Annotated in this window: 134 protein-coding genes, 3 pseudogenes and 1 other annotated feature (1 of these 138 running past the window's edge); of the genes and pseudogenes, 95 read left to right on the forward strand and 42 right to left on the reverse strand. The window is 37.0% G+C overall.

Going from position 1 to position 111,257, the window contains the following annotated elements:
• Positions 1 to 379: pseudogene (locus K5S59_RS04835) on the reverse strand (spore germination protein); the annotation flags it as partial.
• A 155-nt stretch (positions 380 to 534) separates the two neighbouring features.
• Here K5S59_RS04835 and K5S59_RS04840 point away from each other — a divergent pair.
• On the forward strand, positions 535 to 1,659 hold the full coding sequence (locus K5S59_RS04840; RefSeq protein WP_120450949.1) for a homoserine O-acetyltransferase family protein: 1,125 nt from the start codon (positions 535 to 537) through the stop codon (positions 1,657 to 1,659).
• Between the two features lie 49 nt (positions 1,660 to 1,708).
• Here K5S59_RS04840 and K5S59_RS04845 read toward each other — a convergent pair whose 3' ends face one another.
• Positions 1,709 to 1,891: a hypothetical protein gene (locus tag K5S59_RS04845; RefSeq protein WP_000171882.1), complete on the reverse strand. Its 183-nt coding sequence runs from the start codon at positions 1,889 to 1,891 to the stop codon at positions 1,709 to 1,711.
• A 199-nt stretch (positions 1,892 to 2,090) separates the two neighbouring features.
• Here K5S59_RS04845 and K5S59_RS04850 point away from each other — a divergent pair, with 199 nt between their 5' ends.
• The 6 genes from K5S59_RS04850 to K5S59_RS04875 all read left to right on the forward strand — a co-directional run bounded on the left by K5S59_RS04850 (position 2,091) and on the right by K5S59_RS04875 (position 8,156).
• Positions 2,091 to 2,396, forward strand: a complete 306-nt coding sequence (locus tag K5S59_RS04850) for a rhodanese-like domain-containing protein (RefSeq protein ID WP_000141210.1) — start codon at positions 2,091 to 2,093, stop codon at positions 2,394 to 2,396.
• Between the two features lie 78 nt (positions 2,397 to 2,474).
• Positions 2,475 to 2,699, forward strand: a complete 225-nt coding sequence (locus K5S59_RS04855) for a spore germination protein (RefSeq protein ID WP_000512461.1) — start codon at positions 2,475 to 2,477, stop codon at positions 2,697 to 2,699.
• A gap of 20 nt (positions 2,700 to 2,719) precedes the next feature.
• Positions 2,720 to 3,043 (forward strand): hypothetical protein, encoded by a 324-nt coding sequence (locus K5S59_RS04860; RefSeq protein ID WP_001110860.1) that lies wholly within the window; start codon positions 2,720 to 2,722, stop codon positions 3,041 to 3,043.
• A gap of 121 nt (positions 3,044 to 3,164) precedes the next feature.
• Positions 3,165 to 5,939 (forward strand): BclA-related collagen-like exosporium protein, encoded by a 2,775-nt coding sequence (locus tag K5S59_RS04865; RefSeq protein ID WP_120450948.1) that lies wholly within the window; start codon positions 3,165 to 3,167, stop codon positions 5,937 to 5,939.
• Positions 5,940 to 6,112: 173 nt separating this feature from the next.
• The gene (gene moaA / locus K5S59_RS04870; RefSeq protein ID WP_001157144.1) at positions 6,113 to 7,126 is read left to right on the forward strand and encodes a GTP 3',8-cyclase MoaA; all 1,014 of its coding nucleotides are present in this window, start codon (positions 6,113 to 6,115) and stop codon (positions 7,124 to 7,126) included.
• Positions 7,127 to 7,142: 16 nt separating this feature from the next.
• Positions 7,143 to 8,156 (forward strand): molybdopterin-synthase adenylyltransferase MoeB, encoded by a 1,014-nt coding sequence (locus K5S59_RS04875; RefSeq protein ID WP_098258113.1) that lies wholly within the window; start codon positions 7,143 to 7,145, stop codon positions 8,154 to 8,156.
• A 37-nt stretch (positions 8,157 to 8,193) separates the two neighbouring features.
• On the opposite strand, the gene moaC is transcribed toward K5S59_RS04875, so the two are convergent.
• A complete protein-coding gene (gene moaC, locus K5S59_RS04880) occupies positions 8,194 to 8,679 on the reverse strand; it encodes a cyclic pyranopterin monophosphate synthase MoaC (RefSeq protein ID WP_000094145.1) in 486 nt (161 codons plus the stop codon).
• 83 nt (positions 8,680 to 8,762) lie between these two features.
• Here moaC and moeA point away from each other — a divergent pair, with 83 nt between their 5' ends.
• The 7 genes from moeA (at position 8,763) to K5S59_RS04915 (ending at position 13,440) form a co-directional block, all read left to right on the forward strand.
• Complete coding sequence (gene moeA / locus K5S59_RS04885) at positions 8,763 to 10,052, forward strand: molybdopterin molybdotransferase MoeA (RefSeq protein WP_120450947.1); 1,290 nt, start codon at positions 8,763 to 8,765, stop codon at positions 10,050 to 10,052.
• Positions 10,022 to 10,537, forward strand: coding sequence for a molybdopterin-guanine dinucleotide biosynthesis protein B (mobB, locus tag K5S59_RS04890; RefSeq protein WP_000513639.1), 516 nt, complete (start codon positions 10,022 to 10,024; stop codon positions 10,535 to 10,537). Before moeA ends, mobB begins: the two co-directional genes overlap by 31 nt.
• Positions 10,534 to 10,998: a molybdopterin synthase catalytic subunit MoaE gene (gene moaE / locus K5S59_RS04895; RefSeq protein WP_000185926.1), complete on the forward strand. Its 465-nt coding sequence runs from the start codon at positions 10,534 to 10,536 to the stop codon at positions 10,996 to 10,998. The genes mobB and moaE overlap by 4 nt, the downstream gene beginning before the upstream one ends.
• 2 nt (positions 10,999 to 11,000) lie before the next feature.
• Complete coding sequence (gene moaD, locus K5S59_RS04900; RefSeq protein ID WP_000621771.1) at positions 11,001 to 11,234, forward strand: molybdopterin converting factor subunit 1; 234 nt, start codon at positions 11,001 to 11,003, stop codon at positions 11,232 to 11,234.
• Between the two features lie 93 nt (positions 11,235 to 11,327).
• Complete coding sequence (locus tag K5S59_RS04905) at positions 11,328 to 11,747, forward strand: DUF3888 domain-containing protein (protein ID WP_000717675.1); 420 nt, start codon at positions 11,328 to 11,330, stop codon at positions 11,745 to 11,747.
• Positions 11,748 to 11,783: 36 nt separating this feature from the next.
• A complete protein-coding gene (gene glcU, locus K5S59_RS04910; RefSeq protein WP_000353540.1) occupies positions 11,784 to 12,641 on the forward strand; it encodes a glucose uptake protein GlcU in 858 nt (285 codons plus the stop codon).
• Between the two features lie 13 nt (positions 12,642 to 12,654).
• Positions 12,655 to 13,440 carry a glucose 1-dehydrogenase gene (locus K5S59_RS04915; protein ID WP_000286681.1) on the forward strand — a complete coding sequence of 262 codons (786 nt, stop codon included), beginning with the start codon at positions 12,655 to 12,657 and terminating at the stop codon, positions 13,438 to 13,440.
• 73 nt (positions 13,441 to 13,513) lie between these two features.
• Here K5S59_RS04915 and K5S59_RS04920 read toward each other — a convergent pair whose 3' ends face one another.
• Positions 13,514 to 14,008: a CarD family transcriptional regulator gene (locus K5S59_RS04920; RefSeq protein WP_001998466.1), complete on the reverse strand. Its 495-nt coding sequence runs from the start codon at positions 14,006 to 14,008 to the stop codon at positions 13,514 to 13,516.
• Between the two features lie 256 nt (positions 14,009 to 14,264).
• Between K5S59_RS04920 and K5S59_RS04925 the strand changes: the two genes are divergently transcribed.
• Both K5S59_RS04925 and K5S59_RS04930 read left to right on the forward strand, forming a co-directional pair.
• Positions 14,265 to 14,501: a DUF2553 family protein gene (locus K5S59_RS04925; protein WP_000533797.1), complete on the forward strand. Its 237-nt coding sequence runs from the start codon at positions 14,265 to 14,267 to the stop codon at positions 14,499 to 14,501.
• A gap of 1 nt (position 14,502) precedes the next feature.
• Positions 14,503 to 14,685, forward strand: a complete 183-nt coding sequence (locus K5S59_RS04930) for a sporulation protein Cse60 (protein WP_000621751.1) — start codon at positions 14,503 to 14,505, stop codon at positions 14,683 to 14,685.
• Between the two features lie 34 nt (positions 14,686 to 14,719).
• On the opposite strand, the gene K5S59_RS04935 is transcribed toward K5S59_RS04930, so the two are convergent.
• Positions 14,720 to 14,947, reverse strand: a complete 228-nt coding sequence (locus K5S59_RS04935) for a DUF3973 domain-containing protein (RefSeq protein ID WP_120450946.1) — start codon at positions 14,945 to 14,947, stop codon at positions 14,720 to 14,722.
• 425 nt (positions 14,948 to 15,372) lie between these two features.
• Between K5S59_RS04935 and K5S59_RS04940 the strand changes: the two genes are divergently transcribed.
• The 3 genes from K5S59_RS04940 (at position 15,373) to K5S59_RS04950 (ending at position 16,507) form a co-directional block, all read left to right on the forward strand.
• The gene (locus K5S59_RS04940; protein ID WP_000437771.1) at positions 15,373 to 15,804 is read left to right on the forward strand and encodes an SRPBCC family protein; all 432 of its coding nucleotides are present in this window, start codon (positions 15,373 to 15,375) and stop codon (positions 15,802 to 15,804) included.
• Positions 15,805 to 16,128 carry an ArsR/SmtB family transcription factor gene (locus K5S59_RS04945; RefSeq protein WP_000098837.1) on the forward strand — a complete coding sequence of 108 codons (324 nt, stop codon included), beginning with the start codon at positions 15,805 to 15,807 and terminating at the stop codon, positions 16,126 to 16,128.
• A gap of 160 nt (positions 16,129 to 16,288) precedes the next feature.
• The gene (locus K5S59_RS04950) at positions 16,289 to 16,507 is read left to right on the forward strand and encodes a hypothetical protein (RefSeq protein WP_000739868.1); all 219 of its coding nucleotides are present in this window, start codon (positions 16,289 to 16,291) and stop codon (positions 16,505 to 16,507) included.
• Between the two features lie 154 nt (positions 16,508 to 16,661).
• Here the strand turns inward: K5S59_RS04950 and K5S59_RS04955 are convergent, their stop codons facing one another.
• Together K5S59_RS04955 and K5S59_RS04960 are read right to left on the reverse strand one after the other, a co-directional pair.
• A complete protein-coding gene (locus K5S59_RS04955; protein ID WP_120450944.1) occupies positions 16,662 to 18,101 on the reverse strand; it encodes an MDR family MFS transporter in 1,440 nt (479 codons plus the stop codon).
• Between the two features lie 242 nt (positions 18,102 to 18,343).
• Positions 18,344 to 19,615: a BaiN/RdsA family NAD(P)/FAD-dependent oxidoreductase gene (locus tag K5S59_RS04960; protein WP_000558893.1), complete on the reverse strand. Its 1,272-nt coding sequence runs from the start codon at positions 19,613 to 19,615 to the stop codon at positions 18,344 to 18,346.
• A gap of 265 nt (positions 19,616 to 19,880) precedes the next feature.
• Between K5S59_RS04960 and K5S59_RS04965 the strand changes: the two genes are divergently transcribed.
• Complete coding sequence (locus K5S59_RS04965) at positions 19,881 to 21,533, forward strand: putative polysaccharide biosynthesis protein (RefSeq protein WP_001284025.1); 1,653 nt, start codon at positions 19,881 to 19,883, stop codon at positions 21,531 to 21,533.
• Positions 21,534 to 21,574: 41 nt separating this feature from the next.
• Positions 21,575 to 22,303: a pseudouridine synthase gene (locus K5S59_RS04970; RefSeq protein WP_001234945.1), complete on the forward strand. Its 729-nt coding sequence runs from the start codon at positions 21,575 to 21,577 to the stop codon at positions 22,301 to 22,303.
• Positions 22,304 to 22,385: 82 nt separating this feature from the next.
• Here the strand turns inward: K5S59_RS04970 and K5S59_RS04975 are convergent, their stop codons facing one another.
• Entirely contained in the window at positions 22,386 to 22,607 is a 222-nt protein-coding gene (locus tag K5S59_RS04975) for a DeoR family transcriptional regulator (RefSeq protein ID WP_000805512.1), read from the reverse strand.
• 357 nt (positions 22,608 to 22,964) lie between these two features.
• Between K5S59_RS04975 and pepV the strand changes: the two genes are divergently transcribed.
• From pepV to K5S59_RS04995, 4 genes are all read left to right on the forward strand, one after another.
• Entirely contained in the window at positions 22,965 to 24,371 is a 1,407-nt protein-coding gene (gene pepV, locus K5S59_RS04980) for a dipeptidase PepV (protein ID WP_098872874.1), read from the forward strand.
• A gap of 198 nt (positions 24,372 to 24,569) precedes the next feature.
• Positions 24,570 to 25,115 carry an RNA 2',3'-cyclic phosphodiesterase gene (gene thpR / locus K5S59_RS04985; protein WP_000433230.1) on the forward strand — a complete coding sequence of 182 codons (546 nt, stop codon included), beginning with the start codon at positions 24,570 to 24,572 and terminating at the stop codon, positions 25,113 to 25,115.
• Between the two features lie 138 nt (positions 25,116 to 25,253).
• A complete protein-coding gene (pulA, locus tag K5S59_RS04990; RefSeq protein WP_098872876.1) occupies positions 25,254 to 27,395 on the forward strand; it encodes a type I pullulanase in 2,142 nt (713 codons plus the stop codon).
• 227 nt (positions 27,396 to 27,622) lie between these two features.
• A complete protein-coding gene (locus K5S59_RS04995; RefSeq protein WP_120450943.1) occupies positions 27,623 to 28,420 on the forward strand; it encodes a phosphotransferase family protein in 798 nt (265 codons plus the stop codon).
• A 3-nt stretch (positions 28,421 to 28,423) separates the two neighbouring features.
• On the opposite strand, the gene K5S59_RS05000 is transcribed toward K5S59_RS04995, so the two are convergent.
• On the reverse strand, positions 28,424 to 28,702 hold the full coding sequence (locus tag K5S59_RS05000) for a YtzH-like family protein (protein ID WP_001122236.1): 279 nt from the start codon (positions 28,700 to 28,702) through the stop codon (positions 28,424 to 28,426).
• A 232-nt stretch (positions 28,703 to 28,934) separates the two neighbouring features.
• On the opposite strand from K5S59_RS05000, the gene trmB reads away from it, so the two are divergent.
• Together trmB and K5S59_RS05010 are read left to right on the forward strand one after the other, a co-directional pair.
• Positions 28,935 to 29,588, forward strand: a complete 654-nt coding sequence (gene trmB, locus K5S59_RS05005; RefSeq protein ID WP_001239381.1) for a tRNA (guanosine(46)-N7)-methyltransferase TrmB — start codon at positions 28,935 to 28,937, stop codon at positions 29,586 to 29,588.
• A gap of 71 nt (positions 29,589 to 29,659) precedes the next feature.
• Positions 29,660 to 30,514: a YtnP family quorum-quenching lactonase gene (locus K5S59_RS05010; RefSeq protein WP_000436859.1), complete on the forward strand. Its 855-nt coding sequence runs from the start codon at positions 29,660 to 29,662 to the stop codon at positions 30,512 to 30,514.
• A gap of 173 nt (positions 30,515 to 30,687) precedes the next feature.
• On the opposite strand, the gene K5S59_RS05015 is transcribed toward K5S59_RS05010, so the two are convergent.
• The gene (locus tag K5S59_RS05015; RefSeq protein ID WP_000118541.1) at positions 30,688 to 30,999 is read right to left on the reverse strand and encodes a PepSY domain-containing protein; all 312 of its coding nucleotides are present in this window, start codon (positions 30,997 to 30,999) and stop codon (positions 30,688 to 30,690) included.
• A gap of 148 nt (positions 31,000 to 31,147) precedes the next feature.
• On the opposite strand from K5S59_RS05015, the gene K5S59_RS05020 reads away from it, so the two are divergent.
• The 10 genes from K5S59_RS05020 to murC all read left to right on the forward strand — a co-directional run bounded on the left by K5S59_RS05020 (position 31,148) and on the right by murC (position 43,287).
• Entirely contained in the window at positions 31,148 to 32,221 is a 1,074-nt protein-coding gene (locus K5S59_RS05020) for a M42 family metallopeptidase (RefSeq protein WP_002123132.1), read from the forward strand.
• 282 nt (positions 32,222 to 32,503) lie between these two features.
• Positions 32,504 to 33,013, forward strand: a complete 510-nt coding sequence (locus tag K5S59_RS05025) for a DUF84 family protein (RefSeq protein WP_000869963.1) — start codon at positions 32,504 to 32,506, stop codon at positions 33,011 to 33,013.
• Between the two features lie 83 nt (positions 33,014 to 33,096).
• The gene (locus K5S59_RS05030) at positions 33,097 to 33,411 is read left to right on the forward strand and encodes a thioredoxin family protein (RefSeq protein WP_000838193.1); all 315 of its coding nucleotides are present in this window, start codon (positions 33,097 to 33,099) and stop codon (positions 33,409 to 33,411) included.
• Between the two features lie 78 nt (positions 33,412 to 33,489).
• Positions 33,490 to 34,302: a DUF1444 domain-containing protein gene (locus K5S59_RS05035; RefSeq protein ID WP_000784600.1), complete on the forward strand. Its 813-nt coding sequence runs from the start codon at positions 33,490 to 33,492 to the stop codon at positions 34,300 to 34,302.
• Positions 34,299 to 34,913, forward strand: a complete 615-nt coding sequence (gene ytpR, locus K5S59_RS05040; RefSeq protein ID WP_001006763.1) for a YtpR family tRNA-binding protein — start codon at positions 34,299 to 34,301, stop codon at positions 34,911 to 34,913. The genes K5S59_RS05035 and ytpR overlap by 4 nt, the downstream gene beginning before the upstream one ends.
• A 195-nt stretch (positions 34,914 to 35,108) precedes the next feature.
• A complete protein-coding gene (locus tag K5S59_RS05045; RefSeq protein ID WP_000813283.1) occupies positions 35,109 to 35,453 on the forward strand; it encodes a hypothetical protein in 345 nt (114 codons plus the stop codon).
• A gap of 40 nt (positions 35,454 to 35,493) precedes the next feature.
• Positions 35,494 to 36,432 carry an N-acetylmuramoyl-L-alanine amidase gene (locus K5S59_RS05050; protein WP_098872877.1) on the forward strand — a complete coding sequence of 313 codons (939 nt, stop codon included), beginning with the start codon at positions 35,494 to 35,496 and terminating at the stop codon, positions 36,430 to 36,432.
• A 155-nt stretch (positions 36,433 to 36,587) separates the two neighbouring features.
• Entirely contained in the window at positions 36,588 to 40,544 is a 3,957-nt protein-coding gene (locus K5S59_RS05055; protein ID WP_220784042.1) for a DNA translocase FtsK, read from the forward strand.
• A gap of 61 nt (positions 40,545 to 40,605) precedes the next feature.
• Positions 40,606 to 41,724: a nicotinate phosphoribosyltransferase gene (locus K5S59_RS05060; protein ID WP_000658380.1), complete on the forward strand. Its 1,119-nt coding sequence runs from the start codon at positions 40,606 to 40,608 to the stop codon at positions 41,722 to 41,724.
• A 252-nt stretch (positions 41,725 to 41,976) separates the two neighbouring features.
• Positions 41,977 to 43,287, forward strand: coding sequence for a UDP-N-acetylmuramate--L-alanine ligase (gene murC, locus K5S59_RS05065; RefSeq protein WP_000219461.1), 1,311 nt, complete (start codon positions 41,977 to 41,979; stop codon positions 43,285 to 43,287).
• A 54-nt stretch (positions 43,288 to 43,341) separates the two neighbouring features.
• On the opposite strand, the gene K5S59_RS05070 is transcribed toward murC, so the two are convergent.
• Positions 43,342 to 44,004 carry an HAAS signaling domain-containing protein gene (locus tag K5S59_RS05070; protein ID WP_098258117.1) on the reverse strand — a complete coding sequence of 221 codons (663 nt, stop codon included), beginning with the start codon at positions 44,002 to 44,004 and terminating at the stop codon, positions 43,342 to 43,344.
• Positions 44,001 to 44,345: a PadR family transcriptional regulator gene (locus K5S59_RS05075; RefSeq protein WP_120450941.1), complete on the reverse strand. Its 345-nt coding sequence runs from the start codon at positions 44,343 to 44,345 to the stop codon at positions 44,001 to 44,003. Before K5S59_RS05075 ends, K5S59_RS05070 begins: the two co-directional genes overlap by 4 nt.
• A 122-nt stretch (positions 44,346 to 44,467) precedes the next feature.
• On the opposite strand from K5S59_RS05075, the gene K5S59_RS05080 reads away from it, so the two are divergent.
• The 7 genes from K5S59_RS05080 (at position 44,468) to K5S59_RS05110 (ending at position 47,980) form a co-directional block, all read left to right on the forward strand.
• Entirely contained in the window at positions 44,468 to 44,881 is a 414-nt protein-coding gene (locus K5S59_RS05080; protein ID WP_097845553.1) for a MerR family transcriptional regulator, read from the forward strand.
• Positions 44,871 to 45,776, forward strand: coding sequence for a DMT family transporter (locus K5S59_RS05085; protein ID WP_120450940.1), 906 nt, complete (start codon positions 44,871 to 44,873; stop codon positions 45,774 to 45,776). Before K5S59_RS05080 ends, K5S59_RS05085 begins: the two co-directional genes overlap by 11 nt.
• A 55-nt stretch (positions 45,777 to 45,831) precedes the next feature.
• Complete coding sequence (locus tag K5S59_RS05090; protein WP_120450939.1) at positions 45,832 to 46,380, forward strand: GNAT family N-acetyltransferase; 549 nt, start codon at positions 45,832 to 45,834, stop codon at positions 46,378 to 46,380.
• A complete protein-coding gene (locus K5S59_RS05095) occupies positions 46,377 to 46,868 on the forward strand; it encodes a GNAT family N-acetyltransferase (protein WP_073516757.1) in 492 nt (163 codons plus the stop codon). Before K5S59_RS05090 ends, K5S59_RS05095 begins: the two co-directional genes overlap by 4 nt.
• A 77-nt stretch (positions 46,869 to 46,945) precedes the next feature.
• Positions 46,946 to 47,350, forward strand: coding sequence for a PH domain-containing protein (locus tag K5S59_RS05100; protein ID WP_120450938.1), 405 nt, complete (start codon positions 46,946 to 46,948; stop codon positions 47,348 to 47,350).
• Positions 47,347 to 47,529, forward strand: coding sequence for a hypothetical protein (locus K5S59_RS05105; protein WP_120450937.1), 183 nt, complete (start codon positions 47,347 to 47,349; stop codon positions 47,527 to 47,529). The genes K5S59_RS05100 and K5S59_RS05105 overlap by 4 nt, the downstream gene beginning before the upstream one ends.
• A 16-nt stretch (positions 47,530 to 47,545) precedes the next feature.
• On the forward strand, positions 47,546 to 47,980 hold the full coding sequence (locus tag K5S59_RS05110) for a hypothetical protein (protein ID WP_120450936.1): 435 nt from the start codon (positions 47,546 to 47,548) through the stop codon (positions 47,978 to 47,980).
• Between the two features lie 40 nt (positions 47,981 to 48,020).
• Here K5S59_RS05110 and K5S59_RS05115 read toward each other — a convergent pair whose 3' ends face one another.
• Complete coding sequence (locus tag K5S59_RS05115) at positions 48,021 to 49,136, reverse strand: aminopeptidase (RefSeq protein ID WP_120450935.1); 1,116 nt, start codon at positions 49,134 to 49,136, stop codon at positions 48,021 to 48,023.
• A gap of 187 nt (positions 49,137 to 49,323) precedes the next feature.
• Here K5S59_RS05115 and K5S59_RS05120 point away from each other — a divergent pair, with 187 nt between their 5' ends.
• From K5S59_RS05120 to ccpA, 5 genes and pseudogenes are all read left to right on the forward strand, one after another.
• On the forward strand, positions 49,324 to 49,836 hold the full coding sequence (locus K5S59_RS05120) for a DUF948 domain-containing protein (RefSeq protein ID WP_001197726.1): 513 nt from the start codon (positions 49,324 to 49,326) through the stop codon (positions 49,834 to 49,836).
• Positions 49,836 to 50,162, forward strand: coding sequence for a bacillithiol system redox-active protein YtxJ (gene ytxJ / locus K5S59_RS05125; RefSeq protein ID WP_001057490.1), 327 nt, complete (start codon positions 49,836 to 49,838; stop codon positions 50,160 to 50,162). Before K5S59_RS05120 ends, ytxJ begins: the two co-directional genes overlap by 1 nt.
• A 117-nt stretch (positions 50,163 to 50,279) precedes the next feature.
• Complete coding sequence (locus tag K5S59_RS05130; protein ID WP_000738016.1) at positions 50,280 to 51,296, forward strand: CamS family sex pheromone protein; 1,017 nt, start codon at positions 50,280 to 50,282, stop codon at positions 51,294 to 51,296.
• Between the two features lie 69 nt (positions 51,297 to 51,365).
• Positions 51,366 to 51,445: pseudogene (locus K5S59_RS30650) on the forward strand (hypothetical protein); the annotation flags it as partial.
• 459 nt (positions 51,446 to 51,904) lie between these two features.
• The gene (gene ccpA / locus K5S59_RS05135; RefSeq protein WP_001103291.1) at positions 51,905 to 52,903 is read left to right on the forward strand and encodes a catabolite control protein A; all 999 of its coding nucleotides are present in this window, start codon (positions 51,905 to 51,907) and stop codon (positions 52,901 to 52,903) included.
• A gap of 34 nt (positions 52,904 to 52,937) precedes the next feature.
• On the opposite strand, the gene K5S59_RS05140 is transcribed toward ccpA, so the two are convergent.
• From K5S59_RS05140 to dhp61, 3 genes are all read right to left on the reverse strand, one after another.
• On the reverse strand, positions 52,938 to 53,300 hold the full coding sequence (locus tag K5S59_RS05140) for a DUF4288 domain-containing protein (protein ID WP_002073192.1): 363 nt from the start codon (positions 53,298 to 53,300) through the stop codon (positions 52,938 to 52,940).
• A gap of 1 nt (position 53,301) precedes the next feature.
• Positions 53,302 to 53,538: a DUF3949 domain-containing protein gene (locus tag K5S59_RS05145; protein WP_000637907.1), complete on the reverse strand. Its 237-nt coding sequence runs from the start codon at positions 53,536 to 53,538 to the stop codon at positions 53,302 to 53,304.
• A gap of 80 nt (positions 53,539 to 53,618) precedes the next feature.
• A complete protein-coding gene (dhp61, locus tag K5S59_RS05150) occupies positions 53,619 to 53,915 on the reverse strand; it encodes a protein Dhp61 (protein WP_063260682.1) in 297 nt (98 codons plus the stop codon).
• Positions 53,916 to 54,064: 149 nt separating this feature from the next.
• Between dhp61 and K5S59_RS05155 the strand changes: the two genes are divergently transcribed.
• Complete coding sequence (locus K5S59_RS05155) at positions 54,065 to 54,337, forward strand: DUF3917 domain-containing protein (RefSeq protein WP_000636600.1); 273 nt, start codon at positions 54,065 to 54,067, stop codon at positions 54,335 to 54,337.
• A gap of 49 nt (positions 54,338 to 54,386) precedes the next feature.
• Here K5S59_RS05155 and mscL read toward each other — a convergent pair whose 3' ends face one another.
• The 3 genes from mscL to K5S59_RS05170 form a co-directional block, all read right to left on the reverse strand.
• Positions 54,387 to 54,785: a large-conductance mechanosensitive channel protein MscL gene (gene mscL, locus K5S59_RS05160; RefSeq protein ID WP_000266996.1), complete on the reverse strand. Its 399-nt coding sequence runs from the start codon at positions 54,783 to 54,785 to the stop codon at positions 54,387 to 54,389.
• Between the two features lie 128 nt (positions 54,786 to 54,913).
• On the reverse strand, positions 54,914 to 55,840 hold the full coding sequence (locus K5S59_RS05165; protein WP_212981829.1) for a Gfo/Idh/MocA family protein: 927 nt from the start codon (positions 55,838 to 55,840) through the stop codon (positions 54,914 to 54,916).
• A gap of 89 nt (positions 55,841 to 55,929) precedes the next feature.
• Complete coding sequence (locus K5S59_RS05170) at positions 55,930 to 56,286, reverse strand: ankyrin repeat domain-containing protein (protein ID WP_120450934.1); 357 nt, start codon at positions 56,284 to 56,286, stop codon at positions 55,930 to 55,932.
• Positions 56,287 to 56,435: 149 nt separating this feature from the next.
• On the opposite strand from K5S59_RS05170, the gene K5S59_RS05175 reads away from it, so the two are divergent.
• The 3 genes from K5S59_RS05175 to K5S59_RS05185 all read left to right on the forward strand — a co-directional run bounded on the left by K5S59_RS05175 (position 56,436) and on the right by K5S59_RS05185 (position 58,974).
• Positions 56,436 to 57,890: a sensor histidine kinase gene (locus K5S59_RS05175; RefSeq protein WP_000023894.1), complete on the forward strand. Its 1,455-nt coding sequence runs from the start codon at positions 56,436 to 56,438 to the stop codon at positions 57,888 to 57,890.
• A 1-nt stretch (position 57,891) separates the two neighbouring features.
• Positions 57,892 to 58,581, forward strand: coding sequence for a response regulator transcription factor (locus K5S59_RS05180; protein ID WP_000821767.1), 690 nt, complete (start codon positions 57,892 to 57,894; stop codon positions 58,579 to 58,581).
• Positions 58,582 to 58,704: 123 nt separating this feature from the next.
• Positions 58,705 to 58,974 (forward strand): hypothetical protein, encoded by a 270-nt coding sequence (locus tag K5S59_RS05185; protein WP_002073200.1) that lies wholly within the window; start codon positions 58,705 to 58,707, stop codon positions 58,972 to 58,974.
• A gap of 106 nt (positions 58,975 to 59,080) precedes the next feature.
• Here K5S59_RS05185 and K5S59_RS05190 read toward each other — a convergent pair whose 3' ends face one another.
• The 5 genes from K5S59_RS05190 to acuA all read right to left on the reverse strand — a co-directional run bounded on the left by K5S59_RS05190 (position 59,081) and on the right by acuA (position 63,014).
• Complete coding sequence (locus K5S59_RS05190) at positions 59,081 to 59,494, reverse strand: VOC family protein (protein WP_000660174.1); 414 nt, start codon at positions 59,492 to 59,494, stop codon at positions 59,081 to 59,083.
• A gap of 68 nt (positions 59,495 to 59,562) precedes the next feature.
• Complete coding sequence (locus K5S59_RS05195) at positions 59,563 to 60,435, reverse strand: alpha/beta fold hydrolase (protein ID WP_098258125.1); 873 nt, start codon at positions 60,433 to 60,435, stop codon at positions 59,563 to 59,565.
• 121 nt (positions 60,436 to 60,556) lie between these two features.
• A complete protein-coding gene (gene acuC / locus K5S59_RS05200; protein ID WP_000092821.1) occupies positions 60,557 to 61,723 on the reverse strand; it encodes an acetoin utilization protein AcuC in 1,167 nt (388 codons plus the stop codon).
• Positions 61,720 to 62,364, reverse strand: coding sequence for an acetoin utilization AcuB family protein (locus tag K5S59_RS05205; RefSeq protein WP_000634571.1), 645 nt, complete (start codon positions 62,362 to 62,364; stop codon positions 61,720 to 61,722). The genes acuC and K5S59_RS05205 overlap by 4 nt, the downstream gene beginning before the upstream one ends.
• 17 nt (positions 62,365 to 62,381) lie before the next feature.
• Positions 62,382 to 63,014 carry an acetoin utilization protein acetyltransferase AcuA gene (gene acuA / locus K5S59_RS05210; RefSeq protein ID WP_000581408.1) on the reverse strand — a complete coding sequence of 211 codons (633 nt, stop codon included), beginning with the start codon at positions 63,012 to 63,014 and terminating at the stop codon, positions 62,382 to 62,384.
• A 176-nt stretch (positions 63,015 to 63,190) separates the two neighbouring features.
• Here acuA and acsA point away from each other — a divergent pair, with 176 nt between their 5' ends.
• The 6 genes from acsA to tyrS all read left to right on the forward strand — a co-directional run bounded on the left by acsA (position 63,191) and on the right by tyrS (position 68,465).
• A complete protein-coding gene (gene acsA, locus K5S59_RS05215; protein ID WP_000862039.1) occupies positions 63,191 to 64,909 on the forward strand; it encodes an acetate--CoA ligase in 1,719 nt (572 codons plus the stop codon).
• Positions 64,910 to 64,998: 89 nt separating this feature from the next.
• Positions 64,999 to 65,556 (forward strand): maltose acetyltransferase domain-containing protein, encoded by a 558-nt coding sequence (locus K5S59_RS05220; RefSeq protein WP_220784043.1) that lies wholly within the window; start codon positions 64,999 to 65,001, stop codon positions 65,554 to 65,556.
• 67 nt (positions 65,557 to 65,623) lie between these two features.
• Positions 65,624 to 66,079 (forward strand): hypothetical protein, encoded by a 456-nt coding sequence (locus K5S59_RS05225; RefSeq protein WP_000066455.1) that lies wholly within the window; start codon positions 65,624 to 65,626, stop codon positions 66,077 to 66,079.
• A complete protein-coding gene (locus K5S59_RS05230) occupies positions 66,060 to 66,605 on the forward strand; it encodes an RNA polymerase sigma factor (protein ID WP_000057194.1) in 546 nt (181 codons plus the stop codon). Before K5S59_RS05225 ends, K5S59_RS05230 begins: the two co-directional genes overlap by 20 nt.
• On the forward strand, positions 66,586 to 66,831 hold the full coding sequence (locus K5S59_RS05235) for a hypothetical protein (protein ID WP_001293781.1): 246 nt from the start codon (positions 66,586 to 66,588) through the stop codon (positions 66,829 to 66,831). Before K5S59_RS05230 ends, K5S59_RS05235 begins: the two co-directional genes overlap by 20 nt.
• A 77-nt stretch (positions 66,832 to 66,908) precedes the next feature.
• Positions 66,909 to 67,138, forward strand: a binding site (T-box leader).
• A 70-nt stretch (positions 67,139 to 67,208) separates the two neighbouring features.
• Positions 67,209 to 68,465, forward strand: coding sequence for a tyrosine--tRNA ligase (gene tyrS / locus K5S59_RS05240; protein WP_000512075.1), 1,257 nt, complete (start codon positions 67,209 to 67,211; stop codon positions 68,463 to 68,465).
• A gap of 79 nt (positions 68,466 to 68,544) precedes the next feature.
• Here tyrS and K5S59_RS05245 read toward each other — a convergent pair whose 3' ends face one another.
• A complete protein-coding gene (locus tag K5S59_RS05245) occupies positions 68,545 to 68,847 on the reverse strand; it encodes a YjdJ family protein (RefSeq protein WP_120450933.1) in 303 nt (100 codons plus the stop codon).
• 150 nt (positions 68,848 to 68,997) lie between these two features.
• On the opposite strand from K5S59_RS05245, the gene K5S59_RS05250 reads away from it, so the two are divergent.
• A complete protein-coding gene (locus K5S59_RS05250; RefSeq protein ID WP_000050944.1) occupies positions 68,998 to 69,126 on the forward strand; it encodes a hypothetical protein in 129 nt (42 codons plus the stop codon).
• A gap of 54 nt (positions 69,127 to 69,180) precedes the next feature.
• Here the strand turns inward: K5S59_RS05250 and rpsD are convergent, their stop codons facing one another.
• Positions 69,181 to 69,783, reverse strand: a complete 603-nt coding sequence (gene rpsD / locus K5S59_RS05255; protein ID WP_000135322.1) for a 30S ribosomal protein S4 — start codon at positions 69,781 to 69,783, stop codon at positions 69,181 to 69,183.
• 398 nt (positions 69,784 to 70,181) lie between these two features.
• On the opposite strand from rpsD, the gene megL reads away from it, so the two are divergent.
• Complete coding sequence (gene megL / locus K5S59_RS05260) at positions 70,182 to 71,360, forward strand: methionine gamma-lyase (protein WP_000726610.1); 1,179 nt, start codon at positions 70,182 to 70,184, stop codon at positions 71,358 to 71,360.
• A gap of 63 nt (positions 71,361 to 71,423) precedes the next feature.
• Here megL and K5S59_RS05265 read toward each other — a convergent pair whose 3' ends face one another.
• Positions 71,424 to 71,903 carry a GAF domain-containing protein gene (locus K5S59_RS05265; RefSeq protein ID WP_000494319.1) on the reverse strand — a complete coding sequence of 160 codons (480 nt, stop codon included), beginning with the start codon at positions 71,901 to 71,903 and terminating at the stop codon, positions 71,424 to 71,426.
• A 147-nt stretch (positions 71,904 to 72,050) separates the two neighbouring features.
• Between K5S59_RS05265 and refZ the strand changes: the two genes are divergently transcribed.
• Entirely contained in the window at positions 72,051 to 72,689 is a 639-nt protein-coding gene (gene refZ / locus K5S59_RS05270) for a forespore capture DNA-binding protein RefZ (protein WP_000814935.1), read from the forward strand.
• Positions 72,690 to 72,700: 11 nt separating this feature from the next.
• Here refZ and K5S59_RS05275 read toward each other — a convergent pair whose 3' ends face one another.
• Positions 72,701 to 73,645: a DMT family transporter gene (locus K5S59_RS05275; protein ID WP_001036058.1), complete on the reverse strand. Its 945-nt coding sequence runs from the start codon at positions 73,643 to 73,645 to the stop codon at positions 72,701 to 72,703.
• 124 nt (positions 73,646 to 73,769) lie between these two features.
• On the opposite strand from K5S59_RS05275, the gene K5S59_RS05280 reads away from it, so the two are divergent.
• From K5S59_RS05280 to K5S59_RS05315, 8 genes are all read left to right on the forward strand, one after another.
• Complete coding sequence (locus K5S59_RS05280; protein WP_000362569.1) at positions 73,770 to 74,612, forward strand: LysR family transcriptional regulator; 843 nt, start codon at positions 73,770 to 73,772, stop codon at positions 74,610 to 74,612.
• Between the two features lie 207 nt (positions 74,613 to 74,819).
• Entirely contained in the window at positions 74,820 to 76,532 is a 1,713-nt protein-coding gene (gene ezrA, locus K5S59_RS05285) for a septation ring formation regulator EzrA (RefSeq protein WP_000377309.1), read from the forward strand.
• Positions 76,533 to 76,760: 228 nt separating this feature from the next.
• Entirely contained in the window at positions 76,761 to 77,903 is a 1,143-nt protein-coding gene (locus tag K5S59_RS05290) for a cysteine desulfurase family protein (RefSeq protein WP_000638956.1), read from the forward strand.
• 6 nt (positions 77,904 to 77,909) lie between these two features.
• Positions 77,910 to 79,124: a tRNA uracil 4-sulfurtransferase ThiI gene (gene thiI / locus K5S59_RS05295; protein ID WP_000989279.1), complete on the forward strand. Its 1,215-nt coding sequence runs from the start codon at positions 77,910 to 77,912 to the stop codon at positions 79,122 to 79,124.
• Positions 79,125 to 79,204: 80 nt separating this feature from the next.
• Positions 79,205 to 79,402 (forward strand): alpha/beta-type small acid-soluble spore protein, encoded by a 198-nt coding sequence (locus K5S59_RS05300; protein WP_000091640.1) that lies wholly within the window; start codon positions 79,205 to 79,207, stop codon positions 79,400 to 79,402.
• A 175-nt stretch (positions 79,403 to 79,577) separates the two neighbouring features.
• Complete coding sequence (mbcS, locus tag K5S59_RS05305) at positions 79,578 to 81,164, forward strand: acyl-CoA synthetase MbcS (RefSeq protein WP_120450931.1); 1,587 nt, start codon at positions 79,578 to 79,580, stop codon at positions 81,162 to 81,164.
• A gap of 102 nt (positions 81,165 to 81,266) precedes the next feature.
• Positions 81,267 to 81,698 (forward strand): VOC family protein, encoded by a 432-nt coding sequence (locus K5S59_RS05310; protein ID WP_000600354.1) that lies wholly within the window; start codon positions 81,267 to 81,269, stop codon positions 81,696 to 81,698.
• Between the two features lie 70 nt (positions 81,699 to 81,768).
• Complete coding sequence (locus K5S59_RS05315; RefSeq protein WP_120450930.1) at positions 81,769 to 83,337, forward strand: amidohydrolase; 1,569 nt, start codon at positions 81,769 to 81,771, stop codon at positions 83,335 to 83,337.
• 107 nt (positions 83,338 to 83,444) lie between these two features.
• Here the strand turns inward: K5S59_RS05315 and K5S59_RS05320 are convergent, their stop codons facing one another.
• Positions 83,445 to 84,248, reverse strand: coding sequence for an NAD kinase (locus K5S59_RS05320; RefSeq protein ID WP_000785179.1), 804 nt, complete (start codon positions 84,246 to 84,248; stop codon positions 83,445 to 83,447).
• A gap of 205 nt (positions 84,249 to 84,453) precedes the next feature.
• On the opposite strand from K5S59_RS05320, the gene K5S59_RS05325 reads away from it, so the two are divergent.
• From K5S59_RS05325 to ackA, 5 genes are all read left to right on the forward strand, one after another.
• Positions 84,454 to 85,092: a DUF2953 domain-containing protein gene (locus K5S59_RS05325; RefSeq protein ID WP_000620651.1), complete on the forward strand. Its 639-nt coding sequence runs from the start codon at positions 84,454 to 84,456 to the stop codon at positions 85,090 to 85,092.
• 12 nt (positions 85,093 to 85,104) lie between these two features.
• Positions 85,105 to 85,500: a GerW family sporulation protein gene (gene ytfJ, locus K5S59_RS05330; protein WP_000350005.1), complete on the forward strand. Its 396-nt coding sequence runs from the start codon at positions 85,105 to 85,107 to the stop codon at positions 85,498 to 85,500.
• Between the two features lie 134 nt (positions 85,501 to 85,634).
• Positions 85,635 to 86,135 carry a thiol peroxidase gene (tpx, locus tag K5S59_RS05335; protein ID WP_000024525.1) on the forward strand — a complete coding sequence of 167 codons (501 nt, stop codon included), beginning with the start codon at positions 85,635 to 85,637 and terminating at the stop codon, positions 86,133 to 86,135.
• Positions 86,136 to 86,334: 199 nt separating this feature from the next.
• Positions 86,335 to 87,321, forward strand: a complete 987-nt coding sequence (locus tag K5S59_RS05340) for a class I SAM-dependent methyltransferase (RefSeq protein ID WP_000084362.1) — start codon at positions 86,335 to 86,337, stop codon at positions 87,319 to 87,321.
• Between the two features lie 299 nt (positions 87,322 to 87,620).
• The gene (gene ackA, locus K5S59_RS05345; protein ID WP_000034584.1) at positions 87,621 to 88,814 is read left to right on the forward strand and encodes an acetate kinase; all 1,194 of its coding nucleotides are present in this window, start codon (positions 87,621 to 87,623) and stop codon (positions 88,812 to 88,814) included.
• Positions 88,815 to 88,859: 45 nt separating this feature from the next.
• Here ackA and K5S59_RS05350 read toward each other — a convergent pair whose 3' ends face one another.
• Positions 88,860 to 89,273, reverse strand: coding sequence for an NUDIX hydrolase (locus K5S59_RS05350; protein WP_000283475.1), 414 nt, complete (start codon positions 89,271 to 89,273; stop codon positions 88,860 to 88,862).
• Positions 89,274 to 89,344: 71 nt separating this feature from the next.
• Positions 89,345 to 89,980, reverse strand: a complete 636-nt coding sequence (locus tag K5S59_RS05355; protein ID WP_098872280.1) for a DUF1796 family putative cysteine peptidase — start codon at positions 89,978 to 89,980, stop codon at positions 89,345 to 89,347.
• A gap of 137 nt (positions 89,981 to 90,117) precedes the next feature.
• On the opposite strand from K5S59_RS05355, the gene K5S59_RS05360 reads away from it, so the two are divergent.
• A complete protein-coding gene (locus K5S59_RS05360) occupies positions 90,118 to 90,951 on the forward strand; it encodes an EcsC family protein (protein ID WP_001256864.1) in 834 nt (277 codons plus the stop codon).
• 42 nt (positions 90,952 to 90,993) lie between these two features.
• Here the strand turns inward: K5S59_RS05360 and K5S59_RS05365 are convergent, their stop codons facing one another.
• Complete coding sequence (locus tag K5S59_RS05365; protein ID WP_001244511.1) at positions 90,994 to 91,656, reverse strand: YitT family protein; 663 nt, start codon at positions 91,654 to 91,656, stop codon at positions 90,994 to 90,996.
• A gap of 853 nt (positions 91,657 to 92,509) precedes the next feature.
• Between K5S59_RS05365 and K5S59_RS05370 the strand changes: the two genes are divergently transcribed.
• Entirely contained in the window at positions 92,510 to 92,704 is a 195-nt protein-coding gene (locus tag K5S59_RS05370; RefSeq protein WP_000910154.1) for a hypothetical protein, read from the forward strand.
• 28 nt (positions 92,705 to 92,732) lie between these two features.
• Here K5S59_RS05370 and K5S59_RS05375 read toward each other — a convergent pair whose 3' ends face one another.
• Positions 92,733 to 93,050, reverse strand: a complete 318-nt coding sequence (locus tag K5S59_RS05375; protein ID WP_000417208.1) for a hypothetical protein — start codon at positions 93,048 to 93,050, stop codon at positions 92,733 to 92,735.
• Positions 93,051 to 93,216: 166 nt separating this feature from the next.
• Between K5S59_RS05375 and K5S59_RS05380 the strand changes: the two genes are divergently transcribed.
• Positions 93,217 to 94,422, forward strand: a complete 1,206-nt coding sequence (locus K5S59_RS05380; RefSeq protein ID WP_000412331.1) for an argininosuccinate synthase — start codon at positions 93,217 to 93,219, stop codon at positions 94,420 to 94,422.
• Positions 94,419 to 95,810: an argininosuccinate lyase gene (gene argH / locus K5S59_RS05385; RefSeq protein ID WP_120450929.1), complete on the forward strand. Its 1,392-nt coding sequence runs from the start codon at positions 94,419 to 94,421 to the stop codon at positions 95,808 to 95,810. The genes K5S59_RS05380 and argH overlap by 4 nt, the downstream gene beginning before the upstream one ends.
• A gap of 78 nt (positions 95,811 to 95,888) precedes the next feature.
• Here the strand turns inward: argH and K5S59_RS05390 are convergent, their stop codons facing one another.
• A complete protein-coding gene (locus K5S59_RS05390) occupies positions 95,889 to 96,419 on the reverse strand; it encodes a DinB family protein (protein ID WP_120450928.1) in 531 nt (176 codons plus the stop codon).
• A gap of 95 nt (positions 96,420 to 96,514) precedes the next feature.
• Positions 96,515 to 96,694 (reverse strand): hypothetical protein, encoded by a 180-nt coding sequence (locus K5S59_RS05395; RefSeq protein ID WP_000342763.1) that lies wholly within the window; start codon positions 96,692 to 96,694, stop codon positions 96,515 to 96,517.
• A 95-nt stretch (positions 96,695 to 96,789) separates the two neighbouring features.
• On the opposite strand from K5S59_RS05395, the gene K5S59_RS05400 reads away from it, so the two are divergent.
• Positions 96,790 to 97,485, forward strand: coding sequence for a hypothetical protein (locus K5S59_RS05400; RefSeq protein ID WP_120450927.1), 696 nt, complete (start codon positions 96,790 to 96,792; stop codon positions 97,483 to 97,485).
• Positions 97,486 to 97,526: 41 nt separating this feature from the next.
• Here the strand turns inward: K5S59_RS05400 and K5S59_RS05405 are convergent, their stop codons facing one another.
• Positions 97,527 to 97,985: a universal stress protein gene (locus K5S59_RS05405; RefSeq protein WP_001066679.1), complete on the reverse strand. Its 459-nt coding sequence runs from the start codon at positions 97,983 to 97,985 to the stop codon at positions 97,527 to 97,529.
• Positions 97,986 to 98,167: 182 nt separating this feature from the next.
• On the opposite strand from K5S59_RS05405, the gene K5S59_RS05410 reads away from it, so the two are divergent.
• Positions 98,168 to 98,926: an SDR family oxidoreductase gene (locus tag K5S59_RS05410; RefSeq protein ID WP_120450926.1), complete on the forward strand. Its 759-nt coding sequence runs from the start codon at positions 98,168 to 98,170 to the stop codon at positions 98,924 to 98,926.
• 213 nt (positions 98,927 to 99,139) lie between these two features.
• Complete coding sequence (ald, locus tag K5S59_RS05415; RefSeq protein WP_001219387.1) at positions 99,140 to 100,273, forward strand: alanine dehydrogenase; 1,134 nt, start codon at positions 99,140 to 99,142, stop codon at positions 100,271 to 100,273.
• Positions 100,274 to 100,324: 51 nt separating this feature from the next.
• Here the strand turns inward: ald and K5S59_RS05420 are convergent, their stop codons facing one another.
• Positions 100,325 to 100,750 (reverse strand): hypothetical protein, encoded by a 426-nt coding sequence (locus K5S59_RS05420; protein ID WP_000799011.1) that lies wholly within the window; start codon positions 100,748 to 100,750, stop codon positions 100,325 to 100,327.
• Positions 100,747 to 101,010 (reverse strand): helix-turn-helix transcriptional regulator, encoded by a 264-nt coding sequence (locus K5S59_RS05425; protein WP_120450925.1) that lies wholly within the window; start codon positions 101,008 to 101,010, stop codon positions 100,747 to 100,749. The genes K5S59_RS05420 and K5S59_RS05425 overlap by 4 nt, the downstream gene beginning before the upstream one ends.
• Before the next feature lie 151 nt (positions 101,011 to 101,161).
• Here K5S59_RS05425 and K5S59_RS05430 point away from each other — a divergent pair, with 151 nt between their 5' ends.
• From K5S59_RS05430 to K5S59_RS05455, 6 genes and pseudogenes are all read left to right on the forward strand, one after another.
• Positions 101,162 to 101,590, forward strand: coding sequence for a hypothetical protein (locus tag K5S59_RS05430; RefSeq protein ID WP_120450924.1), 429 nt, complete (start codon positions 101,162 to 101,164; stop codon positions 101,588 to 101,590).
• 44 nt (positions 101,591 to 101,634) lie between these two features.
• Entirely contained in the window at positions 101,635 to 101,967 is a 333-nt protein-coding gene (locus K5S59_RS05435) for a cupin domain-containing protein (RefSeq protein WP_000450951.1), read from the forward strand.
• On the forward strand, positions 101,964 to 102,752 hold the full coding sequence (locus K5S59_RS05440) for a GNAT family N-acetyltransferase (RefSeq protein WP_087957168.1): 789 nt from the start codon (positions 101,964 to 101,966) through the stop codon (positions 102,750 to 102,752). Before K5S59_RS05435 ends, K5S59_RS05440 begins: the two co-directional genes overlap by 4 nt.
• A gap of 2 nt (positions 102,753 to 102,754) precedes the next feature.
• On the forward strand, positions 102,755 to 103,099 hold the full coding sequence (locus K5S59_RS05445) for a DUF6176 family protein (protein WP_120450923.1): 345 nt from the start codon (positions 102,755 to 102,757) through the stop codon (positions 103,097 to 103,099).
• Positions 103,100 to 103,184: 85 nt separating this feature from the next.
• Positions 103,185 to 103,376, forward strand: a pseudogene (locus K5S59_RS05450) (hypothetical protein); the annotation flags it as partial.
• Between the two features lie 63 nt (positions 103,377 to 103,439).
• Complete coding sequence (locus K5S59_RS05455; protein WP_001248906.1) at positions 103,440 to 103,646, forward strand: hypothetical protein; 207 nt, start codon at positions 103,440 to 103,442, stop codon at positions 103,644 to 103,646.
• A 14-nt stretch (positions 103,647 to 103,660) separates the two neighbouring features.
• Here the strand turns inward: K5S59_RS05455 and K5S59_RS05460 are convergent, their stop codons facing one another.
• Positions 103,661 to 104,488 (reverse strand): DUF2785 domain-containing protein, encoded by an 828-nt coding sequence (locus K5S59_RS05460; RefSeq protein ID WP_000941481.1) that lies wholly within the window; start codon positions 104,486 to 104,488, stop codon positions 103,661 to 103,663.
• Between the two features lie 93 nt (positions 104,489 to 104,581).
• On the opposite strand from K5S59_RS05460, the gene K5S59_RS05465 reads away from it, so the two are divergent.
• The gene (locus K5S59_RS05465) at positions 104,582 to 104,956 is read left to right on the forward strand and encodes a hypothetical protein (RefSeq protein ID WP_000816833.1); all 375 of its coding nucleotides are present in this window, start codon (positions 104,582 to 104,584) and stop codon (positions 104,954 to 104,956) included.
• A gap of 20 nt (positions 104,957 to 104,976) precedes the next feature.
• Positions 104,977 to 105,342 (forward strand): DUF3221 domain-containing protein, encoded by a 366-nt coding sequence (locus tag K5S59_RS05470; protein WP_120450922.1) that lies wholly within the window; start codon positions 104,977 to 104,979, stop codon positions 105,340 to 105,342.
• 30 nt (positions 105,343 to 105,372) lie between these two features.
• On the opposite strand, the gene pepQ is transcribed toward K5S59_RS05470, so the two are convergent.
• On the reverse strand, positions 105,373 to 106,470 hold the full coding sequence (pepQ, locus tag K5S59_RS05475) for a Xaa-Pro dipeptidase (protein WP_000994028.1): 1,098 nt from the start codon (positions 106,468 to 106,470) through the stop codon (positions 105,373 to 105,375).
• Positions 106,471 to 106,619: 149 nt separating this feature from the next.
• Between pepQ and K5S59_RS05480 the strand changes: the two genes are divergently transcribed.
• The gene (locus K5S59_RS05480; RefSeq protein ID WP_000868951.1) at positions 106,620 to 107,303 is read left to right on the forward strand and encodes a metal-dependent hydrolase; all 684 of its coding nucleotides are present in this window, start codon (positions 106,620 to 106,622) and stop codon (positions 107,301 to 107,303) included.
• Between the two features lie 40 nt (positions 107,304 to 107,343).
• Here K5S59_RS05480 and K5S59_RS05485 read toward each other — a convergent pair whose 3' ends face one another.
• Positions 107,344 to 107,505 (reverse strand): hypothetical protein, encoded by a 162-nt coding sequence (locus K5S59_RS05485; protein WP_000976299.1) that lies wholly within the window; start codon positions 107,503 to 107,505, stop codon positions 107,344 to 107,346.
• Between the two features lie 244 nt (positions 107,506 to 107,749).
• Between K5S59_RS05485 and K5S59_RS05490 the strand changes: the two genes are divergently transcribed.
• The 3 genes from K5S59_RS05490 (at position 107,750) to K5S59_RS05500 (ending at position 109,919) form a co-directional block, all read left to right on the forward strand.
• Positions 107,750 to 109,063: a CBS domain-containing protein gene (locus K5S59_RS05490; RefSeq protein WP_000201565.1), complete on the forward strand. Its 1,314-nt coding sequence runs from the start codon at positions 107,750 to 107,752 to the stop codon at positions 109,061 to 109,063.
• A gap of 147 nt (positions 109,064 to 109,210) precedes the next feature.
• A complete protein-coding gene (locus K5S59_RS05495) occupies positions 109,211 to 109,534 on the forward strand; it encodes a hypothetical protein (RefSeq protein ID WP_098258817.1) in 324 nt (107 codons plus the stop codon).
• A gap of 121 nt (positions 109,535 to 109,655) precedes the next feature.
• A complete protein-coding gene (locus K5S59_RS05500) occupies positions 109,656 to 109,919 on the forward strand; it encodes a DUF3949 domain-containing protein (RefSeq protein WP_120450921.1) in 264 nt (87 codons plus the stop codon).
• A 17-nt stretch (positions 109,920 to 109,936) separates the two neighbouring features.
• Here the strand turns inward: K5S59_RS05500 and K5S59_RS05505 are convergent, their stop codons facing one another.
• Positions 109,937 to 110,233: a YtpI family protein gene (locus tag K5S59_RS05505; RefSeq protein ID WP_001144784.1), complete on the reverse strand. Its 297-nt coding sequence runs from the start codon at positions 110,231 to 110,233 to the stop codon at positions 109,937 to 109,939.
• 240 nt (positions 110,234 to 110,473) lie between these two features.
• On the opposite strand from K5S59_RS05505, the gene K5S59_RS05510 reads away from it, so the two are divergent.
• Positions 110,474 to 111,257 carry the 5' portion of a DHH family phosphoesterase gene (locus tag K5S59_RS05510; protein ID WP_000545132.1) on the forward strand. 149 nt of this gene lie beyond the right edge of the window, so 784 of the gene's 933 nt are visible here — the first part of the coding sequence; the start codon lies at positions 110,474 to 110,476; its stop codon lies off the right edge, out of view.

The following is a 111,257-nucleotide window of genomic DNA, read 5'->3' on the forward strand; positions in this document are numbered from 1 at the left end:
AATGTTGTTGCTGATTCTGATTCGAGTCGTTTTGTTTAGAATGTTGTTGCTGATTCTGATTCGAGTCGTTTTGTTTAGAATGTTGTTGCTGATTCTGGAATGAGTCATCTTGTTTAGAATGTTGTTGTTGTTGTTGTTGTTGTTGTTGTTGAGTCTGATCTGAGTCGTTTTGTTTAGAATATTGTTGCTGTTGATCCTGAGAAGGCTCTTTGTGTTCCTCTTTTTTTTGCTCGCTATTGCTATCTTTATTATGTTTCATACTTCGAGTCTGTTCTTTGTTATCATTCTCTTGGGTGTTAGGCTGTTGCTCCGAGTTATCTGTTTCGTTTTTCTCTGCCGTGTTTGATTTTTTTTTCTTACGTAGCCAATTCCAAATCATATGTATGCCCTCTTTGATTGTGTAATATAATGCTATTTTGTGGCTAATTTTGTATATTATTCATTTATTTATGAAAAGAAGGAGGAGATTAGTTTGCATAGAAAAAATCCTTTAGTAAGCAGCAGTTCATACTATGACGGGAAGAGGGCGAGTCTGTGCAATTTGTAAAAAAGGAAAAGTTTGTTTTAAGAGAGTTTACGTTTGAAAATGGTAGGGGAATTCCTGTTCAAATGGGGTATGAGACGTATGGTACTTTAAATAGAGAAAGGTCAAATGCGATTTTGGTATGCCATTATTTTAGTGCAACGAGTCACGCGGCAGGGAAATATACAGCGCATGATGAGGAGTCTGGCTGGTGGGATGGTTTAATTGGACCGGGGAAAGCAATTGATACAAATAAATATTTTGTTATATGTACTGATAATCTTTGTAATGTGCAGGTTAAGAACCCTTATGTGTTTACAACGGGACCGAAATCGATTCATCCGAAAACTGGAGATGAATATGCGATGGATTTTCCGGTTCTTACATTTCTTGATGTAGCTCGTGTGCAATATGAGTTAATAAAAGATATGGGAATCTCAAGGTTACATGCTGTAATGGGACCGTCAGCTGGTGGGATGATTGCGCAGCAATGGGCTGTTCATTATCCTCATATGGTAGAGCGGATGATTGGTGTTATTACGAACCCGCAAAATCCAATTATTACGTCGGTAAATGTAGCGCAAAATGCAATTGAGGCTATTCAACTGGATTCAAGTTGGAAGGGCGGGAAATATGGAGAAGAGCAGCCAATGAAGGGACTCCATTTAGCAAATAGAATGATGTTTATGAACGCATTTGATGAGCATTTTTATGAAACGACATTCCCTCGTAATAGTGTAGAGAAAGAACCTTATGAAACATTTGCTGCATTAACATCATTTGAGAAAGAAATAAATAAAGTGACATATAGAAGTATAGAGTTAGTAGATGCAAATTCGTGGATATACACTGCGAAAGCAGTTTTATTACATGATATTGCGCATGGATTTTCGTCTTTAGAAGAGGCATTGTCTAATATAGAAGCAAATGTACTTATGATTCCGTGTAAACAAGATTTGCTTCAGCCGTCACGTTATAATTATAAAATGGTAGACATGTTGCAAAAACAAGGGAAGTATGCGGAAGTGTATGAGATAGAAAGTATAAATGGACATATGGCGGGAGCCTTTGATATTCATTTATTTGAAAAAAAGGTTTATGAGTTTTTAAATCGGAAAGTATCTAGTTTTGTGTAGAAAATAAATGGTGTGAAAAAGGTGCAATGTATGTAGTAGGCACCTTTTTTTACATAATTTGTAGACGGAAAATATATGTGGCAATTGCTATACCGAAGAACGCTATACTAAGTAATAGAAATAAGAACGATATTTCTTGTGGCGATTTTATCTTTTTATTATTTTTCATACTAAGAGCAATAATTGCAGCGATTAAGAAAATGATGCCCATAATGAAAAGAAAAAGTGTCATTTTCATTGGCTCCTTTCATAAAACAAGTATATTGAGGATACAATGCACGAGTTATGTTTGTAAAGAATAAGTTTTGCGGCAAAATTGAGAAATAAATTTTCCATTCTTTGCGTTCTTTCTTTCGCATGCTAAAATTGATTAGACATGCTTTTTTAAGGAAGAGACTAAAGGTTTTATTGTATATAAGGAGGAACGACATATGACAGAAGTTAAAACAATTACTACAGAAGAAGTGCAAGAGCGTTTAGAAAATGGAGAAACGTTATTTTTAGTAGACGTAAGGGAAGATGAAGAAGTAGCAGCAGGGAAAATTCCGGAAGCTGTACATATTAAAATGGGCGATATCCCAAATAAAGTAGATTTCTTTGATAAAGAGAATGAATATATCTTTATTTGTCGCTCGGGAATGCGCAGTGAAAATGTATGCCATTATTTAAATGAGCAAGGATTTAAAACAATGAACATGGTTGGCGGCATGCTTCAATATGAAGGTGAAACGAAATAAGTAGCTTGAAAAAACTTGAAACGTGTTTGTTTCAAGTTTTTTTATTTTGCATACAGTGTACAAAAGGGGGATAGGTAAATGGGGATTAACTTGCGGAAAGTAAAAATTATTAATAATACAGGGGCTGTTAATGTCGGTGACTGTTATGATATCTCACCTTTAGCTGTAGCAAAAATATATGCAGGTGCTGGAGGATCGAGTGCGGCTATTTTTTTAAATGGGAAAAGACAGCCAGAAGCAGTGATTAGAACATCAGTGTTTCTTCCGCCATTAGCAACGAGTACACGTACATTAGGTTCATAGAGGAAAGGTAGAGTGTGATTATGCCTGCTCATATAAAAGAATTTGTTATTGTGAATAACACTGGTAATATATTTACCGGTGATAATTTGAGTGATACTTCATTTACTGCTACGAAATCGTATAGTGGTTCAATGGGGTGTACTTGGATTGATGTTGTTACAGTAATAGGAACGGAGACGAAGCTTTGTTTACAGCCTGGAGACTCGGTGACGACAACCTATACAAGGGGAACTCCTGCCGGTACTGTAACAGGAGCAAATATGGGGCAAAGTGTAAATGCATCGAGCATAGCACAAGCTGTCCCTAATACAGATAATATGGATTCAATTGCTGGACTCCCTTAAGGAATTAAGGGAGTTTTTATTATTAAAAATAAAAATAGTCTTGGAGATTGTTTTTGTAAATACATATTAAAAAGAAGAGGTTTGTTTGATGTGAAAAAGATGGTGTGTAGGTGGTGAAAGTGTGAAAGGGCGCGATAAACAAAATTCATTAAATTCTAATTTCAGAATTTCACCAAATCTTATTGGACCTACTTTTCCTCCCGTTCCAACCGGATTTACTGGCATTGGGATTACTGGTCCAACCGGTCCCCAAGGTCCAACAGGCCCACAAGGACCAAGAGGATTACAAGGTCCGATGGGAGAGAAGGGCCCGACAGGACCTCAAGGAGTGCAAGGGATTCAAGGACTAGCTGGACAAATGGGTGCAACAGGGCCAGAAGGACAGCAGGGGCCGCAAGGATTGAGGGGACCACAGGGGGCAACAGGAGCGACAGGACCAGAAGGAGTGCAAGGGTTACAAGGTCCGATTGGTCCAACAGGAGCGACTGGGGCGCAAGGAATACAGGGGATACAAGGAATACAGGGGCCGATTGGAGCTACTGGACCAGAGGGACCTCAAGGAATTCAAGGAGTGCAAGGGGTACCGGGTGCAACTGGTTCACAAGGTATACAAGGCCCTCAAGGTATACAAGGCCCACAAGGGCCGAGTGGAAATACGGGGGCAACCGGAGCGACTGGTCAGGGGATAACTGGTCCGACTGGCATAACAGGTCCAACAGGAATAACTGGCCCATCAGGAGGACCTCCTGGTCCGACGGGGGCAACTGGTGCGACAGGTCCGGGTGGTGGACCGAGTGGAAGTACAGGTGCGACGGGAGCAACGGGAAATACAGGGGCAACAGGAAGTACAGGGATAACTGGAGCAGCAGGAACTACAGGTCCAACTGGAAGCACAGGAGCGCAGGGCTTGCAAGGAATACAAGGGGTTCAAGGGCCGATTGGACCAACCGGTCCAGAAGGTCCGCAAGGTATTCAAGGTATTCCTGGTCCGACGGGCGTAACTGGTGAACAAGGAATACAAGGAGTTCAGGGGATTCAAGGGGTAACGGGAGCAACAGGAGATCAAGGTCCGCAAGGAATACAGGGGGCTATAGGACCACAAGGAGTAACTGGGGCGACAGGAGATCAAGGTCCGCAAGGAATACAAGGGGTACCAGGTCCAACAGGAGAAACAGGACCACAAGGAGTGCAAGGAATCCAAGGGCCGATGGGAGATATAGGACCAACAGGACCAGAAGGCCCAGAAGGACTTCAGGGTCCACAAGGAATCCAAGGTGTGCCAGGACCAGCTGGAGCAACAGGTCCAGAGGGTCCGCAAGGAATACAGGGGATACAAGGGCCAGTAGGAGCGACAGGACCAGAAGGCCCGCAAGGAATTCAGGGAATACAAGGGATTCAAGGTGTAACAGGAGCAACTGGAGCGCAAGGAACAACTGGAATTCAAGGCGTTCAAGGTATTCAAGGGGCAACAGGTCCAGAGGGGCCGCAAGGAGTGCAAGGTACTCAAGGGGAAATAGGTCCAACAGGTCCAATGGGAGCACAGGGAGTGCAAGGTATTCAAGGAATTCAAGGACCGACGGGAGCACAAGGAGTGCAGGGGCCGCAGGGGATTCAAGGAATCCAAGGGCCAACAGGAGTAACAGGGGATACAGGAGTAACTGGAGCGACAGGGGAAGGAACTACAGGACCGACAGGAGTAACCGGTCCGACAGGGATAACAGGTCCTTCTGGAGGACCTGCAGGACCGACTGGTCCAACGGGGCCATCAGGTCCGGCGGGAGTGACAGGTCCATCCGGTGGACCACCTGGACCAACAGGAGCAACAGGGGTGACAGGAGCAACTGGAGATACTGGGGCTACAGGCTTAACAGGAGTGACAGGAGCGACCGGAGAAACAGGAGCAACAGGGGTGACGGGCTTACAAGGCCCACAAGGAATTCAAGGAGTGCAAGGGATCCAAGGTCCAACAGGTCCGCAAGGTGTTCAAGGTCCCCAAGGGATACAAGGAGTAACTGGGGCGACAGGAGATCAAGGTCCACAGGGAATCCAAGGTCCACAAGGAATTCAAGGTCCAACGGGTCCACAAGGAATTCAAGGAGATCAAGGCCCGCAAGGAATACAAGGTGTGACAGGGGCAACCGGAGCACAAGGTCCGCAGGGAATTCAGGGGATACAAGGTGTGCAAGGTCCGACTGGTCCACAAGGCCCAACCGGAGTTCAAGGTGTTCAAGGCGAAATAGGTCCAACCGGTCCACAAGGCGTGCAAGGATTGCAAGGTCCACAAGGCCCAACAGGGGATACTGGGGCAACCGGAGCACAAGGTCCCCAAGGAGTTCAAGGCCCACAAGGAATCCAAGGTCCAACGGGAGTAACAGGTTCACAAGGTCCAACAGGATCCACGGGTCCAACTGGTTCGCAAGGAATTCAAGGTCCAACAGGCCCAACTGGAGCGGGAGCAACCGGGGCGACGGGTGTGACCGGAGTTAGTACAACTGCAACGTACTCATTTGCAAATAATACATCAGGAAGTGCTATATCTGTTCTGTTAGGTGGTACAAATGTACCATTGCCAAACAATCAAAATATTGGACCAGGAATTACCGTTAGCGGAGGAAATACCGTATTTACAGTTGCAAATGCAGGGAATTACTATATAGCTTATACAATAAATTTAACAGCCTCTTTACTTGTAAGTTCTCGTATAACTGTCAATGGTAGTCCGCTTGCAGGAACAATAAATTCACCAGCAGTAGCTACAGGGTCATTTAATGCGACAATAATTGCTAATTTGCCTGCTGGGGCTGCTATTAGTTTGCAGTTATTTGGATTAGTTGCAATAGCTACATTATCTACAACAACACCAGGAGCTACGCTAACTATTATTAGGTTAAGTTAATGGGAAGAAAACCTTGGGGCTTTTATGCTTCAAGGTTTTTTATCTCGTTATTTGTAGGTAGTCTAATTGGTTAGGAAAGTTTTACTTTATTCACTTGAGCAAAAACATCGCAGTTCGAAAATATATTATAATAGAATGAAAAGAGAGAAATTTGGCAGAAAGGGAGGGTGGCGATGCAGGAGATGGTTACAGATTTTTTTGGACGCCCACTTCAAGATTTGCGCATATCTGTCATTGATCGTTGCAATTTTAGATGTACATATTGTATGCCAGCGGAAGTTTTTGGGCCAGATTATGCTTTTTTGAAAGATGAGTTTTTACTGACGTTTGATGAAATTGAGCGTTTGGCAAAACTATTTGTTAGCATCGGTGTACGAAAAATTAGACTTACTGGTGGCGAGCCACTGCTGCGTAAAGATTTAACAAAACTTATTGCACGTCTCGTGAAAATTGAAGGGTTAGTAGATATAGGGTTAACGACAAATGCGATTCATTTAACAAAACAAGCAAAAGTATTAAAAGAAGCTGGATTACATAGAGTAAATGTTAGTTTAGATGCAATAGATGACGATGTATTTAAGGCTATTAATGGCCGGAATATTAATACAAAACCTGTTATAAAGGGGATTATGGCTGCAAAAGAGGCCGGGCTTGATGTAAAGGTAAACATGGTTGTGAAAAAAGGGATGAACGACCATCAAGTACTTCCGATGGCTGCGTATTTTAAAGAGCAGGGAATCACGCTTAGGTTTATTGAGTTTATGGATGTTGGTAGTACAAATGGATGGAACTTTGATCAAGTCGTTACAAAGCAAGAGCTAATTGAAATGATTCATAGCGTGTATCCGCTCGAGCCAGCTGAAGCGCATTATTTCGGTGAAGTTGCGAAGCGATATCGCTACGTTGGAACAAATACCGAAGTCGGTTTTATTACTTCTGTTTCTGAGTCATTTTGTTCCTCTTGTACGAGAGCAAGAATTTCGGCAGATGGAAAGTTTTATACTTGCTTATTTGCGACAGAAGGATTGGATGTAAGGGAACTTCTTAGAGGGAATCTTTCGGATGAGGAGTTAGTAAGTGTTATACAAGATGTGTGGATGAATAGAAAAGATAGGTATTCGGATGAACGGACAGAAGAAAGTGCAAAAAATCGTCCGAAAATTGAAATGTCTTATATAGGAGGATAAGAAAGGGGGCTATCGTATGCAGGAGCGATATTCAAGACAAATATTATTTGCTGGTGTTGGAGAAGAAGGACAGAGAAAAATTAGAGAGAAACATGTGCTTATTATTGGGGCTGGAGCTCTTGGTGCAGCAAATGCAGAAGCGATTGTGAGAGCAGGTGTTGGAAAAATAACAATTGCAGATCGTGATTATGTAGAATGGAGCAATTTACAAAGGCAACAACTATATACAGAAGAAGATGCAAAGCAGTATAAACCGAAGGCGGTAGCAGCGGCAGAACATTTAAAGGCGATTAATTCTGAGGTGGAAATAAATCCGGTTGTGACGGATGTAACAGTGCAAGAAATGGAAGAGCTAGTGAATGATGTAGATTTAATATTAGATGCGACAGATAATTTTGAAACGCGTCTTCTTATTAATGATATTTCACAAAAGTATAATATTCCATGGATATATGGTGGTTGTGTCGGAAGCTACGGAGTAACGTATACAATTTTACCAGGAAAAACACCGTGTTTCCGCTGTTTAATGGAGCATCCGGCGAGCGGAGCAACATGTGATACGGCTGGTATTATACAGCCAGCAGTACAATTAGTAGTGGCGCATCAAATAACGGAAGCGTTGAAAATATTAGTAGAAGATTATGGGGCGCTTCGCGAAACGATGTTATCGTTTGATCTATGGAATAATCAACAGATGGCATTTAAAGTGAACAGGCAGAAAAAAGACACGTGTTTATCTTGCGGAAGATTACGTACATATCCGAGTTTAACATTTGAAGCACAAACAAAAACAGAAGTGTTATGTGGACGAAATACAGTGCAAATCCGTCCAGGTGTGCGGAATGAATTTAACTTAGAGGAAATTAAAAAGCGCTTACAAAGAAGTGTGGATGTAAAAGCTACTCCGTATTTATTATCATTTCCGGTAGAGGAATTTCGTTTTGTTTTATTTACAGATGGCAGGGCGTTTATTCATGGGACGAATGATATCAATGTAGCAAAACGTTTATATGCAAGATATATAGGTTGAACCTAAAGGAGACCCTTTAGGTTCAACAGAGAGAAGATTAAGATTTTCTCGCGTAATCTCCACTTTTTCCACCTGTTTTTTCAAGTAAGTACGTTTCGCCAATAATCATACCTTTATCAACAGCTTTACACATATCGTACACAGTAAGTGCGGTAGCGGAAGCCGCTGTTAAAGCTTCCATTTCAACACCGGTGCTACCTTCTGTTTTAACTTTTACTTCAATAAGTAATCGATATTGTTCTTCGGATTGTTTCCAATCGAAAGAAACGTCAACACCTTTTAATAATAAAGGATGGCACATTGGGATAATATCAGAAGTACGTTTCGCAGCCATAATACCTGCGATTTGTGCAACTGCTAGTACGTCACCTTTCCCGATTTCATTGTGTGAGATTTTATCGTAAATTTCTTTTGTAACGACAATGCTAGAGCATGCAATTGCTGTTCGAACGGTTGCTTTTTTGTCACTTATATCAACCATCTTCGCGCGTCCTTGGTCATTAAAGTGTGTGAATGAAGACATGGAATTCCTCCTTGAAGTAATTTCTATTTAATATATAAAGTTTAATCGAGATAAAAAAAATTGCAAATATGAGGTGAGAAACGATGGTAGAAAAACGAATTCCGGTTCAAGTTGCTGAGGCAGTAGAGAGAGTAATGGAATATGCGAAGAATGGTGAAGTAGAAGAAGTTTCTATTACGGAAAGTTACGGGAGAATTCTTGGGGAGGATGTTGTCTCTGATCATGACGTTCCTCATTTTGATCGTTCTCCTTACGATGGTTTCGCAATTCGGGCAGAAGATACGAAAGAAGCAAATCAAGAGAATTCGATTGATTTTGAAGTAATAGGAGAGATCGGGGCGGGATCTGTTTTTACAGAAGAAGTAGGGTCTTTTCAAGCGGTTCGTATTATGACAGGAGCAGCTATTCCAGAGGATTGTAATGCAGTCGTAATGCTAGAGCTGACAGAAGGTTTTGAGAAGAACGGAAAAACATATATGAAGTTAAAGCGTCCTTTTCATAGTGGTGACAACGTGTCATTTAAAGGGGAAGATATAAAACAAAATCAAGTTCTCGTTAAGAAAGGTGTTGCAATTAATCCAGGTGTAGCGGCCTTATTAGCGACGTTTGGATATAGTACTGTGAAGGTTGTAAAACAGCCTGTTGTTGGTATTGTTACGACAGGAAGTGAACTGTTAGAAGTACATGAGCCGTTACAGCCGGGGAAAATTAGAAATAGTAACTCTTATATGATTGCCGCTCAAATTATGAAGGCCGGAGGAAAAGTTCGTTATTATGGCCAACTTGCTGATGAGCTAGATGCATGTTTTACAGCCGTTCAATCAGCGATGAATGAGGTTGATATTTTAATTACGACAGGCGGTGTGTCGGTAGGAGATTATGACTACTTGCCGGCCATTTATGAAAGATTACAAGCGAATGTACTCTTTAATAAAATAGCGATGAGACCAGGTAGTGTAACGACAGTAGCTGAAGTTGATGGGAAGTTACTTTTCGGTTTATCAGGAAATCCTTCAGCTTGCTATGTAGGCTTTGAGCTATTTGTGCATCCGGTTATAAAAACATATTTGTATGCGAAGGAGCCTCACGTATATAGAGCTGATGCTATTTTACAAAAAGATTTTCCAAAGCCAAATCCGTTTACTCGTTTTGTAAGAGCGAACGTGACAATTGTGGACGGGGCATTACAAGCGATGCCGGTCGGTTTAGATAAATCGAGTGCGGTATCTTCACTTGCTGATGCGAATGCTTTTATTGTGTTGCCTGGAGGAACGAGAGGATTTGAGGCAGGGATGAAAGTATCGGTATTATTGTTAGAGCACGCCGAGGGATGTGATTGGCCATGGGCAAAGCCCCTTCAATCTTACAAATAGTAGGGTATCAAAATAGCGGGAAAACAACGCTTGTTGAGAAAATAGTGTATGCGTTAGCTGAACGGAAAATGAAAGTTGCTACCATTAAACATCACGGACACGGAGGTTTTCCGGAAGTAGCGCAAAAAGATAGTGAAAGGCACCGAAAGGCTGGTGCTGTCGTTAGTAGTGTAGAAGGCGCTGGATTACTTTCACTTTCGTCATTAAAAGAGGAATGGTCTTTGCAAGAAATTATTCGCTTATATGAGTTTTTTGAAGTGGATACAATTTTAATAGAGGGCTATAAAAAAGAGAGCTATCCGAAAGTAGTGTTACTTCGTTCTGCTGAAGACGTTGAACTTTTACATAAAGTAGAAAATATAGTAGCGGTTATTACGTGGCATGATGCTCCCGCAAACTTACGAGAAGAATATAAAGTATTTCATATAACAGAAGAAGAGTTGTATATAGACTGGTTTGTACAAACGGTAAGGAGTACGAAATGACAAATACGTATTATGAAGTAATTGATACAGAAATTTTGGTTGAAGAGGTAGCGAAGAAAGTTATTCACCGTGAATGCGGTGCTGTTACAACATTTATTGGAACCGTTAGAGAGTTTACGAAAGGGCGTCGTACATTATACTTAGAATACGTCGCTTACAAAACGATGGCAGAAAAGATGCTAGAGAAAATTGGCTTAGAAGTGAAAGAGAAGTGGCCAGGTACGTATGTTGCGATTACACATCGCATCGGTACACTGCAAATTTCTGATATCGCGGTTGTTGTTGCTGTTTCAACACCGCATCGTAAAGCGGCTTATGAAGCGAATGAATATATTATGGAACGCATAAAACAAATTGTTCCAATTTGGAAAAAGGAGTTTTGGGAAGATGGAGACTCTTGGATTGGTGACCAATTAGAAAAAACGCCATATCCGGCCGGAGAGCCTGGGAAGGAGCTATAAGTATGATTCGAGTATTGTTATTTGCGCACTTGCAAGAGGAAGCAGGAACAAGTGAATTACAAATAGAGAAAGAAAATATTACGGTTGCAGAGTTAAAAGATATCGTTGCTAAAGAATATAATGTACCAGTGACAGAACCAATTATGGTTGCGATTAATGAAGAATACGCAAATGAAGATGACACGATCCGATCTGGTGATGTTGTTGCACTAATCCCACCGGTAAGCGGTGGTTAATATTGGATTTATTAAAACGACTTTCCTACATAGGGGAAGTCGTTTTTTTATGGAAGTTTTGCGAACACTAACGTATAGAACAAGGAGGGTATTATGAAAAAAATATGTGTAGTTATTACAATGCTATGTTCGGTGTTTTTCTCTTCTCCAAGTGATTCTTTTGCGAAAGAATCAAGGGAACAGCTTTTAGAAAGTGCATTATCGAATAGATATTATTCGGTTATTAGACAAGTGACAGAAGATCAATATGAATGTGCTTCCGTTATAAATATAAAGCGTCTTGGCAAGAAAGATGAGTTCGTTCCTAGATTTGAAATTACGCTACAATTTCTTACGTTCCAAGGTGCACATAATCCGCCGAATGATAAAGTTACACTTACTTTGGAAGATCATTTAGATCACGTAAAGATAAAGAAAGTGGAGCGAGAAAAGAATGTTTCTGGTGATGTTGCAGAAAAGGTTTGTGAACACGAAAAAGAAAAAATAAAAGCTCACTCTAATGATTCAGAGTAATAACCCATGACATTCAGTAAAGAAAGGTAATGAGCAATGGACATACTTTTAGCAATTTTACCGGCTCTATTTTGGGGAAGTATTGTGCTATTCAACGTGAAATTGGGTGGAGGACCGTATAGTCAAACGCTCGGTACAACGTTTGGTGCACTTATTTTCTCGATTGTTGTTTATATTTTTATGAAGCCAGTATTAACTCCTACTGTTATTGGAGTTGGAATTGTATCAGGTTTATTTTGGGCGCTTGGTCAGGCGAATCAATTAAAAAGTATCGATTTAATGGGTGTTTCGAGGACGATGCCCATTTCAACAGGACTTCAATTAGTTGCGACGACTTTATTTGGAGTCATCGTATTTCATGAGTGGTCCACGACAATATCGGTCGTCCTTGGCGTATTAGCTCTCGTTTGTATTATTATCGGTGTTATTTTAACATCGCTTCAAAGTGAAGAAGAAAAGAATGCAGAGCAAGCGGGAAATTTTAAAAGGGGCATTATCATTTTATTGATTTCAACAGTCGGTTATTTAGTTTATGTAGTAGTGATTAGGCTCTTTAACGTAGATGGTTGGTCAGCTTTATTGCCACAGGCAGTTGGTATGGTGTTAGGAGGCATTTTGCTTACGTTTAAACATCATCCGTTTAATAAATATGCAATACGAAATATCATTCCAGGATTAATTTGGGCAGCTGGAAATATGTTTTTATTCATTTCACAGCCGCGTGTTGGGGTGGCAACAAGTTTCTCGCTATCGCAAATGGGAATTATTATTTCAACGCTTGGCGGGATTCTTATATTAGGTGAAAGAAAAACGAAACGCCAATTAATAGGTATTGTTGTCGGTATCGTTTTTATTATTGCAGCCGGAATTATGTTAGGTGTTGCCAAAAGTTAAAGGAGGTATGGAAATGTATAGTGATTTAGCAGGGAAAGTTGTCGTTATTACAGGATCAGCAACTGGTCTTGGAAGAGCGATGGGAGTAAGGTTTGCTAAGGAGAAAGCGAGAGTAGTGATTAACTATCGCTCACGAGAATCAGAAGCGCATGATGTATTAGAAGAAATTAAAAAAGTAGGCGGAGAAGCAATTGCTGTAAAAGGTGATGTCACGAATGAATCTGATGTTGCGAATCTCATTCAATCTGCTGTGAAAGAGTTTGGTACGCTTGACGTTATGATAAATAATGCAGGGATAGAAAATGCGGTACCATCGCATGAAATGCCGCTTGAAGATTGGAATAAAGTAATCAATACAAATTTAACAGGTGCTTTTTTAGGAAGCCGTGAAGCGATTAAATATTTTGTGGAACATGATATTAAAGGGTCTGTCATTAATATGTCTAGTGTTCATGAGAAAATTCCGTGGCCGCTATTTGTGCACTATGCGGCTAGTAAGGGCGGCATTAAACTGATGACAGAAACGTTAGCATTAGAATATGCACCAAAAGGCATTCGCGTAAACAATATTGGACCAGGTGCAATAAATACGCCAATTAATGCAGAGAAGTTTGCTGATCCTAAAAAACGTGCCGATGTGGAAAGTATGATACCGATGGGCTACATCGGAAAACCGGAAGAAATTGCAGCAGTCGCAACGTGGCTCGCTTCTTCAGAGGCCAGTTACGTAACTGGAATTACGTTATTTGCAGATGGTGGAATGACGTTATATCCATCGTTCCAAGCTGGACGTGGGTAATAGAAAAGGACAAAGAGTTTTAGCTCTTTGTCCTTTTTTCTGCAAAAAAAAATAGCGGTCGGCTATTTTAAATTTAATGATTAATTGTATCTTGAAGATATTCTGTTGCTTGATGTTCAGAAACATTTTGCACGAGTGCAACTTCGCTAATCATCATTTTTCGGGCATTATCTAGCATTTGTTTTTCGCTCGCATTTAAAGCTCTCTCTTTATTGCGGCGAAGTAAATCACGAACAACTTCTGCACTATCTTGCAGATTGCCGTTTTTCATTTTTTCCATATTCATTGTATATCTTTGTTTCCAGGAAAGTGATGTATCTGATTCCCCGTTTTGAAATTCAAGAAGTATATCATCTAACGTACCTTTATCTACGATATAACGAATACCTGATTTTTGTAATTGATCCATAGGAAGCATTACTTGCATATCTTTACTAATGATACGTATCACACAATATTGACGTATTGTTCCTAATATTTCTTTCTCTTCAATGGCTTCGATGACTCCTGCGCCGTTCATTGGATAAACGATTTTATCACCAATTTGAAACAAATCATCCACCTCCATATGTGGTAACCATCTTTAATAATAACATAAGTTAATAAAAATGTCAAATTTTATATAATACCATAATAATTATATTCGAGTCAATAAGTAAAAACTCTTTTTTTCTATATATTTTTTTGCTCTTACTTATCTATGATTTTTTTAGAAAAATAGTACAGGTGAAGAAAGAAGGCATATCCACTTATTTTTAAGCATAAAATGTAAAATCGCTAATACAATATACCTAAATCCGTTCTTTGCAAAGGAGGGAGAGAAGGTGGGGCGCACAATAAAAATTGATATTACAAATAAAGTTGTAGCTAAATTTAGACCAGATTGTTTGGAATTATATACGAGTAAATTTATGATAGGTAAGTTTTATGTCTATACTGAAGGTAAACAATATGTGTTAGAAGACGGATATATATATGAAGACGGAAAATTTTATCGCATCATAGATACGCACCGTGGCAATAATCAAGCGGCGGAGGGCTGCGATCTAGGATGGTGTTAACATGATTCGTGTGAAAGTATTTGATGAAAGTCACGAGAAAGACTTAGAAGATGCTGTAAATGTTTTTTTGAAAAAGATTGATGATAGTAACTTTGTAGATATTAAGTACCAAGTTGGTGTTTCCATTAACGATGACGAAAACCAAATTTATTGTTTTTCAGCAATGATCGTTTATAAAGCATAAAAAAGAGCTGGGTGAGCCAGCTCTTTTTTATGCTTTATGTTGGGACAACATGTGTCGGTAATACGTTCATAATAGATTGGGATGTACCTAATTTTTTTTTCGTTAAAAGAGGTGCCCCTGTTTCATGGTTTTGGGCATCTGTACACATACCAAGGTGATAACGATCACCTAAAAATGGATCAATATAAAAACCGTTTTTGAATACTTTATCATTCGGATGTTTTTCATGATGAATATCAGAGCAGTTAATGCAATAGAACATAGCGTTCAACCCCTTTTTATTTTTGTTTGAAAAAAGTGAGTCGGTAGTCATTTCGCTCCTAAGGAAATGTTGAGGAGAAGAGAAATAACTACCTACTCAAATGGTGGGCATATTCCTTCTGATTTTTCATATCTCGCGTAGTGTCCCTGAGGGAAGGAGGAGAGACGAAATACGCATGATATAAGTAAGGCTCTTCTTTCAAGATGAATGATGGAGTTTCATGTTGAGAGAAGTTTTTATTTTTTGTTGCCTTTGTGAGTATATTATGAAGGAATGCTGAGAGGGTGTTTGTCCTGTTGAAAAAATGTTGAGAATTTCTCAACAGTAAAAAAAGAATTAGCGTTGACATGAAACTAAAAGGTGTTATATTATCTAAATGTAACCAAAAGGTGTTATATTTGAGCGCCGAATAAAGGAGAATGACAATGGAACAACAAAATACATTAACTGATATTAAACAAACGATCGTTTTCAACGCGTCTATTCAAAAAGTATGGAATGTAGTATCAACTGCAGATGGAATTGCATCATGGTTTATGCCAAATGATTTCGAATTAGAGGTAGGACATGAATTTCATGTACAATCACCATTTGGACCATCACCATGTAAAGTGTTAGAAATTGATGAGCCAAATCATCTATCTTTCTCATGGGATACAGATGGCTGGATCGTTTCATTTAATTTGAAAGACCTAGGAGATAATAAAACAGAATTTACGTTAATTCACGGCGGCTGGAAACATCCTGATGAAATCCTTCCAAAACCAAATGCGAAGAGCTCTATTATTCACGATAGAATGAGCGGTGGCTGGGTAGCGATTGTAAATGAAAAACTGAAAAAGGTTGTCGAAGGCTAAGTGTCCTCATCAGCAGCGAAATATGATGTATTTCAAGCAATTGCTGACCCAACCCGCCGAGAAGTAATACGGTTATTAAGTGATAAAGAGTTACCGATTTCCAAAATAACGGATCATTTTCCGATGAGTCGTACTGCGGTTGTAAAGCACCTTCATATTCTTTCAGAAGCGAATTTAGTAAGCGGAAGAAAGAGCGGAAGAGAGAAGATATATCGCTTGCATCCAGAGCCATTAGAGGAATTACAACAGTGGCTCTCGTATTATGAGCGTTTTTGGGATAATAAATTGTCCATGCTGAAACATATTGTGGAGAATGAAGAGTAAAAAGAGGGTAAATATTTTATAATCTGTACCCCTTTTGTAAAGGACATTTTAAGAAAAGTTAGGCGGCATCAAGAAGATGATTTCTGTATTCGACAGGAGTCATCTTCTTTATATTAACACCTTGAAAATACATATTTGCATAAAAAAGGAGACGAAGATTTTGAAAAAGAATTTAATACTGATTTTTTGTCTATCTATTTTATTCATATTGTCTGCTTGTCAAAAAGAATACAAAGGAAAATATGTGAAATGGGGCGACACTGTAGAAACTGTTGACACAGAAAGGTTTGAAAAAAACAACATTCCATATAAAGTAGAGGGCAATAAGGTGTATGTTCCAGAAGATGCATTTGATGATGCTATAGTGTGTTGTTCTTAGGAAGTGCTTTCTATGAATAGGTAGCAAAAAAACTCCAACATAACGCTATGTTGGAGTTTTTTTTGCTAGTATTAAATCAATTTTTTAATTGAGTCAATTGCTCAAGTTCTGAATCTAAAATGTTTAGGTGTACAGTAAAATGTTCATTTTCTTTTTACTGCTCACTTGTTTGAGTAGCTGGCTTTAATAAAATCCAAGCGATAATTAATGTAAATACTGCTAATACGAAAGTACTCATATAAATGACGTGAACACTTGCTGCTAATGCGGATTGTGATTCAGTTGCTACACTTGCTGTAGTTCCTCCGTGTCCGCCACCAGATACAAGATCAAGGTTTTTAATACCACGTGCGTGAATCATCGTATTGAAGATTGTGCCGAATATTGCAGCACCTAATGTTTGACTAAATGTATTAATAAATGTGTTTAAACCAACGGCTGTTCCGCGTGTATGAGCTGGTACGGCTGCTTGAATTGTTACCATGTAAATCGGTGTCACAAGCCCCATTCCTAAGCCGAATAATCCGACTGCTACATAAATAAGGAACGATGGTGAATTTGTTGATAATGTAAATAATAAGAACGTAGCGACTGATAAAATGCTAGCTCCAAGTAAAATGATTTGTTTCGTTTTTAATTTTCCTACTAAGTTACCAGAGAAGATAGCACCAAATGTCCACATAACAGGAATTGGCATTAAAATAAGTCCAGCTTCAGTTGCATTTTTTCCTAATACACCTTGGCTCCAAATTGGAAGGTACATTGTAATACTAATGATCATTGCGCCAGCAATAAGCGTTAATATGTTTATCGTAGATAATGAACGGTTAGAGAAAAGTGCTAGCGGAATTAATGGTTCCGGAGATTTTTTCTCGATGAATAAGAAAATAATGAATGAAACGACGGCGAAGATTAATAGGCCGATAATTGTAATGTCTCCCCAGTTTTGCTTACTGCTACCTGTTAATAGTGCATATAGTAGAGCAATCGTACTTAATGAGAAGACTGTTGCACCAAGATAATCGATATGGTGTTTAGCGGGCTTAATAGATTCTTTGTAGTAAATGGCAATCATTAAGCAAGCGATAATTCCGAATGGAACGTTTAAGAAGAAAATATAACGCCAAGATAGGGAATCAACTAAAAATCCACCTACTAACGGTCCGATAACGCCAGATACACCCCAAACGGCACTCATCCAGCCTTGTGCTTTCGCACGGTCTTTCGCTTCGCTATATAGGTCTCCAATAATCGTCATTGTGATCGGCATGACAGCACCAGCACCAATACCTTGAAGAGCGCGGAAGAAAATTAATTGTTCCATTGATGTAACGACTCCGCAAAGTGCAGAACCGACTAAAAAGATTGTAGCTCCGATAAGCAAGACTTTTTTACGACCAAATAAATCAGCGAGCTTTCCATATATTGGGGTCGAAACTGCTGTTGCAAGCATATAAATTGCATATACCCAACTAACAAGTTCGACGCCTGACAAATCACTCGTTATACGAGGGATTGCTGTACTAACAATCGTTCCTTCAACCGCAGAAAGAAACGTCATTAGCATTAAAGACATCATGACTTTTTTTCTCATATGTTTTCCCCTTACCCTTTTTCAAATATTCAACAATATAAAATATAAAGGTACTAAGGTATATAAAGCAACAAAAAAGCAATGGGAAGTTAAGTGGAGCGTATATTTGTCGCTTCTTGTCGGTAAGTCGATATATTTAAAAAATCGCCGATATAAATCGCAGAATCGCTGATATACTTGAGAAATCGCCGATATAATTTCATATACCTATAAAAAAAGAAACAGGAATCCCTGTTTCTTTTCTAGTATTGCATTTTCGCGTTTTCTCCAGCTGTTGTTCCGGCAATTCTACCAGTAACGAGAGCAGATGTAATATTATAGCCGCCAGTATAACCGTGAATATCAAGAACTTCTCCGCAAAAATATACGCCGTTCGTGAATTTAGAAGACATTTCTTTCGGATTAATTTCTTTAACGGATACACCGCCGCCAGTAACGAATGCTTTTTCAATTGACTGCGTACCATTTACATTCACAGTAAATTCTTTAAAGTCTTTCACAAGTGCACGAATCTTTTCGTGAGAAACTTGTCCAGCTTGTTCACTACCGTCAATTTCATTTTTTTCTAATAAGAATAGGAAGTAACGCTCAGGTACATAACCTTTTAAAACGTTTTTAATTCCTTTTTTCGGATCTTCTTTCATTTGTTTCAGCATGCGCTGGAATAGTTGTTCACTATTTTCTTCTGGCAATGCATCGATACTCATTTGTACTGTATTCGTTTTAAACTTTTTCAGTGCTTTCACGACGAATTGACTACAGCGAAGAGCAGCAGGACCAGATAGGCCGAAATGAGTGAAGAGCATGTCCATTTTATGAGAAATGATAGCTTTTCCTTTCGGGTTTAATACGCTTAAGTTTACATCGCGCAAAGCAAGACCTTGTAAGGAGCGGTCACGAATAAATGGTTCGTTTGAAAGGATAGGTACTTCTGTTGGGAACAATTCTGTAATTGTATGCCCAGCTTTTTTAGCCCAAGCATATCCGTCTCCAGTAGAGCCAGTTTGAGGAACAGATTTTCCACCAACAGCGATAACGACGTGATTCGTTTCTAACACTTCACCAGTTTGTAGTACGACTGCTTTCGTTTGACCGTTCTCATATTCAATCGTTTCAACAGGTGTATTTGTACGGATTTTTACACCTAAGTCTCTTAATCGTGTTAAAAGTGCGTCTACTACTGATTGTGCTTTATTTGATACAGGGAACATGCGACCATGATCCTCTTCTTTCAGCTTTACACCGAGATTTTCGAAGAATGTAATAATATCTTCATTATTGAAAATAGAAAAAGCGCTGTATAAGAAGCGGCCATTTCCTGGTATATGTTTAACAATCTCATCAAGTGGTAGACGGTTCGTTACGTTACAACGACCACCACCAGAAATCGCAAGTTTACGCCCTAGTTTATTTCCTTTATCAAGAAGTAAGACACTTGCGCCTTCTTCTGCAGCACCGATTGCAGCCATTAGCCCAGAAGGCCCGCCGCCGATGACAATAACATCATAATGCATAATATATCGACCTCATTTTCTACATTTCCTGCCTAAAAGAATAGCATGTTTTCCCTTAAAAGAAAAATAGAGTGAAGTACTGCTTAAGGAGAGAATTGTGGTACAATACAAAAGTTAGAGTTCAGCACTATCCTGCTATTTGTGGGCAATAAGACTAAAACCTTAAGATGTAAGAGAAATAAAAAGGGTATTTGGTAGCCTGTAAATACTTGAATAGTTCAACTAATCATAGTTTCACTTTATGTAGATGTAGGAGGATTTTTGTATGTCCGATTCGAAATTTCTGCGCGGAACGCTTATTGTTACGTTAGGGACATTTTTAGTAAAGTTCTTAGGCATGATTTACGTCTTTCCGTTTCATGCATTAGTAGGTACAGAAGGCGGAACGCTCTATACATATGGATACATTCCATATACGATCTTTTTAAGTATTGCAACGGCAGGGGTGCCGCTTGCTGTTTCCAAATTTGTTTCTAAATATAATGCGCTTGGCGATTATAAAACGAGCCGGAGAATGTTCCGCTCGGGAATGGTTATGATGATAGTAACAGGAGTTCTTTCATTCCTAGTTCTATATATGTCGGCGCCATTGTTTGCAGAAGCAATGCTTGGTAAACAAAGTATACACAGTAATGTAGAAGAAGTTACGACGATTATTCGTCTTGTAAGTTTTGCACTTATTGTTGTACCAGCAGCGAGTTTAATTCGTGGTTATTTCCAAGGTCACCAATCTATGGGACCGACTACTGTTTCGCAAATTATTGAACAAATTATTCGTATCGTCTTTTTATTAGCGGGTAGTTTTATCGTTATTAAAGTACTTGGCGGTACAGTTGCAACAGCAGTTGGGGTAGCAACATTTGCTGCGTTCGTTTCAGCAGTTGGAGCACTCGGCGTATTAATTTGGTACTGGTTAAAACGTAAAAAACATTTGGATCAATATTTAATTGAACAAACTGTACCAGAATCGACAGTGAGTACCGTTCAATTATTTAAAGAATTATTTGCATATGCGATTCCTTACGTTGTAATTGGGTTAACAATTCCTTTATATCAACAAATTGATACACTGACATTTAACTCAATTATGCAAGCGATTGGCCAAGGTGATATTGCAGAGCGAGCACTTGGTATTTTCACAATGTGGACGCATAAATTAATTATGATTCCTGTGTCGCTTGCGACAGCGTTTAGTTTAACGCTTGTACCAGCGATTACAAAATCATTTACTGAAAAACAATACCGTTATTTAAAGTTACAAATCACACAAACATTCCAGGCAAATATGTTCTTAACATTGCCAGCGGTTGTCGGCATTTCAACACTTGCATATCCAATCTATACTGCGTTCTATGACTCAGACCCATTAGGTGGACAAGTGTTAATGTGGTATGCACCGGTTGCGTTGTTATTCGCTTTATTTACAGTAACAGCAGCAATTTTGCAGGGAATCAATCAACAAAAACATGCGATTGTCGCGCTTATTATGGGTGTTATTTTGAAATTCGTATGTAACGTAATCTTTATTCGTTATTTCGGTACAGTTGGAGCAATTTTAGCAACAGCAGTCGGATTCTTAGCTTCCGTATGGTATACGAATAGACAAATCAAAAAACATGTACACTATTCATTTGGTGTTGTATATAAGAGAACATTCCAAATTGCAGTATTAACACTTGTAATGGTCATTGCTGTAAAGTTATCACAATGGATTCTATCCTTCATGATTTCGCCTGATGGACGAATGGGTGCTCTTATTACCGTTGTGGTTTGTGCAGGTATTGGTGGTCTTGTGTACGGATTGTTAGCAATTCGCACAGGAGTACTAGAAAGAGTATTTGGTGGAGAAGCGTTAGAGAAAATCCAACGTAAACTTGGCAATAGATTCAAAATAAAGTTGAAATCAAAAGGGGCGTAATTACGTCCCCTTTTCTATGATAAAAAAAGAAGGTGAAAAGCGTGAGATTAGATAAATTATTAGCGAATATGGGATACGGAAGTAGAAAAGAAGTAAAGAAATTGTTGAAAGACGGCGTTGTGAAAATTGATGGAACGCCAGTGAAAGATGCAAAGGTTCATGTAAATGTAGAAGAACAAGAAGTTATGATTCACGGAGAAGTTGTGGAATATAAAGAGTTTGTTTACTTAATGATGCATAAACCACAAGGCGTTATTTCAGCGACAGAAGATGATAATCATGAAACAGTAATAGATTTATTAGAGTTAGAAGATGCAATCTTTGATCCGTTCCCAGTTGGAAGACTTGATATTGATACGGAAGGTTTCTTATTGATAACAAATGACGGGAAGTTATCACATCAATTGTTATCTCCGAAAAAGCATGTGCCGAAAAAATATTATGCACACATTGCAGGAGTCGTAACAGAAGAGGATGTAAAAGAGTTTGCTAAAGGTGTTATTTTAGATGATGGCTATGAAACAAAGCCAGGTGCACTTACAATATTAAAAAGCGATGAGATTTCTGAAATTGAGCTTGTCATTACAGAAGGAAAGTTCCATCAAGTAAAGCGTATGTTTGAAGCGGTAGGGAAAAAAGTAGTCTACCTAAAGAGAACAGAGATGGGACCGTTAGTATTAGATGCAGAGTTAGAACTTGGAGAATACCGAGAGCTATCAGATGAAGAAGTAGAAATGTTAAAAACATATCAAGTAGATACTGAGAAATAGTGCTGTTTTTCGGCGCAGAAAAGACCCCTTTCTAATGAGTTAGAAAGGGGTATGTATTTATTTACATACAATTATTTTTTCATTATGAGGTCATTCTCACTTTCTTTCCTGTTGTTGTCCACTTACCGCGGCAAGGGCTATACACGAGTTCATTAAACTGCAACACATTTAGATCACGTTGTATCGTTCGCGGTGTGATCCCGAACTCATCTACAAGGTCTTTCGTCGTTACCGTTCCGTTTTCATTGATGTACATATAAATTGATTTAATGCGTGTTAGCATACGAGTAGTTGTAGGTTTCAAGAGAAAACCACTCCTCTACTAGTTTTTTTGACCCCATTCAGGAAAGAAGGTCGTTACTACCATTGTACTCTACATGATAAAATTCATGCTTTAATCTACTTAAATTTTACAAAAGTTTAACAAATATTCATATAGAAAAATATTGGTAGTTGACATTGTATATATGGTCAGTCAACTAACACATAAAATTCTACGTAAAACGCCAAATTCCTGCAAATTTTTTTGAAAAAATAAAAGAAAAACTAATGGGAAATATCTGAAATATTACAATTGTTCGGTATTTGATTTTCGTGTATGGCATAAGAGATTTCGGTTTGTTATGATGAAAGAAACAATATAGTGAAGGATGGATGCGTGATGTCAGCAATTAATTGGACAGAAGAAGTTGCAAAACGAAAAGACGATTTAATTCGTGATACACAACAATTTTTACAAATTAAAAGTGTATGGGAAGAAGAATCGGCGAAAGAGGGCGCACCATTCGGTGAAGGTGTAGAAAAAGCCTTATCTTTCATGTTACATAAAGGAGAAGCTGAAGGATTTGCTTCTAAAAATTTAGAAGGATATGCAGGTCATCTTGAAATGGGGCAAGGAGAGGAATTAGTAGGTATTCTATGTCACGTTGATGTTGTACCAGAAGGAGATGGCTGGACGACTCCTGCATATAGTGCAGATATTCGCGATGGAAAGATTTTTGCACGTGGTGCAATTGACGATAAAGGCCCAACGATGGCAGCTTATTATGCGATGAAAATTGTGAAAGAATTAGGTTTACCTCTTTCAAAACGTGTTCGCATGATTTTAGGAACAGATGAGGAAAGCAATTGGAAATGTGTAGATCACTACTTTAAAAACGAAGAAATGCCAACAATCGGTTTTGCGCCAGACGCGGACTTTCCAATTATTAATGCAGAAAAAGGTATTTCTGATATACAAGTTGTGCAAAGTGGTAGTGAAGAGAAGAAAGGTACATATGAACTTGTTTCATTTGAATCAGGTCGCCGTTTAAATATGGTTCCTGATTTTGCAGAAGCAATTATTATAGGAGAAGATGTAGATGCACTTACAGTAGCATATGAAGAGTATTTACAAACTGCTAAAAAAATAGGTGAAGCAATTGTAGAAGGTAATACGGTGACGTTGCAAATTAAAGGGATTTCAGCTCACGGATCTACTCCAGAGAAGGGCGAGAATGCAGGTTTATTACTGGCAAACTTCTTAACGAAAGTCGCTCTTGATGGAAAAGGAGCTTCGTTTGCAACATTTGCAACAGAAACATTTACTGGTGATATTTATGGTGAAAAGGCTACTATCGCTTATAAAGATGAAGTTAGCGGTCCGTTAACAGTGAATGTTGGTCGTCTTTCTTATACGAAAGAAAATGGTGGTAATTTAGGATTAAATGTACGTTATCCAGTTACGACTAACTTTGAAGAGATGATTGCGAAGTTAAAAGAATACGTTGGTACTCATGGATTTGAAGTAGCGGACTATTCGAACTCTCGCCCGCATCACGTTGATAAAGACCACGTATTAATTCGTACGTTACAGCGCGTATACGAAGAACAAACAGGTGAAAAAGCAGAACTATTAGCAATTGGCGGTGGTACTTACGCACGTTCATTGAAAGCTGGTGTTGCATTTGGTCCGCTATTCCCTGGAAAAGAAGAACTTGCGCATCAAAAGGATGAATATATGGAAATTGAAGACTTATTAAAAGCGACAGCAATTTACGCGCAAGCAATTCATGAATTAGCGAAGTAATAGATATATAAATAATAAGAGGCCGTCCCGATACATATTTTGGGACGGTTTTCTGTTACGTATTGTTTATTGTTAAGCCAATATAATTTTATTTATTAACGCGACCTGAACTTGGTTAGACTTGTAGGGAAGTTTGATTCTTTTTACCTGAATGAGATAAGAAAGAAAAGCAACAATAGAAAGAAGGAGAAGATGTACATGGAGCCGCATTATTTCGTCGCGATTACGTTACCAAATCATATAAAAGAAGTGCTGTCTAACTATAAAGAGGAAATGCAGGGAGAATTACCATTTCGTTCATGGGTACATAAAGAAGACTATCATATTACCCTTTCATTTTTAGGAAGTGCGACAGAGGAACAAGTAGATGGAATACAGAATGGATTACAAACACTTACGGAAATGAAAGAACTATCGTTCACATTACAAGGATTTTCAACATTCGGTATGGAAGATAGGCCGCGTATTTTTTGGTCGAAGGTAAGTGAGAATCACGATTTGTTCCAGTTACAAAAGCAAGTACACGCTATTTGTGAAGGGAATGGATTTTCTTTAGAAACACGCCCGTATCATCCGCATATTACTGTTGCTCGTAAATGGGTAGGAGAAGAGAAGTTTGATTTAGAACATATAAAGGAAGTGCCGGAAATATCATTTCAAGCGGATACAATTACTTTATACGAATCTCACGTGAAGGAGACACCGAAGTATAAAGCGATTGCTGAAATAAAATTACAAAAATAGAATGTATGAAAACGTTTTTTATACAGGTGAATATACTATAGAGAATAATGTGTTACTGTATAGAGCTTTGCTGATAAGAAAAGCCTTATCATTTGCAGCTCGTTTCATTTTAACTTTAAGAATGATGGTGATTTTTTTATGTTGAAAGTAAAACGTCCATTTGATGCCTATTTAGATGAAATGAATAAAATTACAATTTTGCTCCCACATGCGTATGGAACAAGTCGGACATTTCGTTTGCAAGAAGGAAGTAACGTGAAAGATTTACCGATTGCTCATACAATTGCGCTTCCGGATGCAACGAAGTATGAGTGCTTTATAGAAGAGCCGCTAGATGTGGGGAAGTATTATACAGTACGAGATGAACGGAATGAAGAAACAGATTTACAAATAGGTGCTGTCATAAGAACAGCGATTTTCGATGAAAAGTATTATTACGAAGGTACTGATTTAGGTGCTGTGTATCAAAAAGAAGCAACGACATTTAAAGTATGGGCTCCAACTGCGAGGCTTGCGAAAGTAAGGATTTATAAAAGTGATAAAGAATATACCGATCATGAAATGTACAGAGGACAAAATGGAGTTTGGACTCATACATTACAAGGCGATTTAGCCGGGGCAAAGTATACATTTCTTGTTTGTATTAATTTAATATGGAATGAAGCGGTGGATCCTTACGCAAAGTCAGTGACTGTAAATGGGAAATACGGCGTTGTTATCGATTTAGAAAAGACAAATGTAACAAAGCAGGAGCAATTACCACCATTACAGGCAATGACAGATGTCATATTGTATGAACTGCATATTCGTGATGCTACTATTCATCAGGGTAGCGGAGTGAGTAAAAAAGGAACATATAAGGGGCTAATGGAAGAAGGAACAACAGGTCGAAATGGGACGTTAACAGGCTTGTCTCATATAAAAGATTTGGGTGTTACACATGTTGAATTATTACCTTTATATTGTTTCGGTGGTGTAGATGAGGCGAATCCTTCCTCTGCATATAATTGGGGGTACAATCCATTATATTACAATGTACCAACAGGATATTATGCTACAGACCTCTCTAATCCGTATAACAGGATAGTAGAGTGTAAACAGTTGATCGAAACATTCCATGAGCATGGCATTAGGGTGATTGTAGATGTTGTATATAATCATGTGTATGAAAGAGAGTTATCATCATTTGAAAAGCTTGTCCCAGGATATTATTTTCGGCATGGTGAAGATGGCATGCCTTCTAATGGGACGGGAGTCGGGAATGATATAGCATCTGAACGGAAAATGATGAGGAAATTCATTGTAGAGTCTATTTTATATTGGCTTACTGAATACAATGTTGACGGATTTCGATTCGACTTAATGGGGATTTTAGATGTCGATACGATGAATATAATAGAAAAAGAAGTGCGAAACATAAAGCGAGATGCTTTGTTATTAGGAGAAGGGTGGGATCTGCAAACACCACTTCCTGCCGAAGAGAAAGCAACTTTAAATAATGCAAAGAAAATGCCGTATATTGCGCAATTTAATGATCAATTTCGTGATGGAATAAAAGGGAGTACCTTTCATATAAATAGACGTGGTTTTGCATTTGGTGGGCATGTAGACTGTAATCATTTGCAGTATATAGCATCAGGAAGCCTTTTGAGTATGAAAGAAACAGGTTTGTTTTTAGAGCCTGTGCAAAGCATTAACTATGTAGAATGTCATGACAATATGACGATGTGGGATAAACTAATGCGCAGTAATGAAGAGCCAGAAGAGATTCTGAAAAAACGTCACCTTCTAGCGAGCGCAATGGTGATCCTTTCGCAAGGCATTCCTTTCTTACATGCTGGGCAAGAGTTTTATCGTACGAAAAAAGGAAATGAAAATAGTTATAATGCAAATGATGAAATTAATCAATTAGATTGGGATCAAAAAGAGAAAGAGATAGAGACCGTTAACTATATAAAAGGTTTAATTGCGATTCGTAAAGAGCATGGAGCATTCCGATTACAAAACGCAGATCTTATAAAAAAGCACATGACTTTTTTGCAAACATCTCCAGAAGTACTTGCATATCACCTAGAGCATGCAGAATCGTTTGGACCGTGGAAAGAGATTATAGTTTTATTTAATAGCGGTTTAGAAGCTAAAACGGTGCAACTTCCGAAAGAAGAAACGTGGCATGTGTTAGTAAACGAAAAGCAAGCAAAAATAGAGCCAATTTCTTCATTTAGAGGAAAGGAACTTAGGCTCGCTCCAATTAGCACGTATATATTGACGATAATGTGACAAATCGCTACTTGACGATGAGAATGTAATAAATGTAGAATTGACAAAGGTGACGATTTTGATAAGTTGTCATTCTATGACTGGTTTTGTAAAATAAAATAGAGAGTTTTTGGCTTATGCCAAGTTTTCTTTTCATTTACAGTAAAATATATGAATCCACAACATGTGTAGAAATGTTGCGGTTTTTCTTTTCATAACTATAAAAGATAAGGATTTGTTAACGGGTAATGAATATGGAATGGTTGGAACAATTATTAGGAAAAGAGTGGAGTCTTGTACCGGCTGGTGGAGTAACGGGCGATGCATATATTGCGCAAAACGGACAACAGAAGTTATTTTTAAAGCGGAATACATCGCCCTTTTTAGCGGTATTGTCAGCAGAAGGAATTGTTCCAAAATTACTTTGGACAAGAAGGGTAACGAACGGTGATGTAATTTCTGCTCAAAAATGGCTTCCGGGACAGAAGCTAGAGCCAGAGGATATGAAACTAGAACGTGTTGCAAAACTTTTGAAGAAAATACACTCCTCTAAAGCGCTTGTACAGATGATTCAAAGACTTGGGAAGCAGCCGCTTCACGCACAAGAGTTATTACAACAACTGCAACTTGTTTTAAGAGGAGATATAAGGGATGATGAAGCAATTCAGCAAGGCCTTCAATATTTAATGGATTCATTAAAAGATATTGAACACAATGAATTCGTTGTATGCCATTGTGATGTAAACCATAACAACTGGCTATTGTCGGATGAAGATGAGCTGTTTTTAATTGATTGGGATGGAGCTGTAATTGCTGACCCAGCTCTAGACCTCGGTATGTTATTATATTGGTACATTCCGCGCCACGAATGGAGCGAGTGGCTCGAATATTATGATATTGAAATGGATGAATTGCTGCTTAGGCGTATGAGGTGGTATGTAATAGCGCAAACGATTTTGTCTATTCAATGGCACACAACAAAAAAGCAGCAAGCAGAAGCTGAATATTGGCATCAATATTTACAGCAACTACTTGCTTCAGAGTAATACTTAAGAAAAATTGTCCATTCCAGCAATCCACTGAGTAAGTTGTTCTTGATTATTGGAAATGTGGTTGTCCAAATTAGAGGAAGATTTACCCGATTGACTATAAGAATATACATCGTTTAGCATTGCTTTAGCGTCACTACTTATACTATCGTTTGCGAGTAACGATTGAATGAGACGCTCTAATTGCTCGCATTCAGAAACTGTCCCGCAACAATCACTTTGGTGATTGACTAAAATATCTTTCAGCACTTCTAATTGATGTTGTTGATTAATTGGCATGAACGGATCATCCTTTCGATTGTTTTTCTCTTCCTAGAAATGTAAGAGAAAAAGCTGTTTCGTCATGGAATGTTTAATGCTGTATGTAGTTTTTATCAAAATGGTACATCTTATACTTGAAAGAAACGGACCGAGTGCTCGTACGTACTTGGTTTTTTGTTTGGTAGATTGATTAAAACAGAAAGAAGGAATTATTCCTTTAAAATAGCTATGTAAAGAGAGGGAAACATCTATGCGTTTAAGACATAAACCATATGCAATGGATCGAATTAATGAGTATTCACATATCGTAATCGGAAACCCAGAGGAGCGCGCTGGTAATTGGAAAGAAGTATTTGGAAATGAACAACCAATTCATATTGAAGTAGGTACAGGTCGTGGCCGCTTTATGTATGATATGGCAAAAGCAAATCCGCATATTAATTATATTGGAATTGAAAAATTCACAAGTGTTGTTGTAGATGCACTTGATAAATTAATTGAAGAAGAATTACCGAACTTAAAGTTAATTAATAAAGATGCTGAAGATTTAACAGTTTTCTTTGCAAAAGGTGAGATTGATCGCGTTTATTTAAACTTCTCAGATCCATGGCCAAAGAAACGTCATACGAAGCGTCGTTTAACGTATAAAACATTTTTACGCAATTATGAAGAAGTGTTAGTAGAAGGCGGAGAAATTCATTTCAAAACAGATAACCAAGGTTTATTTGAATACTCTCTAATGAGTATGGCTGAGTATGGTATGTTACTAACTTACCTTAGCCTAGATCTTCATAATAGTGATTATGAAGGTAATATCATGACTGAATACGAAGAGAAATTCTCTAGTAAAGGTCATCGTATTTACCGAGTGGAAGCGAAATATCGTACAGAGCCTATGCAGTAATGCATAGGTTTTTTTGCAGCTAAAATAATCAGAATTTTATGTTAAAATTAAATTTAAAAGGGGGATGCGTAATGGAACAGTTACAAATTGGAGATATAAAAGTGACGTGGCTAAAAGGTGGGAACACACATTTAGATGGAGGAGCAATGTTTGGCGTTGTACCGAAAGTACTTTGGTCACGTAAGTATAAACATAATGATACAAATCATATTTATTTACGAACAGATCCGTTACTTTTGCAAACGAAAGACGGAAATATGCTCATTGATTCCGGAATAGGAAACGGTAAATTGAATGAGAAGATGAAGCGGAATCAAGGTGTAACAGAAGAATCATCGGTTTATGAATCATTAGAAAAACTAGGATTAAAGCCTGAAGATATCCACTACGTTTTAATGACGCACCTTCATTTTGATCATGCATCTGGTTTAACAAAATGGGAAGGTGATCACCTTGTACCAGCTTTTCCGAATGCGAAAATTTACGTAAGCGAAATAGAATGGAATGAAATGAGGAACCCAAATATTAGATCACGCAATACATATTGGAAGGAAAATTGGGAGCCAATTGTAGATCAAGTTATTACGTTCCAAAAAGAAATAGAAATTACAGATGAAATAAAAATGGCGCATACAGGCGGTCATAGTGATGGACATGCAGTTATTGCTTTAGAAAGCAAAGGTGAAACGATGCTTCATTTAGCAGACTTATTGCCGACGCACGCCCATCAAAATGTACTATGGGTAATGGCATACGATGATTATCCAATGACATCAATTGAAAATAAGCAAAAGTGGATGAAGTACGGCGCTGAAAACGATGCTTGGTTTACGTTTTATCATGACGCGTATTACCGTGCAGTAAAGTGGAATGAGGAAGGGCATATTGTAGAAAAAATAGAGCGGAAAACGAGTATAGAAGCATAAAAAGAGGAGGTTGTTCCAGAAGTCTGTTGGGGCAGCCTTTTTATTATTGGCGTTTTTGTCGGTAAGTCGATATATTTCAAAAATCGCTGATATAAACTGAGTTGCGCCGATATAATTTCAATTACTATCCACAATTAAAAAATAAGAGGTTCACCTAATGGGAACCCTCCTTTTTATGCTGCTATAACCTCTAAAACAGTACCTGTTTTAGCATCTACTAAAAATTCAAATCGTTCTTGTATATCATCTAACATCGTTGTAAGACCGCCGCGATAAACTTCATATGCGACATCATATTTTTCAAATGTCTCTGGAACCATATGTACCCAAGAGCCAGTAATTTCACCTTTATGACTTAATGCTTGTTTCACCATTTTCAATGCTTTTTCTGAAGAAATATGGGATTGTTCTTGGACTTTGTTTGCAACAAGATAACCAGCTGCAAATCCAACGCCAAGACCTGCTACTAAACCTTTCCAGCTCATATATTCACCTCAATTCTATAAAATAAAAATAGTGTACCAATAATAATTATAAAGCAAATACAGCTAAAAAAGAAGAAACTAGAAACATTTCGAAAATTTCGTTACAATAAAAGAGGTATTCTACTAAGGTTTGAAAGAAGGGGACTTCGTGAATAAAGAGACATTACAATTATTTCGTACGTTAACAGAATTACAAGGTGCATCAGGTTTCGAACATGATGTACGCCGTTTTATGAAGCAAGAATTAAGCAAATATGCGGATGAAATTGTGCAAGACGGTTTAGGTAGCGTATTTGGTCTGAAAAAAGGGGACGAAACTGGCCCACGTGTTCTTGTAGCAGGTCATATGGATGAAGTAGGTTTCATGGTTACGCAAATTACGAAAAACGGGATGCTTCGTTTTCAAACGTTAGGCGGCTGGTGGAGCCAAGTACTATTAGCACAGCGTGTACAAGTTATGACGAAGAATGGTCCTGTTATTGGGGTTGTTGGTTCTATTCCTCCTCATTTATTAAGTGACGCGCAACGTGCAAAACCAATGGATATAAAAAATATGTTAATTGATATAGGTGCAGACAGCTATGAAGATGCGATTGAAATTGGTATAAAACCAGGACAACAAATCGTGCCAATCTGCCCGTTTACGCCGATGGCAAACGAAAAGAAAATTATGGCGAAAGCTTGGGACAACCGTTACGGATGTGGCCTTGCAATCGAATTACTAAAAGAATTAAAAGACGAAACATTACCAAACACATTATACTCTGGCGCGACTGTACAAGAAGAAGTTGGTCTTCGCGGTGCGCAAACAGCTGCAAATATGATTCAACCAGACATTTTCTATGCGCTTGATGCGAGCCCAGCGAACGATGCATCTGGTGATAAAACGCAGTTCGGTCAATTAGGAAAAGGTGCTCTTCTTCGTATTTACGACCGTACGATGGTAACACATAGAGGAATGCGCGAATTTATTTTAGATACAGCAGAAACACACAACATTCCGTACCAATACTTTATTTCACAAGGTGGTACAGATGCGGGCCGTGTACATACAAGTAACTCAGGTATCCCATCAGCAGTAATTGGTGTTTGCGCACGTTACATTCATACACATGCTTCTATTTTACATGTTGATGATTATGCAGCAGCGAAAGAGTTAATTACGAAGCTTGTAAGAGCAACGGATAAAACGACGTTAGAGACAATTAAGAATAACGCGTAGAGAGGAAGGGCGAAAAACCCTTCTTTTTTTAGGTTGAATAGATGATCCATCCATGTGTGGGAGCGGTCAGTGCCTAATTGGTGCTCGAATGGTGTATTAAGAACGTGGGTAGGAAGAAAGAAGAAGCCTGTTTTTTATTTAGGACCAGTAAGATATTGTGGAAAGCCATCTTTTTTTATAGGTAGAAGGGATTCCACGGTGGTGTGTGATAGTGGTTCGTACTTAATTTGTACCGAAGCCGATATTAGAACGAAATGATAAATTTTTATAGAGGTGAATGAAATGAAAGTAGTAGTTGGATCGAAGAATAAAACGAAAGTTGGAGCTGTGGAGAAGGTTTGGAATGATGCTACAATTACATCTCTTTCTGTTCCTTCAGGAGTAGCAAACCAGCCGTTTTCGGATGAAGAGACGATGCAAGGAGCGGTTAATAGAGCGAAGCGAGCGCTACAAGAAGGTGAAGCTCAAATTGGTATTGGGCTAGAAGGCGGCGTAATGAAAACGGAGCACGGTTTATTTATGTGTAACTGGGGCGCGCTAGCAACAAGTGACGGTAAAACATTCATTGCAGGCGGGGCGCGTATTAAGTTACCAGACGATTTTTTAGCACCTCTTGAAGATGGCAAAGAGTTAAGTGAAGTGATGGAAGAGTTTGTGCAGAGAAAAGACATTCGTAGTCACGAAGGTGCAATCGGTATTTTTACAGATGATTATGTCGACCGTACGGAATTATTTGTACACGTTGTTAAGTTACTTGTTGGGCAATATAAGTATGACGAAAAGCAAGCATAAACCTTGCACCATGCGCGATGTATGGTAGTATAAAAGAAAGATTATAACATGAAAAAATGTACTCGTTAGAGGAGGAAATATAGATGAAATCATTAGAAAGCATGGAGCAATTCCAACAATTAAAAAATGAAGAGAATGTAGTCTTTATGTTCTCAGCAGAATGGTGCCCTGACTGCCGTTTTGTAGATCCATTTATGCCAGAAGTAGAAGAGAAATATAGTGATTTCTCATTTTACTATGTAGATCGTGATGAGTTTATTGATCTATGCGTAAAATTAGACGTATTTGGCATTCCGAGCTTTGTAGCGTACAATAAAGGTGAAGAAACAGGTCGCTATGTAAACAAAGACCGTAAAACACAAGAACAAATCGAAGAGTTCATTGAAGGTTTAAAATAAGGCAATTTGCCAATTGAATTGTAAAACAACCTCTACCTTCGCGGGGGAGGTTATTTTTTTGGAAGGGAGGAAAAAGAGATGAAGATGACAAGTAAAAAGATGAAAGACGAGTTAATGAAGAAATTATCTCGCCCAGAATGGGACTTTCAGTATGATAGCGAGAAAGAAGTTCTACGTATAGAGCAAAAAGACTCGAAAAAAGGTATTAACGTATCGCTTCCAGGAGTTGTGGCAAAATGGGAAGTGAATAAAGAAAAAGCAATTGAAGAGGTTGCTTATTACGTACAAGAAGCGTTAATTGCGATGCATAAAGAAGAAAATAGCGCGGCGAAAATTTTACCTGTTATTCGCTCTACTTCTTTCCCGAAACAAGCAGAAGAAGGAAATCCGTTTATTATGACGGATCATACGGCGGAAACACGTATTTACTACGCGTTAGATTCGAATAAAACGTATCGATTAATTGATGAACGTCTATTACAAAAATTAGAACTGACAGAGCAACAAGTGCGTGAAATGGCATTATTCAACGCTCGTTCATTAGGTTATGAATTTAAACAAGACACAGTAGCAGGGAATACATTCTACTTCTTAAACACAAATGATGGGTATGATGCGACTCGTATTTTAAACGAATCGTTACTACAATCGATGCGTGAAAAGATTTCTGGTGACATGGTTGTTGCTGTTCCTCACCAAGATGTATTAATTATTGCTGATATCGTCAACGAAATCGGTTATGATATTATTGCACAAATGACAATGAAATTTTTTGCCGAAGGGCATGTTCCGATTACATCACTTTCATTCGTATATGAAGATGGGGACTTTGAACCAATCTTTATTTTAGCGAAAAATCGGAAGAAGACAGATGGAAAAGAGAAAGGATGAACGAAGTGAACGTTTTTTACAACCTTGAAGGAATTGGTGACACTCTAATTGTTGCCTTACAAGATATTACTTTAGAGAACCGTACTTTTGATCGCAAAGGAGATGTTGCACGCGTATATGATCGTGAAAGCAACGAAACAGCAGGATTCAACATCTTTAATGCATCTTCTTACTTAGAAGTAAAAGAAACAGGTAACTTAACGTTAACGAAAGAGCTTGTAGAACAAATCAACGGAATTTTAGCGAAGAACGGCTTTGAAGAAACAGTAGAAGCAGATCTTTCTCCGAAATTTGTTGTAGGCTATGTAGCTGAAAAAGAGAAGCATCCAAATGCTGATAAGTTAAACATTTGTAAAGTAGAAATCGGTACAGAAACATTACAAATCGTATGTGGCGCACCGAACGTTGATGCAGGACAAAAAGTTGTCGTTGCAAAAATTGGCGCTGTAATGCCAAGCGGTATGCTAATTAAACCAGCTGAACTTCGCGGCGTTCCTTCTTCTGGAATGATTTGCTCAGCACGTGAATTAGAGCTTCCAGATGCTCCACAAGAAAAAGGTATTCTTGTATTAGAAGATAGCTTTGAAGTTGGACAAGAGTTCAAATTTTAATTGATGTAAAACAAGAGAGGTTGTCCTTTTGGACAGCCTCTCTTTTCTATTGAATCGTTGATATATTGTGAGTTGTAATAGATATATGTAGAAAACCGTTCATATTCATAAGGATGTCACCTTTTTTCTTAAAATCTATATTGTATTTTATAAACAAACTAGTTAAAATTTAGAAAAATAGAAGGGGATAGACGTATGAAACAACAACTAAAAATTGCAGAACTTCTGAAACGAATTGAAACTTCAAAACAGCAAGATATCGAGTTAGGTTCCTATGAAATATATTTGTTTAGTGAAAATGAATTAGAAAAAGGACAAATCGGTTATCGATATGATAAACATAAAAATTCATTAATAAGTGAAGAACATGGAAAATGGAAAGAAGAATGGGTTGTTATCGGATATGAAACAGATATGGGGGATCCAGTTTTCGTAAATGTGTCTGATGATAAGTATTTAGTTTATACGGCAGAGCGTGGTACTGAAACGTGGCAACCCGTTCATATTGGAAATATGGATGAGGTTATAAAACAATTATAAGAAAAACTTTGAGACCGGTGCAAAGTGATGGGAGAAAAACATGAAGTATATAAAAATAATGAGCATGATTGCATTCATTGGAATATATATGGGTGGTTGTTCGCAAGAAGAGCCGAAACAAGAAGTAACATCTTCTATGCAGGAAGCAAACAAAGATAATAAGGAAGACGCACCGGTAGAAAAACAGAAAGAAGAACCGCAAGCAGTACAAACGAATGAGCAAGTAGAGCAGAAGCAGGAGGAAGTGCCGGCCGAAGAAAAGAAAGAGGAATCGACGCCAGTGCAGCCAACTGAGCAACCGCTACAAAATAATGAACAAAAAGTAGAGAGTAATGAAAAACAAGGAAAGTTTCTTGTCGTTATTGATCCAGGGCATCAACAAAAAGCGAATTTGAATTTAGAACCGATTGGGCCAGGAGCAGCGACGCAAAAATATAAAGTGACAGATGGTACAACTGGTGTTGTGACGAAAAAAAGAGAGGCTGTTCTCGTATTAGAAATGGCTTTCGTATTAAAAGAAAAGTTAGAAGCAAAGGGAATGCAAGTATTAATGACGAGAACGTCACAAGATGTGGATATAAGTAATAAAGAGCGCGCGACATTTGCAAATGATCATAAGGCAAACTTGTTTTTACGTCTTCATGCAGATGGTTCTGAAAATCCGGATCAAAGTGGATTTGCTGTATTAACGCCGGCAGAAGGAAGTCCGTACACGAAAGAGATTTATGCTGAAAGTCTTCAAATCTCTCAAACGATTGTAAATAAAATGAGAGAGAATCAGCAAGTGAAAGTGAATGGAATTAAATTCAGGGATGATCTTTCTGGATTTAATTGGTCCAAAGTACCTGGTGTACTATTAGAACTTGGGTTTATGTCAAATCCTGAAGAAGATAAAAAATTATCTGACTCGCAGTATGTAAATTCTTTATTGCAAAGTGTAACAGATAGTGTAGAGGAATATCGGAAGAGTAAAGCTTAAACGCAGTCTTATATGTAAGGGTGCGTTTTTCTGTATGAAAATACTCGTAAATTAGAATGTTATGGATAAATATGACATGCTTAATTTTACCTGCACTTTTTGCCGAATGCTGATACAATAAAGGATGTTACTATTTAGTAGAAAGAGTGGTAAACATGTTAGATTGGATGAAAAAGCTGTTTAACAAAGAGGAAGAACAAACAGCGATGAATAAAGAAGTGTTAAAGCAAGTTGAAAGTCAGCCGAAAATTCCTCGCGTAAACCACTACACTGAAGCAAGAGAAGCACAAATGGCAAGTAGGAATGCAGGTAAATGCCGTTTTCCATTAGTACCGGATAATGGGTTCGATGAAGAGGATGTTATAGAAACAGGGCATTTTGAAGAACAACCTGTTCAAGCTGTAACATATGAAAATCAGCCTACTCAAAGAGGAATCCAAGTGGAAAGAAGTAGACGACAGTATGTGGAGAAGGTAGTTTCTACATATGAAGAGCCGGAAATGCAATATGAACCGGAGCGAGAGCCTGTCGTAAAGAAAGCATCTGTACCTACGCAAGAAAGTAACCGTAGACCATTTCGTCCAACAGAAATGATTTCGCCAATTTATGGATATAATCGTCCTTCGGTAGAGAAAAAGGTAGAAAAGCAGGAGGAAGAAAAGGAAAGAGAAGACCTTGAAATATCTGTAGAGGGCAAATCAGTCGTTGATGCATGGTTAGAGAAAAAAGGGTATGCATTATCTGATTTCTCAGAAGGACAAGTAACGAATTCTTCCAGTCATGAAGGAGTTGATCAGCGAGATCAACAAAATAAAAAGGAAGAAAAGTCAGTTGTCGATCAATGGTTAGAGAAAAACGGTTATGAAATTGAACGCCAAGAACCTATAGTAGAAGAAAAAGAAGTGGTTCAAGAAATTAGTGCACCGCAGGAAGTTCCAGCGGCTGAATTACTTCAGCAAGAAAGTGATGTAGTGGCCAAAAACACTCTACAAGCAGAATTAGTAGATTCTAAAGTAGAGCACGAGGATACAATATTATTAGAAGAAACTAAACGTAATACAGAAATAGAACAACCTACTATTGAAGTAGAAAAGCAAGCTCCAGAAGAATCAGTGATTGTTAAAGCAGAAGAGAAACTTGAAGAAACAATCATTGTGGAAATACCAGAAGAAGTGGAAGTAATTGCAGAAGCAGAAGCGCCAGAAGAAGTGGAAGTAGTTGCAGAAGCGGAAGAGCAAGAAGAAGTAGAAGTAGAAGTAATTGCAGAAACAGAAGATTTAGAAGAAGTAGAAGTAATTGCGGAAACAGAAGAGCAAGAAGAAGCAGAAGAGCAAGAAGAAGTAGAAGTAATTGCAGAAACAGAAGATTTAGAAGAAGTAGAAGTAATTGCGGAAACAGAAGAGCAAGAAGAAGCGGAAGAGCAAGAAGAAGCAGAAGCGCAAGAAGAAGTAGAAGTAATTGCAGAAACAGAAGATTTAGAAGAAGTAGAAGTAATTACGGAAACAGAAGAGCAAGAAGAAGCAGAAGCGCAAGAAGAAGTAGAAGTAATTGCAGAAACAGAAGATTTAGAAGAAGTAGAAGTAATTGCGGAAACAGAAGAGCAAGAAGAAGCAGAAGCGCAAGAAGAAGTAGAAGTAATTGCAGAAACGGAAGATTTAGAAGAATTGGAAGTAATTACAGAAGCAGAAGAGCAAGAAGAAGCGGAACCTGTAGCACTTGAGGAAACGCAGCAAGAAATATTGTTAGATGAAGCAATTGAACAAAAGAATGGATTCATACACGTTGCTGAGGCTGATGAACAAACGCAGAAAGATGTTCAAAGCTTAGAAGAAGTACCGATTGCAGAAGAACAACAAGTTGTAGAAGAAGCACCGATTGCAGAAGAACAACAAGTTGTAGAAGAAGCACCGGTCGCAGAAGAACAACCAGTTGTCCAAAAAGAAGAACCAAAACGTGAGAAGAAGCGTCACGTACCATTTAATGTTGTTATGTTGAAACAAGACAGAACGCGATTAATGGAAAGACATGCGGCTAGAGCAAATGCAATGCAATCTTCTATGAGTGAACGAGTAGAGAATAAGCCTGTACAACAAGTAGAAGAAAAACCAGTGCAGCAAGTGGTAGTGGAACCACAAGTAGAAGAAAAACCAGTGCAGCAAGTGGTAGTGGAACCACAAGTAGAAGAAAAACCAGTGCAGCAAGTGGTAGTGGAACCACAAGTAGAAGAAAAACCAGTGCAGCAAGTGGTAGTGGAACCACAAGTGGAAGAAAAGCCAATGCAGCAAGTAGTGGTAGAATCACAAGTAGAAGAAAAACCAATGCAGCAAGTAGTAGTAGAACCACAAGTGGAAGAGAAACCAATGCAGCAAGTGGTGGCAGAATCACGAGTGGAAGAAAAACCAATGCAGCAAGTGGTAGTAGAACCACAAGTGGAAGAGAAACCAATGCAGCAAGTGGTGGTAGAATCAAGAGTGGAAGAAAAACCAGTGCAACAAGAGGTAGTGGAACCACAAGTGGAAGAGAAACCAGTGCAGCAAGTAGTGGTAGAATCACAAGTGGAAGAAAAGCCAGTGCAACAAGTAGTGGTAGAGCAAGTACAAAAGCCAATTTCAAGTACGGAAGTACAAGAGAAAGCATATGTTGTAAATCAAAGAGAGAACGATATGCGAAATGTATTGCAAACACCACCGACATATGCAATTCCACCATTAACATTGCTATCGATTCCGCAGCAAGCAGCGTTAGATAATACGCAATGGTTGGATGAACAGAAAGAATTATTAGATACAACGTTTAATAATTTCCATGTTGGCGCACATGTTATTAATGTATCGCAAGGTCCGGCAGTAACTCGTTTTGAAGTACAGCCAGACCCAGGTGTGAAAGTAAATAAAATTACAAACTTAAGTGATGATATTAAGTTAAGCTTAGCAGCGAAAGATATTCGTATTGAAGCACCGATTCCAGGGAAGAGTGCGATTGGAATCGAGGTTCCAAATAAAGAAAGTAAGCCAGTATTTCTTCGTGAAATTTTAAGAAGTCCTGTGTTTACAAAGAGCGAATCACCGCTTACAGTTGCGCTAGGACTTGATATTTCAGGTGATCCAATTGTAACGGATATTCGAAAAATGCCACATGGACTTATTGCGGGTGCAACGGGTTCTGGTAAAAGTGTGTGTATTAACGCAATTTTAACGAGCATTTTATATAAAGCGAAACCGCATGAAGTGAAGTTAATGTTAATCGATCCGAAGATGGTGGAGCTTGCACCATACAATTCTGTTCCGCATCTTGTAGCACCTGTTATTACGGATGTAAAAGCAGCGACAGCTGCATTAAAGTGGGCAGTTGAAGAAATGGAGCGCCGTTATGAATTGTTTGCGCATGCAGGGGCTCGTGATTTAACTCGTTACAATACGATTGTAAGTGGGCGAGAAATTCCAGGAGAGACATTGCCTTATATCGTTATTGTCATTGACGAGTTAGCCGACTTAATGATGGTAGCACCTGGTGATGTTGAGGAAGCGATTTGTCGTATTGCGCAAAAAGCACGTGCTTGTGGTATTCATTTATTAGTAGCGACACAGCGTCCGTCTGTAGATGTTATTACCGGTCTAATTAAGTCAAACATTCCAACGCGTATTGCGTTTACTGTATCATCTCAAGTTGATTCGCGTACGATTATCGATATTGGTGGCGCGGAGAAATTACTTGGCCGTGGTGATATGTTATTCTTAGGGAACGGTACATCTAAGCCTGTTCGTGTACAAGGTGTATATGTATCGGATGATGAGATTGAAAAGACAGTTGATCATGTGAAAAAGCAAATGAAACCGAATTACTTATTTAAGCAAGAGGATTTATTAGCGAAAACAGAACAGGCTGAGTCGGAAGACGAATTGTTCTTTGAAGCATGTCAATTTGTTGTAGAACAAGGGGGAGCGTCCACATCTTCTGTACAGCGAAAATTCCGTATCGGTTATAATCGCGCGGCACGTCTCATTGAAGAGATGGAATCGCAAGGGATTATTTCTGAAGGAAGAGGAACGAAACCGAGAGATGTCCTTATTTCTGAGGATGAATTCGCTGCTATGCAGGAAACAAATGTATAGTAAACGGTTTTGCTGTATACTAAGAGAAAATGTTGGATAGTAAAGTAGGGAGTAAAGCGACATGAAAGAAATTGAATTAAAATTAAAAGGTGAAATAAATAGACTAACAAATAGAACATTTAAATTTGACGAACGTGTTGGAGAAGGTTGGTTCTCTGCCGTTTACTTTTTAAAGACTAGAGAAATTATTGAAGAATTTCGCCCGAAAAGTGTTGTAACGATGCAATTTTTCCAAAAGGAAAATGCAGTTCTTTGCGGAACAGATGAAGTGATTGCGTTGCTACAAACATTCGCTAAAAATCCTGAGGAACTTGAAATTAACTCTTTAAAAGATGGCGATAATATTAGTCCGTTTGAAACAGTGTTAACAATTCATGGTCCTTATGAAAATTTCGGATTTTTAGAAGGTGTCATTGATGGGATTTTAGCTCGTCGTACATCAGTTGCGACAAACGTTTATAACGTTGTCCAAGCTGCGCGTAGCGTAGATAAAGAAAAACCAGTTATTTTCATGGGAGACCGTGATGATCATTATACACAACAAGCTGGTGACGGTTATGCAGCATACATCGGAGGTATGAGCGCACAAGCGACGCATGCGATGAATGAATGGTGGGGCAGAAGTGGTATGGGGACAATGCCTCACGCATTAATTCAAATGTTTAATGGTGATGTTGTGGAAGCGGCAAAAGCATATCATAAGAAATTCCCAGAAGATGAATTAGTTGTATTAATTGATTACAATAATGATGTCATTACAGATGCACTTCGCGTAGCGCGTGAATTTGGATCAACATTAAAAGGTGTACGTGTAGATACGTCGCGTACGATGATTGATCAATACTTCATTCGCCACCCAGAAGTACTTGGAACATTCGATCCACGTGGTGTAAACCCATCGCTTGTATTCGCACTTCGTAAAGCACTTGATGAAGAAGGATTCCAGCATGTAGACATCGTTGTAACTGGTGGATTTGATGAGAAGCGTATTCGTGAATTTGAAGCTCAAAACGTACCTGTTGATATATACGGAGTAGGAAGTAGCTTATTAAAAATGAATATTGGCTTTACTGGTGATAACGTAGAATTAAATGGAAAACCAGAAGCGAAAGCTGGTCGTAAATATCGTCCAAACCCACGTTTAGAGCGTGTTCAATTAGAAAAAAGAGAAGATATGTAAAAGAGAGAAAAACTGATAGGTGATTGACCCTATCAGTTTTTCTGTTATCATAGTATAGCGGCTTCTTTTTTGCTATAATGGATTTGTTATGGACATAAAAAAGAAGTACGTACGAGTTTATCCTGATAAGTGAAGGGAAGAATAACTTCACTACATCAAAAATGTATGATGATTACCAAAATAAGAAAAGATTCATATACTGTCTTATAGATAGGCCGTTGTATTAGTTCGAAATGTTGGAGGTTCTTTAAGATGACAGTTTACCATTTTGTAGGAATTAAAGGAACAGGAATGAGTTCATTAGCTCAAATTCTTCATGACATGAAGCATACTGTTCAAGGGTCTGATTATGAAAAGCGTTTCTTTACACAAACAGCGTTGGAAAAGCGTAATATCTCGATCCTTCCTTTTGATAAAAATAATGTAAAAGAAGGACAAGTGATTATTGCAGGAAATGCATTTCCTGATACGCATGAAGAAATCGTAGCAGCAAAAGAATTAAACATCCCAGTACATCGTTACCATCACTTCTTAGGTGACCTTATGAACCAATACACAAGTGTTGCTGTAACTGGTGCGCATGGAAAAACATCAACAACTGGTTTGTTAGCCCATGTAATGCAAGGTGCACACCCTACATCTTACCTTATTGGAGATGGAACAGGGCATGGGGTAGAAAATAGTAAGTATTTTGTATTTGAAGCTTGTGAGTATCGTCGTCATTTCTTGTCTTACAATCCAGACTATGCGATTATGACAAATATTGATTTTGATCATCCAGATTATTTCTCAGATATCAATGATGTATTCAATGCATTCCAAGAGATGGCATTGCAAGTGAAAAAGGGCATTATTGCATGTGGAGATGATGAAGAACTTCAAAAAATTCAAGCGAAAGTACCTGTTATTTTCTATGGATTTGGAGAAGATAATGATTTCCAAGCACGTAACATTCAAAAGAGAACAGATGGTACTATTTTCGATGTATTCGTTCGTAATACGTACTATGACACGTTCAAAATTACAGGATACGGCAACCACAGCGTATTAAATGCATTAGCAGTAATCGCGCTTTGCCATTATGAAAACGTTGATGTAGAAGCAGTTAAGCATCAGCTAACAACTTTTGAAGGCGTAAAACGTCGCTTTAATGAAAAGCCAATGGGAGAGCAAGTTATTATCGATGACTACGCACACCATCCGACAGAAATTAATGCAACGATTGAAGCAGCTCGTCAAAAGCATCCAGAGCGTGAAGTTGTCGCTGTATTCCAGCCACATACATTCTCACGTACAGAAAAGTTCTTAGATGAGTTCGCTGAAAGCTTAAGTAAAGCTGACCAAGTATACTTATGTGATATTTTCGGATCAGCACGCGAAAATAAAGGTGAATTAACAATTGAAGATCTGCAAAAGCGTATTGATGGTGCAGAACTAATTACAGATACAACAACGGATGTATTAAAGAAACATAAAAACGGCGTTCTAATTTTCATGGGCGCAGGCGACATCCAAAAATTCGAAGCAGCTTACGTAAAAGAAGTTCAAGTTGCAGAGAAGTAATAGAAAAGACGCATAGCGGTGGCTATGCGTCTTTTTTGTTGTGCTCGATATATTTTAAAAAGCGTTGATATGTTGGTATTGTTTATTTTTTTTGTATAGTTGTTTTAACAAAATGATATAAATTGAACTAAAAAGTACATATCCGATTAAATAATAGAATGAAAACATGTCGAATTGTTTTGTTATCATAATTCGAATCGCGAAAAAGCTGAATGGGAGAGCAATTAGCAGTCTTGAACTGATGAAAATAATTGTTTTAAAGTATTTTAATAAATCTATATTCCAATGGTTTTCTCTAAAGATAAACCAAATGTTGCTTGCAATAAAGGCTAGTAAAAATGGTAAATTAGCAGAAAAATTTATAAAACCAAGTACAATAGGCACTGATAAAGCGCCGAGTGGACCGATAGATAGGCCGGAATAATATTTAATAAATGTATTTGTAGATTGCTGTGCATCTTGAATAACATCTGTATATTCTACTGCAATTTCCTGTGCTAATTCTTTTGGAGGAAGAAATTCTTCAATTACTTGTGAAGGAATGATTTCTAATGGTACCCCTTCGCTTTCTTTACATAATGCATTTTCATATAAATCCGATTTGATCTCTAGCACATGTTGTTCTCTTGCTGACGCAGGTAAGTTCATTAAACCTTTATGAAGATCGTGTAAGAAAGAAGTAATGAGTTCATTTGAAAAGAATTGTTCCTTGTTCATTTTTTATCCTCTCCTTTAGCTAGTAACATTAGAGCATGATACACTGCATCATAATCATGTAAGCGACTATTTAAAATTTCTCTCCCTTCGTCTGTCATGCGATAGTATTTTCTTTTTGGACCATCACCGGACTCTTCCCAATAGGAAACAGCCCAATTGTTTTTCGTGATTCGATTTAATATGGGGTAAATCGAACCGTTTGGGATATGAAACACAGGGATATCTTGTAATGCACTTGTAATTTCGTATCCGTACATAGGTTGTTTACTTATTAAAGACAAAATAGCGAGATCAAAAACACCTTTACGTAATTGAATTATAAAATTATCATTTTTTTCCATACTTTAACTATATATGATTCATATCTAGATATCAATCGTATATAGTTATTTTTTATTTGTGTATTGACCTAGAGCTAACTCTAGGTTGTAAGATGAAAATATAAAAACAAGGGGGAGAGAACATGTATAAAATCGGTGAAGTAGCAGAATTAACTGGGATGGGCATTCATACTTTGCGTTACTATGAGAAATTAGGATTATTACCACCACCAACGCGAAATAGCGGGATTCGCCAATATACAGAAGGTGATGTACGCCTATTAAAATTTTTATATTCTTTAAAACAAACTGGAATGTCATTAGAAGAGATGGCTGAGTTTGCAAGTGATGGATGTATTATAGAGGAAATTAGGCAGAGGAAAGAGGAAGTGCCAGCGAAAGTAAAAAAGAGAATTTCAATTTTAACAACTCACTTGGAGCGATTAAAAGAACAGCAGGAACAATTGCAAAAAGTTGTTCAGCTAACGGAGGAGAAGCTAGAAATTTATTACGGTTTTCTAGAAGGAGAAAATTCGGAGGCTGACAATGAAAAATAAAGTATATGCTCAGCTACTTGGATTTGCGATTTGCACTGGTGGGACATTTAATGCTTCGAAATATGCTGTGCAGTATTTCGAAGCAATTCATATAGCAGCATGGCGCTTTGGAATTGCAGCATTCGTGATGTTATGTTTGTTAAAAATACGAAAAGATTTTGAGGTAGAGGTATGGAGGGAGAATAAGGCTTATTACTTTTTGTTAGGTATTGTTGGTGTATTTGGTTTTAACTTCTTTTTCTTTTTAGGTATGAAACATACAGAAGCTATGAATGGTGCACTGATTATGGCGACGAATCCGCTCGTTACGACGCTGTTAGCAAGTTTTATTTTACGAGAAAAAATTATAAAACGCCAAGGTATTGGGATGTTACTTGCATTACTTGGTGTTGTTTTTGTACTGACACAAGGTTCGTTTACGATACTACAAAACTTATCATTTTCAAAAGGAGATTTTTATATTTTATTAGGGAATATTTGCTGGGCGTTATACGGTGTACTAGGCAGAAAGCTTATTAAAACTAGTAGCCCAATACAAACGACGACATACACAATGACTATTGGTGCCATTGCCTTTATTATCATATCTTCCACTCAAAAAAATATAGTACCAGTTTTGGAAATTCCTTTGTTAGCTTGGGGAGCGATTCTTTTTATGGCAATTGGAATGAGCGTGCTCGGTTACTTATGGTGGAATAATGGAATCGCTCAACTTGGAGCAGCAAGAACATCCTTATTTTTTAATCTAGTACCTGTTGTTACAATGATTATTTCTTTTATTGAAGGAGTAAATATAACGCCCGCACAATCTGTAGGAATGATATTAGTTGTTACAGGTGTAGTGTATTCTTCTGGTTTTATACAAATAAAACCGAAAAAAAGTGTGAATATTTAACAATTTACACCTGTAAGTGTTAGAATAATAAGAAAACTAAAAGGAGCTAAAAAACATGTTCACACTTCGAGTAGACGATGAAATCGAATTACAGTTATTAGAGAAGCATCATAAAGAGGACCTATATCAATTAATAGACCAAAACCGTAATCATTTACGAAGATGGCTTCCTTGGGTAGATGGGGTAAAATCTGCTGGTGCGTATGATGAGATTTGTCCGATGTGGTTAAAGAAGTTTGCAGAGGGAGACGGTTTTGAAAGTGGTATACGTTATAAAGGAAGGCTCGTTGGGATGGTAGGCATTCACCCGGTAAGTTGGGGGAAGAAAGCGGCAAGTCTCGGATATTATCTTGCAGAAGATGGTGGCGGGAAAGGCATTATGACGCGTAGCGTAAAGGCTGTACTTCACTATGCATTTGAGAATTTAAAATTAAATAAAATGGAAATTAGATGCGGTGTTGAAAATGTGAAAAGCCGCGCTATTCCAGAGCGTTTAGGTTTTAAGTTAGATGGTATTTTAAGAGATGATGAATGGCTATACGATCATTTTCACGATATCGCTGTATATAGTTTACTAGCTTCAGAATGGAAGGAAATCCGATGAACGAGAAGATACGCATTATTCCGTATGAAAGTACGTTTCAAGATGAAGTAGTAGATCTTATCGTTCATATTCAGCAAAAAGAGTACAATGTTCCCATTACGAAAGAAGAACAGCCAGACTTACTTGAAATAGAAACGTTCTATCAAAGGGATTATGGAAACTTTTGGGTTGCAACTTATGATGATAAAGTAGTTGGAACAGTGGCGTTATTAGATATTGAGAATCAGCAAGTAGCGCTAAGAAAAATGTTCGTAAAAAAAGAGTTTCGCGGAAAAGAGTGGGGCGCATCATATAAGTTGCTCCAAACAGCAATTTCGTGGGCTGAGAATAAAGAGCTGAAAGATATTTACTTAGGAACGACAGTGAAATTTTTAGCAGCGCATCGTTTTTATGAAAAGAATAATTTCACAAGTGTGAGTATAGACGAGTTGCCAAAAAGTTTTCCAGTGTTGCAGGTGGATAAGAAATTTTATAGATATATTGTTTAAGAAGGTCATTCCGAAATGGCCTTTTTTTATGAACTAAAATGGAAAAAGTGGTATAATTTAGGTGAGGGGGTGCGTGTATGAACATTCCGATTCAAAGAAGTAAATCGGTAGTCATTTTCGTTTGTCTCACGTTAGCTTTTATGTTTGTATATCCATTTGTCATGATTTTCACAAATAAAGAGCAGTGGATGTCAGCGTTAATTGGGATGGGTTTATGCTTCCTTGTAAATGTACCACTCGTTTGGGAAGTATTTATTAAACAGCATAAAGTAGAAAATGGTGTATTAAAGTACGGTATTTTAAATGATGATATCGTATTGAAAGAGATAAGAATCATTCGCCAAGTTGGGAAAAATCTTGAAATTACGACGAATGCGTATAAAGTACATATGGTTGCGATGCCGCAACATATGAATGAATTTTTAGCGCTTATTGAGAAAGAGAATCCACATGTAAAAATACAAATGGCAGGTAAGAAATGAAATATGTAAAACCTTTGTTTTGTTTGGAAATTTTGTTTGTGCTTGTTGGTTGTACTAGAGTATATATGAAATGGGAGCTGCCCTTATATGTACCGATATTAATAGGTACTATTGCAGTGGTGCTTTTATATTATTTTCATTTTCAGCAAAGAAAAAGTGAGAAAAGTAGCTCTATGTAGTACAGGAGGATTAGAAATGAAGAAAACCTGTATGTTGTTTATATTTCTGCTAACAGCATCCTTTCTTGTAATAGGGTGTAGTGCGAAGAAGGATAAAGCTGATATGAACTTTGATAAGGCACAAAAGGTTGAAATTGAATCACTGACTGATTCAAGTGAGAAGAAAGTAATTACCGATAAGAAAGAAATTGAAAAGCTGTTTGAAGTCATGAAAATGGATAAATGGGAAATGCAGTCGGCGCCTTTAGATACTCCGCAAGGGAAAACATTTAAAATGTATCAAGAAGATACAACAAAATTATCGGAGTCAAGTAAAGATAAAAAGAAGTTACATGAAATAGGTACGATGACAGTATATAAAGATGTCCCGTATGTTGAAGTTGAAATGAAAAATAAGAAAATGAGTTTTAAAGTGCCAGAAGATGTGGCGAAAGATTTATTAAAGTATTAATAGAAAAACGCTCGGAGGAAATTCCGAGCGTTTCTTTATATTATTTTAAGTTCTCTGGGTTTAAAGCTTCTAATTCAGGTACAACGAAGCGTCCGTCTTTACGGATTAGTACGTCGTCAAAGTAAATTTCGCCGCCGCCGTATTCAGGGCGCTGGATGCATACTAAATCCCAGTGAATGTTCGAGTTGTTGCCGTTCCATGCATCGTCGTAAGCTTGTCCAGGAGTGAAGTGGAAGCTGCCATCGATTTTTTCATCGAATAGGATGTCTCCCATTGGATGTAAGATGTATGGGTTTACGCCGATTGCGAACTCACCAACGAAGCGTGCGCCTTCGTCTGTATCGAAGATTTTGTTAATGCGCTCTGTATCGTTTGCAGTTGCTTCAATGATTTGACCGTTCTCAAACTTAAGTTGTACATTTTCAAATGTATAACCGTTGTAAGGCGATGGTGTGTTGTAAGAAACTGTACCGTTAACAGAATCGCGAACTGGTGCAGAATATACTTCACCGTCTGGAATATTTAAATGACCTGAGCATTTAATAGCTGGAATGTCTTTAATAGAGAATGTTAAGTCAGTTCCAGGGCCAGTTAAACGAACTTTGTCTGTTTTATTCATTAATGTAACAAGGCTATCCATTGCCTTATCCATTTTACCGTAGTCTAAGTTACAAACTTCGAAGTAGAAGTCTTCAAAAGCTTCTGTGCTCATTTTAGCAAGCTGTGCCATAGAAGCATTTGGGTAGCGAAGAACAACCCAGCGCGTTTTCGGAACGCGGATGTCTCTATGAACTTTTTTACCAACTGTTTGACCGTGAATTTGCATTCTTTCACTTGGTACGTCAGCTTGTTCGTTAATGTTATCGCCAGAGCGAAGACCGATATAAGCGTCCATATCTTTCATTACGCTTGCTTCATATGCAGCGATTTGTTCAAAATGTTCTTCAGTAGCACCCATTAATAAAGAGCGATCTACTTGATGATCTTTTAAAGAAACGAATGGGAAACCACCAGCTGCATATGCTTCTTTTACAAGTGCAGTTACAAGTTCTTTTTGTAAGCCAAAGTTTTCAATTAATACTTTTTCGCCTTTTTGTAAGCGAATAGAGTAGTTAATTAAATTGTATGCTAACTTTTCAATGCGTGGATCTTTCATATGTAAAGCCTCCCTACTAATTATGTATCCTCTCCTATTGTAACCTACTTAGTGGAATTTGTTGAATCATTTATGTTAAAGTTAACGAATAAGTATGAAAATTCTAATGAAAAGATAAGGATTAGAACGAAACGGAAAATGATTGTATAATAGGAGAAAGTATGAAAAAGATAAAGGAAGTGATGAAATGCAAGTTCTTTTATATGTAAGTGCGGCTATTATCGCGGTTGCTTTCGCTGTATTAGTAGTGTATGTATGCAGAACGTTGTTATCGGTTCAAAAGACGTTAGAAAACGTTGCGAGCACGTTAGAAGGTTTAGAAAAGCAAATGCAAGGGATTAGCGTAGAGACGGAGCAATTATTACATAAAACAAATGCGTTAGCTGATGACATTCAACAGAAGTCACAATCATTAAATAAGGTAGTATCGGGTGTAGATGGAATTGGAACGACAATCCATTCTTTAAATACGAAACTTCGTAATGTATCAGAGTCTGTTACAGACGAAATTGAAAACAATGCAGATAAAGTAGCGCAAGTTGTACAGTGGAGCAGCGCAGCAATTGAAGTATACAATCATTATCGTGCGACAAGACAAGAGAAAAAGGTTGAAAAGGAAGAACGTAAATTAGAAAGACTTGAGAAAAAAGCTGAAAAGAAAGAGAAGCGCTCTAGACTTCGTATGAGAGGTGAATCGTGATGAATATGACAAAAGTTGAAACAATTGAAGAGCTGGAAGTATTAGTAGAAAAAAACGAGCCGTATGTTCTTTTTAAACATAGTACGACATGCCCGATTAGTCATGGTGCCTATACAGAATTTCAAGCTTATTGTAGTGAAGAAAGAGCGGTACCAGCGTATTACTTATACGTACAAGATGCGAGAGATGTTTCAAACCGTGTTGCAGAACAATACAGCATTAAACATGAATCTCCGCAAGTGTTATACATAAAAGATGGGATGGTAGTATGGAATACGTCTCATTGGAACATTAAAAAAGATGCTTTAGAAGAGAATATTAAGTAAAAAGAAGCAAGCGAAAGGTGCTTGCTTCTTTTTTTTGTTTTTGTTGAAATATATTTAATGGTAAACTGTTAATAGTTCAAACTAAATAACTAGATTGTTGAAAGTAGGTTTTAAGTAATGAAGAAAATGGCATTATCCTTCGCAGTCGTAAGTTTATTACTAGGAGCTTGTAGTAATGATACGATTAGTAAGAAGGATGAAGTTATACAGAAAGATACGAAAGAAAAAAGTATGATTCCGAGAACTGCTGTTTCTAAAGATTATTATAGAACTGTAATTCCTTTAAAAGAACAAAAGGTTATAAATACAGCTAATGTAAAAACAAATTCTAAATTAGATTTAGCAGAGTATGAAAATGGTTTAATGAATATTGCAAAAGAGCAATTTGATACAGAAAATCATGTGCTTCAATTAAATCAGTATATTCCAGAGAAGTTAATTGATGAGCTAGTTGCAAAAGTAGAAGCGCCCGTTTTGACAAATATTATAGAACAAGACTATTTCGGGAAACAGAATTCAAATGAATTAAGTTTATCTGGCGTTGTAATTGGGTTAGCTATGTCTTCAAGTGTATCCAATGAAGAAGCAATGTCTAAGGGGACTGAAGTTGCCAAGCAACTTATTGAAGCTATTCATAAAAATGACAAGTATAATAAATCCCCAATTACGTTTGCTATCTTTAAGCAAGAAAGTACAAGTTCTTTAAAAAATGGTACGTATATTGCTAGTGCTACCGTTCAAAAGAATGATACGAACCTTGGAAATTGGAATACGATTGAAGAAAGAGCGTATTCATATCCTTCTGATGAATTTACACAAGCACATGGAGAAGATAATAAAAAAATAGGTGACTTTGCTAAGGCAATGAAAGATTTTTCTCCTGGAGATTTTATCCCAGTAAATGCTAAAGTTTCTTATAAGAAAGATCAAATGGATACATTGGATATGAATATTGTTATTAAATATAATGGTAAAACAGAATTAATGGCTCTTACTCAACTGGCTGCTCAAAGTATGTTAGAACAGTTACCTAAAGATGCAAAAGTACAATTGCAGATAAAGTCTGAGAGTAAAATCGAGGCAATTATTATAAAAGAGAAAAACGGCGATAAACCATTCGTTTCCTTCTTATAAAAAAAGACAGTGTTTAAACTGTCTTTTTTTATTGTAAGTGAAAATGTACGATGGGAAAGAGCACGTCATATTTCCGCTGTACCAATTTTAAAGGAAGAAATATATTTACCCCTGTCGTTCTTGATATAACGCATTCTACAGGGCGCCGCGCACCTCCAGATTCAGTGCAACAAATGAATATCATTGTCGGTTTCTGTCGGTAAGTCGATATATTTAAAAAATCGCTGATATAATTTGAGTTGTAATCGATATATTTGGAAAATCGCTGATATATTTCGAGTTGCGGTCGATATATTTGAAAAATCGCCGATATAAATTTCATTTACTATCGTACTGCTTAAAATAAGGTTTCTACGTATGGAATATCTATATTTTTACAAAAATTACCCTTTTTTTCATAAAAAATACGAAAATACGAGAAAAGAAGCGAATTTTTTCGAAACTTTTGCGGGAAAATATTGTATGAGCCTGCGTTTTTATCGTATCATTAGTAAAAGGAAGAACTCGGGACGATTGGTGGCATCTGCAAATAGAGTTGATGTCTTTTTTTCATTCAAGTAACCGATACATAAAAATAGATAACAAAAATAGAAGGAGTGTGCGATGAGATGAACGTAACAATCTATGATGTAGCGCGCGAAGCGAACGTTTCAATGGCTACCGTATCACGCGTTGTGAACGGTAACCCAAATGTAAAGCCTACAACAAGAAAGAAAGTATTAGAAGCAATTGATCGTTTAGGATACCGCCCGAATGCGGTAGCACGTGGACTAGCAAGTAAGAAGACAACTACAGTAGGTGTTATTATTCCTGATATCTCAAATACATTTTATGCAGAACTTGCTCGTGGAATTGAAGATATTGCAACAATGTACAAATATAACATCATTTTAAGTAACTCTGACCAAAACAAAGAGAAAGAGTTCCATTTATTAAATACGATGCTTGGAAAACAAGTGGACGGAATTGTTTTCATGGGTGAAGATATTACAGATATTCATATTGAAGAATTCAAAAAGTCTCCAGTACCAATCGTATTAGCAGCGTCATTTGATGAGCAAAATGAAACGCCATCAGTAAATATTGATTATACACAAGCAGCTTACGACGCAATGAAGCACTTTATTGAGCAAGGACATAAGCGTATCGGTTTCGTCTCTGGTCCTTTCATTGATAAAGCGGGAAGCGCGAAGAAGTTACAAGGTTATAAAAAGGCTTTAGAAGAAGCAGGTATTTCATATGATGAAAATCTTATAATCGATGGAGATTACACATATGATTCAGGTATCGAAGCATTCGAAAAACTTTGGAGCAGTGATGAAAAGCCAACAGCAATCTTCGTATCTTCTGACGAAATGGCACTAGGTGTAATCCATGCAGCACAAGACGCTGGATTGAACGTACCAACTGATGTAGAAGTACTTGGTTTCGATAATACACGCCTTGCATTAATGGTTCGTCCACAACTTTCAACAGTTGTACAACCAATGTATGATATCGGTGCAGTAGCAATGCGTTTATTAACAAAGTATATGAACAAAGAAAAAGTGGAAGATCACACTGTTATCTTACCTCACCGTATCCAATTTAGAGATTCAACGAAGTAAGTATAAAAAAGCTCACAGCATTCGCTGTGAGCTTTTATTCGTATTCGGGATAGTATTTTTGTACGACTGTATCTACCGTTTCATTTTTCTTAACGTGTAAAAATCTTGCGTATAATTCTTTTCCAGTTTCAAATGGTGTATCGTCTAATTCAAACACATGCAACACTTTTCGAAATGTCCATTTCACTTGCTCATCATACATGTTATCGTACGTATCCTCAGATTGCATAGCGATTTTTTCACCTAGATTGTGTGCTTCTTCTAAACTGTTTGCTTTAACAAGAATAATACTTTCTTCAAAAAGTGTATCGTGATTTCCTTCATAATGCTCATCCATTTTTGTAGGATTAGGCTCACCAGAATGAACAGATTCAAACAATAATTTTACAGCATACATATTATGCTGCATGTTTCACTCTATAAATAATACTTGCGACAAGCGAAGCAGGTATTGTAAATACGTTACTTTGATAGTGATAGTGTATTTGGGATTCTTCATAAGACATGTTGTCATATAGTTCGTTTTGTGACATGTTCATTTTTTTCTGTTTTGTCTTGAGCATCTTAATATAGTTATATTGTATTGGGACGAGAATGAGGAAATAGGCTAATACGATTAGTGAAATCCAAATCATTATGAAACACTCCCTTATAAAGAATATTTATATATGGTAATTATATCAATTTATATGAAAAATATCCATTTTTCTGGCGGTCAATTTCCTTTCCAAAATGCAAAAAGTTCTTCAGGACTTCGTAAATTATGTTCAAGGCATGTTTGTGCAGTGAGCGTAAAATTTTGTATTAAATGCTCTAACCTAGAAGGATCGTATTGTTTCACATTGCCAGCAATAATGGTTTCATCCTTGTCTAAGTTAAGTGATACTTTTAGCAAAGTTATATTTGTTTCTAGTTGTACAACTTCGATATAAAAAAACTTTTTGTCTAAGTCGATTGTAATATAATCGAATCGCTCTACTTGTTTAAAGTATCCTACAATATCATCCTCCAATTGAAACCCTCCCGAGTATATAGCTTATTTGGAAGACTTCTCTATAGATTGTATGATTCCTTGTTATATGTCACATAAGTGCAAATTTAACTATTATAGGGCAATGTCATGTATAATAGAAAGAAAAGGCTTGTGAGGGGGGAAAAGAGATGATCGTTCTTTGGATAATTACGCTTTGTATGACTGCTATTTTTGCATATATGACGTTAAAACAAAATGGCTTAAAGCGATTAGTTCCAGGAAGTATTCTTGCAGGAATTGCCCTTATCACGTATGTAATTTCTATTTTTATTGAAAGTGTATCAATGGATATGAGCACAAGTTTAATGTTCATGGGTATTACACTATTTGCAGGTAGTATTATGGTACTTATGGTTGCAGGTATTATTTTATTTATTCATATGAATTCGGAAACGTTATAGCATATAGAAAAGGCATGTCCCCGAGGGACATGCCTTTTTATCCGTTCAATTATGCTCTATCTTTAGAAGAATTTTGTTGTTTTAATAAATCGCGAATTTCGCCAAGAAGTTCTTCTTCTTTTGTTGGTTCTGGAAGTTCTTCTTCTTTTTCTTCTTCTCTTTTAGATGTTAGTTTGTTGAATACTTTAATGAACATAAAGATAGCCGCTGCAATAATTAAGAAATCAAAAATAGTTTGGATGAAGTTACCATACATAATAGATGATTTACCGAATGTAATTTTTAAATCTGTAAAGTCAACGCCACCTAATACCATACCAAGTAATGGTGTGATAATATCTTTTACTAAAGAACTAACGATTTTACCGAATGCAGCACCGATTACAACCCCGACAGCTAAATCGATTACATTCCCTTTGAATGCGAATTTTTTAAACTCGTTCCACATGTGTTAATCCCACCCTTTCCACGATTCAATATGAAATTTATAATTCCTATCAACATATTCTATAGAAATTTGCGATAGAAATAAAGGGGAAATGGGAATGAAAGTAAATTCTGAAAAATGTATCCGTTTTAATTTTTGTTTACATTCTCCAGTAGAGATTGCAACAGTTGCTGTGTTTTTAGTCCTTCTAATCCATCTACAACAGGCTTTGTATCTCCGTGTACACATTCAATAAAATGATGAACAACATCTTCAAAACCACGTTGTTTTAACGTTGTATCCCATGATGGTGAACCAATCTGAGAAACTGCATTTTCCTGCTCAACTTCAAATGTGTTCATATTTTTTACGCGAATGATTTTCCCTGTCGTTACAAGTTCAATTTGTTCTAAATTTGTACCGGCATGGCGATGCATTGCGGTAGAAAGTAACAGCCCACTTGGCGTTGTATATGTATGATGTCCGTACAGAAGTTCATTCTTTTCATTCATTTGCATCATATTATGAACGACGTTAAGGTCATCATTAGCTAACCAGCGAGCAGTATCTACGATATGTAAGTAATCATCTAACATAGTAAAGTCGTACGTATATGGCCCGACTTTATTTGTACGATGCTTTTCAATTCGAATCCATGAAATATTATGAGCTTGTTCTTTTGCAGCAACATACATAGGAACGAAGCGGCGATTAAATCCGACCATTAACTTTCGATTATACTTTTCGCTCAACTCGACTAGGTTCTCAGCTTGTTCTACTGTAGCTGCTAGCGGCTTATCAACGTAAACGTCGATTCCTTTTTTCAGAAGTTCAGAAACGATTTCATAATGTGTAGCAGTTGAACTATGAACGAAGATTGCATCGCATTCTGAAGCTAACGTTTCGATAGAATGAAAGTCTTGCATGCGGTATTGCTGGCAAACTTGTTTTCTTTTCTCAGCATTAGGTGTAAACGCCCCTACAAAATTCCAATCTGTTTCTTTTGTAAGTGTTGGAAGGTAGGCTTTTTGCGCAATACTTCCAAGTCCAATCATCCCAATTTTAGGTTTGTTCATGTATATTCCCACCTTATTAATATTGAAGTAACGGGTTAAATGTAGCATAGGGCGGGGGAGGAAGGCAAAAATTAGCTTTTTTACTTACGTCACTCTAACAAAATTTTCTCTATCTCTTCAAAGTTATGAGCGCGCGCATGCTCTAGCGGGGTAACACCATCGTTGTCTGGAATATTTACATCAGCACCTGCTTCAATAAGCGCTTTTGCGGTTTTTACATCATTTTTGTATGTAGCAATCATAAGAGGGGTACGTCCTTTACTGTCCGTTATATTTATGTCAGCCCCTTTTTTGAGTAATGAGATAACAGTAGTTGTTTCTTGTTTCTCGGTAGCTGTTAGTAGTGCTGTCTCCATGTTTTTCATCTCCTTTTTAACTTCTTGTTCTTGCGAGCATCCTCGCAAAAAAATTACGCAACAGATCATGCTTACTGTTTTTTTGAACATGGAATTTCAACCTCCTCATTTCAACTGTAAAATAAGAACATTAAATTTTTATAAACTGACGCTAAAATTACTATAAAATCGCTTGAGTATTTGAACATATATTTTTATGCTTATGAATAATATGGTTTGTTAAAGTGAGGATGTAACATATGTCTATTAAAACAAGATTTTTATTCTCTTACATTGCTGTTATTCTCGTTTCCATTACGCTCATATTAGTTACGGGATTTTTAATTGTTTTTTCCATAACAGGAGACTTGGAATCAGTGAAAAATTTCTATAAAAGTTCCTATATTCAAAAGCCGCTTACGCCAGAAGAAGAGAATACGTATATTGAATTGAAATTAGCGGCAAAGAAAAATCAATCACAACTATTAGATGAATCTTTCGTTTCATCGCTTGAAAAAGAAGGTGTGAAAATAGTTGTAAGAAAGGGAGAAACCATTTCTTATTCTACAAAAATATTTGAAAGTATATCCTTAAAAGAAGCTCTTCCGAAATTTGAATCAGCAAATATTAATAGTCGTGGCACAACGGAACTAGGCGATACATTTTATCGATATGTAAAATTTGATTTTTATTTTCCCGGAGATGAAGAAGGGAGTATATTTGTACTAAAAAGGCAAAGTTCATTTGTCGATCTTACACAAAAATTATTTCCGATTTTATTCGTAGCGCTTTTACTGTTAGCAATGTTACTCATTGGATTAGTAAGCTATTTTGTCTCAAGAAGTGTGATAAAACCAATTTTTGTATTGAAAGATGCGACTGCGAGAATTAAAGAAGGGAATTTAGATTTTCAAATTCCAGTTACATCCCATGATGAAATCGGGCAATTAAATCAAGGGTTTGAGGAAATGAGAAAGAAATTAAAAGAGTCGATAGAGATGCAAACACAGTATGAAGAAAATCGAAAAGAGCTCATTTCAAACATATCTCACGATTTAAAAACACCGATCACTTCTATTATTGGATATGTGGAAGGTATAAAAGACGGGGTAGCAAATACGCCAGAAAAAATGGATAAGTATTTAACGACCATTCATACGAAGGCAAAACATATGGATACACTCATTGATGAGCTCTTTTTGTTTTCGAAGCTTGATTTGAATCGGGTTCCTTTTCAGTTTGAAACGATAGAATTAAACATGTTTATGCAAGAATTATTAGAAGAGATGCAGATGGATTTAAGTGAGGAAGGTATAGGAGTGCACTTACAATTACACTCATCACCACTATATGTAACGGCCGATTGCGAAAAGATAAATAGAGTGATATCCAATTTAATTCATAATAGTGTGAAATACATGGATAAAGAAGAGAAGAAAATTACTGTAACAGTATTAAGTGATAACAATACAGTCATTATGAAAGTGATGGACAATGGGGCAGGTATAGAAGCTGATACGCTGCCGTATATATTTGAGCGGTTTTATCGTGCAGAGCAATCGCGAAATTCTAGCACAGGTGGAAGTGGACTTGGCTTAGCGATAGCAAAGCAAATTGTTGAAGAACATGGCGGGGAAATTTGGGCGGAAAGTAAACTTGGGGAAGGTACAAGTATTTTCTTCTCATTGAAAAAAGTACAGGAATGTGGTGAGTAGAATGAAGAGAATTTTACTAGTAGAAGATGAAATAAGTATTGCAGAATTACAGCGAGATTATTTAGAAATTAGTGATTTTCAAGTCGATGTAGAACATTCAGGAGAAGTAGGTCTACAAATGGCTCTTCAGGAAGATTATGATTTAATTATTTTAGATATTATGCTTCCGAAAATGAACGGTTTTGAAATTTGTAAACAAATACGTGCTATAAAGGACATTCCAATTTTACTTGTTTCAGCAAAGAAGGAAGATATAGATAAAATTCGCGGACTCGGTTTAGGGGCGGATGATTATATAACGAAACCGTTTAGTCCAAGTGAATTAGTCGCAAGGGTAAAGGCGCATATTTCTCGTTATGAAAGATTATCAGGGAATGTGAGTAAGCAACGCGATACGTTATACATTCACGGAATTTCTATTGATCAGCGAGCGAGAAAAGTTTTTATAAACAATGAAGAAATTGCGTTTACAACGAAGGAATTTGATTTATTAACATTCTTTGTAACGCATCCAAACCAAGTATTAAATAAAGAACAGTTATTTGAACGTATTTGGGGACTAGACTCAGCTGGCGATTTAGCCACTGTCGTTGTTCACATTAGAAAGCTACGTGAAAAAATTGAAAGAGATCCCGCCCACCCGCAATATATTGAAACGGTGTGGGGAGCTGGTTATCGCTTTAACGTGTAATGTACCTGCCGAGTAATCGGCAGGTTTTTTATGTTACTTGAACGAAAAGGGAATAATAGGTAATTTATGTTAAAATATAAAGAGAGATAAAACATAGGGGAGTATGAGAGGGCGTGCTACATTTTGGGAGATACATTAAAAGATAATAAATTAAACAAGGCTTTAAAGATTGGAACCAATATCATACTTATTTTATTAATTATTGGTGCAATACAAATGTTTTATGATGAAGACCCTACAAATGATCATTTCGGTGGGTTATTTATGATGGTCTTTTTTGGAATTAAAATAATTTCTAATTTTATGATGAGTATAAAAGAAGGAGATAAAAAGTCGATATTCATTGATGTAGGTTTGATGGTTTTTTTGTTCTTCTTGCTGTTTTTAGTGTGAAATATTTCTTTTGAAGGTTAATATATTCATTAACGAGGCTTTAATGGAATAAGCCTCGTATCTTTCTATGTTATTTAATACTTACGTCTGATTGTAAAAAATCACTCTATATTAGGTATTTTTCTTTGAAAATAGGACTTAATTCACTCCAAACATCAAATTTATTACCATCTAAATCATAAAAAACAAAATTCTTCCCAGCATGCCCTCTGTTTTCAATCTCTCCAACTAGAATTTCCTTTTCAATAAATTCACTATGAATTGATTCTAGTACATGTAATCCGTTAACTTCGAATGTTATAGAAAAGCGTTCTTCACCGTGAAAATCAAAAAAATTTAAGGTTTGATTATCTTGGGATTTAACTAGAAAAAAGCTTTGATTTGCAAAGTTAATAATAGCTTTGTCTTCGTCTTTAAAGTTCAACTCTGCTCCCAATTTGTTTACATACCAGTTTAAAGAAAGCTCTACGTTGGTAACTGGAATATAAGTCGTTCCAACTCTTAATAATTTTTCTTTCACCCTATTTTCCTCCTTTAGCAAAACAGCACTAATAAATTTGTTCTCTCTTCCTAGACTTATTGCCTTTGTTAGTCCTTAATTTTCTTTTTAATTCCAAAAAATTCTTGAGTAATAGAAGTAAACCGACTGGATTCTTCTAAAAAAGGATAATGGTTACTCTCCTCAAATATCACAAAGATAGAATTACGTATGCCATCATGCATCTCAATAGAATATTGAATCGGGCACTGTACATCATGTCTTCCGCATATAATGAGAGTCTTTGTTTGGATGGAAGATAAATGCTCTCTTAAATCAAATGAAGGATATTCATTGGCGAAAGCATTCATCCGACTAGCGGACATTGTTTTTTGGATTGGTTTACTAAAATAAGAGTTATGGTTTTCGGGTTTATACAATGATAATTTTGTCCTATTAGTAGATAGTTCTTTTCTTTCTGCATTTGTAAGGTGAGGGGTTTTTAAGTTTTCGATGAGCTTTTGCATATAATGAAACTGTGGATGTGCGGGGTGATAAATACAAAATGGTGTTTCGGTATAGTTACTTGCTGCAGCTCCGGCCAAGGCTAATGATTGTAAGGAATTTGGATATGTAATTGCATATAAAAGTCCAAGCATACCACCTGTTGAATGACCGGCGAAATGCCATATTGGAAGGTGCAATGCTTCTCGTATTGCTTCTAAGTCGTGAACTGTTTCAATCATACTTAATTCTTTTTCTGAATTGGCTTTTGCTGAGTTACCAGCGTCTCGTAAATTAATGAGGAATACACGATGCGTAGCAGTGAAAACATCCGCAAAGTAATCACCAGTTTCATTAAATTGTGAATAGTGATGTGTAATGCAAAGTGGCTCGCCATTTCCTTTTGTAAAGAGTTCAAATGTGCCACGTTTTGTGTTAATTATTTGTTGTGTCCACATAATATCACTACCTTTTCTCATAAAAGTTGGACCAGTTAATTATGAAATAAAATATATCAGCGCAACTCGAAATATATCGACTTACCGACAACAGTCGACAATAAATAAAAGGAGGCTATTCAAAAACGAGCCTCCTTTTCGTTTAGTACAAAGATTTTGTCATATTATTCCGAATAATTTCAAGGGATTTCGTTACAGTTAATGCATTCTTTTCTTCAATTTCTGGTTTACGGGGGATAGGTTTATACATGTTGTCTGGATCTTCCCATGTGAGGGGAAGTTCTGTTTCGGCTTGTCCTTTCCAAGCGTCAATCCATTCTGGAGGGAGATAACCTGAGATGTTTTGGATGTTGTTCATTTCGAGCCAAATGAGTGCCCAAGCTCTTGGGACGACGCGCCAGTGGTCATAGCCACCGCCGCCGACAGCAATCCAGCGACCTTCGCAATATTCGTTAGCGATTTCGCGAGCGAGCTTCGGTATTTCACGGTAAATATTCATCGTTGCGCAAAGGTGTGTAAGCGGGTCGTAATAATGTGCGTCAGCGCCATTTTGCGTTAAAATAATATCCGGTTTAAAGTAGGCTGCAACTTCTTTTACGACAGTTCGATATGAATCTAAAAACGATTCATCCTCTGTAAAAGCATCGAGTGGAACGTTAAAAGAATAACTATAGCCATTACCTTGTCCACGTTCATTTACAGCGCCAGTTCCAGGGAATAAATAACGCCCAGTTTCATGTAGTGAAATGGTGCATACGTTAGGATCATCGTAAAAAGACCACTGTACACCATCACCGTGATGAGCATCTGTATCAATATATAAGACGCGTAAACCGTATTTCTTCTGAATATATTTCATTGCGATGGAACTATCGTTATAAATACAAAAGCCAGATGCCTTGCCGCGGAAGCCATGATGTAAGCCTCCGCCTAAATTAAGCGCGTGTTTTACTTTCCCGGAAAGAACAGCATCGACAGCGGTTAACGTACCGCCAACGAGTAATGCACTTGCTTCGTGCATATTTGGAAACATCGGTGTATCTTCTGTTCCGAGTCCATATGTCATCGCAATTGATTTTTCTAACTTACCTTCTCCAGCACGTTTTACCGCATTTATGTATTCCTCTGTATGAACGTAGGCAATCTCTTCATCTGTAGCCATCCGTGGTGAGATGATTTGGGAAGGAGAGATAAAACCGCCCTTTTGTAATAAATCATACGTGAGTGTGACGCGCAGTTGGTTAAAAGGATGATCGGGGCTAAACGAATAGCCCCGAAAGTCATCCGAATAAATAAAAGCGCTACTCATGCTTGCATCCCCATAATATTCGGCCATAAGACGCGGTAGCCTTCTGCTTCAAGTGCATCAATCACTTTTAGCGGATTCATCGTTTGAATGCGGAAAACGAGTACTTTATCATTCTCATCTTTTGCTGGATAGACGAGAACGCTCACGATATTTATTTGTAACTCACTAAAAATGGCAACGACTTTTCCGAGAATGCCAGGTTCATTTTTTACTTGAATTTCAATTTGTGAACTCGGTTGATGTGCTCCTGTTAATTTCACTAACGTGTGCAGTACAGTAGATTCAGAGATGATTCCTACTAACTTTCCTGCTTTTGTAACAGGGAGACAGCCAATTTTATTTTCAAAAAATAAAGTAGCAATTTCCTCAACGAAATCGAGAGGATGGCAAGTCATAACAGGATGTTTCATAATCAGTTCAAGTGGTTGCTTCAGCATATCGAGTGAAACTTGTTCATCTAAAATAGACGGACTTGCATCTCTTACATCCCGATCAGAAATAATGCCTACGACATGATTACTTTGATCGACAATTGGAATGTGCCGAATGCCTTTCGTGCGTATCGTTCGGATTGCTGTTTCAATTGTATCGTTTGGATGTAGTGTCACCACATCTTGATTCATAATTTCTTCTACAATCATTCCAGTTGCCCCCTTTATTAATACATAAAACGATTGTGAAAACGTAGACGATCAAATGCTTGAATAGAATCCGTATCAACGCGTTTACCGATGCGGACCATTAAACAGTTAGCAGGATGCGAACAAATTTCAGGATCATCTGTAGCCATCCATTGTAAACCGCCAGCATTCATCATTTTTTCCATTACTTTTCGGTACTCCCAAACATTTAAGCCTGTTTGTTTTAAATCCCAGTGCCAATAATATTCAGTCGTCAATATAATGTAATCTTCCATATGGTCGTCCATCATTGAAACTTCTAATAAGTTCTTTCCGACAGCGCAACCGCGGAAGGCAGGGACAACTTCAATCGCCCCGAGTTCAATTAAGTTTTCTATCTTTCCTTCTGACCATCGTTCGAGTGGATCAGGATACAGGTATGTAACATATCCAACAATCGTTTGGTCATGTCTAGCAATAATGAGACGAGCTTCTGGTAATTTAGAAATTTCGACAATTGCTTTATATTGCTGCTCGGCAGGACGAAACGCAATTAAATCTGGATGAAATTTATACATTTCTAAGCTATGTGTAGAGACAGGACCTTCAATAATTAAAGTGCCTTTCGCTGTTTTTAAGTTTCTAGCATTATATATTTTCTTATGAATCAATGTATTGCTCACCACCTTGAGGGTTTGTGAATCTATTCATATCGTACTTTATAATATATGCGATGTGAATCGAAATTTGTCATTAAAAATTTGTCTAAAAATCAACAAATATACTGAAAATTTTAAATAATGTTATTATAATAGATAATAGAATACATAGGAGGGGGATGTAAAGTATGAAAGTAGAAACGCTTCCTGTCATTAAAGGAGAAAATAATTTGCCGAATTATGATGAGGCATACGCGAATTTTAACTGGGAAGAGGTTAATAAAAACTTTACTTGGAATGAGACAGGCCGAGTAAATATGGCGTATGAAGCAATTGACAAGCATGCGAAATCCGATCGTAAAAATAAAGTAGCCCTTTATTATCAAGATGGAGCGCGAAAAGAGAAGTATACATTTAAGGAAATGAAGGATTTTTCTAATAAAGCAGGAAACGTCCTGAAAAATTATGGCGATGTAGAAAAAGGCGATCGCGTTTTTATTTTTATGCCGCGTTCTCCAGAATTATATTTCGCACTTCTTGGTGCAGTGAAATTAGGGGCAATCGTTGGTCCACTATTTGAAGCGTTTATGGAAGGCGCAGTTCGCGATCGTTTAGAAGATAGCGAAGCAAAGGTGTTAATTACAACGCCTGAATTGTTAGAGCGCGTACCATTAAATGATTTACCTGCTTTAAAAACAGTCTTCCTTGTTGGAGATAATGTAGAAGAAGGCGGTAAAACGGTAGCGTTCAATCCTTTATTTGAACAAGCTTCAAAAGAATTACATATTGAATGGTTAGGCCGTGAAGATGGTTTAATTTTACATTACACGTCTGGTTCTACTGGTAAGCCAAAAGGTGTGCTTCATGCGCAAAATGCAATGGTGCAGCATCATCAAACGGCGAAATGGGTATTAGATTTAAAAGAAGACGATGTATATTGGTGTACAGCTGACCCAGGCTGGGTAACTGGAACAGCTTACGGTATTTTCGCACCGTGGTTAGTTGGGGCGTCAAATGTTGTTTTAGGTGGCCGCTTTAGTCCAGAAGCGTGGTATGAAGCACTGCAAGATTACGGTGTAACAGTTTGGTACAGTGCGCCAACAGCGTTCCGTATGTTAATGGGAGCTGGACAAGACGCAATTAAAAAATATGATTTATCACAAGTTCGTCACGTATTAAGCGTCGGTGAACCGTTAAATCCAGAAGTAATTCGCTGGGGTATGAACGCATTTGGACTTCGTATTCATGATACGTGGTGGATGACAGAAACAGGTGGACAAGTTATTTGTAACTACCCTTGTATGGAAATCCGTCCAGGTTCAATGGGTAAACCGATTCCAGGCGTGAAAGCAGCGATTGTTGATAATGAAGGAAATGAAGTTCCTCCATACACAATGGGTAACTTAGCAATTGGTAAAGGTTGGCCAGCGATGATGCGTGGAATCTGGAATAACCAGCAAAAGTATGAATCTTACTTTATGCCGGGAGATTGGTACGTATCAGGTGACTCTGCTTATATGGATGAAGATGGATACTTCTGGTTCCAAGGGCGTATTGATGATGTAATTATGACGTCAGGTGAGCGAGTTGGTCCGTTTGAAGTAGAAAGTAAATTAATCGAGCATGCTGCTGTTGCAGAGGCTGGTGTAATTGGTATTCCTGATCCAGTGCGCGGAGAAATCATTAAAGCATTTATCGCGCTTCGGGCGGGATACGAACCATCTGATGAATTAAAAGAAGAGATTCGTCAATTTGTAAAGAAAGGCCTAGCAGCTCATGCAGCGCCAAGACAAATTGAATTTAGAGATAAATTACCGAAAACGAGAAGTGGTAAAATTATGCGCCGCGTACTAAAAGCGTGGGAATTAAACTTACCAACAGGTGACTTATCAACGATGGAAGATTAAGAGAGGAAGGTCTGAACGAAATAACGTTCAGGCCTTTCTTTTTTTATGGTATCATAAACTTATACATACGAGTTAAAGGGGAGAAGAAAATGAAAACAGAAAAAGAAAAGATGATACTTGGGGAAATGTACATACCAGCTGATCCTGTTTTGATTCAAGAGAGGGAGCATGCTCGTATACTAACGAGAAAATTAAATGAAACACCAGAAGTACAATTAAAAGAGCGTAGCGAAATCGTAAAAGAATTATTCGGAACGACTGGAGATAACATTCATCTTGAATCTTCTTTCAGATGTGATTACGGTTATAACATTCACGTTGGTGAAAATTTTTACGCGAACTTTGACTGTACAATTTTAGACGTATGCCCGGTGACAATTGGAGTGAACTGTATGTTAGCGCCAGGTGTTCACATTTATACAGCAACACATCCACTTGATCCAGTAGAGCGCATAAGTGGATCAGAATACGGAAAACCAGTTACAATTGGCGATAACGTATGGATTGGCGGAAGAGCGATTATTAATCCTGGTGTAACAATTGGAGATAACGCGGTGATCGCATCTGGCGCCGTCGTAACGAAAGATGTGCCGGGCAATGTAGTAGTTGGCGGGAATCCTGCGAAGATTATTAAAAAAATAAAATAATATTTGAACGAAGTGCCTTCCTCGTCTGTATACATTTATGAAAGAATAGATGAGGGAGGCTTTTTATATGTCTAATAAATTACTTCTTACTTTTGCTTTACTTGGAATTATAGTCGTATTTTCTTGTGGTTTGCTATTACCGATGCCAATCGGATTTAAAGTATCAATGATTACAGCCGGTGTCATGATGATTGTTATGTTTTCCATCATTATTCCGTTTGATAGAAAACATATAGTACGGAAAAAAGGATATAAAATTGATTTTACAAAAACAAAAGTGTATTTTCGCTGGAATGTATTTGATACGATTTCGGCTTGTCTGGCAGTGTATGCATGTATATGTGTGCAAGCATTAAATATTTTAGTTTCAACCGGACAGACAATTCAAAACCCGTATGTTCAATTTTTTACGAATCAATCGCAAGTATGGATTATTGTCGCAAGTTGCTATTTAATTTCCCGCATTTCATTAACGTTAAAAGGAATAAAGGAGATCAAAAATCATGGCGCAGATTGGGATTGAGGAGGAGCTCATGCTTGCGTATCAAAGTGGAGATAAACAGGCGGGGGAAAAACTATATGTTTTAATCAAACCAGCGCTATACACATTTTTGTATCGATTTAACCGAGATGAACAATTAAGTATCGACCTTGTGCAAGATACGTTTTTGACGTTAGAGCGTAAGAAATATATGTATGAACTTGAAAAAGGTAAAATAAAAACGTATTTATTTCAAATTGGTTATCGTCTTATGATTAATAAATTAAATAGAAGAAAAAAGTGGCGTACGCTTTTGCCGTTTTTAGTGCCGATCCAGGAAAAAGAATTTTCTCACGAAGATCGGCTCACAGTAAGAGAAGCGATTTTGAAAGTTCCGGAAGAGCAACGAGCTGTCCTTATTCTTTCTTATTATCATGATATGCAGCAGAAAGAGATTGCGGAGGTATTAAACATTCCGATTGGAACAGTGAAATCGAGACTCCATAACGGGATAAAGAAATTGAAACAATTGCTGGAGGTGGATGAAATTGAGCGAAAATCCCTTTAAGAGTGAATATAAATTAAAGCAGCATTTAGATAGCGATCATGTAGAAATACCAGATTTTCCAAAAACGGTAAGTCGCTTCGATCGATTAATCGGATTTCTTGGTTCTCCAGCGAAAGATCCTGTGGAGGCGACGATTGGGAATGATTTATCTGTTGTGTTTCATGTATCGTTATTAGTTGGAGTTCCAATTCTTTCTCTTATTACGATACTCTTTGCGACGTTGTAAAGGATTGGCAAGAAGAGAAACCTGACCTCTATTTGACACGCCTATATAAATGATGGTATAAAGAAAAGTATATGAATAATTGAGCGTGGAAAGGGAGAAGTAGTGATCATTTCCCTGTTTTAGAGAGCTGATGGCCGGTGAAAATCAGCACATAGATGATCGCGAATTACGCCCCTAGAGCATCTTTTTTCGATTGAATTGTATTCAAAAGGGAAAAGACGGTGCTAAGCCGTTATGTAAATAAGGTGGTAGGCTTTTTTTTGCCTGCAACTAGGGTGGTAACGCGATAATCAAAATCGTCCCTTATTTAAAGGGGCGATTTTTTTATGTTTTCAACCTTCACGCCAGTAATGAACTTAAAGGAGAGTATGTAGGATATGGGTATTTTACAAGATCTTGAATTTCGCGGTCTAATTAATCAGCAAACAGATGCTGAGGGACTTGAGCAATTATTAGAAAAAGAAAGCGTTAAATTATACTGTGGTTTCGACCCGACAGCGGATAGCTTACACATCGGTCATATGTTACCAGTATTAATGTTACGTCGTTTCCAATTAGCTGGTCACCAACCAATCGCACTTGTTGGCGGTGGTACTGGTATGATCGGTGACCCAAGTGGTAAAAAAGCAGAGCGTACATTAAATACGAAAGATACAGTTGCTTACTACACAGAAAGCATTAAAAACCAACTTTCAAACTTCTTAGAGTTCGAAAACGTGGACAACCCAGCAACGATGGCTAACAACTATGACTGGCTTGGTAACTTAGATGTCATTTCATTCTTACGCGATATCGGTAAAAACTTCGGTTTAAACTATATGTTAGCAAAAGATACAGTAGCATCTCGTTTAGATACTGGTATTTCATTCACTGAGTTTAGTTATATGATTTTACAATCATACGACTTCTTAAACTTATACCAAAACCATAATTGCCGCTTGCAAATCGGTGGTAGTGACCAATGGGGTAACATTACAGCTGGTCTTGAATTAATCCGTAAATCAGAAGAAGATGCGAAAGCATTCGGTTTAACAATTCCACTAGTTACGAAATCTGACGGTACGAAGTTTGGTAAAACAGAAGGCGGCGCAATTTGGTTAGACCCAGAGAAAACAACTCCTTACGAGTTCTACCAATTCTGGATTAACACAGATGACCGCGACGTTGTTAAATACTTAAAATACTTCACATTCTTATCTCATGAAGAAATTCTTGAGCTTGAAAAGCAAGTAGCTGAAGCACCAGAAAAACGTGCAGCACAAAAAGCATTAGGTTCTGAAATGACAAAACTTGTTCACGGCGAAGAAGCATTAGAGCAAGCAATTAAAATTTCAGCTGCATTATTCAGTGGTTCTGTAGCAGAACTGACTGCAAGCGAAATCGAACAAGGATTCAAAGACGTACCATCTGTAGAACGTACTGCAGAAGATACAGTATTAATCGACTTACTTGTAGAAAGCAAAATCTCTCCATCAAAACGTCAAGCACGTGAAGATGTAACGAACGGCGCAATCTACGTAAACGGTGAGCGTACACAAGCATTGGACTACGTTGTAACAGAAAACGACCGCATCGAAGGTAAATTCACAATCATTCGCCGCGGTAAAAAGAAATATTTCTTAATTCGTTACTAATCAGAAACGAATATAAAACAAATAGTACCCGGAATTGTAGGCTGAAAAGTCTATGATTCGGGTTTTTTTATGTACGAATTTAGATTGCCCTACGAGTTCTTGTAAATAGAATATGAAGAATTAATACGATCATATAAAGTAAGCTAATGAGCATAACAATAAATGCTGTTGGATAAAATTTTGCCGCATATATAAAGAAATCGATTTGATAAATATCTTGGTAATTTGAAACGGTACCTTTAAAGTAATTCGTAAACTTAGCGCTATATTTCCATTCATCAGGATTATCTATCAAATTACTCCCCTGATACCAATTAATAAGTGCGGAAGTAATAAAGAACATACATGCACTACCTAATTGAACCATTTGATTTATTGTCAAAATGAATCAACCTCCTATTTTATGGTTATTATAGCGTGCATTCGTATTCCTGTAACCTTTTTGTTGTAATCTCCTTTTCGAGTTCATACGGAAATCACATGTAAGCGGTATGATAAATGTATAACAAATAGAAAGGAGTGGTAAAACAAAATGTCACTAGAAGCGCTCATTATTTTTTCTTTGCTAAACGCGGGTCAGCTTGCAGAGAATTCGAAGGTGGATGTACATAAAGAGCAGAAAGATGCTTATGTATATGTTCAGAAAGAGGAAAATAAATAATTTTATTTTATATATAAACGAAAAAAGCCAATCCACAGGATTGGCTTTTTGTCATTAACGAGAGTAGAACTCTACGATTAATGCTTCGTTGATTTCAGCTGCTAACTCAGAACGCTCAGCGTGACGAGTGTAAGTAGCTTCTAATTTATCAGCATCGAAAGTTAAGTATTCTGGTACGAAGTTGTTAACTTCGATCGCTTCTTTAACAACAACAAGGCTGTTAGATTTTTCGCGAACGCTGATTGTTTGACCAGGTTTTACACGGTAAGATGGGATATCTACGCGAGATCCATCAACTGTGATGTGACCGTGGTTTACTAATTGGCGAGCTGCACGACGAGTGCGAGCTAAGCCCATACGGTAAACTAAGTTGTCAAGACGAGCTTCAAGAAGGATCATGAAGTTTTCGCCGTGCTTACCAGGCATTTTACCTGCTTGGTCAAATGTGCGACGGAATTGACGCTCAGTCATGCCGTACATGTGACGAAGTTTTTGTTTCTCTTGTAATTGTAAACCGTATTCTGAAAGTTTCTTACGTTGGTTAGGACCGTGAGGACCTGGTGCGTAAGGGCGTTTTTCTAATTCTTTTCCTGTGCCGCTTAGAGAGATTCCAAGACGACGAGACAGTTTCCAAGCTGGACCTGTATAACGAGCCATAGTTGACTCCTCCTTTAAAAATGTTTTTATTTACGTAAAATAAAAACAGACGTAATCGATATTTACGGGCATTTTGTTTTCATGTACCTTCGCTCCAGCAGCAGGGAGTTACGAGATACACCTCCGTAGAGGAACAAAATACAAACGATAAACTCACATTACAAGGCTGCCTTTTTATTTTACACAAACGCTATTATATCTTTTACCCAGAGTTTCGTCAAGCGAGTACGTTTTTGTTTTATGCATATAAATTTTGGAAATTAACAAGAAGGAATTTAAAACGATATAAAAGAAGTGATAGAAACACAAATAAAACGCTTACATAAAATGTAGTAAAAAATGTTCATTAATTTTTTTGATGAATATGCGGTAATAAAAACATAAAAGGGGATGTTTTTATGAAAAAGAAGCATATGGAGACAGCGTTAATTCATCACGGTTATACATCAGAGGAACATAAAGGAAGTTTAACACCACCTTTATTTCAAACGTCTACATTTACATTTGAGACTGCGCAGCAAGGGGAGGCGAGTTTTGCGGGAGTGGATTCGTCTTATATTTACTCAAGACTTGGAAATCCAACCGTAAAATTATTTGAAGAACGTATGGCGGTGTTAGAAGGAGGAGAAGAAGCTCTTGCTTTCGGATCCGGTATGGCAGCTATTTCAGCAACGTTAATTGGTTTTCTAAAAGCTGGAGATCATATTATTTGTTCAAATGGATTATATGGGTGCACGTACGGTTTTTTAGAAGTATTAGAAGAGAAGTTCATGATTACACATTCGTTTTGTGATATGGAGACAGAGGATGATGTCGAAAATAAAATCCGTCCAAATACAAAGGTTATTTTCGTAGAAACACCGATTAATCCAACAATGAAATTAATTGATTTAAAACAAGTGATTCGGGTTGCGAAGCGAAATGGCTTACTTGTCGTTGTGGATAATACGTTTTGTTCACCTTATTTACAAAGACCGCTTGAGCTTGGTTGTGACGTAGTTGTGCATAGTGCAACAAAATATATTGGCGGTCATGGCGATGTAGTGGCGGGTGTAACGATTTGTAAAACGAAAGCGTTAGCTGAAAAAATTCGCCCGATGCGAAAAGATATCGGCGGTATTATGGCGCCGTTTGATGCGTGGTTATTGTTACGCGGATTAAAGACATTAGCGGTAAGAATGGACCGCCATTGTGATAATGCCGAAAAAATTGTATCGTTCCTGAAAAATCATGATGCGGTAGAAGGTGTTTGGTATCCAGAAGGGGAGTTAGCATCTCGCCAAATGAAACGAGGCGGCGGTGTGATTTCTTTTTCAGTAAAAGGCGGAAAAGAAGAGACGCAAGCGTTTATCAATGATCTTCATTTTATTACAATTGCTGTAAGTTTAGGGGATACAGAAACATTAATTCAGCATCCGGCAACGATGACGCACGCTGCGATTCCAGCTGAGCTAAGACAAGAAATGGGCATTTATGATAATTTAATACGTTTATCTGTCGGTTTAGAATCATGGGAAGATATAGTGTCTGATTTAGAACAGGCACTAAAGAAAATATCTGCAGTTAGTAATCAATAAAAAAAGAGTGAGCTATCGGTTTCGTACGTGATGTACGCAATCGATAACTCGCTCTTTTCTTTTTTAAATATGTTTTAGGAGTGTTTCCACAAATTTTTCTAAATAGCGCTGATCTACTTCATCAAAACGATTTTTTTCAGGGCTATCAATATCAAGTACACCAATGACAGCTCCTTCTTTCACGATTGGTACAACGATTTCTGAATTCGAAGCACTGTCGCAAGCAATATGTCCTGGGAATTGGTGAACGTCTGCTACAAGCTGCGTTGTTTTCGTTTCAGCTGCAACGCCGCAAACGCCTCGTCCAAATGGAATACGCACGCAAGCAGGCATTCCTTGGAATGGTCCAAGAACAAGCTGATTTCCTTCTGTTACGTAAAAGCCAACCCAATTCACACGATCTAAAAATTGGTTTAATAATGCGGACGCATTTGATAAGTTTGCGACTACGTTTGGTTCGCCAGTTAATAATGCATCCAGTTGTTTAATTACTGTCTCATATTGCTCTTCACGAGAACCTGCATAACTTTCTTTTGTAAACATGGAAACAACTCCCTTTTTATCGAGATGTGTAAAATATTAGCAAAATACGATGTATTTCACATGACTTTGTCGATAGAAAATTAAAGGAATTTGTCTTAAAAGTCAAGAAATTTAAACTATAGCTGTTCAGTGAGAGGAAGTGAGCGCATGAAACAGACGAAACAAAAAGTAATTGATGCGGCAATATCATTGTTTAACACGAAAGGTTATGATGGAACGTCGGTGCGAGAAATTGCAAAGCGAGCGGATGTGAATGTAGCGAATATTTCATATTATTTTGCTGGAAAGCAAGGTTTATTAGAACAGCTTATTACTGACTTTTTAGAAGGGTATATTCATGTGATTGAAATGTCGTTCGAACAGAGAGAATATTTGTCGGCTAAAGATGTGATGGTGCAAATGGTGCGTGGGATTTTACGATATCAATTTGAAAATAGGGAACTGACACGTTTCTTCTACCGAGAGCTTTCACTGGATACGACATTAATTCGTGAAGTGATGACCATTTATTTTTCTAAAGAAAGATATTATATAGAGCAAATCATAAAGCAAGGACAAATGAAGCAAGAATTCAAAAAGGTATCTTTTACAATGTTTATGACGCAATTAAAAGGCATGATGAATATGCCGTTTTTATATCCGCAATATATATCAGAAGTGTTGCATTCTTTTCCGTCTGAGACATTTTTCATAGAAATGTACACGAAGGAAATTGAACAATGGATGGAACAAACATTATGTATAACGAATATGTATCAGGAATGGCCAAGGGCTGTTCATATGTGAAAAATCCCCACCTAACGAACTGAGGTGGGGATTTTTGTGCTTTCTTTTCTTTGCCATATATTGTTGCATAATAGCGCGATAATTGTTAAAGCGGATCCGGAAATTTCAATTTTGTCGACTGTATAACCTCGAAAGATGGAACCGATAAGTGCAAGTACAGGAACTAAATTCATAAATAATATGCCATTAATAGATGAAATATAGCGATTTCCTGTGTTCCAGCAAAATACAGCGATAACACCTGCAATAATCGACATATACAAGAGTTCAAAACGAACGTTCATAATGGTACGTAGTGACGGTACAGTAATAAAGTTTGTGTAAGTGAAGAAAGTGACGATAACGATGAGTGAAATTGAGCCGAATAAACAAGTTAACGTCGTATATCGAAGTGGTGACCAAGATTGAAAACGAGCACCGCCGTTCGTGTAAATGACCCAGCAAGTAACGCCGCACAGCATAAGTATATTTGTTGAGAGGTGACTGGCAGCTCCAAATAATAAGTGAATATTTCCTTTTGAAATGACAAGTATAACACCGAGCAATGCAACGAACATACAAAGGAATGTGTAGTTTTGTGGGCGTTTGTTTTTTGTTATCCACTGCAATAATAAAGCGATGAGTGGCATAAGAGACTGAATCATCGCGGCATGGATGGCTCCAGAAGGTCCGGCAATTTGTTGACCGTAAAAAACGAGAAAACCGTATCCAGCGAAGCCGACCGTTCCGTAAAAGAATAACGAAAGTGTTCTTTTTTCTAATCGGAGTGAAGTTTTTCCTTCAGTAATGAATAGCAAAATAAGAAAAATTATAGCTGCTGATCCGTACCGGATAGTTGTGAAGAAGAACGGATCGATAAACTGTAGGGCATTTGCCATGACAGGAAACATAAATCCCCAAGCAGTTACGGCAAGTAGGCATAAGAGGGATCCGAGTAGCATTTGTTTTTTGTTCAAGAGTTTCATTCCCCTTTATATTTCGTTATAGTAAGTTGATGAAATAAGTATAAAGAGTAGTTGTTTATAGTAGGAAATATCGATTTTTTATGACAGTTATAACTTTTTGTTAGAGGTGTGTACGATGGATTTGGAGGCAGTACGATCGTTTATTGAAGTAAAGAATACGCGAAGTTTATCGAAGGCGAGTAAGCTTTTACATATTTCTCAACCGGCGCTTAGTAAGCAAATTCAAAGATTAGAAGCGGATTTAGAGGTTACTTTACTTAAGCGTTCCGCGCAAGGAGTGGAGTTAACAGAGGCTGGAGAGTTATTTATAACAAGAATGTTACCGATTTTGAAACACATATATGAAGTGAAAGGCGAAATGAAGACTTTTCAAGAGAAGCGGAAAATTTCTATAGGCATATTGCCAAGTTTAGCAGCTCATTACATATCAAAATGTAAAGATGTATTAGGTGAAGGATTCGAAGTAGAATGGAAAATTGAGCATACGAAAGTACTAATGGGACTCTTTAAAGAACGGAAGATTGAAGCGATGTTCGTCGATTCAATAGTAGAAGGCGCTACGTGTATAAAAGAAATGCGAGAAGAAAAAATTGTTTGTGTTGTTTCAAATGATCATCTTTATAACGAGAAAACAGTGATCCGAATGGAAGATTTGCAAAATGAAAAGTTAATCGTATATCCAGAAATCTGTGATGTAAGGAAAATAATTACGAATATGTTTCAGGGGATAGGTGCGAAACCAATCATTGCATTTGAAACTTCTTACGCAGAACCGATGCTTGCGATGGTCGGAGCTGGACTTGGTATTACGTTACTTCCAGAAATGGCAGTAGAGCAAGCGGTAAAGCAAGGGAATGTGCATGCGATTTCTATTGAACCACCACTTGTGCGCAAAATTTATTTCGTATCTCATATGAAAGAGAACCTGTTATTACACTCATTTGATGATGGGAGATAATCCAAACAGAAGATTGAGAAAGATTACAATCGCATTGAAAGAAACATGAAATTTTAAAAAAAACTAGGTCAAAAACAAGCCATTACATGGTATGATTAGTACATTGTTAGTTGTTAAATATAGGGGAATTCCCTTTTTATACATAATGCCTTCCATTTCATAAACGGAACGGACAAAAAAAGAGATATAACTAGGAGGCTTTTTTGCATGGATTCTATCCTGACGATCGTTATCATTGTAGTAAGCTCTATTCTAGTGCTGCTCATGATAGAGCTTGTGATAAGAAATCGTTCATATAAAGATATTGAAGCACTGGAGCAGTGGAAACAAGAGATAAAAGATAAACCTGTGGCAGATGAACTAAAGCGGGTGAAAGACTTAAATATGACGGGTCAAACAGAAGAACTGTTTGGTAAATGGCGTGAAGAATGGGATGAGATTGTATCAACAACCCTTCCGAAAGCTGACAAAGATTTAGCGCAAGCGCGAAAATTCGCCTCGCAATTCTCCTTCCGAAAAGCAAAGCATGCGATGAATGAATCCATAAGTGGTTTAGATGACGCTGATAATCGTATTACAGACATTTTAAATGAATTACAGCAATTGTTAGAAAGCCATGAAAAAAATAGCTCGGAAATTGAAGGGTTACGTGATACATATCGTAGTATGAAGAAGAGTGTTCTTGCTCATAGACATATGTATGGAGCAGCAGAGCAGAAAATTGAAGAGATGCTAGACGCTGAATCTAATAAATTTAAAAGCTTTGAAGAGGCAACAGATAATGGTGACTATTTAAAAGCGAGAGAAATTGTTATTAGTTTAGAAGAAGGTTTGGCAAGCTTAGAAATCATTATTCACCAAATTCCAGATTTATTGGTAGAGTGTCAAGCGACGTTACCAGTTCAGCTGGAAGATTTATTACACGGACATAATGATATGGTAAGACAAGGTTATGTATTAGAGTACTTGGAAGTCCCTAAAGAAGTTCGTGATATGACGACACAACTACACACATGTTTAATGGATATACAGGAGCTTCATATAACGGAAGCTGCTGAAAAAGTAGAAAACTTAAAAACACGTTTAGATGGCTTCTATGATCAACTGGAACAAGAAGTACATGCGAGACATTATGTGGAGCAAAAAACACTTTCTGTTTATGAAGACTTAGAAGAAATTCGTACTGAAACGATTGAAACAAAAGCAGAAACACAACTTGTGAAACAAAGTTATCAGCTACAAGATAAGGATATTGAGTCTCAAAAAGTAATTGAAAAGCAAATGCATATTTTAACGAAACGTTTTGAAATGCTGCAATTACGCGTTGCGGAACAAGATATTGCCTTCTCTATTATTCGTGAGGAACTAGAAGAGGTTTATGAGCAATGTGAAACGTTAAAAGTACTGCATGCGGAATATAAAGAAATGCTGCAAACGATGCGTAAAGAGGAATTTGAAGCGCGTGAGAAGTTGCAAGAAATGCGAAATATCATTTTTGAAACGAAACGTTTTATGCAAAAGTCGAATTTGCCAGGTCTTCCAGAAAGCATTATGGAAGATTTAAAAAGAGGACAAATGGCAATGCAAGCTGTATATGAACAGTTAGAAGTGAAACCGTTAAATATGAACGCTGTAAATAGCAGTTTAGAAGAAGCGTACACAACTGTTAATGGGGTAGCTGAAATGACAGAAGAGTTAATTGGACAAGCGTATTTAGTTGAAAAATTAATTCAATACGGTAATCGTTACCGCAGTCATGATGAGAACCTTGCAGAGAGCTTAAATTATGCGGAGAAATTATTCCGTGAATATCAATACGATGCAGCTTTAGAACAAGCGGCTTCTGTACTAGAGCAACTTGAACCTGGCGTTGTTCAAAAAATAGCTGAATATGTAGACAATGAACAAACCCTTTCATAGGGGTTTGTTTTTTTGTGTAATTTTGGGGACGATGTTGCTATAATGAATAGCGGAATACAGTAAGGTTATTCGTTTTAAAATATAGTGAAACTGTAATCAGTAGGGCCATCCTCACTAATTATCGGCCTTCACAATCGGGATAAAATGGAACCTTTGAGTAGTCTTAGCGTAATTACACGTATTTGTGATATGATTATATGATGTGATAGCGCTGAAAGGGGAAGAATGATGATCTATTTTGATAATAGTGCGACGACGAAGCCATATCCAGAAGCCCTTCAATCGTACGTAACGGTTGCTGGAAAATATTTTGGAAACCCTTCTTCTATTCATTCGCTTGGGGGAGAGGCAGAGCGTCTATTAACACAATCAAGAACGATTGCAGCGCAGCTTCTTCACGTTAAACCTTCTGAAATTATTTTCACATCAGGTGGAACGGAAGGGAATAACCTTGCGATTAAAGGAATAGCGATGAGGAATCGTTCGCGCGGTAAACATATCATTACAACAAATATTGAACACGCGTCTGTGTTTGAAGCATATAAACAATTAGAAGATCTCGGTTTTGATGTAACATATTTACCGGTTAATGAGCATGGTGTTGTATCGGTAGAGGATGTAAAACGAGCACTTCGTGAAGATACGATTCTTGTGTCAATTATTCACGTGAACAACGAGACTGGAGCAATTCAGCCTGTTGCTGAAATTGGAACGTTATTATCGAACTATCCGAAAATAAGATTCCATGTGGATCATGTACAAGGGATAGGAAAAGTACCGCTTGATTTATATGCTTCTCATATTGACCTTTGCTCAATATCTGGACATAAATTTCACAGTGTAAAAGGAACGGGTCTTCTTTATGTGCGTGATGGCGTAAGGTTAGATCCAATTTTATCAGGTGGTCAACAAGAGCTTAAGTATCGCTCTGGTACAGAAAATTTACCTGGCATTGTAGCGATGGTGAAAGCACTTCGCATGACAATGGAACAAGTGAAAGAAAAGATAGCTCATTTGCACAATTTACAAACAGAGCTTGTCCGTTTCTTTAAAGAGATGGAAGATGTCACGATTAATACGTCGCTTGCCTATGCAGCACCGCATATTTTAAATGTATCATTCGTTGGTTTAAAACCAGAAGTAGTCGTTCATGCTTTAGAAGAGTACGGTGTATATGTATCGACGAAGTCTGCTTGTTCTTCAAAAGCAAATGAAGTGAGCAGAGTGTTAGTGTCAATGGGAGTACCGCATGCCGCTGCTGCGAGTGCTATTCGCATTAGTTTGGCACCAGAAAACACGATGGAAGAAGTAAAACAATTTGAAGGTATTGTGAAAGAGACGATGCCAAAATTATATGAAGTGATGAGGTAAAGAAATATGATGACATATGAATATATTTTAGTTCGTTATGGAGAGATGACGACTAAAGGTAAGAACCGTTCTAAATTTGTAAGCACATTAAAAGATAACGTAAAGTTCAAACTGAAAAAGTTCCCAAATATTAAAATCGATGCAACACATGATCGTATGTACATCCAATTAAATGGCGAAGACCATGAAGCAATTTCTGAAAGATTGAAAGATGTATTTGGTATTCATAAGTTTAACTTAGCGATGAAAGTACCATCAGAATTAGAAGATATTAAAAAAGGTGCATTAGCAGCTTTCTTACAAGTAAAAGGCGATGTGAAAACATTTAAAATTACAGTGCACCGTTCTGATAAACGCTTCCCGATGAAGACGATGGAGTTACTTCCAGAAATCGGTGGGCACATTTTAGAAAACACAGAGGATATCACAGTAGATGTTCATAATCCAGATGTGAATGTACGTATAGAAATTCGCAGTGGTTACACATATATTATGTGCGGTGAGCATATGGGAGCTGGCGGTTTACCAGTTGGTGTTGGCGGAAAAGTAATGGTACTTCTTTCTGGTGGTATCGATAGCCCGGTAGCAACGTACTTAACGATGAAACGCGGCGTGTCTGTGGAAGCAGTTCACTTCCATAGCCCACCTTTCACAAGTGAGCGTGCAAAACAAAAAGTAATCGATTTAGCACAAGAGTTAACGAAGTACTGTAAACGTGTAACGCTTCACCTTGTTCCATTTACAGACGTGCAAAAAACGATTAATAAAGAAATTCCATCTAGCTATTCAATGACAGTTATGCGCCGTATGATGATGCGTATTACAGAGCGTATCGCAGAAGAGCGTAATGCGCTTGCAATCACGACGGGTGAAAGTCTTGGACAAGTAGCAAGCCAAACATTAGATAGTATGCATACGATTAACGAAGTAACAAACTATCCAGTTATTCGTCCACTTATTACGATGGATAAATTAGAAATTATTAAAATTGCTGAAGAAATCGGCACATATGATATTTCAATTCGTCCGTACGAAGATTGCTGTACAGTATTCACACCAGCAAGCCCAGCGACGAAACCGAAGCGTGAAAAAGCGAATCGTTTTGAAGCGAAATACGATTTCACACCATTAATCGATGAAGCTGTAGCGAATAAGGAAACAATGGTATTACAAACAGTAGAAGTAGTGGCGGAAGAAGAAAAATTCGAAGAACTTTTCTAAACCCATAAATTACCATATATAAAACGTGTATGAAGTCATGTTATTTATCACACTCTATACTCACAAGGAGGTGATATAACATGTCACGTAGTACAAATAAATTAGCGGTTCCTGGTGCTGAATCAGCATTAGACCAAATGAAATACGAAATCGCTCAAGAGTTTGGTGTTCAACTTGGAGCAGATGCAACAGCTCGCGCTAACGGTTCTGTTGGTGGTGAAATCACTAAACGTCTAGTTTCACTAGCTGAGCAACAATTAGGCGGTTACCAAAAATAATCCCATATAAGATGGCTTAGAAAGAGCGGGTTCTCCCGCTCTTTCTTTTTGTTGTTTACATCGTTATACATTCATTTCGACATAGACATAAAAAATTTGTCAAAAGAAGAGGGTTCAAAATAGACAGAAAATTCTTTATTATATAAGGGAGGCATAAAGAAAAAGGAGGATGTTTATGAAGAGAGAGGAATTGTTGGCGCCGCCGTCTTATAATTTAGTTTCTGAAATAGAGAAATATACAGGTGATAAAGAGAAGCTTGCTTTAATTTGGCAAGATGATAAAGGGAATAGACGAGAAGTTACATATGCTGAGTTAATGCAAGGTGCGAATAAAATTGGAAACGCTTTTATAAAGAGTGGCCTACAAAAAGGGGACAAGCTTCTTATTATGATGCCGCGTTTAATTGAAGCGTACATGACGTATATCGCTGCAATTAAAGCAGGATTTGTCGTAATTCCGAGTTCGGAAATGTTACGTAAAAAAGATATTGAATATCGAATCGGGCACGGGGAAGTAAAAGCGATCGTAAGTTATGAGCCGTACATTGGACAGTTTGATGATATAGAAGCGATGGGGTCTCTTCAAAAATTCGTTCTGAGCGAGCAGTCAGTAGATGGATGGATTAATTTAAAAACAGCGTTAGAAACAGAAAGTGACCTGTTAGAAATGGCGAAGACAGATAAAGAAGATATGGTCTTTTTATCTTACACGTCAGGGACGACAGGAAATCCAAAAGGTGTTGTTCATACGCATGCTTGGGCATACGCTCATTTACGTACGAGCGCTCCAAACTGGCTCGGAATTGAAGAGAATGATGTTGTATGGGCAACGGCTAGTCCGGGCTGGCAAAAGTGGATTTGGAGCCCGTTTTTAGCAACTCTCGGCTCAGGTGCAACAGGATTTGTATACAACGGTAAATTTGAACCGAAAACATATTTAAATTTATTAGACAATAATAAGGTGAATGTGCTTTGTTGTACGCCAACTGAGTATAGATTAATGGCAAAGGTAGAAGACTTAAGTGAGTACAATTTAGAGGCGTTACATAGCGCTGTATCCGCAGGTGAGCCGTTAAATAGAGAAGTCATTGAAACATTCCAAAAGCACTTTAATATTACAGTGAGAGACGGCTATGGGCAAACGGAAAATACATTACTTGTTGGTGTAATGAAAGTGATGGATATTAGACCAGGATCAATGGGAAAACCAACGCCAGGCAACCACGTTGATATTGTAGATGAGGAAGGCCTTCCGGTAAAGGTAGGAGAAGTTGGTGATATTGCAGTTCACATTGAGACACCGGCCCTCTTTAAACAATATTATAAAGACGATGAGCGCACAGCGATGCAATTCCGCGGTGATTATTATATTACCGGTGATAAAGCGAAGAAAGATGAAGACGGTTATTTCTGGTTTGAAGGGCGCGGTGATGATATTATTATTAGCTCTGGTTATACAATTGGGCCGTTTGAAGTAGAAGACGCGCTTGTAAAACATCCTTACGTAAGAGAGTGCGCAGTTGTCGCAAGTCCTGATGAAATTCGCGGAAGTGTCGTGAAGGCATTTATCGTATTAAGAGAGAATATAGAAAAGAACGAAGAAACATTAATTCCAAGACTCCAACAACACGTTAAAGAACTTACTGCACCATATAAATATCCTCGTAAAATTGAATTTGTAGATGAACTACCAAAAACGATTTCTGGAAAAATTCGCCGTATTGAACTTAGAAAACAAGAGATGGAGATTCCGTCAAAATAATTTTGAAAACAGTGAAGGAAATAGTTGAATGAAATGGCAAACAATGATATTATAAAAACGAACACAAGTTCGATTTTATAAACTTAAAAAAGAGGTGTCCGTATGATTTTAGGTATTAATCCGTACTTAGTTTTAGATGGTAGTGGGCAAGAAGCTGTACAGTTTTATAAAGAGGCGTTAGATGCAAAAGTAGAAGTCATGCAAACTTTTGGTGACATGCCTGAAAATCCAGAATATCCGATTCCAGCTGAAGCAAAAGAGCGCGTTTTACATGCTACTTTAAAAGTTGGTAATACGGACCTTATGATTTCTGATACATTCCCAGGTCAAGGGCATGCAATCGGATCTCAAGTAACAATCGCAATTCAAATTAGTAATGCAGAAAAAGCGAAAGAAGTATTCGAAAAGTTACAAGAAGGTGGAGAAGTTATTATGCCACTTCAAGAAACGTTCTGGAGCCCAGCATACGGACAACTTAAAGATAAATTTAGCATTGAATGGCAAATCACAACGTCTACTACTGAACAAAAGTAATTTTTAGAAAAGCACCATGTTTTGAAATGGTGCTTTTTTTTATACAATAAAAACAAAGGAGATGGGATATATGGGAGAAATTTGGTATGGCGGCACCATTTACACGATGCGAGAAGAGAATGAAAAAGTAGACGCTGTTTATGTTGAAAAGGGCATGATCGTTGATGTCGGGAGTAAAGAAGAGTTAGAAGACCGATATGCTACGGTTAAATTTCACGATTTAGAAGGCAAAGCGATGATTCCAGGTCTCGTTGATAGTCATATGCATCTTATTGGGCATGGAGAGAGGTTACTTCGTCTAGATTTATCAGATTGCACATCTTATAGTGAAGTGCTGAATCTCGTGCGGAAACGAGTAGAAGAAGCCCCGAAAGGTTCTTGGATTATTGGAGAAGGTTGGAATGAAAATAATTTTACAGATACGAAACAAGTCCATGTACGTGATCTAGATGAAATTTCTAAAGAACATCCGATTTTATTAAAGCGTGTTTGTCGTCACGTGACATGGGTGAATTCATACATACTGCAAGAAGCGAACATAACAGAAGCGACGCAAGACCCGAAAGGCGGGAAAATTGGCCGTGATTCATCAAATATGTTAACAGGGCTTTTATATGAACAAGGGCAAGAATTAATTAAACATGTGCAGCCAGAAATTGATGCAGTTTATTTACAAAGAGCTTTGCAAACAGCGATTAAAGACTGCTGGCAATATGGTCTCGTTGGTGGGCATACGGAAGATTTAAATTATTACGGTGGCTTTAGAAAAACGCACAATGCGTTTTCTCATGTCATAAAGGAAATGCCATTTAAAGCGCATTTACTCGTTCACCATGAAGTAGCACATGAACGAAAAGAATATGAAAATGAGCATTATATTGAATTTGGAGCGATGAAAATTTTTTCTGATGGCTCTTTTGGCGGAAGAACAGCTTTATTAAGTGAACCGTATGAAGATGCGCAGGAAACAAATGGAGTTGCAATTTTCTCACGCAAAGAGCTTGCGGAGTTAGTGAAAAAAGCACGTGATTTACATATGCCAGTAGCGATTCATACAATCGGTGACTTATCGTTAGAATATGTCATTGATGCGCTTGAATTATATCCACCAGCAGAAGGATTACGTGACCGCATTATTCATTGTCAGCTTGCTCGTGAAGAGTTGATTGAGAGGATGAAACATTTGCCGGCTATTATTGATATTCAGCCTGTCTTTGTGTCATCGGACTTCCCATCAGTCATTGAAAAACTAGGTGAGCATCGTCTTCGTTATGCGTACGCTTGGAAGACGTTACTGGAAGCGGGATTACATTGCAACGGTGGATCTGACGCGCCAATTGAACAAGTGAATCCGTTTTTAGGCATATATAGCGCTGTTACACGTAGAAGTTTTATTGACGGTATATGTTATATGCCGGAAGAGAGATTAACGGTATATGAGGCTGTCTCTTTATTTACAACAGGAGGTGCCTATGCAATCGGAAAAGAAGCGAAGCGAGGACAAATCGCGAAAGGATATGAAGCGGACTTTACGATATTAAATCGCAATATTTTTGAGATAGAGGCAGAAGAAATAAAAGAAGTGCAAGCAGAAATGACCGTAATTGATGGGAAGATTGTGTATAGGAAAGGCGTGTGAAAATATATCGACTTACCGACAAAAGCTAACAAGAATATTGGTCGATAGCGAGAGAAATAAAAAACCGCCGCATTATGGAATATCATAATGCGGCGGTTTTTTTCATGTTATAAAAATGTTCTTTGTACTTTTTCCCAGAAGGAATTGTTTTTTAATTTAACTGTTTTAATTTGTTTATCGCTTAAGCGTACAACAGCTTTTTCTACTTGTTTAATGCTAAGCGCTTCATTATCCATACCGATAACAGGATAATCGTTACCGTCTGGTCGTAGTTTTAAAGTTAATGTACGCTCGTGATTTAAAATGAACGGTGAGCCAAGCGTACGGTATGTGTTGTTATTTAATGATGCTAGTTCGCTTACTTGGAAGCATGGGATAAGCGGATCCACAACCGCACCATGTAATGATTTATTGTAAGCTGTACTTCCTGTTGGGGTAGAAACAACTAAACCGTCCCCTCTAAATGTTTCGAAATATAGATCATCAACGTGAACATCTACAACGAATGTTTTAATAATGCTAGAACGTAATGAGAACTCATTTAAACAATGGAAAGATGTACCGTGATCTACATCTACCTGAATTGTTGGGTATTTTCGCACTTCAATTTCATTTTTTGTAATTTCTTGAAGGGCTGTATCAACGTGATCAATATGGAAATCGCAGTAGAACGAAATTTCATCTTTCGTAGAAATCCCTGCGTATAAGCAATCTTCTCTAAAACCAGTTTTACGAACGGCTTGTAAGAAAGTTGCATCATCTCCAACACTGACGATAGCGTTTGCATTTTTTGGATGATCTAATATGGTAAATCCATTCTCTTCTAAAATACGATAGATTGGTTTCATTTTTTCAACAAGCGTTGCTTTGTCATCACCATAAAAGAAAAATAAATTGCGACGATCTGCCATTATGTATCCCTCCACTGCAGTTAAATTTTCTGTTCTTCGTGCTACATATCATCAGAATACGTTCCCCGACGATATGTTCAAATAATATATTTCGATATAAAATGTCAAAATCCCTTTTTATTTTTAGAAAAATTTTTATATTCAATCTTATGGGATTCTGTTTAATGATGCATAAACTTGTCGATAATGGGTATGGAGTGAAAGGATGATACGTATGAAGTGGCTCGTAATTGGAATAATAATTCTTCTCCTTTTTATTTTGCTTATACTATTGTCGAAAATAAAGCTTAAAGTGACATTTTTATATTCAGAAATGGAAAAGCAATGTTTGTTTCAAGTGAAAATATGGATGATTCGATATACATTCGATGTACTGGAAAGAATTGAAAAACAACAGAAGAAGACAGGACAAAAGATCGAGAAAGCTGAAGAGGACGGCGGATTAGATAATAAAATTATAGCGCAACTTGATAGTATAGGGGAGCTGATAAAAAAGCTGCAAGAAGTTCATACTATTGTTAAAGATTTTCTCAAACGAGTGAAAATCAATGGTTGGAAATGGCACACGCAAATTGGTGCAGGTGATGCAGCTAGCACTGGAATTGTCACTGGATATGCATGGGGGACAAAAGGTATGGCTGCTGGAGTTGTAGGACAATATATGCATATTGTCGATGTACCGGAATTTGAAATTACGCCTGTGTTTCAAGGGAAAGGATTTGCGTCAAGATGTGAGTTAACAGCATCTTTTCGTATATTCCGTACTATAAAAACAGCGGTGAAATTGCTCATGTTTATGAGAAAGCAAAAATCTGGTGTGACAGAAAAATCTGTTCAAGCATAGGGGGGATATAGAATGGACCATCCAATTCAAGGTTTAATGACAACCGCAATGCAGCATTTAAAACAAATGACTGATGTAAATACAATTGTTGGTGATCCAATTAAAGCGGCAGATGGAAGTGTAATTCTTACCGTTTCGAAAGTTAGTTTCGGATTCGCCGCTGGTGGAAGTGAATTTGGTAAAGTAGAACATTCAGGTCGTCATCCATTTGGTGGGGGAAGTGGTGGAGGAGTTTCGATTAATCCTGTTGCTTTTCTTGTAATAAATGGAGAAGGCGTAAAAGTGTTACATTTAGATAAGCAAACACACGTCATCGATAAAATAATTGAATTAGCGCCACAAGCTGTTGATAAAGTGAAGGAAATGATGGATAAACGAAAAGAAGACGATCCTGAATTTCAAATTTAACGAATAAAGAAGCTGATCAATGGATTGGCTTCTTTAATTTTTTTGTAAATAAAGCGATTTTATTTGCATTATCGATAGGGACAAACTATCATTTACAGTGTACATATTTTGTTTAAATAAGGGAGGATTTTCAAGTGGCAAACGTAACTTTTAAAGGTAATCCAATGACTTTAGTTGGAACAGAAGTTAAAGTTGGCGATCAAGCGCCAAACTTCCAAGTATTAGCAAATGACTTATCTCCAGTAAGTTTAGAAACATACAAAGGCGAAGTAAAATTAATTAGTGTTGTACCTTCAATCGACACAGGTGTGTGTGATGCACAAACACGTCGTTTTAACCAAGATGCAGCAGGTATTGAAAACGCGAAAGTATTAACAATTAGCGCTGACTTACCATTCGCTCAAAAACGCTGGTGTGCAGCAAACGGTTTAGAAAATGTTGTAACACTTTCTGACCACCGTGACCTTTCATTCGGTGAAGCTTACGGCTTAGTAATGAAAGAGCTTCGTTTACTTGCTCGTGCAGTATTCGTAGTAGATAGCAACGACAAAGTAGTTTACGCAGAGTACGTAAGCGAAGGTACAAGCCATCCAAACTATGAAGCAGCATTAGAAGCAGCTAAATCTGCAAAATAATGTGAAAGAAATGACCTCTTATAAAGAGGTCGTTTTTTCTCATATATTGCTGCGTAACGGTGCCAATATATGAGAAAAAGCGTTATATCATATATAACTGAAAGGGGAGCTCTTTGCAGGAGGTCGCTTTTTCTTTTTGGAAAAAAACACTTTGTGGTATGATATAAGTTATGTGTAAAAGAGAGAAGGAGGAATGTACGTGAGTCAGACAGTAGAAACATTATTTTCTATTTTTGATTCTTCTGCGGTAGTTTTACGTAAAGAATTAGATGTAACATATTTAGAGGCGCTTGTAGAAACAGGTGATAACTTGTTTGAAGGAGCGATTTTACAAGAGGAATTATCTGAGTCAGCAATTGAAAGGCTGAATCGTGAATATAGTACGTTTAATGAAGAAACATATAAAGGTGAAGAAATTCGTAAAGCATTTCAGTTAGCCATTTTAAAAGGAATGAAAGAAGGCGTACAAGCGAATCACGAAATGACGCCTGATGCAGTTGGCATGTTCATGAGCTACTTATTCCATAAATTTATGCAAGGTCAAAACGAAATTACGGTGTTAGACCCTGCAATTGGAACAGGTAACTTAATGACTACAGTGTTTAATAGCGCCAAAGAAGGACTAGCAATGAGTGGGTTTGGTGTAGAAGTGGATGAAGTGCTAATTAAACTTGCTTTAGTAAATGCGAATTTACAAAAGCATGCAATCGAATTCTTCCATCAAGATGGACTAGCGCCACTTTATATCGATCCGGTTGATGCAGTCGTTTCAGACTTACCGATTGGTTACTATCCAAATGAAATCGGTGCAAGTGAATATAAGTTAAAAGCAGATGAAGGAATGTCATATGCACATCACCTATTTATTGAACAAAGTGTGAAACATACGAAAGAAGGCGGGTACTTATTCTTCCTAGTGCCAAACTTCATCTTTGAAAGTGATCAAGCACCAAAATTACATGCATTTATTAAAGAAACATGTTTTATTCAGGGGTTATTACAGCTACCTGTTTCCATGTTTAAAAACGAGAAAAATGCAAAAAGTATATTTGTTCTCCAAAAGAAAGGCCCTAGTGTAACGATGCCAAAACAGGCGTTATTAGTGGAGTTACCTAAATTTTCTAACATGAAGGCGATGGAGAACATTATGGACCAATTAAATACTTGGTTTGCAACGCATAAATAAGGCTAGGTATATGTAACAGGGTTAGTAATTCATGTAGTACAGTTTTATATGATATGTCATATTTTTAAATATATACTAGATTTAACTGAATTTTTTTGAAATCTGTAATATATATTTTTTCTTGGTGTTACAATTTTTTCACTTGAAATATATGTCGGACGATGTTTAAATTAAAATCGTGAGTATAAAATTTGCTAATGATGAAACGTTTTCATATGTAGTGAATTTAATTAGATAAAATCGAGCGGTTTGTGGAAACATCCACACAACTACCAAGAGAAAAAGGGGCGAAAGACTAGATGTCAAAAATCATCGCGATTAACGCAGGAAGCTCTTCCTTAAAATTCCAATTATTTGAAATGCCAAGTGAAACAGTATTAACAAAAGGTTTAGTAGAACGTATCGGTTTAGAAGATAGTATCTTCACTATTACTGTAGATGGCGAAAAACAAAAAGAAATTACAAACATTCCAGATCACGCAGTAGCAGTTAATATGCTTCTTAACAAATTAACTGAAAACGGAATCGTTAAATCTCTAGATGAGATTGGCGGTATCGGTCACCGTGTTGTTCACGGCGGCGAAAAATTTGCTGACTCTGTTTTAATTACTGATGAAGTATTAGCTGATATCGAAGAATTAAGCGATTTAGCACCACTTCATAACCCAGCAAACCTTGTTGGTATTAAAGCATTCCAAGAAGTATTACCAAACGTACCAGCAGTAGCAGTATTTGATACAGCGTTCCACCAAACAATGCCGGAATCTGCATTCCTATACAGCTTACCATATGAGTACTATGAAAAGTTCGGCATCCGTAAATACGGTTTCCACGGAACTTCTCATAAATACGTAACTGAGCGTGCGGCTGAATTATTAGGTCGTCCACTTGAAAGCTTAAGCTTACTTTCTTGTCACTTAGGTAACGGTGCAAGTATCGCAGCAGTAGAAGGCGGTAAATCTATCGATACTTCTATGGGCTTCACTCCACTTGCTGGTGTAACAATGGGTACACGTTCTGGTAACATTGACCCTGCGTTAATTCCATACATCATGGAAAAAACAGGCCAAACAGTAGAAGAAGTAGTTAGCGTATTAAACAAGAAGAGTGGTATGTTAGGTCTTACTGGTTACTCTAGTGACCTACGTGACATCATTGCGAAAGAAGAAGAAGGCGACCACCGTGCGAAAGTAGCACTTGATGTATTCGTAAGCCGTATCCATAAATACATCGGTTCTTACACTGCTCGTATGAAAGGTGTAGACGCAATCATCTTCACAGCTGGTGTAGGTGAAAACAGTGCAATTATTCGTGAGCGCGTATTAGAAGGCCTTGAGTACATGGGCGTATACTTCGACGTAAAACGTAATAACGTATTCGGTGAAGAAGCATTCATCAGCTTCCCGCACTCTCCAGTAAAAATTATTGTAATTCCAACTGACGAAGAAGTTATGATCGCTCGTGACGTACTACGTCTTGGAAATATTGGTTAATATACTATATAAAAAAGACGAGATCCTATAGGATTTCGTCTTTTTTTATTGGATATAGTTTAAAATTCCATCTGGATATAGTACTTTTTCCTTCTGAATGAAAGCTGTAATGGGAATCCATTTCGCATATGATACTGTTTGCTCATCTTGTATATTCATTTTTTTCATTTCATATAGTGATGTGTCTAATAAGCGTACAGAATATAGTTGAATGATTTCATGACCCATTTCTCTGTCAAGATGAAAGATGTTTTCTAAGCATCCTACATAATTGGTGATTTCTACTTCTGTATGAAGCTCTTCTTGAAATTCACGAATAACGGTATGTGCTGATTTTTCACCAAGTTCAATTGATCCGCCAAGAGGTCGGTAAAATGTTTCATCGGCTGCATGATATTCTTGTACGAGAAGGTGACCTTGATGTGTAGCAATGCCAAAAGCTTTTGCACGTGGATACATATACAATCACTCCTTATTTCTTTTGTATAAGGATGATTATAATGTATTGCGTAATAAAACGTGTCGTGTATTTAAGAATGTGGTCGAATTACGATGCCATTAAATAAGTCATTCCAAAATGCTTCATTGTACTGAAATATATCCATAATAGGGCATTTTATAACGCAAATATGCTGTAGTCCCCAATCTTCTTCTACAACAGTAGGTACATCCGCAGGAATCAGTAACAGGACGGAGAAGGTATGTTTTACTATTTGAGATAAAATTTGTTCCAAGGAACGTGCTTCTTCGTAGGTTCCTCCAGTTCGAATGAACAATGTGGATTGTGCCGTTTCAATTGTTGTTAGAAAACGATGAATTCGATGCTCATAGTTTAACTTAATTTCTGTATAAGAAGGCCAAGAAGTTGGTGTGTTTACATCTGTTTTAAAGTCGTGGCAAGAGTCGATTTCATATAGATTATCACGGAGTCTTAGTTTTGCACCATCATCCCAAAATGAGATGAAGGATAAGTTTTCGAACTTTAAAAAACGGTCAAATCGATTTTGTAATAATACATTCACTTTTTCTAATGAAGGGCTTAGCATAAAATCGATAACACCAAAAAATGGTGATAATTCGAATTGATATAAAGCCCAAGCAGGCCAGCAGTTTTGTCCTAAGCTGAATACTGCATTATAGTTTTGTTTTAGATTGGATAGATTCATGTGAAGTATCTCATCCTTTTTGCTATTATTTTATGTCACTCATAAAGGGTATGTGAAAAGAGATATACAAGCATATTTGCAAAGAATAAGCAGAAATATGTTACAATAGAAAAAAATCGAACGAGGTGGTTGTTACGATGCGATCGAAGCGAGAACAAGCCATTTTAGACAATATAAAAGAATGGGAATTGCAATTGGTTGAGCAAGAAGCGACAGATTTTCAAAAAATGTTTGATAAATGGGTACATACTACAATTGCGAAATTACCTGAGAAAAAACGAAAAGATTTCTTTACAAAAGCAGATGGATGGCTCTTTCATTTGCATGCATTGATTCAAAGTTCACAATCACAATTAGATGCGCGTAATCGTATTTTAGGAACGTCGAGATTATTTGATGAATCGATTGAGCAACTAGAGGACTTAAAAGAATTATCTATTGATCAATTAACATACATAGCAGAGCAGCAAACAGCACGACATCGCTTATATTCATTCGTACAAGGCGGAGCAACGGGTGCTGGAGGTTTATTATTACTAACAGCTGATTTCCCGGTTATGATTGCGTTAAATGTGAAGGCTGTCCAACTTATTGCCACATCATTTGGGCATGATGTGAACAAGCCTTATGAAATGATGCTTGCATTAAAGGTGTTTCATGCGTCATTACTACCAGGAAGGCTTCAGCAATACGCATGGTACAATTTACTGCAAGAGCTAGAGCAAGAAGATTCGTTCTTCTACGAAGGAGACGAAGCGGTGTTACAGCCAGCTTCTACTGAAGTTGTATTAAAACAAATTTTAAAAACATTTTCGATTTATGCTCTTCGTCGTAAATTATTCCAAGGTATTCCGGTAATTGGAATGGCAATTGGGTCTACAGTGAATTATCGTTTAACAAGAAACGTTACTGAATTTGCAAATAGATTTTATCAAGTGCGCCACATAGTCGAGAAGGAAAAAAGAGCGTAAAAAAAGCGTAAAAAAAGCGAGAGGCCGAAGCCTTTCGCTTTTTTAATTTGTTGCATGCTTTTTGGACATTGGAATAGATACTGGTTGCTTTTCTGCTTTCTTCTCTGCTTTTGGATAATAAATTAAGTCCAATGTTTTTGCCTGTACGGCAATCGAAAGAATAGTAAAAGCAATTTCTGTCCAATTTAAATAATATAATGAAAGCGCAAGAACAATCGCGTCAAAGACGAAGAAAATTTGCCCAATTGTAAAACGAGTTCGTTTACTTAATACAATTGTTAAAATGTCGTCTCCGCCGGTTGCACCGCCAAATCGCAATATAAAACCGAGTCCAATACCAGCTAATGCACCGCCAACTACTGCAGCTATAAATAAATTATTTGATAAATCGACCGTAAATGGAGAATAATTTTCCATAAGAGAATAAAATACTCCGAATGAAATCGAACCTAGGAATGAATAGCCAACCATTTTTCTACCTAAAAATGAAGCACATAGTAAAATAATTGGGATATCCATAATTACAGTTGAAATAGATGGTGAAATATCATAAAAATTTTGGATGAATAGTGCGATTCCTACAAAGCCACCTTCTGTTAAGTGGTTTTGGAAGTGAATGTGATATAGCGCTGCTGCTAAAATAAATGAACCGATTAAAACCATAAAAATTTCTTTAATAATTTGTCGACTTTGGATGTTCCTCATCGTTATTCCTTCTTTCCGTAGTTAGTAGTCCTTTTTGTGTTGTAAACTAACTACGAGCTCACATGTAGCTTCAGTTAGTTTACGAAAAAAACTAACTACGCTATATGTCGCTGAAGAAATAACGAATAATCCTCTCGTCCATCAATTCTCCCTACCTTCGTTTTAGTTTAAGTCTTAAAACGACTAAACAAAACGTGGAGTAGGATTCTTCATTTAGCAATCCTGCTCTTCTTTGTTTTGTTTAGCTAGTAACAATTAAGTCCTAAACAAAACGCTATGTGTAAGAAGAGTCTTTTTTTTGCCAAATTATCCTTCGGGCAATCATAATTTCCCCACTCTCGTATTTTTTTCGCTAGACTAAAGTATCTGAGCTGAAAAATACGCTACGTGTATGATTCGTCAATACGATGCCACATGCTCCTTCGAGCGATCATGATATCAAAATCCCTTCCTTCAAGATTTATATTATTATATCATACTTTCAAAAAATGTATGCGGATGGAAACCGACAATAAACGGAGGGAATCTACAAAAATTGTTATGTTTAAATATTTTTGTAGAAAAGCCTAAGTTGTTTCGTTAAGTCGGACAGTTTTTTAGTTTGTCCAATAAGTAAGAAAAGAAGAGTTTTTATTCAGTTGTATTCTTTTCATCACTTTTTTCTTTAAAAAACGCATCCCAGCTAATCACACTTAAAAAAGTTAAAGCGATAATAACGAAAGCGCGCATAAATTTTAGACCTCCTTTTGTACACATTATATGAATCGTTCACTTTGGAATGTGTCATTTTTTTACAAATGTTAACTATTATGAGATTATATTAATATAGATAGATAAAGGGGAGAGTGGAGATATGCTAAAAGACATATTCAAAAGAAAAGAATTAACGTGCGTTTCATGTAAGAAAAAGATTCAATATGAAGAAGAACTTGTCGCTTTTGTAAAGTTGCCGAAAGAAAGAAGTATATTAGTCGGTCCATTTGATGTGTGTTTGGCGAAAACAGCACAAGAAATATATTGTAAATCGTGTTACGACAAAAAAGCATGACCCAAAGTGATTGAGGGGCATGCTTTTTTCATTGGTGTGCTTTCCCCTCAGATACATTTTGAGTGAGTCGATACCAAAGCCAAAGGTCATTAATGATGGAAGCGAGATCGGCAATTTCTGAATTCAGTTTGCAAGAAATTTCGAAGTCTTCTTCGTTATTTAAATGATGCTGTTTTGCATTAATAGAGTGTTCGAGTTCTTTTATACGATCAGGAATTTTTCCGCGAACTTGTTCCCATTTCAATAAAATAGCATGCTGCATTTTTTCGGAGATATCTTCCCAATCTTCCTGTAAATGAGGAATTTCAATTCCTAGATGATCATCGTATAAGAAATACTTTTCCATAAGTTCACCCCCGTTTTCCTGCTTATATTGTACATGAAAACAGAAAGAAGCTCGATGGAATTGTTTGAAAAAATTTGAAAATGACTCTTGATACATTTTGTAAAAGGTGTTAAAGTGTGAATTATTATAAAAGAAAATGAATATTTATTCTTTAGGGGGATGCAAAATGGAGAAGAAAAAAGTGGTATTAGCATATTCCGGAGGCCTTGATACTTCCGTTGCAATTAAATGGTTACAAGAGAAGAATTATGATATTATCGCGCTTTGTTTAGACTTAGGGGAAGGTAAAGACTTAGCATTTGTAAAAGAAAAGGCACTTTCAGTAGGTGCAATTAAATCATATATGATTGATGTTCAAGAGGAATTTGCAAATGAATATGCATTGATGGCGATGCAAGCGCACACGTTATACGAAGGGAAATACCCTCTCGTTTCTGCGTTATCACGCCCGCTTATCGCGAAGAAATTAGTAGAGATTGCAGAACAAGAAGGGGCGACTGCAGTTGCACATGGATGTACAGGGAAAGGGAATGATCAAGTTCGTTTTGAAGTTTCTATTCAAGCTTTAAATCCTTACTTAGAAGTGATTGCGCCTGTACGTGAATGGAAATGGTCACGTGAAGAAGAAATTGCCTATGCAAAAGAAAACAACGTACCAATTCCGATTAATTTAGACAGCCCATTTTCAATCGATCAAAACTTATGGGGACGCAGTAACGAATGTGGCATTTTAGAAGATCCATGGGCAGCACCGCCAGAAGATGCATATGAGATGACATTAGCTTTAGAAGATACACCGAATAAACCGGAGTTTGTAGAAATCGGTTTTGAAGCAGGCGTACCGACGACTTTAAATGGTACTGCATATTCACTTTCAGAACTAATTAAAACGTTAAATGCACTTGCTGGAAAGCATGGCGTTGGACGTATTGATCACGTAGAAAATCGTCTTGTTGGTATTAAATCGCGTGAAGTATACGAATGCCCAGCAGCGATGACATTAATTACGGCGCATAAGGAGCTTGAAGATTTAACACTCGTAAAAGAAGTAGCGCATTTTAAACCGATGATTGAGCAGAAAATAACAGAACTTATTTATAATGGTTTATGGTTCTCTCCTTTAAAACAAGCGCTTAACGCTTTCTTACAAGAAACGCAAAAGAATGTAACAGGTACAGTGCGTGTGAAATTATTTAAAGGCCATGCGATTGTAGAAGGACGTAAATCTGAGTACTCTTTATATGATGAAAAACTAGCAACGTATACTGCCCAGGACGAATTTAATCATGATGCAGCAATTGGATTCATTTCATTATTCGGTTTACCAACGAAAGTATACAGCCAAGTGAATCAAAAGAAGGTGGAAGCGTGAGCAAACTTTGGGGCGGACGTTTTACAGAAGAAGCGGAAGCGTGGGTTGAAGAGTTCGGAGCATCCATCTCCTTTGATCAACAATTAGTAAATCAAGATATAAACGGGAGTATTGCACACGTAACGATGCTAGCAAAGCAAGGCATCGTTACGAAAGAAGAAGCAGAGAAAATAAAGATAGGTCTTCAATATTTATTAGAAGAAGCGAAACAAAATAAATTACATTTTTCAGTTGAAGCGGAAGACATTCATTTAAATATTGAAAAGATGTTAATTGAAAAAATCGGTGAAGTAGGAGGGAAACTTCATACTGGCCGAAGCCGTAATGATCAAGTGGCGACTGATATGCATTTATATTTAAAAGAAAAAGTAGAACATATTATAAAAGCTACAAAACAATTGCAAACTGTTCTTGTTCATCAAGCAGAAAATAATATTGAAACCATTATGCCTGGTTATACGCATTTGCAGCGTGCCCAGCCAATTTCATTTGCTCATCATATTCTCGCTTACTTTTGGATGTTAGAGCGTGATGTAAATCGTTATGAAGATTCGTTAAAGCGTATTAACATTTCGCCATTAGGAGCAGGAGCGTTAGCTGGGACAACATTCCCGATTGATCGAGAATATAGTGCGGAGCTTCTTGGATTTAATGGAATCTATGAAAATAGTTTAGATGCAGTAAGCGATCGTGATTTCATACTGGAGTTCCTAAGTAACTCATCTATGCTTATGATGCACTTATCACGCTTTTGCGAAGAACTTATTTTATGGAGTAGCCAAGAGTTTCAATTTATTGAAATGAGCGATCAATACGCAACGGGAAGCAGCATTATGCCGCAAAAGAAAAATCCGGATATGGCGGAACTTATTCGTGGTAAAACAGGCAGAGTATACGGTAATTTATTTAGTTTACTTACAGTCATGAAAGGATTACCGCTCGCTTACAATAAAGATTTGCAAGAAGATAAAGAAGGAATGTTTGATACAGTAAAAACAGTAGAGGGATGCCTTCATATTATGGCAGGCATGTTAGAGACGGTGACTGTAAACAAAGAAAAGATGGGGCAAGCTGTCACCCAAGATTTCTCAAACGCAACAGAAATTGCTGACTACTTAGCAAGTAAAGGACTCCCATTCCGTCAAGCTCATGAAATTGTTGGGAAGCTAGTGCTACACTGCACACAAAAAGGAATTTATTTAGTAGATGTACCACTTGCAACATATGAAGAAATGAGCTCATTATTTGAAGAAGATTTGTATGAAGTTCTTTCGCCGTATGCAGCTGTGAAACGTCGTAACAGTGCTGGCGGTACAGGGTTTGAGCAAATTGAGAAAGCTTTGGAGAAGGCGAAGGGGTTAGTTGGAGAGTTTGTAGGAATTAAATGATGTATGAGATAGAAGGTAAGGTGCTTTTTATAGAAAGCACCTTACCTTTTTGTATTTAGATTTTTACAGGAGTATTTATCATTGCATAATCATAAAATGATGTTTCTCATGTATCGCTAATAGTTGAATAGATTGAATCAAATTAGGATAGTGAGCAATTGGATCTAAAAATACGATATGCCCTGCAATATTTTCTTCTATATTTTGAACGAGTTTTTTTATTTCATTTGTTTCACGTGTAAGTAATTCTTCTAATTGAGTTACATTCATAGATTGATAGACTTTTTTTGAAGGGATTAAAATCCAAGGTGCTTTCATTCCTTTGCCATGCTTTTTTTTATATTCGGCATAAATGTCATGTATTTCAGTGGCAAATGGGACGTTTTTTCTTAGCTTTGCATAAGGGATAAGGGTGAACGAGAATTTAATTGCTACTTTGAGCATTTTTGCAATTAAATATAAGTGATAAAAATGCTCCCCAATAGACCATTTTCCATTCTGCGGGCGATACCATAGTTGTTCTTGAGATAGTGAATGGAGATGAGGAAGGAATTCGTTCCTTTGTACATGTAATGTATGAAAATGTTTTGAGATATTTTCAGATTTCATATTTTGACACCCTCCACATTTTTCCTAATTATAACATTTTTCGTGTGGATGTAAGTAGGCCTAGAGCAATTTGCTCTAGGCCTACAATGTATCGATTAATCATACTTATGTCGATCTTCCGTAATTCGAATGTACTCAATATCCATTAAATCTCGTAGTAATGCACCGTTACTTAGTTCAATTCCGTGTGTCTCTTTAAAATGTTCACGAATCGTCTCTAACATTTCGATTTCTTTCCCATTCACATCTAAAATAATACGTTCAGAATCATCCATGTAGCATCCTCCTTTATTAAACATATATATTTTGTCCGTCTATTTCTAAAAAATGTATGTTAATGTAATGTTAGGAAATAAGAAAGGGATGGAAAATGAGACGTATTTATTTTATAGGGCTAATTTTGTACACATTAATTGTATTCCATGTAGCATTCCCAAACATCTTTTCATTTAAGGATGTAGAAACAGTACACGTTGGGATATTTATCTTTATTCTATTTATAGTAGACTGCTGTATTTCAATATGGCTTTCGAAAAGAAAACATGTACAAAATAAAAAAGAAATGGAACGAAAAAAGAGAAAATGTTCCTTTTGGATGATGACGTACTGTTTGTCTTTATCGCTTACTGCTGTTTTTTTTAGTGAGCATATTCCATTAGAAAGATTAGATATTGGATTTGTAGCGTTCGTATTTGCATACTATTTTTTTATGCACTTTCTTCCTTATATGAAAGAAAAGCGAGGAGAAGAGGAAGATCCGCTTGTAGAAGAAGCGAGAGAACAAGAGCATAAGAGAATAGAAGAAGATATAAAGAAACTCGGAGAACAAAAATGGTATTTAAAATCTAAAATCATATATGTTCTTTGCTTTATTACGCCGCCAATCGGTTATTTGTATGTGTTCTGCTTTCGTAAAAAAATGACAGAAGATGCAAAGCAAGCATACTTTACGGTTGCGACGATTATGATGGCATTATGGTCTTTGAAGTTTCTTCCTCCTTATGTATTAGCAATTACTGTTGTTATTGTGGTTTGTCTTGTATTTATAGTGAAATATGTGAAATGAAAAACACCAAGCCCATGTGGACTTGGTGTTTTATTTATAAATTAAAGCTCACCTTGCTCCTCATCACCACGAACAACAAGGACATCGCATTTCGCATAGCGAATAATATGTTCAGAGACGCTACCAATTAGGAAACGCTCAACAGCATTTAAACCAGTTGCACCACACATAATTAAATCTACTTTATGATTTGGAGCGATTTCTTTTGAAATTTTTGATTTAGGATTACCAAATTCTAATACAGTTTCAATGTTTTCAAGGCCAGCTTCAAGTGCAGTTTTTTTGTAGTCTTCTAATAAGTCTTCTGCAAATAGATTTGCACGTTCAGCAATTGCACGGCTATAAGCTTCTACTGCTGAGTATGCTTTTACATCAACGATATGAGCAATAGTTAATGTTGCATCGTTTCGTTTTGCGACTTGAATTGCTTTTTTAAAGGCTCTTTCTGCTTCTTTAGAACCATCCACCGCGATTAAAATATTTGTATATGTATTATTCATAGTAAATTCCTCCCAATCATTTTTATTACCGTTTACAACTTTATTATAAAACAAATTTTGGTAATGTGCTTACCAGAAAGGTTACAGAATTTCGAAAACTCTGTTTCAATTCATTTTAGTTGTAATTGGTGCAAGAACTTGTTACATATGAACTATGGCAATTTAAAAGGAGGCAGTTTTTTGTGAGACATGCGCTCATTACAGCCGGTACGAAAGGTTTAGGAAAGCAAGTAACAGAAAAGTTATTGGCTAAAGGATATTCAGTAACAGTAACATATCATAGCGATATCGCGGCTATGGAAATGATGAAAGAAACATATAAAAATATGGAAGAGCGTCTACAATTCGTGCAAGCGGATGTCACGAAAAAGGAAGATTTACATAAAATAGTAGAAGAAGCGATAAGCCGTTTTGGCAAAATTGACTTTTTAATTAATAATGCTGGTCCATATGTATTTGAACGAAAAAAGTTAGTCGATTATGAAGAAGACGAATGGAATGAAATGATTCAGGGTAATTTAACAGCGGTGTTTCATTTGTTGAAACTTGTCGTTCCAGTTATGAGAAAACAGAACTTTGGTCGTATTATTAATTACGGATTCCAAGGGGCAGATAGCGCACCGGGATGGATTTATCGTTCAGCTTTTGCAGCAGCGAAAGTAGGACTTGTTTCATTAACGAAAACAGTTGCTTATGAAGAAGCAGAATATGGTATTACTGCAAATATGGTATGTCCTGGTGATATTATTGGTGAAATGAAAGAAGCGACAATTCAAGAAGCACGTCAGTTGAAAGGACATAACACACCAATTGGTAGACCTGGAACAGGTGAAGACATCGCAAGAACCATTTCGTTTTTATGTGAGGACGATTCCGATATGATTACCGGTACAATTATTGAAATAACTGGTGCAGTAGATGTTATTCATAGACATCGATAGAATAAAATAAAGTGAAGTTTCGAATAATTGGACAGTTTATCCTTTATGCTGAGAGGTGCGGGTAATACTGTCCTTTAATGTAAGATTAAATCTATCGGAAAACTTGTATTATTTTTTGTCAAATATTGAGATATTATGTTAGAATATAAGAGCGTAGAAAGCGCTTTAAAAAATGATTCAGGGGTCATTTCATAACTCAAGGGGGAACTAATAATGCGTATCGGTATTCCAACAGAAATTAAAAACAATGAAAACCGCGTGGCAATGACGCCAGCGGGAGCGGTACATTTAGTACAAAATGGTCATGAAGTTTTTGTTCAAAAAGGAGCAGGTATAGGATCAGGCTTTACAGATGAAGAATACGTACAAGCTGGTGCGAAACTTGTTGAAACTGCTGAAGAAGCATGGAATCAGGATATGGTTATGAAGGTAAAAGAGCCAGTTGCAAGTGAATATGGTTATTTCCACGAAGGCTTAATTTTATTCACATACTTACATTTAGCTCCAGAACCAGAATTAACGAAAGCACTAATTGATAACAAAGTTGTATCAATTGCATACGAAACAGTGCAATTAGACAATCGTTCTTTACCATTACTTGCACCTATGAGTGAAGTAGCTGGTCGTATGTCTGCACAAATCGGTGCACAATTCCTTGAGAAAAACAAAGGTGGTAAAGGTATTTTACTTGCAGGCGTTCCAGGGGTAAAACGCGGCAAAGTAACAATTATCGGCGGTGGTCAAGCTGGTACAAACGCAGCGAAGATCGCAGTAGGTTTAGGTGCAGATGTAACAATCATCGACTTAAGTGCAGAACGTCTTCGTCAACTAGATGACATTTTCGGTAACCAAGTAAAAACGTTAATGTCTAACCCGTACAACATTGCAGAAGCTGTAAAAGAATCTGACCTTGTGATTGGTGCGGTATTAATCCCAGGTGCAAAAGCACCAAAACTTGTAACAGAAGAAATGATTCAATCAATGGAACCAGGTTCTGTCGTTGTAGATATCGCGATTGACCAAGGTGGTATTTTCGAAACAACTGACCGTATTACAACTCACGACAATCCAACTTACGAAAAACATGGCGTTGTTCATTATGCAGTTGCTAATATGCCAGGTGCGGTTCCACGTACATCAACTCTTGCATTAACAAACGTAACAGTACCATATGCAGTACAAATTGCGAACAAAGGCTACAAAGATGCTTGCCTAGGCAACACTGCATTATTAAAAGGTATTAACACATTAGATGGCTATGTAACATTCGAAGCAGTTGCAGAAGCTCACGGCTTACAATACGCTGATGCGAAAGAGCTTCTTGAAAAAGCTCCTGCTTTATCATAATAGAGATACATGTAAACCCCTCCTTTTGTAAGGAGGGGTTTTTTACTTGGGTTAATTGTCTAGTTTCTTTACGATTCTCAATCCGAACATCATTGTAAAGAAAAGAATGCCGAATAAATAATACAAGGCATACTCAACTCGTATCATCGAATTTTTGTCAGTGATATATAAAATAAATAGTATCGCAGAACCGATTAAATGAGAGAGACCGAAAATTTGCGCCATAAGTTTTAAACTCATCTTCTCGATTCTTTCATCCATTTCAGGTAATGGATATTTTTCGGGATCGTTCTTTTTTTTCTTAAAGAATATCCGTTTCACCACGAATAGTATCAAGGCTAAGAGTATGTATACACCAGCGAATAGAAGGACAGAACTAATTTTTTCTTCATCATTACTATTGAAATAAAGAAAAGTTGAACCTAACAATAAAATGGTAAGATGCGAAATGAATTCTTGATTAAAAGTGTTTTTCATTTTTTTTCCTCCCCAGTTTTATCTAATTGAAATAAATTTTCTACTTTACAGTTGAAAAACTCACATAATTTCAATGCTAATTCTAAACTAGGGTTGTATTTATTCTTCTCGATAGCGATGAGGGATTGTCTAGTAATTTGAACAGAGGAAGCTAATTGTTCTTGGGTGATGTCTCTAACGACGCGGAATTGTTTCACCTTATTTTTAATCAAATATAAAAAGTCTCCTTTTTGTAAATTTGTTACATTTATTATATCCATTTTTAGGTAATAAGTAAATAAAACTTTACAAAAAGTAAATAAAACTTTACAAAAAGTAAATAAAACTTTACGTGAAATATAGCTTGTTAAAATGTTATTTTTTGTGATAATTTGGAATTAAATGAAAAAAGAAGTCGGAAGAGGAGAGTCAATGGGGAGCAAAAAGAGGAAGAAAAAGCAAGCTAAAAGACAAAAGTATATAAAGAAAAAACAGGAACAGAACATACCTCTTTCAAAAAAAGTAGTCATTATGATAGAGAAAACATTTCGGTATATTTGTATGGCTCTGTATGTGATTTTGTGTATGTATTCATTTGGAGTGTTTTACAGTTTTGAGATAACCCCCAATATTATTGAGAGCATTCTAGAATTTACACTTGTCATAATAGAATTAGTCTTATTCGGTATATTCTTTCATAAAGTATGGCCTAGTCATGAAAGTAAGAAAGATAAGCAAAGAAAAATGAGAAAAAAATCTTCATATGCTTCAAGCTCATCAAGTGGATTTGGTGACTACAGTAGCAACGATTGTAGCAGCTCAAGTGATAGTGGAGGAGATTGTGGAGGTGGTGGAGACTAAGCTAGTTTTTCAGAAGAACGACTAATGAAAGGGTGAGACGGGATATGGAGACTGTGAATTTATTAGAATTAACAAAGGACATTCAAGATCAACATAAAAACTTCGTCGTTTCAAATGTGAATAGTCATTGCTTACGAATCGCTGTATTTAATGGTGAATACGATTGGCACTATCATTCTAATTCGGATGAATTATTCATTGTACTAGAGGGAGAATTACTTATTGATTTTGAAGATGGAGAAACAGCGGTTTTAAAGCCGAATGATTCTATTTTAATTCCAGCGTGTACGATTCATAGAACGAGAGCATTAAAGAGAACGGTAAATCTTTGTTTTGAAAATATAGAGGCGGATACGATTAAAGTGGAGCAATTATGAAAAAATTATCTGTAGCCGAGTATAGAAAAATCCTTCCGATTTTAGAAAGTAATACAACAACGACGACGTTTGCTTATGCGGTATGTGACCAAATGATAGATGGTGAGATTTTTGCCAACGAGAAGTTAACAGCAGGATTAATTCGTACAGCTAATGGTATCTATTATTTATTTGGTGATACGGATGATCAAAATTATAACGAAGATCTATTTGCGTATTTAAAAGTGGCTATTGAAAAAACAGAGAAGAGATTTACGCTCTTCACTTCAATTGAAGAGTGGGAAATAATGATTGAAGGGCGTTTTAGTAATGTACTTCGGAATATGCCGCGAATGAAATTCCAAAGAGAAATTTCTGAAGAGAGAAAACGAGATGCAAGCAAAAATACATATGAAGTGAAGCGTATTGATAAAAGTGATATAGAACGAAGCAATGAATTTACAGAGGAGTATTATAAAGAATATTGGGGATCAAAAGAGCTGTTTTTAAACGGTGGTTTCGGATTTTGTATAGAACAAGATGGGATGATTGTAGCTGAATGTGTTTCGATATTTAGCGGGAATGGATTTGCTGAAATTGATATTGTGACGCATGAAGCGTATCAAGGAAAAGGATTAGCACAAGCTGTTGCAACACGATTTATTGAACATTGCATGCAAAATGATATTACACCGTGCTGGGATTGTTATGTAGAAAATATTCCTTCGCAAAAACTAGCTAGTAAATTAAGTTTTTATAATCCAATAGGATATAGATTGTTTGTACGGAAGAAAACGGGGGAATAAAAATGAATGTGGAGTTAACGAGATTCAAAGTGAAACAAGGTAAAAGTCATCGTGTAGATGAATGGATGCAGCTTCTTAATGACAATATGAAAGAAGTGCTTTTGACATTAAACGACGAAAAGATGTATGTAGAGACAATTTTCCGGGAAATAAGAGGTGGAGAAGAGTACTTATATTGGTATTCTGTGCAAGGAGAAGACGGGGCTCTTGTCGAAAATTCTCATCATGAAATTGATAAAAAGCACTTAGCGTTTTGGTATGAATGTATTGATGAAGAAGTACAGTCTGTTGATATGAAAACAGAAGTTGTTATGATTCAAGATGTTGTGAAGGAAGCGATGAAATAATAGAATAGTATGTTAGAGAGAAGCACATCAAGGTAGATGTGCTTTTTATCTTGAAAAAATTTTGAAGAAAAGCTGTATTTAGATATCTTTAAGTGAAAATAACGGGGGATATTAAAAATATTTTAGGGAAAACTATAACGAGATGAAAAACTTCAAATCAAAAGACCTACCAATATACGTTGTAGTTGTAACAGGTAAAACAGAGGATTTACAAAGTTTACAAGGAGCGCCATATATTAAAGCGGCTGTTAGAGGTGTAACGGTTGAGAAATATTAATTACAGTTTATTAATGTGAATAATCAGAAAATTTATGTTATACTATGTGAAAAGGAGGTTTATATGAGGCAAATACATGGAGCAATTTATATTTACATAACAATGTTTTTCGTGGCGATATCCTATGGATTAGGGCACGTGTATTCGCATCCTATACTAACTTTTTTAAGCGGAGCATGTATGACGTTTGCGCTTCTTGTCCACCTTTTCTCAGTTTGGATCGTGAAATTTCAATTAAATATTAGTGAAATAGAAGAAGGCACTTTTTAAGTGGCCTTCTTTTTTTAATAATATTTTGGAAGTTCTTGTAGCAATTTTTCAATTTCGCATTCTGTTTCTTTGCATATAGACAGTGTGCGTAGTCTGAAAAATAAGCTGCGTAGGAAAGATTTTATATTTCCGTATAAAAACTCATACGATTTAATCTGTAATGTTTGTTTTTGGACGGGTAATTGAGCTGCTAAATCATGAAGGGCTAATATGAGTGTTTCTTCTTGTAGACCATTTTGTAGCATTGAGACAATTGGATAAACGAGACGCTCGTCTTCTTCATATTTGTAATAGATGGAATGAACACAAACTTTGTTTAATAAAGTTTGTAGTATCTCTTCATAATATAAATTTTCCAGTTTAGGACTATTCACAAGCGCCTCAAATGTATCAGAAGCATGAGCGATACTATGTGCCCAGCCATGGTCTTGAACATATCCACGGAAATCATGCTCTTTGTTCATATATAGAATTAATTGATCTTTTACAGTTAAAATATCATTCTGTGATAAGAAATTATATTTTGTATCCGCATCAATAAGGAGCGCAATTAATAAGGTCGTAAATGCACGGGTAAATACAGCATCTTCGTCATCTGAACGAATTTTATAAAATAAATAGTTTTCGCTGATGCTTTCTAATAACAATTTCTGTAATTGTGTGTGTGAAATGTAGTCCTTTTTGATGAGATGGTAAAAAGTAGAGTAAATAAGTTTGTCTCTTAAATAGCTATCAGTAACACCGATATGTTTAAGCATATTTGAACTTAAAGAATCCATGTTAATTGTGTTATCCATTATGTAATTATTATTACGAATTTCTTCTAGCTGCTGTTGTAACATATAAACCTCCTATTTTAGAAAATTCTGTATTTTATTAGTATAATAAGAGAAAGAAATAGACAATAAATAAATGCTTTTGAATGGAGGGGCATTATGAAGAGAGCATTAGTCTTTTTTATTAGTATTTTCTTTTTAGGAAGCTGCTCTCTTTCGTATGTTACTTTTTCTAGCGAGAGCAAAAGTTGGACGGGGCAATATAAAGGGCATATTAAGGATGACAGTGAAGATGGAATGTTTACGTTTCAGTATAAAGGCGGAGATGGAAATACAGAATTTAAAAATTTAGAGATTGCTATTAATGAAACCTTTCGTACAATGACACAAACTTCAGAAGTTCATAAAGGAGCAAGGATTGAAATGAAGTCTTCTTGTGTAAGTTGTGCGCCTCTATCTAAAGATGAACCGATAGAGGTTGTGATTAAATGGGATGATAAGTATGAGGAGAAGATGGTGTTAAATTTGAAATAGCCTAGAGTAAGGAGTTAAAAATGAATAGGCGTATGAAAAACTTTATGTTTTTAAGTGTATTTCTAATCATATTATCAGCGTGTGATATAAAACAAGTAGAGCAAGTAGCGGTAAAAAAAGTACCTGAAGAGGGGTATGTCATAGTAAGAAATGAAACGGTATTTTTTGTCGATGATAAAACGTTTAATACAAAAGTAGAATTGCAACATTATATGGAACAACAAATAAATAAAGAGCATCCATCACATATAGTTTTGAGCTTTAAAGATAAAGGCGCATATAAACAGTTAAAAACAGGGGATAAAATAAAAGTATGGTTTTCTCAAATGCTTGAAAGCTATCCAGCAAAAATGATTGTAGAGAAATTTGAAATAGTAGAGAAATAGAAAAAGGCAGCAATCACGCTGCCTTTTTTCTTATTTCACAAATTGTAATTCTTTCGGGAATTTCGTTAAAATTTCTGATCCGTCTTTTGTGATGTAAATATCATCTTCAATACGAACGCCGCCTACGTTTGGTACGTAAATACCTGGCTCGATTGTGAAGACCATACCTTCTTTTAATGGAGACTCGTTACCAGCTTTTACATCTGGATATTCGTGTACGCTAATTCCAAGTCCGTGACCAAGGCGGTGCGGGAAGAAGTCGCCGTAACCTGCATCTGCGATCACAGAGCGAGCAGCGTTGTCGATTGCACCAAGTGTAACACCTGGTTTACATGCTTCAACTGCTTGTAGTTGTCCAGCAAGTACAGTGTTATAAATGCGAGTTTGTTCTTCAGAAATGTCACCGAATGCTACTGTACGTGTAATGTCAGAGCAATAACCTTCAATGATTACGCCTAAATCAAATAGTACGAAATCGCCGCGTTTCATTTTATTTGCACCTGGAATACCGTGTGGAAGAGCAGAGTTTGCACCTGCTAATACCATCGTATCAAATGACATTTTATGTATGCCTTTTGTTTTTAATTCGTGTTCAATAATTGCTAATACTTCTAGCTCACTACGATCTTCTTTAATTGCATTTACACCAACTTCAACAGCGTAGTCCGCCATTTTAGCTGCTTCGCGTAAAATAGAAAGTTCTTTTTCATCTTTAATTAAACGAAGTTCACGAACTTTCTCCTCAGCTGATTTGAACGCTGCATTTGGGAATAATTTTGTTAGTTCTTCGTAACGTTCTACGTTTAAATGTTCTTTTTCAATTGCAACTGCGTTTGCATTGATGCCGCGGTCTTTAATTGCTTTTGCAATCATATCCCATGGTCTGTCAGTATCAGTAAATCCGATAATTTCATGTGCCCAGCCAGCGTTACGCGCTTGACCTTCTTCCATTTTAGGGCAAATTAAAATAGGCTCTTTTTCTTGGAATACAAACATACCAAGAAGTCTTTCGTGTGGTTCACAGTGGAAGTTTGTCATGTAGAAAACGTTTGGTGTAGAAGTTAAGAACGCAGCTTCTACGTTTTTTTCTTTTAGCCATTGCATTAAATTTTCTAATCTAGCATTCATCGATTGGCACCCCCGAGATATTTAATTACAAATATAACTTTACATCGGAAGAAAGCGTTATGACAAGTAAATAGATGTTAGAAAAGACAGGGAATTGAAAAATCATGTAGAATAAAAAGTGAGAATGTGTATAGGGGAGGAATGTAGTAATGAAAGTATCTTATCACGGGCATTCAGTTGTAAAGATTGAAACGAATGGAAAAGTGATTTTAATTGACCCATTTTTAACTGGAAATCCTACAACAGATTTAAAGGCTGAAGATGTCAAAGTAGATGCGGTTCTTTTATCGCATGGACATGGTGATCATGTTGGAGATACAGTAGAGCTTGCGAAGAAAAATAATGCAGTTGTTGTGGCACCATTTGAACTAGCGACCTTTTTAAGTTGGCAAGGTGTGAATACACATCCGATGCATATTGGTGGTTCGCATGAATTTGGCTTCGGAAAAGTGAAGTTTACACAAGCATTCCACGGTTCTAGTTATATTGATGAAGAAAATAAGACGATTACATATACAGGTATGCCAGCAGGTATTTTATTTACAGCAGAAGAGAAAACTGTATACCATGCAGGAGATACCGCTCTATTCTCTGATATGAAATTAATTGGGGAACTGAACAACATTGATATAGCATTTTTACCCATTGGTGATAATTTCACAATGGGACCAGAAGATGCTGTTTTAGCAGCAAAATGGGTTCAGGCGAAAACTGTTGTACCGATGCATTACAATACGTTCCCAGTAATTGAACAAGATCCATATCAATTTGTAGAAAAGCTACAAAATTGTACAGGGAAAGTATTAGAGGCTGGAGAAAGTATTACACTATAGAACAGAAACCCTTCATTTGAAAAGACAAGTGAAGGGTTTTTTACGTGTGTAGGACAGCTTTTAAAGTTTGTACTTGTTTTGGTGATTCTTTCCTTTTTGGAAGTGGCTGTTCAGGTGTTTCATTCAATTCCATTGCAACTTTTTTCCCGTCTACGAAAGCTAAAAATACAGCACCTACAACTTCTAATAATTTTTTCATCATGTATCCGCTCCTTTGTTTTATTTCTTGTCTTCATTGTATATTGAAGCGGCTGGACAAACTATCGAACGAGATGACAATACCATTACATTGTTGTAATAGAAGAAGTAGTATAATGTAAGGCGTATTTTGTTATAAAAAAAATAGTACAGATATACAAAGAGAGAGTGTAACAGTTTTGAAAATATAGTATACTGAAAATACAACACATGAAGAATTTAGGGAAAAGAAAGTATGGTGAAACCATTTGGCTACCAAGCATAACCAAATTTTAGAACATATTAATGGCCTGCCAGTAGGGCATAAAATTTCTGTAAGGCAAATTGCAAAAGATTTGAGTGTAAGTGAAGGTACAGCTTACCGTGCAATTAAAGATGCAGAAAATAAAGGATATGTTAGTACGATTGAACGTGTCGGAACAATTCGAATTGAACAAAAGAAGAAAGAGAATATTGAAAAGCTGACATATGCAGAAGTCGTTAACATTGTCGATGGTCAAGTACTTGGGGGCAGAGAAGGACTACATAAGACGTTAAATAAATTCGTAATTGGGGCAATGAAATTAGAAGCGATGATGCGCTATACAGAAGCTGGGAACTTACTTATTATCGGTAACCGTACGAACGCACATCAATTAGCGTTAGAAGCCGGAGCTGCGGTATTGATTACGGGTGGATTTGATACGGAAGATCATGTGAAGAAATTAGCAGATGAATTAAAACTGCCGATAATTTCAAGTAGTTACGATACATTTACAGTTGCAACGTTAATTAACCGTGCGATTTACGATCAGCTTATTAAGAAAGAAATTGTACTCGTTGAAGATATTTTAACGCCAATTGAAGAGACATTATATTTAAAACCAAATGATACAGTACAGCAATGGCATGCGTATAATGAAGAGACGATGCACGGAAGATATCCAATTGTTGATGAAAATAAAAAGGTATTAGGTATTGTAACTTCAAAAGATATGATTGGTGTTGCGAAAGAAACACCAATTGATAAAGTGATGACAAAACATCCAATTACGGTAAATGGAAAAATGTCTGTCGCAGCTGCGGCACGTATGATGGTATGGGAAGGTATTGAGTTACTTCCTGTTGTTGATGAAGGAAATAAACTGCAAGGTATTATTAGCCGTCAAGATGTACTTCAGGCATTGCAAATGATTCAGCGTCAACCACAAGTCGGTGAAACAATCGATGATATTGTAACGAATCAATTCATGACGCCGAAAGAAGCAAAAAATGAACATCTATATCAATTTTCAGTGACGCCGCAAATGACGAATTCAATCGGAACGTTATCTTACGGTGTATTCGCAACAATTGTGACGGAAGCAACGAATCGCGTTATTCGTGCGCAAAAGAAGAGTGATTTAATTGTTGAGAACTTAACAATTTATTTCGTAAAACCAGTTCAAATTGACAATGTTGTATCGGTTCATCCGAAAGTATTAGAAATTGGACGTAAATTTGGTAAGGTTGATGTAGAAGTGCATCATGAAGGTAATGTTGTCGGGAAAGCATTACTTATGGTGCAGTTGATCGATAAATAAAAAGATGGAGCAAGCCGCTTTGGTTTGTTCCATTTTTTTATTTAAAAGGATAGAAACAAAAAATAAATAGAGTATCATTTCATAGTTATAATAAAAGACTAAAAAATTTGAAGATGTGGAAATGGAATAGCGATAAGGAGGAAGGGAATGGACGGAATCATTTTCTTTTTAGTGGTCGTATGTTTCATCATTATGCATGTGTTAACGCATAGAAGGATGAACGCTATTAAAAAGAGGCTGTATTTTGTAAGTGTAACTCTTGCTAGTGTGGGCGCCTTTATTCCTATATCAGGAGAAAATGAGCCGGATTTTCTTTACTTTGGTATACCAGCTGAAACGTTTGTTTATTATGGCGGATGGGAATGCTGGTTTAATCCATTAGGTTTTTTCGTTAACTTTATTTTGTTTTATTGGATTTTGAAGCTGTTGCTAAAGATGAGGGAGGATTTTAGGGGGAAAGCAAAGGAGTAGCAGGATATATATGTGGAGAGGTAATTGTACATTCAAAAAACATAATATTGATTTAATTAGAGTTTATACTATGTTATAATTTTATTGTAAGGAAATGGATTTTAGGAAGGTGGTATGCAATATGTCATCAGAAGTGCTCTTCTTTGGTAGTATCGCACTATTTTACTTCCTTGTGATGATACCGTTTCAATATTTATACTTACAAGGTTTACATGAAAAAAAGAAACGAACAGGATTATCTCAGCGAGAACTATATGAAAAAATGTCTTTTGAAGAAGAACAATTACATTTTCATGTACAAGGCAACCCCTTTAATATACCTTCTGCTTTTGTTGCGTATATGATTTTAAAAGTTAAGCAACATAAAAAAGCATCACAATATTGATGCTTTTTTATGTTGCTTCAGACAGATTCAGCTTCTTCAACTGCTAATGGTAAGAAATGTTTATATTGGCGAAATCCATTAAATACACTTGCACTACCAAATAGAACAAATAAAACACCAACGATAATACGAGCGGTTGAAAGTTCTAAAAAGAATTGGTTTATCCCGAAGAATAAGACGAATGAACCGAGTGCCATTGCAGATTTTCCAGAGAGCCAACCTTTCTCCATTGGGCGGCTTGTACGAAAGTATTTTGTTTTGTAGAAGAGGTACAACATAAATGAGACGATAATACAGAAGACTAATACTGGCATAATACACACTCCTATCGCTTTGTGAAAAATAATAGTGGAGAAAAAAGAAATATCTAAACTTTCTAACTTTTATTATAAAGCAATTGTTCGCATGTATGAAATACTTTCCGTTATAATGAAGGATAAAGTGAAATTTTAATTAGTGCGGGGATGTTTCTGCGCGCTAATGATTAGCCTGCACCGGTTGGGCTTTTACTGCACGTTAAAGTGGAGAAGTTGAGTAAAAAGGAGATTATACATATGCATGAGCAAATTTTAGGAGCAATTAAAGAGTTTGATACAATTATTATTCATCGTCATGTACGTCCAGATCCAGATGCGTTAGGTTCACAGGGTGGTCTTGGTACCATTCTACAAGAATCGTTTCCAGAGAAAAATATTTATACGGTTGGGTACAACGAACCGTCATTAGCATACTTACGAGTAATGGATGATATTGAAGATAGTGTATATGAAAATGCACTTGTTATCGTATGTGATACTGCGAACCAAGAACGTGTTGACGATCAACGTTATGGAAAAGGGAAGATGCTAATTAAAATTGACCATCATCCAAATGAAGATCCGTACGGAGATATTACGTGGGTAGATACGACAGCAAGTTCTACAAGTGAAATGATTTATGAGTTTTACACGTATGGAAAAGATAAAGGGTTACAGATAACAAAAGAAGCAGCTCGTCTTATTTTAGCGGGTATTGTTGGGGATACAGGTCGTTTCTTATTTCCGAATACAACAGCGAAAACACTTCGTTACGTAAGTGAGCTTGTTGATATGGATGTGAAATTCACAGATTTATACAATGAAATGTATAAGACGAAAGAAAAGATTGCTCGTTTGAACGGCTATATTTTACAAAACTTTACGATGGTAGAAGAAGGAGCAGCTTACATTAAATTAACGAAAGAAGTATTAGAAAAGTTTGATGTGCTTCCTTCTGAGGCATCTGGCGTTGTTGGAGCACTTGGTAATATTGATGGATTAAAGTCGTGGGTTCTATTTTTAGAGGAAGACGATGTGATTC

This window comes from Bacillus sp. BML-BC051, assembly GCF_019656175.1.
In the GTDB taxonomy this organism is placed as follows: domain Bacteria; phylum Bacillota; class Bacilli; order Bacillales; family Bacillaceae_G; genus Bacillus_A; species Bacillus_A mobilis.

Excerpts from the sequence above, each read along its gene's own strand:
- K5S59_RS05470 (WP_120450922.1), top strand. The coding sequence starts at position 104,977 with ATGAATAGGCGTATGAAAAACTTTATGTTTTTAAGTGTATTTCTAATC.
- pulA (WP_098872876.1), top strand. The coding sequence starts at position 25,254 with ATGTTGAAAGTAAAACGTCCATTTGATGCCTATTTAGATGAAATGAAT.
- K5S59_RS05375 (WP_000417208.1), bottom strand. The coding sequence starts at position 93,050 with ATGGAAAAGTATTTCTTATACGATGATCATCTAGGAATTGAAATTCCT.
- mscL (WP_000266996.1), bottom strand. The coding sequence starts at position 54,785 with ATGTGGAACGAGTTTAAAAAATTCGCATTCAAAGGGAATGTAATCGAT.
- K5S59_RS04855 (WP_000512461.1), top strand. The coding sequence starts at position 2,475 with ATGGGGATTAACTTGCGGAAAGTAAAAATTATTAATAATACAGGGGCT.
- K5S59_RS05500 (WP_120450921.1), top strand. The coding sequence starts at position 109,656 with ATGTCATCAGAAGTGCTCTTCTTTGGTAGTATCGCACTATTTTACTTC.
- K5S59_RS05430 (WP_120450924.1), top strand. The coding sequence starts at position 101,162 with ATGGGGAGCAAAAAGAGGAAGAAAAAGCAAGCTAAAAGACAAAAGTAT.
- acsA (WP_000862039.1), top strand. The coding sequence starts at position 63,191 with ATGAAAGTAGAAACGCTTCCTGTCATTAAAGGAGAAAATAATTTGCCG.
- moaC (WP_000094145.1), bottom strand. The coding sequence starts at position 8,679 with ATGTCTTCATTCACACACTTTAATGACCAAGGACGCGCGAAGATGGTT.
- K5S59_RS05420 (WP_000799011.1), bottom strand. The coding sequence starts at position 100,750 with ATGAAAAACACTTTTAATCAAGAATTCATTTCGCATCTTACCATTTTA.
- rpsD (WP_000135322.1), bottom strand. The coding sequence starts at position 69,783 with ATGGCTCGTTATACAGGTCCAGCTTGGAAACTGTCTCGTCGTCTTGGA.
- K5S59_RS05300 (WP_000091640.1), top strand. The coding sequence starts at position 79,205 with ATGTCACGTAGTACAAATAAATTAGCGGTTCCTGGTGCTGAATCAGCA.
- K5S59_RS04845 (WP_000171882.1), bottom strand. The coding sequence starts at position 1,891 with ATGACACTTTTTCTTTTCATTATGGGCATCATTTTCTTAATCGCTGCA.
- ald (WP_001219387.1), top strand. The coding sequence starts at position 99,140 with ATGCGTATCGGTATTCCAACAGAAATTAAAAACAATGAAAACCGCGTG.
- K5S59_RS05405 (WP_001066679.1), bottom strand. The coding sequence starts at position 97,985 with ATGAATAATACATATACAAATATTTTAATCGCGGTGGATGGTTCTAAA.
- K5S59_RS05370 (WP_000910154.1), top strand. The coding sequence starts at position 92,510 with ATGCTAAAAGACATATTCAAAAGAAAAGAATTAACGTGCGTTTCATGT.
- K5S59_RS05115 (WP_120450935.1), bottom strand. The coding sequence starts at position 49,136 with ATGAAAGATCCACGCATTGAAAAGTTAGCATACAATTTAATTAACTAC.
- K5S59_RS04915 (WP_000286681.1), top strand. The coding sequence starts at position 12,655 with ATGTATAGTGATTTAGCAGGGAAAGTTGTCGTTATTACAGGATCAGCA.
- acuC (WP_000092821.1), bottom strand. The coding sequence starts at position 61,723 with ATGAGTAGCGCTTTTATTTATTCGGATGACTTTCGGGGCTATTCGTTT.
- K5S59_RS04965 (WP_001284025.1), top strand. The coding sequence starts at position 19,881 with ATGTCCGATTCGAAATTTCTGCGCGGAACGCTTATTGTTACGTTAGGG.
- K5S59_RS05080 (WP_097845553.1), top strand. The coding sequence starts at position 44,468 with ATGTATAAAATCGGTGAAGTAGCAGAATTAACTGGGATGGGCATTCAT.
- K5S59_RS05050 (WP_098872877.1), top strand. The coding sequence starts at position 35,494 with ATGAAGTATATAAAAATAATGAGCATGATTGCATTCATTGGAATATAT.
- K5S59_RS05360 (WP_001256864.1), top strand. The coding sequence starts at position 90,118 with ATGCGATCGAAGCGAGAACAAGCCATTTTAGACAATATAAAAGAATGG.
- megL (WP_000726610.1), top strand. The coding sequence starts at position 70,182 with ATGAAAAAGAAGCATATGGAGACAGCGTTAATTCATCACGGTTATACA.
- K5S59_RS04940 (WP_000437771.1), top strand. The coding sequence starts at position 15,373 with ATGGAACAACAAAATACATTAACTGATATTAAACAAACGATCGTTTTC.
- K5S59_RS05315 (WP_120450930.1), top strand. The coding sequence starts at position 81,769 with ATGGGAGAAATTTGGTATGGCGGCACCATTTACACGATGCGAGAAGAG.
- K5S59_RS05380 (WP_000412331.1), top strand. The coding sequence starts at position 93,217 with ATGGAGAAGAAAAAAGTGGTATTAGCATATTCCGGAGGCCTTGATACT.
- K5S59_RS05460 (WP_000941481.1), bottom strand. The coding sequence starts at position 104,488 with ATGTTACAACAGCAGCTAGAAGAAATTCGTAATAATAATTACATAATG.
- K5S59_RS05480 (WP_000868951.1), top strand. The coding sequence starts at position 106,620 with ATGAAAGTATCTTATCACGGGCATTCAGTTGTAAAGATTGAAACGAAT.
- moaD (WP_000621771.1), top strand. The coding sequence starts at position 11,001 with ATGATTCGAGTATTGTTATTTGCGCACTTGCAAGAGGAAGCAGGAACA.
- K5S59_RS05445 (WP_120450923.1), top strand. The coding sequence starts at position 102,755 with ATGAATGTGGAGTTAACGAGATTCAAAGTGAAACAAGGTAAAAGTCAT.
- K5S59_RS05085 (WP_120450940.1), top strand. The coding sequence starts at position 44,871 with ATGAAAAATAAAGTATATGCTCAGCTACTTGGATTTGCGATTTGCACT.
- K5S59_RS05365 (WP_001244511.1), bottom strand. The coding sequence starts at position 91,656 with ATGAGGAACATCCAAAGTCGACAAATTATTAAAGAAATTTTTATGGTT.
- K5S59_RS05045 (WP_000813283.1), top strand. The coding sequence starts at position 35,109 with ATGAAACAACAACTAAAAATTGCAGAACTTCTGAAACGAATTGAAACT.
- K5S59_RS05000 (WP_001122236.1), bottom strand. The coding sequence starts at position 28,702 with ATGCCAATTAATCAACAACATCAATTAGAAGTGCTGAAAGATATTTTA.
- K5S59_RS04935 (WP_120450946.1), bottom strand. The coding sequence starts at position 14,947 with ATGTTCTATTGCATTAACTGCTCTGATATTCATCATGAAAAACATCCG.
- K5S59_RS05060 (WP_000658380.1), top strand. The coding sequence starts at position 40,606 with ATGAAAGAAATTGAATTAAAATTAAAAGGTGAAATAAATAGACTAACA.
- K5S59_RS05390 (WP_120450928.1), bottom strand. The coding sequence starts at position 96,419 with ATGAAATCTGAAAATATCTCAAAACATTTTCATACATTACATGTACAA.
- trmB (WP_001239381.1), top strand. The coding sequence starts at position 28,935 with ATGCGTTTAAGACATAAACCATATGCAATGGATCGAATTAATGAGTAT.
- moeA (WP_120450947.1), top strand. The coding sequence starts at position 8,763 with ATGGTAGAAAAACGAATTCCGGTTCAAGTTGCTGAGGCAGTAGAGAGA.
- pepV (WP_098872874.1), top strand. The coding sequence starts at position 22,965 with ATGTCAGCAATTAATTGGACAGAAGAAGTTGCAAAACGAAAAGACGAT.
- K5S59_RS04955 (WP_120450944.1), bottom strand. The coding sequence starts at position 18,101 with ATGAGAAAAAAAGTCATGATGTCTTTAATGCTAATGACGTTTCTTTCT.
- K5S59_RS05025 (WP_000869963.1), top strand. The coding sequence starts at position 32,504 with ATGAAAGTAGTAGTTGGATCGAAGAATAAAACGAAAGTTGGAGCTGTG.
- ccpA (WP_001103291.1), top strand. The coding sequence starts at position 51,905 with ATGAACGTAACAATCTATGATGTAGCGCGCGAAGCGAACGTTTCAATG.
- K5S59_RS04930 (WP_000621751.1), top strand. The coding sequence starts at position 14,503 with ATGATTCGTGTGAAAGTATTTGATGAAAGTCACGAGAAAGACTTAGAA.
- refZ (WP_000814935.1), top strand. The coding sequence starts at position 72,051 with ATGAAACAGACGAAACAAAAAGTAATTGATGCGGCAATATCATTGTTT.
- K5S59_RS05120 (WP_001197726.1), top strand. The coding sequence starts at position 49,324 with ATGCAAGTTCTTTTATATGTAAGTGCGGCTATTATCGCGGTTGCTTTC.
- K5S59_RS05395 (WP_000342763.1), bottom strand. The coding sequence starts at position 96,694 with ATGGATGATTCTGAACGTATTATTTTAGATGTGAATGGGAAAGAAATC.
- moaE (WP_000185926.1), top strand. The coding sequence starts at position 10,534 with ATGACAAATACGTATTATGAAGTAATTGATACAGAAATTTTGGTTGAA.
- mbcS (WP_120450931.1), top strand. The coding sequence starts at position 79,578 with ATGAAGAGAGAGGAATTGTTGGCGCCGCCGTCTTATAATTTAGTTTCT.
- K5S59_RS05165 (WP_212981829.1), bottom strand. The coding sequence starts at position 55,840 with ATGAACAAACCTAAAATTGGGATGATTGGACTTGGAAGTATTGCGCAA.
- K5S59_RS05350 (WP_000283475.1), bottom strand. The coding sequence starts at position 89,273 with ATGTATCCACGTGCAAAAGCTTTTGGCATTGCTACACATCAAGGTCAC.
- ytpR (WP_001006763.1), top strand. The coding sequence starts at position 34,299 with ATGAACGAAGTGAACGTTTTTTACAACCTTGAAGGAATTGGTGACACT.
- K5S59_RS05440 (WP_087957168.1), top strand. The coding sequence starts at position 101,964 with ATGAAAAAATTATCTGTAGCCGAGTATAGAAAAATCCTTCCGATTTTA.
- K5S59_RS05155 (WP_000636600.1), top strand. The coding sequence starts at position 54,065 with ATGATCGTTCTTTGGATAATTACGCTTTGTATGACTGCTATTTTTGCA.
- K5S59_RS04995 (WP_120450943.1), top strand. The coding sequence starts at position 27,623 with ATGAATATGGAATGGTTGGAACAATTATTAGGAAAAGAGTGGAGTCTT.
- K5S59_RS05170 (WP_120450934.1), bottom strand. The coding sequence starts at position 56,286 with ATGTTCAAAAAAACAGTAAGCATGATCTGTTGCGTAATTTTTTTGCGA.
- K5S59_RS05310 (WP_000600354.1), top strand. The coding sequence starts at position 81,267 with ATGATTTTAGGTATTAATCCGTACTTAGTTTTAGATGGTAGTGGGCAA.
- K5S59_RS05400 (WP_120450927.1), top strand. The coding sequence starts at position 96,790 with ATGAGACGTATTTATTTTATAGGGCTAATTTTGTACACATTAATTGTA.
- K5S59_RS05280 (WP_000362569.1), top strand. The coding sequence starts at position 73,770 with ATGGATTTGGAGGCAGTACGATCGTTTATTGAAGTAAAGAATACGCGA.
- K5S59_RS05095 (WP_073516757.1), top strand. The coding sequence starts at position 46,377 with ATGAACGAGAAGATACGCATTATTCCGTATGAAAGTACGTTTCAAGAT.
- pepQ (WP_000994028.1), bottom strand. The coding sequence starts at position 106,470 with ATGAATGCTAGATTAGAAAATTTAATGCAATGGCTAAAAGAAAAAAAC.
- thiI (WP_000989279.1), top strand. The coding sequence starts at position 77,910 with ATGATGACATATGAATATATTTTAGTTCGTTATGGAGAGATGACGACT.
- K5S59_RS05110 (WP_120450936.1), top strand. The coding sequence starts at position 47,546 with ATGAAGAAAACCTGTATGTTGTTTATATTTCTGCTAACAGCATCCTTT.
- K5S59_RS05010 (WP_000436859.1), top strand. The coding sequence starts at position 29,660 with ATGGAACAGTTACAAATTGGAGATATAAAAGTGACGTGGCTAAAAGGT.
- K5S59_RS05425 (WP_120450925.1), bottom strand. The coding sequence starts at position 101,010 with ATGGATATAATAAATGTAACAAATTTACAAAAAGGAGACTTTTTATAT.
- K5S59_RS05140 (WP_002073192.1), bottom strand. The coding sequence starts at position 53,300 with ATGTATGCTGTAAAATTATTGTTTGAATCTGTTCATTCTGGTGAGCCT.
- tyrS (WP_000512075.1), top strand. The coding sequence starts at position 67,209 with ATGGGTATTTTACAAGATCTTGAATTTCGCGGTCTAATTAATCAGCAA.
- K5S59_RS04875 (WP_098258113.1), top strand. The coding sequence starts at position 7,143 with ATGCAGGAGCGATATTCAAGACAAATATTATTTGCTGGTGTTGGAGAA.
- K5S59_RS05035 (WP_000784600.1), top strand. The coding sequence starts at position 33,490 with ATGAAGATGACAAGTAAAAAGATGAAAGACGAGTTAATGAAGAAATTA.
- K5S59_RS05265 (WP_000494319.1), bottom strand. The coding sequence starts at position 71,903 with ATGTTTACAAAAGAAAGTTATGCAGGTTCTCGTGAAGAGCAATATGAG.
- K5S59_RS05130 (WP_000738016.1), top strand. The coding sequence starts at position 50,280 with ATGAAGAAAATGGCATTATCCTTCGCAGTCGTAAGTTTATTACTAGGA.
- K5S59_RS04905 (WP_000717675.1), top strand. The coding sequence starts at position 11,328 with ATGAAAAAAATATGTGTAGTTATTACAATGCTATGTTCGGTGTTTTTC.
- ytxJ (WP_001057490.1), top strand. The coding sequence starts at position 49,836 with ATGAATATGACAAAAGTTGAAACAATTGAAGAGCTGGAAGTATTAGTA.
- K5S59_RS05175 (WP_000023894.1), top strand. The coding sequence starts at position 56,436 with ATGTCTATTAAAACAAGATTTTTATTCTCTTACATTGCTGTTATTCTC.
- K5S59_RS04850 (WP_000141210.1), top strand. The coding sequence starts at position 2,091 with ATGACAGAAGTTAAAACAATTACTACAGAAGAAGTGCAAGAGCGTTTA.
- murC (WP_000219461.1), top strand. The coding sequence starts at position 41,977 with ATGACAGTTTACCATTTTGTAGGAATTAAAGGAACAGGAATGAGTTCA.
- K5S59_RS05495 (WP_098258817.1), top strand. The coding sequence starts at position 109,211 with ATGGACGGAATCATTTTCTTTTTAGTGGTCGTATGTTTCATCATTATG.
- K5S59_RS05325 (WP_000620651.1), top strand. The coding sequence starts at position 84,454 with ATGATACGTATGAAGTGGCTCGTAATTGGAATAATAATTCTTCTCCTT.
- K5S59_RS05220 (WP_220784043.1), top strand. The coding sequence starts at position 64,999 with ATGAAAACAGAAAAAGAAAAGATGATACTTGGGGAAATGTACATACCA.
- K5S59_RS05205 (WP_000634571.1), bottom strand. The coding sequence starts at position 62,364 with ATGATTGTAGAAGAAATTATGAATCAAGATGTGGTGACACTACATCCA.
- K5S59_RS05055 (WP_220784042.1), top strand. The coding sequence starts at position 36,588 with ATGTTAGATTGGATGAAAAAGCTGTTTAACAAAGAGGAAGAACAAACA.
- K5S59_RS05145 (WP_000637907.1), bottom strand. The coding sequence starts at position 53,538 with ATGATTTGGATTTCACTAATCGTATTAGCCTATTTCCTCATTCTCGTC.
- K5S59_RS05180 (WP_000821767.1), top strand. The coding sequence starts at position 57,892 with ATGAAGAGAATTTTACTAGTAGAAGATGAAATAAGTATTGCAGAATTA.
- K5S59_RS05105 (WP_120450937.1), top strand. The coding sequence starts at position 47,347 with ATGAAATATGTAAAACCTTTGTTTTGTTTGGAAATTTTGTTTGTGCTT.
- K5S59_RS04920 (WP_001998466.1), bottom strand. The coding sequence starts at position 14,008 with ATGGAGGTGGATGATTTGTTTCAAATTGGTGATAAAATCGTTTATCCA.
- K5S59_RS05355 (WP_098872280.1), bottom strand. The coding sequence starts at position 89,980 with ATGAATCTATCCAATCTAAAACAAAACTATAATGCAGTATTCAGCTTA.
- K5S59_RS05465 (WP_000816833.1), top strand. The coding sequence starts at position 104,582 with ATGAAGAGAGCATTAGTCTTTTTTATTAGTATTTTCTTTTTAGGAAGC.
- ytfJ (WP_000350005.1), top strand. The coding sequence starts at position 85,105 with ATGGACCATCCAATTCAAGGTTTAATGACAACCGCAATGCAGCATTTA.
- K5S59_RS05100 (WP_120450938.1), top strand. The coding sequence starts at position 46,946 with ATGAACATTCCGATTCAAAGAAGTAAATCGGTAGTCATTTTCGTTTGT.
- K5S59_RS05435 (WP_000450951.1), top strand. The coding sequence starts at position 101,635 with ATGGAGACTGTGAATTTATTAGAATTAACAAAGGACATTCAAGATCAA.
- K5S59_RS05485 (WP_000976299.1), bottom strand. The coding sequence starts at position 107,505 with ATGATGAAAAAATTATTAGAAGTTGTAGGTGCTGTATTTTTAGCTTTC.
- thpR (WP_000433230.1), top strand. The coding sequence starts at position 24,570 with ATGGAGCCGCATTATTTCGTCGCGATTACGTTACCAAATCATATAAAA.
- K5S59_RS05250 (WP_000050944.1), top strand. The coding sequence starts at position 68,998 with ATGTCACTAGAAGCGCTCATTATTTTTTCTTTGCTAAACGCGGGTCAG.
- K5S59_RS05455 (WP_001248906.1), top strand. The coding sequence starts at position 103,440 with ATGAGGCAAATACATGGAGCAATTTATATTTACATAACAATGTTTTTC.
- moaA (WP_001157144.1), top strand. The coding sequence starts at position 6,113 with ATGCAGGAGATGGTTACAGATTTTTTTGGACGCCCACTTCAAGATTTG.
- K5S59_RS05290 (WP_000638956.1), top strand. The coding sequence starts at position 76,761 with ATGATCTATTTTGATAATAGTGCGACGACGAAGCCATATCCAGAAGCC.
- ackA (WP_000034584.1), top strand. The coding sequence starts at position 87,621 with ATGTCAAAAATCATCGCGATTAACGCAGGAAGCTCTTCCTTAAAATTC.
- ezrA (WP_000377309.1), top strand. The coding sequence starts at position 74,820 with ATGGATTCTATCCTGACGATCGTTATCATTGTAGTAAGCTCTATTCTA.
- K5S59_RS05015 (WP_000118541.1), bottom strand. The coding sequence starts at position 30,999 with ATGAGCTGGAAAGGTTTAGTAGCAGGTCTTGGCGTTGGATTTGCAGCT.
- mobB (WP_000513639.1), top strand. The coding sequence starts at position 10,022 with ATGGGCAAAGCCCCTTCAATCTTACAAATAGTAGGGTATCAAAATAGC.
- K5S59_RS05225 (WP_000066455.1), top strand. The coding sequence starts at position 65,624 with ATGTCTAATAAATTACTTCTTACTTTTGCTTTACTTGGAATTATAGTC.
- K5S59_RS05505 (WP_001144784.1), bottom strand. The coding sequence starts at position 110,233 with ATGCCAGTATTAGTCTTCTGTATTATCGTCTCATTTATGTTGTACCTC.
- K5S59_RS05090 (WP_120450939.1), top strand. The coding sequence starts at position 45,832 with ATGTTCACACTTCGAGTAGACGATGAAATCGAATTACAGTTATTAGAG.
- K5S59_RS05030 (WP_000838193.1), top strand. The coding sequence starts at position 33,097 with ATGAAATCATTAGAAAGCATGGAGCAATTCCAACAATTAAAAAATGAA.
- K5S59_RS05070 (WP_098258117.1), bottom strand. The coding sequence starts at position 44,004 with ATGAACAAGGAACAATTCTTTTCAAATGAACTCATTACTTCTTTCTTA.
- K5S59_RS05195 (WP_098258125.1), bottom strand. The coding sequence starts at position 60,435 with ATGAGAAAAGGTAGTGATATTATGTGGACACAACAAATAATTAACACA.
- K5S59_RS04860 (WP_001110860.1), top strand. The coding sequence starts at position 2,720 with ATGCCTGCTCATATAAAAGAATTTGTTATTGTGAATAACACTGGTAAT.
- K5S59_RS04960 (WP_000558893.1), bottom strand. The coding sequence starts at position 19,615 with ATGCATTATGATGTTATTGTCATCGGCGGCGGGCCTTCTGGGCTAATG.
- K5S59_RS05075 (WP_120450941.1), bottom strand. The coding sequence starts at position 44,345 with ATGGAAAAAAATGATAATTTTATAATTCAATTACGTAAAGGTGTTTTT.
- K5S59_RS05320 (WP_000785179.1), bottom strand. The coding sequence starts at position 84,248 with ATGGCAGATCGTCGCAATTTATTTTTCTTTTATGGTGATGACAAAGCA.
- K5S59_RS05230 (WP_000057194.1), top strand. The coding sequence starts at position 66,060 with ATGGCGCAGATTGGGATTGAGGAGGAGCTCATGCTTGCGTATCAAAGT.
- glcU (WP_000353540.1), top strand. The coding sequence starts at position 11,784 with ATGGACATACTTTTAGCAATTTTACCGGCTCTATTTTGGGGAAGTATT.